This is a genomic window from Rhizobium hidalgonense, assembly GCF_002914525.1.
GTDB classification, from domain to species: Bacteria; Pseudomonadota; Alphaproteobacteria; order Rhizobiales; family Rhizobiaceae; genus Rhizobium; species Rhizobium hidalgonense.
Genome location: NZ_LODW01000043.1, coordinates 1 through 115,343, shown reverse-complemented (window position 1 = coordinate 115,343; position 115,343 = coordinate 1). Strand labels below are relative to the sequence as shown.

The following is a 115,343-nucleotide window of genomic DNA, read 5'->3' as shown; positions in this document are numbered from 1 at the left end:
TGGCCTCGACCGAGATGGTGCCGAGATCGGAAAAGATCAGCTGCCCCGCGCCCGGCCGGTCGAACGGCTTGCCGTCCTTACGGCGATATTCCGCCTGTCCGGTTTCCTGCCAGATCCGATGGGTATTAGCGACAAGCGCATTCAGTTTGTTGGCTGACTCATTGCCCATGGCTTGATCGACCAGGCGCAAATCGATCGCAGCATGGCGGCCGTCGGTGATAACCGACAGCAGAATATCGTCGCCGGGCTTGGCCGGACCGTCGCGCATCTCGATCGCCTTGATCCGCGCGTCGAGCTGTTTCTGGTAGGACTTGAAAGCCGGCGTCGGCTCGGCGGTGACGATCTGGCGCTTGCCACCCGCTATCTCGGGCACCTTGACATAGGTCCTCAAATCCACCGGCAGCACGACGTCGGCGAACGAGCGGAACATGGCGATGAGTTCCGGCACGTTGACGAACTGGCTGAAGCGGGTGACCGGCTTGTATTTGCCGGATGGCTGCAGCTCGAGTTCCGTCGAGGTATCGCCGAAGGTCGAGGCCCAGGCGTCGAATTCGTGCAGTCCGCGCTCGGCAAGGGCCGCCGGATCCATCAGTCGCTGCACCGAGAACATCTCGCCAAGCGTGTTGGTGATCGGCGTGCCCGATGCCAGCACCAGCGCCCTGCCCGGGTTTTTCGTCTCGATGAAGCGGGATTTGACGAACAGATCCCAGGCGCGCTGCGAGCCGTTCGGATCGACGCCGCGCAACGTCGACATGTTTGTGGCAAAGGACAGTTTGCGGAATTCCTGCGCCTCGTCGACGATGATCTGGTCGATGCCGAGCTCGGAGATCGTCAAGAGGTCGTCCTTGCGGGTGGAGAGCGCCTCCAGCCGTTCCTTGTGGCCCTCCTTCATACGCTCGATCCGCTTGCGCGATATCCGATCGTCGCGCTCGACCTTGGTCAGCAGCTCCTCGTAAAGCCCAAGCTCATCCTGGATCATCTGCGCCTCGAAGGAGGACGGCACCGCGATGAAGCGGAACGCCGAGTGGGTGATGATGATGGCATCCCAGTTTGCGGTCGCCGCCCGTGAAAGGAAGCGGTGGCGCTTGTCCTTGACGAAATTGGTCTCGTCGGCGACCAGGATGCGGGCATTCGGATAGAGCGCCAGGAATTCGCGGGCGGCCTGCGCAAGGCAATGGCCAGGCACGGCGAGCATCGCCTTGTTGATCAGGCCGAGCCTGCGCTGTTCCATGATGGCGGCGGCCATGGTCAGCGTCTTTCCGGCCCCGACGGCATGGGCGAGATAGGTAGCTCCCGCCGAAATGATCCTCCAGATGCCGCGCTTCTGATGACCATACAAAGAAAAGGCGCCAGAGGCGCCCGGAAGCTGGAGATGATCGCCGTTGAAGGCACGCGGCGCGTTATTGTTAAATGTGTCGTTATAGACCCGCGCCAGGCGGTCGGTGCGATCCGGATCCGACCAGAGCCACGACTGGAAGGCCGTCTTGATCTTGGCGAGCTTTTCCTTGGCGGCTTCCGTCTCCACCGTATTGAGCACGCGCCGCTCGGTATCGCCGTCGCGGAACGTATCGAAGATCTGAGGCACCGAGGAGTTCAGGGCGTCGGAGAGAAGCTGACCGGCATGGCGGCGACGGGTGCCCCATTCCGTTGTGCCTGATGCCGACCACTCCAGCTGCCGGGAATTGACGGTCCAGGTCGCCAGTTCCGGCAGATGGTGGATGGAGATATCGGCGTCCATGGTCTGTTTCACGAAGGCGACGACATCACCGGCCGGTATCCATGGCGCGCCGAGGCGCGCGGTTATGTCGGAAGGCCTGAGATCGGCAGGCTGCACGCGCTCAAGTGCTGCGACATTGCGCGCGAATGCGGGATCGAGGTCTGCGGCCGCCCGTGCGGCCACGAGCTTCGAACGGACAGCGCCGGACAGATAGGCGTCAGCCGTGTGCCAGGAACCATCGGCTGGATCGCGAAATATCGCTTCGCCCAACTCCTCGATCACATCCTCCACGTCACGATGTAGCAACTCGGCGATATGATCCGGATCGACGTGCCCCCGTTCGTTCAAAACCACCGCGAGGGCGTCCGATGCGGAGGTGATGACGGGTGCCGGCGGCGGCGCGATCACCCGCTCGCTGAAGATCGGCCCGGGCTTGGCGGTGTTGGTCTCCAGATCGTAGTCCTCGATCGAGGCCACCAGCCAGCAATCGGGATCGTCGAGAAACGGGGCAAGGTTCGGCCGGCGATGGACTTCCCTGACCTCGCCGGTTTCCGGATCCTCCGATGTCGAGACGGAGGTGAAGTTGATCGGGCCGAACTCGCGCACGAAGTTCGACCAGGCGATGCGCAATGAGACCTGTGCCTTTTGCCAGGGCTGGTCGCGCTCCTGAAGCTTGAGAATGAGCCGCACAGCATCGCGAATCGGGATGAGCTTGCGGATAATCAGGGCGTGCTTGGCAAAGATGCCGTCGGTGCTCTTGCCCGTTCGGACAATAACCGGAACTGCGGCCCCGTCCACCACCTGCATCAAGGCCGTCGCCTTGCCAATGAAATAACTCCCTTCGCGCACCTTTGGATCGTCGGGCCGCTCTGCCATGGCGTCCGCCACCTCATCCTCGAGCTCGAAATCGATGGTCGAGGGCTCTCCGTCATAGATGTCGGCAGGAAGCCGTTGGATGGTCGCGTTCAAGATCGTTTCAAGATCGTCGTCTGTCGGCTGGCAGGTGTAGTTCTCGCCGAAAGGACCTGACGTGAGCGCGTGGCGTCCGAGAACCATGTCGGGATGTTCGGCGAACCACCGGTTGATGCGGATGCTACCGCCCTCATCTGCGGCCTGGACATCCGCAAGATCGAGCCAACTGTCCTCTCCAGCCCGCTCGTTGCCGCGCCGCTTGCGGAAGAACAGGATATCGACGACGACATCTGTGCCGGCATCGGCGCGAAAGCTGCCCTCGGGCAACCGAGTTGCTCCCACAAGGTCGGCCATGCCGGCAATGTGCTCGCGGGCGCGGGCATCGGCCTTGTCCATCGTGCCGGACGAAGTGACGAAGGCGGCAAGACCGCCCGGCTTTAGCCGGTCGATGGCCTTGGCGATGAAGTAGTCATGCAGTCGGAGACCGAGGGAGCGAAAGGCCGGATCGCTCTTCACTGTCCGATCCGAGAACGGCGGATTGCCGATCGCCAGATCGAAATGATCAGGCAGATCGGTTCGCGCGAAATCGCCTCCCATGATCCTGGCCCGTGGCTGCAGCAGCCCGACGATACGGGCGGTGACCGGGTCGAGCTCGACGCCCGTGACGTGGCTGACCTTCGAAAGCGCCTCCGGCATCAAAGCTGGAAACATCCCCGTGCCGATCCCAGGCTCCAGGATGCGTCCACCGCTGAAGCCAATGCGCTCCAAGCCTGACCAGATGGCACGAACGATAAACTCGGGCGTGAAGTGGGCATATTGGGTGCAGCGTGCCAGCGAGGCGCAGTCACCTGGTGCTAGGGCGCTTTCGAGATTGCCGCCGAGTTCTTCCCAGCCTTTGCGAAAGGCATCTTCGCCCGGTCGGCGGAAAATGCCGTTGGCCAGATCCGACGCGCCGAAGCTGGTAAACCGGATCAGCCTTGCCTGCTGGTCTTCTCGGGCCGGCAGACCATGACGGTCGATCTCGTTGGCCAGCAGGATGGCGGCGATGTTGTCGCGGGCACGCTCGCGCCATGTGTTGGCGAGACCGCGAGAACCCTGTAGCCGGAAATCGACCTTCGTCCGCGCCTGCAGTTTTATCCCGGGTTCTTTGCGAACCGCAGCGGCTGGCGCCGGTGTCGAGGGGTGCGGGTCAATATCTATATCGGTTCCGAATTCTGCTGCGAAACCCGGCACACCGAGATCAAAACCGGATGCGAGAGCTGTATTGCCGAACAAGTCGATGGTGAAGGGATCGTCATGCGCCATGGGAAAAACTCCTGTGAGTAGGCGCGCCGAGGCACACTCGCCGTTGGGTGCGGGTGTTGCCAGGACGCGGATAATGGAGGTTTGGAAGTGAAGGATGCCGTCAGGCAGCGACGGTCTCGGACATGTGCCGGAATTGCACGGGCAGTTTGGCGGCGATCTCCTCGGCGGTCAGGTCGTCGAGCAGTTTCCAGATCTTGCCCTGATCAGTACGATAGACGAGTACGATCTGGCGGTTGCGCAGATCGGCCGGAAAGCGAGCGTCGGCGTAACCTCGGAAATTGGGACCGGTCGTGCTCCAGATATAGTCACGTTTTTCTTGGTCACTCATCGCCCGCACAGGCCGGGACTCACGCGCGATGATCTCAGCGCGCATCCGCTCGAGCGACGGGCGATCGGACAGGTCGCAATAGCCGTGAAACCAGCGGGTGCGGTCATCGATCCTCAGCGCAAAAAAGACGCTGGTGACGCTGGCAGCCAGGAATTCGCGCATGGCGAACATGTCGCCGCGATAAAACAGTGGCGGCAGTATCTCGAACATGCGGTCGTGGTCGGCTTCGGAAATCTCAAACCATTCGCCGACGTAGCGCGTGCCATTCATCCTGTTATCATCGAACGGCGCCTGGGCATGCCGGTTGAACAGCGCATACATCTCGTGGCGGCTAGCCACGCCTTCAAACACCTTGCGGATTGCGGGGGAAACGAACATCTGCGGCTCCTTCGGGGTTGTGGCTGAAGGGATGCCCATCGACCTCCGCTTCTGTCCTTTGATCACCCCTCCCCGCTCGCCGCCTCGCGGGCGCCGTGTCAGGGGCCGCCGTCCGGCGGGCGCAGCTTTACCCTTGACCCGGCAGCGCGCGTATGCGGCACGTCTTCCTCATGTTGCCTTTCCTTCAGCTCCTCGTTCCAGTCGATCGCGTGTGGTCTCAGCCGGATGAAGTCGCCGCCGACGCGATCAGCGATCTGCCTCAAGCGATCGGCATAGACCTCTCCTTGCGGGTCGGCGTCGGTGGCGGCAACCAGCATCGCCTTTGGCGCAATCGTTTCGATGGCTCGGACGGTCGATGGCGACCACCCTCCCCCGGTGCTGGCATAGAGCGTGTCGGGCCTGATATCCTCAAGGGCGGCGAGACTGAGCGCATCGATGGCCGCCTCGGTGATGCAGACGCGGGTCATAGCCTTTCCGCCGAGGCGAAACAGGGTCTTTGATCCACCGGTGGAAAAGCCGCGCCATTGCGGCCCGCGTTCCTCCCAACCGGATATCGTGCCGGCTTCGTCGTGGTGGGCAAACCAGGCACTGCCCTGCGGGCCCTGCCGGACGATGCCCATTTCGGCAACGCGCCGCAGCACCTGCCATGGCAGCGCGCGCGTATCGTGCAGATAACGCCAGGCCGGTGACAGCCGGAAGAGCCTTGGCCGCCGTTCCCACGTATCCTCGACAGATAGCAGGGCCGGCGGTGCGCCGAGCCATCTTGGGGCCGGCATGAGGTTCACCCCTGCGAGCCGGCGGACACGCGCGATCGACGCTTTGAACGGAATCTTCTCCAGGAAGACCGCAAGCGAAAACACGTCTCCCTTTTCATCCGAAAGAGGATCAAACCAGCCGGCCCCGCCATGGGTTACGATGACGATCTCGCCGCCCCGGCGGAATTTGACGGCGCGGCGGGAGCTCTCGCGGGCGTCGAGGGCGAACCCCGCATCCACCAATACGGCCCCGCAAGACACTCGCTCGCGCAGTTCTTCGATCTTCTGCCTGTCCATTGTCTTCTCCCTGTTTCTGGCCTTTCGATACGAGAGGGCCACAGCTCTGCCCGGCGCGAAGGCCTGGCGCTGCAAGGGCGCGGTTACAAACAGGATCGGAATGGTTATGTCCGCGGCGAAGCTTCCCTTGCGGCGGCAGAGGCGCAAGCGCCACCGCGTCAGGGATCAAAGCCCGTCAGGGGCAAGAGTGGCACGGCCAGGCTTGCGCTGTGCCGAGAGCCCGCGCCGACAGGTGACGCACGCGACTGATTGCCGAGATCCGCGGTGGACTCTCTGGAAATTGGCGCCTCGTGTGAACGACGCATGCGCTGTCTCTGCCGCGAGATCATTGAATTGCCTGCTTGGAGAAGGATCGTATTCCGGCCGACCACGGATGCTTCGGATTGCGACGCATCGAAAACGCGGTCCCACAATTATTTTAGTCGCGTCTGAGACAGGCTTCGGCCGACTAGAGGTAGGCTCTCGCGAAGAAAATGACGGTGGTCAGGACGGCAACCAGTACGGTGATAGCCCGGACAGTAGGCGCCGACAGCCTGCGCCCGAGATGGGCTCCGCTCCAGCCACCTGCCAAGGCACCCGCGATCATCGGCAGGCATTGCTGCCAGGCGATCGCCCCGGCGAGCACAAAGACGATCACGGCGACCGCATTTGCCGCCGTCACCATGACCATGCGGGTCGGATTGAGACTTTTGATATCACCGCCGCCAAGCAGGCTCCACGCGGCGAGCATCATCAGTCCCACCGCTCCGCCGAAATAACCGCCATAGGTGCCAAGCAGCAACTGGACCGGCAAGACAACCGCGGTCTGCGAGCGTTTAACCCGTTGCAGCCGAATGCCGAGCTTGGGTCCGAGAATGAGCATGGAAGTGGCGATGAGCAAGAGCCAGGGCAACATGACGTCGAATGTCGTCGTGGGCGTCAAAAGCAAAAGGACGCTACCGGTGACACCGCCTGTCACGGTGGCAATTGCAATCGGCTTGACCCCGACACCGCAGACGTCTCTGACCCCGTCGCGATAGACCCAGGAGCTTGCCACGCCTCCTGGAAAGAGAGCGAAGGTACTGGTTGCGTTCGCGATCACGGACGGAACGCCACCTGCCAGCGCGTTCATACTGCCGGCGAGGAAGCCGGCCACGAAAAGCAGCAAAAGATCAAACATGGTCGGAAGAAACCCCGGGCGACGCGACCATCCGCCTCCGTCTTCAAGGCAAAGGCGACGACCGTATGGACCTTCTAACCAGATCGGTGGCGGGCCCGCAAGAACGGTCGATGCACGGATGAATGTGATGTCTCATGACAGGAGACATTGAGGAGCCTGCCTGAGGCGTTCCGACGAACCTACTCGAACGGCGAGGAAATTGCCTTCATCCGCGCCTGCATCATTCGGTATCGAACCGGCGCAACATGGCCTGAAGTGCCCGGTTTTCGTCACGGAGCTTGGCAAGCAGAAGACGCTTGAGGCGGCGGTTTTCTGCGTCGAGCGCACTAAGGTCATCCATCTGGCTGTCTGGTTGCAGCTTTGCCTGGTGGTCGTCGACAGGTGTCATCGCCGGGATCGAGGCAGGCTCAGTCTGCACAGAGGCAACGGCGGTCCGCTTCGAGGCAGCAGGAGTGCGCCGATGCCGAGGAGCCGGCGCGACAGGCTTCTCGGTTGCAGCCCCTGACGAAAGCTCCTGTTTCGCCACGCCAATTCCGTCGGGCAGGATGCCAGCAGGAGGTTTCTGGGGATTATGTTCGGGTGCGGCAAGGAGATCCAGCGACGGGACGGATGTTTCAGCCGGTTTTGGGTCGTCGACTGTCTGCCTCGCAACTAAATGTCCGGTATCAGGCAAAATCCCGTCGGCCTCGACCTGTCGGGCCACGGCTCGCAGATCAAGGCTGCCCCAAATGGAAGAAGGTCGCGTGAGGGTTTGCCGCCTGTTCGCCTTGTATTCGACGACGAAGGGGCGTTGTGGTGTTTTCATATCTCATCAATTTCGTCGACAGCGGCAGCGCAGTAAATCCTGCTGCCCAGCGTCTCAAAGGATATTGCTTAGTTGATCCCGAGCCGCTTGCGCAGTTCTGCGTTTTCGGCGCGGAGTTTTTCGCCAAGGAGCTTGCGCAGCCGCCGATTTTCTTCCTCGAGCTGAATGAATTCGGCAAGCTCGTCGTCAACGGCAACTGGGCTGGACGACGTCCCAGACGTTGGTGCAGCGACGGCTTTCTTCCATGTGTAGTAGGTCTGGTCGGATATCGAGACCGCACCCACGGCATCTTTCAGGGTTGCCCCACCAGCAACAGCGGCCTCGATCTGCCTGATCTTCTCAAGCTTGTCCGAGTTGCTCAAGCCGCGTACCTTCGGCTTGTCGCTCTCTTGGACCCTGCTGGCAAGCCGGTCGCGGCCTTCTTGGGGCTCGACCGGGTCACCTTGGTCTTCTCGACCTCAGCTTTGGTCTCGGTGATATCCGATTGTGTCGGGACGTCGTCTTCGATCATCATTGATCCTCGTATCGTTGCAGGCGTTTTTCGGCCAGGCGAGTGCAAGAGTCAACATCGAGCTTGGGCGGCATCAAACCCATGCTTGAAGATCGTGACGTTTGGCCCCGCCTTGCAGCGATCATGGCATTGCGCTCGGGGGACCTATCGGCTCGCCTTCGAAGCCAACGGGCGTTTCATCCCGTCCGGCGAGCCATCGGACCGTTCAACCGCACGAGCGCCATCAACATCGGGCCAATGGCAAATTCGTCCCTCTCTGCGCGGCGGGTGAGGTCGCGAAGATATCCTCCGGCCGAGCTCACATGACCACCTTTTTCCAGGATGCAGGCGACGACAGTTGCCGCGTTCTCCGGCCCCAGTATCGAGCAGGCCTCTTCAAATGCGGATGGGCTGACGCCGAGCATCGTTCGCACGACCACCGCCGCTTTCATCAGATCCCGCCAGCTTGAAATAGCTCCCGCCGGGCCATAGTCGATGATTTGCGGGCAGGCCTGAAGTACGAGCCCGAGCGGGAAAGACTTCAAACCGGCCCGAGCTTTCATGTCGGCCGCGAGGGACGGCACGGTCACGGCCGCAGCGCGAAGCTGTGCCTGATCCGATCGCCCCGCTCCTGCCGTCTCGGCACGACGATCGTGGTCTTCCGCTCCCTCTGCGCCCAGCTTCGCTTCGAAGCCGGGTTCAAGTTCAGAGATAGAGTCGGGATTTGAATTCTGTATATGCCGCTCATTTTGATGGGCATTGGCGCTTTGTTTTGTGGTTTTTATTTGCGGTTCCAATGTGTTGAGGATTTCCTGGCGGAGAAGGTCGAGCTCATCGAGCACGTCCTCGACCTGGGAGGTGCTCGGCTGACGGGTCAACCGCGCTAAAATGGACTTCAACATCGCGATCATAGCCTGCCAATCACCATCCACGCCCTCCTCGATGGCCGCCTCGATTAATTTGGTGATATCGCGCCGGCAGACGGTCAGGCGTTCGCGCAAGCGCTGAAGGCGCAGTCGATCGGTGACCACCTCGGCCGCCAGGCCCTCGATTTCCGCAGCGCGAGCCAGCAAGGGCGCGAGAGAAAATCCGAAAGCCTCGGAAATCTCTCCACCGCGACCCTTATGTGCATACCGCTTGCCATTGGCGCTATCCTTGCGCACGAGAAGGCCGGTTTCGATCAGCGCGGCGAGATGCCGACGGATGGTTTGCTCCGCCATGCCATGTGCCCTCAGCGACAGCTGTGCATTGGAAGGGAACACGATCAGACCGTTATCTTCCGCCAGTTCGTTGTGCGGATAAAAACTGAGAAGCGCATTCAAAACAGAAAGCGCCCGGTCGGTGATACCGAGCAACGGCCTCGCCTCGCACAGCGAGCGATATAGTTTCCACTTGTCGATCGACGCACCTGGTTCTATCTCGCGCGCCGTCATCTGGCTTGCGAGCATGCCAAGCGACATCGAGCGCCGCCCAAAGGGCGTCGTCACATGTCCACTCTCCATTTTCTTTCACCTTTCATCAGGCAAAAGAAATCCGCTCACCAAAACGATGCCAAAGACTCTTGACTGTGATTCGGGGAAATGCGATTCTCGATCTGTCACGAATACGAGAGAGGCTTCCACGGCTTGGTCGTTTGGGGGCCTTTTTCTTTTGCTGCGCTTTGCTCCTGGTTCGTGTTGTCAGTCCGCGTTTCGATTTTGCTTAGCGCGGAAGTTTTCATAGATTTCCGGCAACTGCTCGACGAGAAAGGCTGCGAAATTCGGCGCCATCTTCTCGTTGATCGTCACCTTGGTTTTTCTTGCATTGGTCTCGACCTCGGCGATACGCTCGCCTTGTCTGGTCGATACGGTCACAGAATTCGCTTGGCTGGAACGCGGCGGTGCTGCGGCCGCAGCGACATGTTCGAAGCGCTCATCGCTCCCCAGTGACCGGAAACCGTTGTCTTTGATGACCGTTCGCCAATCAAACGCTTCGTTCGAAGCGAGGTAGTTCGCGAGCTGCTCCCAACGCGGCCGGCCGATCTTCGGGGCGGCGCCGATCGCAACGATCAATTCCTCCGGCACCTGCCGCGTCAGCGATATCATCGTCGACAAATTGCCTTTGTGAACCGAAAGCGCCGCGAGGATCACCTCTCGCTTCATGCCGCGTTCCTCAAGGCGTTTAGCAAACAAAGCTCGCTCGATGAACGAGAGGTCCTTTCGCTCGAGGTTCTCTTTGCCTTGAGCGATGATCAGATCATCGTCGCCCATGTCCCTGACGACGGCCTTTACCTTCATGCCCAGTCTGCGCAGCGCCTCAACGCGCCGGTGGCCGAAAGCGAGCTGGTACGTGCTGGGCTTCTGCGGATGGCGCCGGACAAGCACAGGCAAGATCTGTCCATGCGATGCAAGGCTTTCCTGCAAGATCTCGAAATCCTCCGTATCAAAGGCATCGAGGCGGTCTTTGATGAACGAGGCGTCAATATCGCTCGGGTCAATTTCGACTATCGACGCGCCGGCGGCGATCTGCGCACGCAACTCTTCCGCTGCCTCAGCGTCCTGGGTAAGGCTTTCGAACGCAGCGTTCATCGATCGCAGAGCGCCAGACTGCACTACCGGCTTTAACTGCCGAGGCACTTCATCTGGTCCACCGGTGATCGGCGCCAGCATGTCACGCATCGCGTCACGTCGCTTGTTCATACGGGTCTCCCCCACGCGCCTTTGACCAGGTCTTCGATTTCACCGTTGACATTGTCGAGTGCCTCCATTGCTCGGTCATAGGTTGAGCGGTGGAAATTCTCCCTGCCGACCTCGTAAAGCGTCTGTTTCGTCAGGCCTGCGTCCGAGATCGCAGCCGACTTCAGGAGCGTGTTTGTCAGAACTCTCTCGCCGAACAGGCTTTTCAACAGCCCAACAATCTGCCCCTGGGGACCGTCGCTTGGCTCATAGCGCGTGACCACATACCGGAAGAAATCATAGTCCGCATTGCCCCCTGCCCTTTCCACGACGTCGAACAGGCCGGCCGTCATATGGAGGAACTGCGACATCGAGGCGACGTCGAGCATCTGGGGGTGGATCGTCACAAGCACGCTACGCGCTGCGCAAACGGCCGAGAGAGTGAGATACCCGAGGGACGGCGGGCAATCCAAGATGACAACATCATAGTTTTCCTCCACCGACTGGAGCGCGCCGCCGACGCGGGCAAAGAACATGCGGTCCTGTGCGCGCCCACGTTCGGCAAGAACACGAGGGGTATCGTGCTCGAACTCCTGGAGTTCGAGGTTGCCCGGGACGATATCGAGACCGGCGAAATAGGTCTTCTGAATGATCTGACTGAGTGGCACCTGTTGATCGTCGTAACGGATTGCTCCGTAGAGCGTTTCGTTGGGGCCGAGGTCAAACTCAGGCTGGATGCCGAACAACGCAGACAGCGAAGCCTGTGGATCAAGATCGACGGCAAGGGTCCGATATCCCCGCAGCGCAAAATACTGCGCTAAATGAGCCGCAGTCGTGGTTTTGCCCGAACCGCCCTTGAAGTTGGTTACGGCAATAACCTGCAGAGCTTCGCCTTCCTTGCGTTCCGGGGAATAGCCCTTTTTGGATGTCGCCAGATGTCGGCGGATCTCGTGAATTTGCTCGAGCGAATAGAGACGCCGGCCAGCACCGTTTTTCTCTGCTTCAGGAATGACGCCTTCTAGCGAAAGGTGCCGCAAATAGGCATCGCTGATGCCAATCAGTTTGGCGGCCTCGCCAGCCATAAATTTGCGCAGCACTTTCTGTGCGGAGGGTGGGAATGCGCGTGCCCGCAATGTCTGCAACTGCGCACTGAGAAGTTCCGCATCGGCTTCCACGAGTCGCGTAAGCGATCGGACACTCGTGTCACGCACCGATAGTGGTTTTGCGCTGCTCTGCATCATAAACGCTCATTCTCTTCAAATCGACGATTGAGCGTAAATTGCGCTGAGTCTGTTTGGCGGTCAAGAAAAATTAGGTTAATCAAACGTTAACAGCAACCGCTTGATACGGCCCTTAGACTCGCTGGTGGATTTTACGCTTGATCTCGCTCCAATAGAACCCCTCACTCGACAGGCGGCGCACGGGTTTGTTCATGCCGCAGGACCCTATCTCGCGCCTTTGGCCACCCCGTTCTCTAGCCCTTCTACGCGCCGTCGTTGCCGTAGATGAGGTACCATTCAGGCGAAAGTTCTCAGCTGAGAACTTTTTGCCCGTGCCTTCCAAGCTTACAGACACCGCAAGCGAAACCTCTCCGCATTGACGGCCTTGGTTGACCGATCCCAGGCCCCTGCACTCCGCACTACCGGCCAGAGAGGGCAGAATCGTCGCGCGCCTTCGAGACGCGACTGTCGCAGGAATCGCAACTCGATCAAAGGCCGGAGGCCATTGCCTGCACTCTTCCCAACAAGAAGTTCTGTCGGTCTGCAGCCCGCGAACGCAAGCAGCACGCGCGCTTCGCGATTTTACGGCAAAGTTCTCAGCTGAGAACTTTTCACCATCCCAGAGTATGTACTATCGAAGTCTATATAAGCGGAACGTCTTTCCGGCATGCTCGGAAGCCTTCGAGACCGTCACGCGGCGGATGCCCCACGGCTGAATATAGAGGCAACCAGCAGCCCAAGCGAAAGCCGCAGTTTGCCAACGCGCAGCACCCGCCTCCCTCCCCAGTCTACGACAGTACATCTCCAGGATCCCGTAGCTGAAATGCAGGTAGTTCCGGTCACTGTATGAACAGCATTTGCGTAGCCGGTCTCGAGGCGTTCAGTGATGGCAGTCACTCGTCTGCGCCAGGCATCCGTCACCCGACCCGCAGCGAGAAGAGCGTCAGCAACGAGCAGTTCTGTCGCAAATCGCGGAACGAGATATCGGATGCCCAACTCCCTCAGAGCGGCTTCCCCATGTTCCGGAGGGAGGCGCAGTCCTCGACCGCTTCGTTGAAGCACCGAAGGGACGCGCTGCCGAGGTCCTTTAACGTTTGGTAGACTTCCAGCGCGCCGCGATACGCGAGCAGCGCACTGTGGAGGCTTACGTGGTACTGCTCTATACCGTCTGCGGAGCTCGCCTCCAGGCATAAGGCCTTGCCTCGCTCCCTCAGGACCCGCCCTGCCGCCTTGGCTGTGATAATGGCTGCGGTGCCAGCCAATCTCGGATGAGTGAGGTAGAACGCTACGTCCATCGGCGGGACAAGATGTGTCGGTACCGCTGAGATGTCCCAGATGCGCTCCCCTTCAAACATCTCTTCGAGGATCATCGCAATGCCGTGCCTCTCCGGATGAAGGGAAAAATAACACAGGACCGCGATCGCCTTCTGAGCAGCGTGCCCCTCCACTCTTGTCATATAGAACTCGAGCGACTCTGCGTTGATCACATCCTTGACAATTAGATCGGCGAATGACCCGCTGAGATCGGTCTTTGCCTGGGCGCGAGCGACGAGAGTGTTTGGACCATGATGAGCCACGCCCTCGCCTACCTCGTAACATTGCACGATGGCGTCGAGCCTTCCCCGGATATCCATTGCGACAAAGAGATTGTGCTGACGCTTCTCGATCAACCGAGCAGCCCGCCGAACGGTAGGGCGACCAGACGTGGGAGCTCGCGGCTCACAAGGATCCAAGCTCCTTCTCGATCCGCTCGACTAGCTGGCGACCTCGCAGCGTCACCGAATCTGGCGGATAACCAATGTCTTTAAGATAGTGCACGACTTGGTCTGATGCGTCGGCCGTATGAAGATGAAAATGGACGTGCAGTTCTCATAGACCGGCTCCTCTGTGATCTCCGCAATCTCGGTCTTCAGTTCGGTGACGACGGCAACGATCGCAAGTCGCCCATCTGCGATGGACGGCGATCTTCAAAGCATTCGAGCAGCCCGCCCGCTTCGGCGCGTTGCGTTGTCCTACTAGCTCGATGCTTGTTGGACCGATCGGTGGCGCGATGCTCTATAGCTTCAGGAAGCGGGATGCCGCGTTCGCAGCCTCGGTCAGGTACCCAGATCGTATGCCGTGCGCAGAAAACTCCCCAGTATCCAGCCCCGCCATCGCCGCCCGCTGCTCGAGCATCGCATTGTCCGACTGCGGATCGATCGCGGGCCGCGAAACTTAGCTTAGATGCGTCGCGTGATGGCGCCGTCAACCACCAGGTTGGCGCCTGTGACATAGCTCGCCGCTGGGCTCGCCGCGAATGCGACGACGTTGGCGATCTCCTCCGGCCTCGCCATGCGGCCCATCGGGATCATGGCAACGGCTTTGTGAAAATGTTCGGGTTGCTCGCTCTTGACTTGATCCCAGGCACCACCGTCAAAGAACGTCGAACCGGGGCTGACGACATTGGCTCGGATACCCTTTGGTGCGACGGTGCGGGCGAGCGACTTGATGTAAAAGTGCAGCGCAGCCTTTATGGCGCCATAGGACACCTCTGTGTAAGCATTAAGTTCTGAATCTTCCACTCCCCCAATCGAGCCAATGGCGACGATCCTCCCCGCCCGTGATCGCTCAAGGTACGGCATAACCGCCTCAACTGCCGTCACAGTGTGGATCAGATCGACGTCGAAGGCCGACTGGAACGCCTCGATACTCAGGCCGAAAGATAGGGCGCTGGCATTTGCCACCAAAATGTCGACACCGCCAAGCGCCGCCGCAGCGTTTTCAACCCAGCTCCGAAGTGCGGCGGGGTCTTTGACGTCGACGGATCGGCCCCAGGCCTTGCCTCCCTTGCATTCTAGTGCCTTGACCACGTCATCAACGGCGTCGCCGCTGCGGGCACAAATCGCGACGTCGGCTCCCTCCAACGCAAGACGCTCAGCGATGGCAAGCCCAATCCCCCGAGTCGAGCCGGTTACCAATGCCTTTTTGCCAGTGAGCTGCAGATCCATTTCATGGGCTCCTCTAATCCGACATCCGTTGGAAATACTGCTTTGTGGGGCCTAGGTATGTTCCCTGCAGACAAACGCGGCAAGACCGGATCGGCATAATGCTGCTATGAATCGCAGGATGCCATGATGTCGAGCCTAAGCAGGATCGGCGCTCATTCGGAGGTTACCTGCCCGATGCGCGCGATGCCCCGCCATTGCAGCGGTGAATTCTATCGAAGATGCGAGTGGCGCGGATGCGGACCCAGTTAGCCTGTCCCAATGACCGCCTTTTGCCAAAACTGATTGTTACAGGAGCCGCGCTGCCCTGCCATTTCGACGTGTCGCATTGTTGTAATAGCTCGACGCTTGTTGGACCGAACGATGCCTCGACTGCTCCATGGCCTCGGGGAGGGGAATGCCGCGGTTGGCGGCTTCCGTCAGGTAACCCGACCGCAGCCCATGCGCCGAAAACTCGCCGACCTCCAGCCCGGCCATCGCCACCCGCCGCTTGACGATATCGTTGACGGCCTTCGGATCGAGCCCCCGGCGCGAAACATGGCCCCAGCGATCGATCGCCCGAAACACGCTGCCGCCGCCGATCCTGGCGGCCGCCAGCCAGGCATTTAGCGCCTCGACCGGCCGGCCGGTCAGATAGACGACCTCGTCCTGGCTGGCGCCAGAATTCTTGGTGCGGCCGAGATGAATCGACAACGAGGGGAGGGGGCTGCCGTCCTCGCCGGCAACGGGCGGCTCGACCGTCAGCTGTTCCTTGCGCAAGCCGGCGACTTCGCTGCGCCGGCGGCCGCCGGAGGCAAAGGCGACCATCAGGATGGCGCGGTCACGCAGATCGCGCAAATTGTCGCCGCCGCAGGTCGCCAGCAGTTTTGCCAGCACGTCACCGGTGACCGCCTTGGCGCTCTTGCGAAGACGTTGTCTTGGCGCGGCTCGGATCGCCAGCCGAATGGCTGATTTGAGGGCAGGGGAGGCGAAGGCCCCGTCAAAACCGCGCCATTTGGTCAGCGTCGACCAGTTGGCGAGCCGTCGGCGCACGGTCGCCGGCGCGTGCGGCCCGGTCGATCGAAGAAGACCGCCGTCCCTCAAGGCGTGGCCGACTGCGGCCGGCATGCCGTGCTCGGGATCGGTTTCGCGCCGCGCCGGGTCCCACAGATGATGGGCGACGAATTTCAGCAGCAGCGCTTCCGGCGCCGGCCAGGGCAGCGGATTTTCGGTCGCCGCCAGTGCCCAGGCTTCGAGGTAAGCAAGATCGGAGGTCAGTGCCCGCAGGGTGTTGGCGCCCATGCCTTCGTTGACCAGGTGTTTGAGCGTCTCGACGTCCTGGTCGGTAAGGATCTCGGCGAGCTTGTCGCGCCGGTCGATCGGCAGCACCGCGGCAATGGTGTCGAGCGCTTCGGCGCGCCGGGCGACGGCTTCGGGTGCAGATTTCGGGGCGACGATGTCCACAGGAGCTCCTGAAACGGCGAAAGCCGCGTATCCGAACGGCCGCTTTGGCCGTCCATTGATGCCGTTTTGACTGATTTGCGCGTCCAAATCAATCGCTTCCGATAAGCAGTACTTATCGATGGTTATCTATCACGGCTCAGGACGCGATCGGTGACGGAAGTTGGAGGTGATTTGGCTTCCACGAGGGAAAAGAATAACGTTAATTCATATGGTTAACGAAGCGCAAACACCACCAGCTTCCGCGAAGTTAGCGATAAGAGCCGCGCAGCATGAGACCATAGGCAATCGAGGCAGACCGAACCTGCCACCCGACGCGGCGGCAAGCTCGGCAGACCGCTGACCGACAGCTATGTGAGCGGAGTTCCGGCCGATCGCTAGTTCCGGCCTATGCCGCTTCCCAAACCTGGTTCAGGATCTTTGCCGCGAGCGCCGCCTTATCCTGTGGAAGGAAGCGGCCGTAATGTTGCTGGATCATATCGGGCGTGTCCTGGATCGCGTAGCTTGCCTGCTCATAGGAGCCGGTCAGTTTCAGGATATGCGTGGCCAGTACGTCGCGCACGTTGTGTGGCCCATGGGGAAGCAAGCCAGGCAGGGCGCCCCGGCCAGTGTAGGGATTGTAGATGCCGTAGCGCTGGATGGTCAGCCGCCATGCCTCATAGAAGGTCGTCTGGTCATATGCAGCGTCCGTGCTCGTCTGCTTTACGGTCTTGACGAAGAATGTACCAGGGTCAGTGCCATCACCCAGTAGTACGCCTCGATGACGATCGATATAGGCACCGATATGGTAATAGAGGTCGAGAAGGTCAGGCAGCACCAGGCGAAACGGTTTCGATCCGAAGAACGACGAGTGCGCATTCTTGAAGGCATTTGCAGGAATCAGGACTTCCCAGCCGTGATCGCGCTCGCTCCAGCGAAGCTCGCCGCGCCGCATCTCCTCAAGGCGCCGTTCCGATGTTGGAAAATGGCCGCGCGGGCACAGCAGCAGTTGTCGAAGGTTTTTCTGCCGCAGCCCCAGATGCAGGCCGAGACGTAGCATCAGAAACGACCGCACCGACTCCGCAGCTGCCCTGGGATAACGATCCTTGTCCGGCATTTTTATGAGGATCTCATCAGTGATCTTGCGGTATTCTGCGAGCGGGCTCGGCGCTTCCAGGACGCACATGATCGGCTCGAACGGGTCACGATGCACCCGCATCACCCGCTGGATTTCCTTGATGCGATTACGGGCATGCTGGTGGAAGGCGTCACAGCATGCGTGCCAGTCACGTTTGGCAAATGCGATTTCCTCGGCCGTCACTAAACCTGCGATCGGCACCACTCGCTCTATCAACTCCGGGTGCTGGCGCAGCCATCCCGTTTCTTCGCGCGTCAGCGACAGCGATATGCTCAGCATATCGGCTTCCCAGGCAGTGAAGAAGCCACGGCGGCGTTCCCGCCATTGCAAATACCAGTCCCAGATGCCGGGAAACACAAGCAGTCCGAAGGTCAATGCGCCGAGCGGTACCCCGCGACCTGCAATCTCGCCGTTGGGGGAAGCCACCAATGCGCCGAACATCAATCCGAGGTGCTCCAGCTTCTGCGAGGCGGTCTCTTCTCCCCACACGCCATTGCGCTGAAAACCAATCGCCGTCAGCGTGGCGGTCTTGAACATGATCAAATCCGCCATCTCCATGGCGAGACGGGGAGGGGCGTCAATGACCCCGGAGAGAATATCCGGGTCTTCGATCTCGTCTACAGTCGAGAACGACTGCGCAAGCGTCTGCGTGAGTGAACGAATGTCACCCCGTCGGCCATAGGCCAACGCCGGAAAGCGAATGGCATAGCGCTGTTTCGATGCCGCGGCCTGGAAGCGCCGATAGTCGGTCGAGCCGCTAATGATGACGCGCCGAACCCATTCCAGGATTTCCTCACGCTTCGTGAAGGGCAGTGAGTTGAAGTTGTCCGGAAGGTGCCAGGCGAGCCGCCGACGTTCGGCCGGTGAGATGTCGTCGCCGAGATCATGACCCGAGGCCGAGCGCGATTGATGCGGAAGCTTGGCCTTGAAGTAACCGGATGGCAGCCGGTAACGCCGTTCAATACGCCCGAGCACCTCAAGGCTGTCGATTGTCCGCGGCACCTTCGTCCCCTTCAGCCACGAGAGTATGGTCTTGTTGTCGAATGTCTCGTCGGGGCGAATGACGGCCCGATGCAGGTAGTAATAGGATTCTCCAAAACGGCGCATGTGCAATTCCAACGCAGCCTGGAAGGAGACCGGTTCCTCCCACCGATCGAATAGCGGGTTTGGAAATTCTTCAATCGGCACCGGCTTGGGGCCGGATTTCGCCGAGTGCTTCGTCGCGGGGGCAGACGGTTTCGCTGCGGCTTGCCGGTTGCGCGTGAGGCGCTGCGCGGGGTTCCGCTTTTCCGCCGGTCGAGTTCCTGTGGCGACGGTTGCTTTGTTCGCTGCAAGCCAGCGGAAGATGGCGTCGAAGCCGTGTTGCGCCGTTCTCTTCACATCGGCCGTGAGCTCATTCGTAAGATCGCAGGCCAGGGCAATTTCCTGCCAATCGAGCTTGCCGGATTTCATTGGCGGGTAAGCATAGTGGCCGATCAGCCCAAGCAAGTAGCTTGTCAGGTTTTCGATCGAGCGAGGCTGAAGCAGAGGCGAAAGACGTATTTCGCAGAAGCTGGCAATCTTACGTTGGAAAGTTTCTGACGAGGTTGGAGTTGGGTTGGCCATCGGTGTTCCTTGCAGTCTGCCTTTATCGAAGGCGTGGGCTGCTAAGGCAGATCGGTAAAGGCTGAGTTAACGCACAGAAAGCACCTAAAGGAAGGCGTTAAAATATAGCCGGCTAACGGTCATAGAGGCTGCTTAGAGATCTTCCGTTGCCTCATAAATGACTGATAATGCAAGATTATCGGACATTATATGTTTGCGACGGGCTGTGCGGTTTATACGGATATTGCTGGCATAAACTGCGCACTTGATTTATGCTTCACCACATGGATTCGATCGCGCCCTCCGCTCCAACGACCCCGATCTGGTCGCCTCGGCTGCCCGGCTGGGCGTTGTCGCGCGGTCGCGACATCACCGAATCCGACGCCGCCTTTGCCGCTGGTATCGCCCTGAAATCACTGGACGATCTGCTCCGTTCCAACTCGCAGTGGTTGGGGTGCTGGCGTGATCGCCTTGCCCTCAAATCGGCCGCCGTCGCCGCCAGGGTGCTGGGTCGCAACGAGGAAGAAGCCGCCATCCGCGATTCGGTTTTGCTGACCGCGGCGGGTGACGATGCCGGCCCGGCCGGCAAGCTGTTCTTGGCCACACGAATGCTAACGCGCCGATCCGAGACAACTGGCACGGCCTTCATTAGGGAAGTCGCCGAACTGCTGGGGATGAAGTGGGACGACAGCCTTGGATCGATCCCCGACATGATCGATTCTGCAAAACAGTCCGGGCGAGCAGCACCCTTCGCGGTGGCGGACCTGATAACGGCGATCTCTGCCGTTCGCCCGGACGCCGAGGTGCTGGCGCTTGGTCTGGCTGAGCTCGCGTTGGCGCAAAGGCTGAATTGGCCGAGATCTATGCCGCTGCTGCTTCCCGAGCGTTTTGGCTCTGCCTTTCGCACCATCGGGGGGCGCGGTCGTGTCCGGCCTGGGGAGGCGGGTTATCCAAAGGCAATCTGCCTGGCGCTGGTCGACGGCGTCGAGGCAGCGCTTCGATCTGGGGGTGAAATCGACCGTCGCGCCGCGCGGCTCATGGAAGTAGCGCCAAAAGTCCGAACCAAGGGAGCCGAGCCGGTGATCCGTCGATTGTTCAGCGAAGACGCCATTCCGGCCTCTGCACCAGGAAGCGACTTATCGCGCTGGGCCTGCCAACCGGTTGTTCGAGCGTCTCGAAAGTTTTGAGGCAGTGCGCGAGCTGCCTGGCCGTTCCTCCTTTCGGATTTTTGGGTTGTGATCGTGGCCGGATTTCCCGCGGCCAAAGCCCGTCGGAAAGCGAATGCCGCAGATGAACGTCTGTTTGATCGGGAGCTGGAAGAGTTGCCGCGCAAGTTGCGCTGGCGGGAATGGATGCTGCGGGTCGAGGCGGTGATTTTTGCCTCGGCTGAACCGGTCTCCCGCGAGACGTTGGCGCGAGTGGTGGGGAAAGACTGCAGCATCGATCTGCTCATCTGCGCGAGGAACTCAGTTCGCGGCCGTACGAACTGGTGTCAGTCGCCGACGGCTGGCAGCATCGGACCCGGCCGCGGTTTGCGGAAACGATCCGGGCTTCTTCGGCGCCGACGCGGGGAGGAGCAGCGGCACTGTCGGAGTTCGAGGCGATGGTGCTGATGGCGGTGGGATATTTCCAGCCGGTGACCCGCGGTGAACTGTCGAAGATCTTTGGCAGGGAAGTCAGCCGCGACGTCATCAGTAATTTGCGCGGCGCAGGTTTTCTCGGCTCCGGGCCGCGCAGTCCATCGCCCGGGGCGCCTTATACCTATGTGACAACCCCGCATTTTCTGTCGGCCTTCGGCTTTGAGACGCTGCGTGACCTGCCGAACATCGAAGCGCTCGAGGATGCAGGCCTGCTGATCAAGAACGCTCCGCAGCCTTCTGATACTCTGATCATGTCTGGCGACGAAGCCGAAGCGGACGGGGCAGAATTCGGATCTGCGTTTGAGCATTAGAGTTAGCAAAAACTGCTAGCTCTTGGTCTTAAATGGCGCGTCCGGATCCTCTTCGATCCGGACATAGAATAAGGTCTCCCCAGCGAAGCCGCCGAACTGCATCCCCCAGTCAACGACGCGCGACGTCGTGTAGTCGTGGCCGGACCGAAAAGATATCTTGCCATGCGCTACCCGAAGGGCATCCTCAAGCGTATCGGCTACGCCATCATAGGTTTGACTTTCACCAGACATCATTTCCTCCACAATCAGACTAAGCGCGTCAGGCTCCAGCCTGGCGAAAAATCGTTCACTCTTACGATATTGTTCATCTCGGCATACTTAACGTACTCGAAGTCACTTTCGAGCTTTCTGCAGACAGAAGCTTCCTCAAATGGCGTGCAGGCCGCGGTGAGGAAGGTGCCAGATCCATCCAGATCTTGGAGACCAAAGTCAGAAAGCTCCTGACGGACCTGAGAGAAATCCACATCGTCCACAAGCCCGATCATGATACTTCCGGCGACGCCAGGGTAGACGAGGCCCCTGTAGGTCTTCTCGCGTATCGATCGAAGTGTAACCGGCTTCTTCCATGGAAAGTCCGCATCGCCAAATTTGCCGAGCGCCTCCCAGATGATCGAGCCGCCGACGAGATGTTCGAGCCCGACGTCGAAAGTGAAAAGAAACTCGGGCGGATAAATGACAGCGGTATTGTTTTCGGCCCCACTCATTGGCCGCGTGGCTACTTCGCTCAGCGCCTGTATGAGGTACAGCTCTGCTGATATGGCGGAAGGCAGGTTCTTGCCAAATTTCCTGGAGAGCGCCTCAGCGGCTTCGAGTACACTGGTATTGAACGGCTGACTTGCCTCCATACCAGCTGAAGGAACAGACCGGGCGGATGCCACGTCCGTTACCGGGCTCGGAGTGAACCATGGGAAAGGCCAGGGTAGGTTTGTTCCGTCGCTCATTTTTTCCTCCGTTTTGTTGGCGTTGATGAGAAGCCTGTTCCAGGCTGTGGTTCGCTCCTGTTGCGTCAGCCGTTCAATTCAAGAGGTTGTTGATCATGAAGATGCAATCCCAGCCCATTGAATCCATCCAGGCGTGATCTGACTCGGTGCGTTCCCAACTCCACTGGGTCCACTTCTGCTTCGCCGGATCGATCACACACTTCTTTCTTACGAGATCGGCAACCCGCGCGTCCTTGCCCCGCGCGAGATAGAGAAAGAACGGGTTGTCCGGCTGCCTTCCCGCGAGGATCTCGGCCGCGGCATCCAGCCTCGGATCGGCGATGCCTAGTTTCTTCGATATGTAAATCTCAACCCCGACAAGGTGGCTCCGATAGCCCAGCTTGTTGATTATGGCCTTCCACGGCAGCATGCCTACAGGGTCACCGAACTTGGCGGCATAATCTTTTGCATCAGTAGGCACATGAGCATCGACACCGAGTTTGGCCGCGAAAATGTTCAGCCATCTCCACTCCTCGTCGATGATGTTGCATTTGCCACCGGGGTCGTCCGTGCAGCCGTTATACATCTTGACGATATTCGTTGCCTTGCTCGGATACGGCGTCCACTTCGCCGATACGCTATCGAGGTATTTCTCTAGAGAGTCGGAATCACCGGTTCCCGCCCAGTATGCCGCTAGTCCCTTGAACTGATCGCCACTGAATTGGTCGTCTGTCTTCGAGTCCGCACGGGCGGGCGATCTCCAGAACTGACCGTTGCGACTCTGGGCGCGGCGGACCAGCTCACATCCTTCCGCCTCGCCGGACAGACATAGCAGTCCCCCGAAAATGGACATGTCGCCGTCGTCGTAACCACCCGGATGGCGCTTAGCCGGAAACGCGTAACCGTTGGTGTCTCCGGCAACTGGCATCCGCGGCGACACTTTGCGCAGTTCATCCCGCAGTTCGGCCAACCCCGTCAGGTCAGGCGGTATCGTTCCCTGCGGCGCGGACGTTCGCACGAGGTTGCGATGTTCGGCAAGACTGCGTTGCCGCCAACTCACCTTTATGCAAATGCCGGCGGGGAACGGCGCTTCACACAATGTCCCGCCTATCCAACCCTCTTCCAGCAGGGCCTTAAGCTTCGGGTCGTCAACGGCCAGTCGGTAAAGTCTTCCTCGTTGAGAACGGTTCCAACTATGCCCACCGCTTGAGAAGCGATTGCCGATCTGATCGCTTCGCTCATCAGGGCATCCAGACCGAAAGCGTGCGCAAAAAAACCGCTCGCATCGCACGTACTGTCCGCGCTTTGGATCAGAGCGCCAACCTTGGTACCGGCAGTCAACGGAGATCCCGGGATCGACATGCTGGTCTTCACTTTGCAGTCGACGTCTTCGACGATGCTTCTGAGGTTTACGTCCATGTTCAGATCGAAGCGTTCCCTGAAGATTTCCCCCGGGAACGCGCTGCTCTGATGCGCTGAAGCGTGCGCGTTGGCCACGCTCCAGGAATAAAAAACGAAGGCGCCGTCCTTCTGTGCGTTCATCTCGGACTCGAGCAACGAAAATGGCAACGCGATCGTCAGTTCCGAGAAGTTATCAGTAAAGGAGAAAGGAAAGACCCCATTGAACTTGCCCGCATAGTCGAACGGGCTCGAAGATGGCGGATCCTTCAGCCGGAAGAAGTGTTCAAAACGAGGGATCTTTACGGTACAGCGCACCCGCGCCTTTCGGTCAAGACCATTTTGGCTCTGAGCCTTCGCTACAATACAGAACTGACGCGGAAACGATGGGTTGCGGCGGCCGGGGAATTGGAGATAGTTGTGCAGCTCCACGTAGCACGCCCGCTCGGAGCCTTCCTCATCGCTCTTCGTCACTTCGATCTGGCTATCGATCAAGCCCCGTCCATCGCCGCTAGAGAAGCAGGCCGATTTGGCGCAATGCGCTATCCCGGTAGCGTTATAGCCAGAACATTCGACTACTTCCGTCTGCGGTGAAGCCTCCGGTCCCGGCATCATAGACCCTGCATAGGCCGACTGCATAGGAGATGAGCAAAACAAGCATACAAGCATGCTAAGCACGCGTGGGAACGCGCTGCCAGCGAACGATTTCATGGTGCCCCCACCCTCAAGTTGTTGAGCACAATGTAATCTAGTGCATAATGCGCTGCAACCTATACTTGATTGGTAGAAAGGGATCCTAAATCGGTGTCGCCACGTTCACAGAGGATGTCGGGCATTTCCATTTCTCGCACGCCGGTGCCTTGGCGGTGGGCGAAGAGATCGACCACGTGAAGGTCATCTCGGCCGCTACGCATGAAGCGTCCTGTGTCCTCGCCGGTTTGCATCATGGCACGCGTCTCAATATCTCGAAGCACTACACCGACACTGGCGGAGCCACCGGTCACGTCTTCGCTCTCTGCGCTGCTGTGGCGCTTCCGGTTTTGCCTAAGCATGCGCGATTTCCCGGATCGCCATCTCATTCCGATCGAGCCGACCGGCAACTATCCGCACCTGGCGCCCTTTCTCGGAAAGATCGTCCGCGCTCACATCAGCCGTGAGCATTGTGATAATGTCCTGCGGCTCGTTGCCTCTCTGGAATCGGGCCACGTCGCACCTTCGCCCATGCTTCGGGCGCTTGCTGCTTACGAGCGTCAGAACCAACTCGATGTCGCCTCTTCAGAAAATCGACAAAGTGGAGCGAACCTTGTTCATGCCGGATCGGCTAGAAAATCCGGCACTCGGCGCACCGCTGCCCTAGGTCTGCTCGACCCGATAATGGCGCAGGCTTCCGGCAAGCTTGCGAAGCTTGATGTTGAGATCGGCATGATGCGGCATGATCGTAACGCCGCCTTCGTCCGGTGCGACTCCCCGCAACAGCCAAGAGAAGAAGTCCGGATTGTCGTCCGCGAGCATGCCAACCGTGTCAGGATGGTAGATTGAACCCCCTCTTACGGTGCGCAACGCCATTCGGTCGACGAAGTCCAGCATGACCTCGATTGTGTCGCCCAGTCCCAGAAGTCCCTGAACTCCGGTGCGCTGCATCTCCGGGTGATATCCGTTCGGGAATGTGAAACGCAGCAGTGCGGACAGGCGGGCATCGACCGGTGATTTTGCACTCTCCAGCGTCGCCCATACCTTGAGCCTCTCAAGCCAATCATCTGGGGGCAGCAGGTCTAACTGGCGTGCCAGTCCATCGCCAAATACGCGGATGAATTCGAACGGACGAGCGGATGGGAAAATGATGCGGTTAAGACGTCCGCGCAACTGTGTCAGCTTCGAGCGGGGCACCTCAAGGAAAACTCCTCGCTGCAGGTACAGGCGATCAACAAATACCGGCGGCAGCACGACGCGGAGGCCCAACTCCTTTGCTGTCTTGAGATCGACCCAGTCGATTGCGCTCTTGCGGGGAGTGGGGTCGATGTCCGATTGCGAGCTCGCAAACCACATTGCGACCAGAGCGTTTGTCGTGAAGTCGAGTAGGTTCGTTTTCATGCCGTAGTGCTGAGCGGCTGCAATTCCTGCGCGACGGTTCGGGCGAGGATAGTCCTGCATGCCATCGGATCTGTAGATTTCCCTGAACATCTCGTAGGCTACTTGCGCGAACAGGCTCGCCGCTAACTTGGCCTGCTTCCGCTCGGCGGGCTGCAGGCGCTGGAGCCCACTCTGGACCGCCCAACCGGCGTCGGCCTGTCCCCGAAATAACACCAGAGGCGGAAGGTCGACGCGTTGCGCGCCATCGATCGAGTCGCCTAGGAATCCTATCTGGCCCCGCCACTCGTGGTGGAATAGCAACCACGCCAGGGCGTGCCTTGCCGATGGCGCCTCCCATATCGATTGAGCGCGCGTCACTTGCGCCGCCAATCTTTGAATCTCTTCGAGGAAGGCGCGACGCCCCTTACCGAAATCGCTATCGTCCGACGTCATCTTGGTTTGCGGTCCCTTCACCGATGCATCCGCCGACTGTAAATGAACGAGAGTAGAAGCAGCCCCCACGATGAAAGCCTAGATGCGTAACGGCAAGGATATTAGTCCAGGAATGTTTCTTTCGATCTCTCGACCCGGCTCGCACGTACCTGACATCCCATCCCATAGAGCTTCGTCTCTCGAGACGGCGCGACGGGTCAGCCGCTGTGGCAGCCGCCGGACGAACGCGCTTATGCATTTCTTCAAACAGTGCTGCCGGAAGGGCATAAGCAATGCCGTGCTTTCGGCAATCGAAACGTAAGGCGGCTTGGACTGCCTACGGAGTAGGCGGCTGTTGGGATGACGATAGCCCGACCGAACTGCCGTGATGGCCTCGGCGGGATCTTGCACTTCTGCGCTGCCAGCGGATCAATACCGGCAATGCCTGTGGAAAGCGGTTGCCATCGGTCAAAGAGCGTTAAACAACGACCGCGTGCGGTTGCTGTGAAGTCGATTGCAAGAAGTCGCTTTCCTGCAACCGTTCCAGCAGCTATCGTCCGCCGTCACACAATTGCAAACCGGGCTAAGGAATAGGAATGGCGACGCTTGGGCAGGTATACAGATCCCTTTTTCCGCATGAGGGACGACGGGCTCCATTCCAATCCGTGCCGCGACTTCCAACCGACCTGTTCGCATTTGTTGGCCATGTGGTGGAACGTTCAGGCGCTTATCACCACGTTTCTCAACAAATGCGAGGTGGCCCCGACGACGGTCTACGCAAGTTATTGGTGACTGACCGGATGCGCGAACGCGCGGTTAGGCGCGGTCAGCAATGGAGAAACCGACGGCTAGAGACGGGCACCCGGCTGCCAAACCCTCCGGCCAGTGTTGAACGCCTTTGGCAGCGGCTGGAAGAATATCAGAACGATCCGGTTTTTGCGCCACTCGACGACGAGGCTCCCACACCTGACTGGTGGTCGATCTGCCTTGAGCTCTTAATCGTCGCGGATGAAGCATGTGAATCCATCGGCTTCGAAGCCGATAACCCGTTTTTCGATTTCTTCATGGACGAGTACACTCGTGAAGATCTGGCCTCCGGCCGGCGCTTCCGCCGCGTGCAGCGCGCACCATTTTCGCTGTCCCTTGCCGCCGAGGATCTGGTTTGCGTCCAGGCGAAGGCACGCACGCCTTCCGTGGGCTGCACACTACGGTCACTGACACATCATCTTGCGCTTCTTCCGCCACGCGGGCAGGTTCGGGCCAGATGGGTCGCGCCGGTCATTGCGCAAGAGCCTCCCGAAGATAAGCTCGGCCTTCTACTCGTCCCTTTTCCATACCAGATTTCCGACGAAAGCTTTCAAGAAGGCGCCGTGGACGGAAGCGATCATTGGGGATGGTTCGAAGTCAAGCAAACATGGTTGCCTTCGAACACCAACCGACCGAAGCGCGCTGAGTTTATCGCATTTGTTGTCGATCTGGTCCGTGTCGCTCGCGAGAAGGGGGCGACTGTCAATGCGGTCGTCCTGCCCGAACTCGCTCTCAATTATTTACAATTCCGAGCGCTTGCTGATGCGCTTGCCCGAGACAGTCAGATTGATTTCCTAATCTCGGGCATATCGCAGGATGAGGCACGCCGGCGAGGAAACTTCGCGGCTATCGCGCCGTTCTTTCTCCTGGGGCGTGAACGCGATGCTGACATCACCGCGTGGCAAGGCCTTATTCTCATCCGAGAAAAGCACCACCGCTGGAAACTCGATAGGGGACAGATCGAACGATACAATCTTCCAAACCTCGACAAAAGCAAGTCTTGGTGGGAGAACCTGACGATTCTCAGCCGAAGCCTCGACTTCCTTGTTTATCGTGGCAACACGACGCTGACGACCTTGATTTGCGAGGATCTTGCCCGAGTCGATCCCTGCCAAGCCGTCGTCCGGGCGATTGGCCCGAATTTGCTCATCGCGCTTCTCATGGACGGCCCGCAGATTGGTGAGCGCTGGCCGGGCCGATACGCCACCGTGCTAGCTGAAGACCCAGGCACTTCCGTCCTCAGCCTTTCCTCTTTCGCTCTTATTGCGAGACAAAATGATATCGGCGGCTTCGATCAGGCAAGCAGCGTTGCCTTGTGGAAGGACGAGAAAAAAGGACCGCGCAAACTTGAGCTCCAGAGGGACGCGGATGCTTTGGTTCTCGAATTGGAGCCGACAGTAAAGGAAGAACGATCGCTTGACGGGCGGGCCGATGGAGGATCATCGATCCGTTGGGAATATATCCGCCACCTGCAGGTAAAAGCCTCTCATCGGCCAGGGTGGATCAGGGACGGCACGGGCCGTTAGTCCTGTCGAGACGGCTTCTGCGATGCTAAAGTACGGTAATCAAGTCTCACACGCTCACGGATTTTTGCGGCCAAGCGGGCTTCTTCCTGCGACGCAGCTGAGCCCATCTTGCCACTCCGTTCGTCACGTGCGCCAGCAGCTTTGGCGCTACGGATGATTTCGCCGTATCGAGTCTTTATGTTTGCCATCAACAGCGCCAACCATATTGCGTCTATCAATTAAAGATATTCATTCCCGCAGCGGAGATCAAGCCGCTGCCCTGAGGTGACGGAATTCTTCTTTTCGTCCTTCGATATGGTCAACCTGGATTGAAGTCGGTGAAGCTGTGCGCCTCGACCTGCTCAGCTTGAACGCCTTAGAACTCGCCGAGTCCTACCAAGGAATTCACTCTGCCTACCCGCAAACTGAAACTTGTGGCATCGCCATGCCCACCGCGCGAATACGCAGGCAGCCTGTTTTGTGCGAGCTGGGCGCGCCTGTCTGCCTCCCCAGCAGCCATGGAAGAGCTCTGGTGGCCTTGTCCTTACCTGCCGACCGCAACGCCCGCATCTAAACGCCAGAAGCGCGGTGACGGCTGACACGGAACCAGTTTACGTCAGCTCACAACAGCGAAATGCCGGGTGGCAAGGCATTACGACCTGACGAATTCATTGATGTGTTTGCCGGCAATTATGTCAGCGAAAGCATCGCGGTCGCATAGGCTCGGTCTCGCTCTGCCGGCCATGCATTGAATGCTTCCCGTCATGCAAATTCGCCTACAAGTGGTTCCAAAAATGGCACTATGCAACCCAGAAAAACCGTATTATTGTTCTGGGACTGGCTTGAGCTTTAGTTCGATACCCACTGCATTTCTCTGCTCTGACGCGTTCGAGTTATTGCTCGAACGAAGCTAATCGATTTCCGCGAGCGGCGTCCTGCTGCTCGTTGCACATCAGCTTGCTTGAATTCAACTGATACTCATCAACTGCTGGAAAACGGGGAATGTCATGCATGTTCGTCGCAATGTGTGGGAGCTCGGCGCTGACTGGGCAGATCCAATCCTCTGGTATGCTCGTGCGGTAGGCCAGCTCAAAGGCAAACGCTTGGCTGATAGAACCGGATGGCGGTTCTGGGCTGGGATGCACGGATATCATCAGGGTTTATGGGAGTTTTATGGATACAAGACGCCCGCGGAGCAGCTCCCCGGCAAAAAGGACTTCGATGACCTCTGGCTCCAGTGCCAGCATGGGAGTTGGTATTTCCTTCCCTGGCATCGGGGATATCTCATCGGCTTTGAGAAATTGATACGCGCGACCATCGTGTCGCTGGGTGGGCCGGACGATTGGGCGCTTCCCTACTGGAACTATTTCAAACCCGGTCAGGATGGCCTGCCGCCAGCGTTCGCCAGTCCGGACTGGCCCGATGGCAAGGGTAACAACCCGTTGTTTGTCGAACAGAGATGGGGCCCCGATCCAAGCAATCCCGGACAGGTGTTCATCCCTTCGGATGCCGTCAGCCTCGATGCTCTCGATCAGCTGAAATTCACGGGTGTCGAAAGTGGGGGCGAAACCGGATTTGGCGGTATCGACACAGGCTTTGAACATGGCGGTCGCAATCACGGCAAACTCGAAAGTGACCCGCATGATCAGGTCCATGGCCTCACGGGCGGCGAAAAACTGTTCCCGGGCGTCAGCCCTCGACCGCTGCCGGGGCTGATGTCCGCACCTGACACTGCGGGGCTCGACCCGATCTTCTGGCTCCACCATTCCAACATCGACCGTCTCTGGCAAGTCTGGCGATTGATCAAGCCAACTCACCTCGATCCGGTACAGCAGGATTGGAAAGACGGGCCTAAGAGCCTTGGCCAGCGACCCTTTGTCGTACCTTTGCCGGACGCCTCGCTGTGGGAGTATACGCCAGGGGAGATGGCGGATTTTGCCATTCTCGATTATACTTACGACGATTTCACGCCGGCTGCGCATTCGTCGACAATCGCACCAGCGGCGGCGAAGCCGGTAACACCGGAGGTCGTTATGACACCCCCTATCGTAGAGGTCGTTGGCTCAATTCAGGCTGTTCCCGTCGTCGGGAAGCTCGCAGAAGCGCAAGTTCCCCTGAACGCACAAATGCGGGCTAAGGTCGCGAGCAAGATGAGTACCGCTCCTGCTTTGAGCACGAATGGTGACGAGCCAGAGAAAGTGCTGCTCAATCTGGAGAACGTGACGGGATATTCCGACGCGACCGTCCTTCAGGTGTTCGTCGAATTCCCACGAAAGGATGGAGCTCAGTCGATCGAGCGTAAGGTGGGAAGTGTTGGTCTGTTCGGTGTCACGAAAGCAACTGAAGCCAACGACGGTCATGGAGACGGTCTTTCCTATGTGCTCGACATCACCAAACCTTACAGTGAAGTCGCAGGTTCGAGTGATATCGATCCCGCCACTCTGACTGTCCGTTTGCTTCCGGTTGCGCCTGTTCACGAAGCGTCGGAAGTCAAGGTTGGGCGCATCAGTATCGTTCGGCAGGGTGAGTGAATGGCGATGACCCCGGCAGCTTTTGAGCGTTGGCGCGCTCGCCTTCCGCTGATCGTGGTCGCCGGGGTCTCTTGGCTTGCAATCCTCCTTTTGCCCAAAGGGGAGCGCCTGTCCTTCTGTGACACGTCCGTATCGGCCTCGATTTCGACCGACAGGCTTCTGTTCGTGCTAGAGGGATTGAGCGCTCTTACGCTTGTCTGGTCTTGGATGCTCATGGTTGTCGCGATGATGGCGCCCATGCTTACCCGCAACGTCGCGCATGTGCAGGCACGATCGGTTCCCTCGTTGAAAGCCACGGGAACGATTGTTTTCCTGACTGGATATTTTGCGGTCTGGCTTCTTGCAGGCGTTCCGGCGGCGGCGATCTTGATATCGATCGAATGGCTTCAACCCGCCGCCCATCTAGCGTTCACTACAGCGTTGTCGATTGCACTTGTTTGGCAATTCTCTCCGGTCAAGCAATCCTGCCTGAACCGGTGCCATCGGCTGCCTTCGCTTGCTGGAAGCGGCACGCATTTCGTGCGTTCGATATTTTGTTATGGCTTTGCGCAAGGAATCTGGTGCGTTGGAACCTGCTGGGTTCTCATGATCGTTGGGTTGGTTTCCGGCGAGGCGCATATACCCGTCATGGCTTTCCTGAGCGCCGTTCTCCTTGCAGAGCGCCTCGAAAAGCCGGTGCGACCGGTTTGGAGCGTTCGTTACCCAACCGTCGTGCTGCGCATGGCAATTTTTCGACTGGAGAGGCTGGTCAAATTCGCTCCGGTTCAAGTCCCGAACACGGAGAATTAGCCGGAAATAATGTCTCGGGGGATATCCGCATGAACCGCTATGTTGTTCTTCCAGCCCACGGTTTTCGGTCTCAAACGCTGGCTCAAGCAGCATCGCTGAGAGCCACAATTCCGCTTGCCGCTGCAGTCCGCGGCGCAAACCCCGCCGTCCGCGATGCGATCAGCAAAGTCGATGTCATCGATTCCGTTAGTGTCGACGGACCGAAGCTTGTCGAAATGACACCCGAGACGGAACTGAGGCTAAGGCTTGAAGAGCCGTCACTCAAAATCGTCCCTCTCGTTATCTACGAGAAAATGCGGCTCGTTTACGAGATCAAGCGTGAAGCCGCCGCAGCCGTTTTCTCCACGGCTGAGCAAGGGGCTGTCCTGCGGATCGAGGATATGGCCGGAGGACCCATCGAGGGCGCCCGCGTCATCGCCTTTACCAACTTCCGCACGCGAGCCGGAGACGAGGGGAGAACGGATGCAAACGGTGCCGTTCGCTTGCGCATCGCCTCGGGGACGACCCTGGAGCGAATTTACGTCTACGGCCCGCCTCGCTATTGGGGCCGTTTCGAGAAAAGCTTCACTCTTTCCAACGACGCTAGCCTCCAGCTCGAACCGATCGATCTCTCGCAGGAATTGACGGCCCTGCGCCGGTTTCGCGCTGACATTCCGCTCACCGCAGGTCAGGGCATTGTCGTCGGCATCGTCGACAGTGGCGTTGATAGTGCTCATCCGCTTTTGCCGAATGTCTCGGGTGGTGCCAACATGGTGCTGGCCGAGACGAAGGACGATCCCGGGCAAATAGCCGACTGGGGTCCAGCCGCTATCGATGGTGAGCATGGTACACATGTCGCTGGCATCGTCGGAGCCAGGCCGACCGCCGAATTTGATCTTGCTGGCGTTGCACCTGGCGTCACGTTGAGGAGTTATCGGGTCTTTCCACACACAGGCGGCGGGGCGACCAACTACGATATCATGAACGCCATTGACCGGGCTGTTCAAGACGGTTGCCACATCATCAACCTGAGCCTTGGGGGCGGAACAGAAGACGAGGCGCTCCGTGCCGCCATCGGTTCTGCATTGGACAGCGGCGTCCTGGTTATCGCCGCGGCTGGCAACGACGGTCGCAAACCTGTGAGTTTCCCGGGAACATTGCCCTTCTGCATCGCAGTCACTGCGATGGCATGGTCGGATTCTTTCCCCTCGGTCTCGTCGGAGGCAAGCGATATCGCGCGACCTTACGGATCGGAGAACACTTTTCTCGGCGCATTCTCCAACTTCGGGCCGCAGATTGACCTGACCGGGCCGGGAGTTGGCGTGATCTCGACGTTGCCCGAAGGAACATATGGGGTCATGAGCGGCACCTCCATGGCCAGTCCGGCAGTCGCCGGCTACGCGGCCTTTCTTTTGGCCGCAGACGGCATTATATTAAGGTTGAATGGTGCAGATCGGAGCACGGCTCTTCGAGACCGGCTGTTTGGCTCCGCTGTTCCGCTTGGCCTTGGCCGAGACTACGAAGGCTTCGGGCTTCCGGGTAAGGGATCGACATGACCGACACGACGTCACAACAGGTAATATTGCGCAAGGAAGGTTCGGCTGGTCCGTCTTCCAGCGAGATGGCCGAGAAAGTTGGGCGTGCGGGAGCGGTGGTGATTGACGAAAAGCCGTCCACTCTTCTGGTCGAGGGAAATGAAGAAACCCTGCGGTCCGCAACCGAGTCGGTCACAGGGTGGAAAGCCATCCCGATGAAACGATACTCGCTGCCCGACACACGCAAGAAAATCGGCTGGTAATTCGAGCCCCATTCCGGACTTGGGATCGACCTCCGGATCGAGCCGGTTGCTTCCTGCTTCGTTGAAGGCAGTTTTCCTGCCGCCGCGTGCTTGTTCTCGGCGTTTGGTCGGCTCGAGTCCCTGATTGAGTCTTGCTAAAAACCCCAACTTTAAGTATAGAGGATTGTCGTCTTCGACCATGGCAGAGCGAGTGCATCGATCGAGGGGAGATCATGTCTTTTGTTCGCAGAAGCGTCTGGAAATCGCCGGCCCGGGACGAGACGTTGGTATGGCAAATGCCAACCTGCCTGTTCGCCTCTGCTTTGCTAGCTGAAGTTTTTGCCCGTATCCTTGTGGCCAGCCTCCGAGGTGCGCCATGATTGTCAGCATTCCCGTTTATGATCAGGTGGATCTTCTCGACGTCACCGCACCGCACGAGGTGTTCAGGTGGATGGATCCGAATCTCGAAATAAGGCTTGTTGCAGGAACCGCCGATGCCACCGTTACCACGCGCGACGGTTTCCGTTTCCTGTCCACACATTCTTTTGCAGAGGACACGCCTATCGACGTTCTGTGGGTTCCAGGCGGAAATCCAGGCGCGCTGGCGCCGATGATGAACGGAAGCGGTGACAAACGGTACGTCCAGTACCTGAACCGGGTTGCGGGACAAGCAAAATGGGTCTGCTCAGTCTGCGAAGGTGCTCTTCTGTTGGCAGCCGCCGGTCTGCTGGATGGCTATGAAGCAACAACACACTGGGCCTTTATTCCCTGCCTGAAGAGCTTCGACAAAATCAGCGTGGTTCCGGGCTTCCCGCGTTTCCACCGAGACCGGAACCGGCTGACCGGCGGCGGCATTTCGTCCGGCCTGGATGAATCGCTCGAGCTCGTCCGGTTGACTGCTGGCGATAGTTCCGCGCGGGACGTGCAAAGAACGCTCCAATATTATCCGCAACCACCCTTCCCGAACGATCTTCAGGAACCAGGGCGCTGCATGTTTTCCTGGTAACGACACAACCCTTTGGAGGTGCTGAAATGACGAGTGCAGACCTGACGGGCTCCTGGACCTATCGCAGCTTCCGCAATGATCCTGTTCCGGTGGACGGCGATCCGCAAAAGGCGATCGACCTTTTCTTCGCTGAAGCGGAATTTCGCTTCGAAGCAATGACGGATCTGGAATTTAAAGGCGTCATCGACTGGGGAAGTGGCGGTTTGGACCTTGTGGGCGGTATCAACGCTGGCAGTATCGACACGCCGGTCGGATTTTCGATCGTCGGGATCGGGCGCCCTGGAAGCCAGACGGATGGATGGCAGTATGACTACAACGGCTGCATCGCTCATCATTGGCCGAACGGTGTCGATCAGGTTCCCTCCCTTGTCGGCACGGTCATCCGGGCAAAACCCCATAACGGCGCGCCTGCAGGCTACACCGCGTCTTTCATCGCGGTGAAAAGGCCCTGACGTCGGACGGCGTTGCCGGCGACAAGCATGCTATCAATATCAATGTTTTGAGCATTCGGGGGCAGGGGATGCAGAAGGTAAAAACACTCTCGTTAGCGGCTGGCATAGCCTTCGCGCTTGTGGCATCGGTCGCAATACCGGGTGACGCCGACGCGCAGGATCGGTCAGTGTCAAACCCCCGCATTCTCGGATCGTCGTCGCAACCGCGATCGAAGATTCTGTTCAATACGATTGAGCCGTCAGCGGCATTATCCCACGAGAAGCTGCTGAACCTGAACATCGTCTATACCAAGAGCAAGCTCTACAATCCCGCGACAGGCACGTATGACGATGTCGAGCTTCGCAGTTACAACGGCACCGACGTCAGTCCGGACGCGCCCTACGTCTCCCCGACGATAGAAGCAGCTCCGGGCGACACGATCCGTATCAATCTCGACAATCAATTGCCGGCAGATGCGAGCTGTGCGAGCGGCGGCACGCATCCGAACACGCCGCATTGCAAAAACGGCACAAACCTGCACGCGCATGGCCTATGGGTCAATCCTGCGGGCAATGGCGATAACGTGTTGTTGTCGATCAATCCCGGCGTCAAATTCCAGTACGAATATAATATTCCGAGCGAGCATCCCGCCGGAACGTACTGGTATCATACACACCGTCATGGCTCGACAGCTCTGCAGGTCTCAAGCGGCATGGCCGGCGCCTTGATCATCCGGGGCGATCGTCTGCCAAGCCAGGATGGCAACGGGGACTTGGATGTGCTGTTGAAAAACCTGCGCGAGCGTGTGCAGGTCTTCCAACAAATCCAATATGCCTGCGACGAGCTAAAGGGGGACGGCTCGATTGGGCCCAAGACCAACGCCGACGGGACCTACCGCTGCGATGCCGGCGACACGGGTAAGATCGAGAATTATGATCTGTTTGGTCCCGGAGCATGGCTGGCTTCAGGACGCTACACCTCCGTCAACGGGGTCGTTTTGCCTGAGTTCCAGTCGTCTCAGGGGCAGGTCGAAAGGTGGAGACTGATCCATGCTGGGGTTCGAGATACGATCGCCTTGACATTCGTAAAAATGGCAGCTGCTGCAGTCCTGCCCGCAAAGCTCGATCGCGCTGGGGCAAACAGCTTCATCCACGAATCCTGCACCGGCGCAACCGTGCCGTTTCATCTGGTTGCTGCTGATGGTCTGACGATGGCGGCAGCACAGAAGGTTGAGGTCGCGACACTTCAGCCTGGATACCGCTTCGACGCGTTGATCGCATTTCCGGAACCCGGGACGTATTGTGTCATCAATGCCGCCGCGACCCGGGCGGGATCGGTCAATGGCGACAATCCGCCCGAACGGCTGATCGGGACTGTTGAGGTTACTACCGGGCAAGGTTTTTCGGATATCGAAAGTCATCTTGTTGATATCCTGTCCGCGGCCGCTACCGAAGAAATGCCGTCGATCGCACCCATCGTCATCCAGGACCTAAAGGATGGATTGAAGCTCGGCAAGTTGACACCCAATCCTGACATTGCAGACGGCGAGGTGACTGGGCAACAGGAGCTGACCTTCCAGATCGATCTGAGCGGCGCTCCGCCGATATTCGGCGTCTCCAACAGCTTGAACGCGGCGGAAAGGCAACCTTACGACCCCGACCGGCTCGACCGGCGGCTGTCACTTGGCGCTGTCGAGGAATGGACGTTGCAATCACGCCTTGCCAGCCATCCCTTTCACATCCATGTCAACCCGTTCCAGATCGTCTCCATTATAGACCCGAACGGCAAGGACGTGAGCGCAGCGGATGCAGTCGATGACTACAGCCCCAGCGGCTCGGGACCGGTGGATCCTCAATATCGAGGTTTAAAGAACGTCTGGAAAGATACTCTCTGGATCAAGAGCAACGCGACGCCGGCCAGCGCGAGAGGGATGTATCAAGTGAAGATCCGGACGCGCTATCAGCGCTACATCGGTGCCTTCGTACTGCATTGCCATATCCTGGATCACGAAGATCAGGGCATGATGCAAAACATCGCTATCGTCCTACCGGACGGAAATGGGAACGAAATCGCCACGCCTCAAGCCGCCAGTCGCCAACAGCCCCATCACCATTAACACGTCTTGTGACCGGTTTCGTGGAGAGCTCGGCCCATAGGGCGGCGCATTTGCGACGAAGAAGATGGACCGTCGGGTCTCGGGACCCGGCAGCATGCGTCTCGCGCAACCCGATGGAAGTGGAGCCCTCGTTTGGGAAACCAAGGGCCGACATGTCGGGGCCGCGAAGAAGCTGTTCTGCCCCATTGGTTTGGCGGACAGATCACGCATCGCTGGATCTTCATCGAGAAAAACACTGGGGACAGCTGCGTTGAGCGCCACATACCTGCCGTTGCAGATATAGTGTTGCGCACGAGTGACTCGAAGAGTGCTTGCGGGGAGGTGGATCATCGCTGCGGATAATGTCTTGGAACGTTTCGAGGCTCCCTTGGAAGAAGGATCGGCAAAGGCATTCCTCACAGATTGGGGGTACCGCAAGGTCCGCGGCTTCGAGGGGACAATCGATGAGAACGGCGAGTACCTTTCAAAGATCTATTCGACCGCCAGCAGCATTAGTGAACAGATCGCAGCGGATTATCATGGTCGCTTCCTGATCGAACTGATTCAGAATGCGCATGATGTGCACCTGGACGGCCGCAAGGACGGTCAGATTGAGGTTCTATTCGATGCCGGCGCCGGCGCCCATGGAATCTTGTACGTCGCGAATGGCGGCGCGCCTTTTGCGCGTTCGAATGTAGAAGCGCTTTGCGATCTCGGCCTGTCGAGCAAGCCACCCGGGCAAGCGATCGGGAATAAGGGTTTGGGCTTCCGAAGCGTCCGTCACATCTGCGACGCGCCCGAGATCTATTCTCAAGCCCTCGCTCACAAAGGCGGGGATAGTTTCCACGGCTACTGCTTCCGATTTGCGAACGGCGACGACCTGGCTTTCATGACTTCTGGAGCTCGGGTTTTGGAGCTCGCCTGCAAGGACCTTCCTCCCTTTCATGTTCCGGTTTGGCTTGACGTACAGCCGCCCGAGATCCAAGCGTTCGCCCGACGTGGATTTGCGACGGTAATTGCATTGCCCGTTCGCGACGCCCGGGCCGCCGACGCGGTCTTGGCGGAAATCGAGGCACTTCGCCGCGTCGGCGCGCCAATGCTGCTTTTCCTCACACGGCTGGAAATGCTCCATGTTCAAGTAAAAGGCGTTGATGGCGCGCAATCCGCACCCCTTTTTCTGACCCGCCATGAACACGCTTTGCAAAATGCGCCGACCGGGTTCGTGGTTGCCGATCTGGGATCGGCAGGCCGCTACCTGATCGCACGAAAGGCGGTCGATGAAACCGCAATGATCGAGGCGATTACGCTTGGGATCAACCAGACCCAGTTACATTCTCATTGGGGCGAATGGGACGGCGACGGCGAAGTTGCTCTCGCAGTGCGGCTGGACGAGGCCGGTGACGTGTCCTCCAGGCTCTACACGCATCTTCCAATGGGAGAGCAGGCGCACGCACCGTTTCGTGGTTACCTTCATGCGTCGTTCTTTCCGACTGCAAATCGGAAAGGCCTGGACGGCAAGGTTCGATTGAATGCAATGCTCCTTGAAAAGGCGGCAGACCTTGCTGCCGAGACCGTTGCTTGGCTGGTCACAGACAATTCGCATGAGGCCGGGGAGTTGAGCGCCGCGGAGCGCGCCCGTTCGGCCGTCGATATTATGAGCTGGGACAAAACCCAAAGCTTCGAGACAGACGCGGATCTTCCGTCGCGCGTTGCCAAGGCGGTCGCAGTGGCGATGGGCGTTGCTGCGTTCGCGGATGCTCCGGTGGCGCCCGTGCTCACCTCTGCCGAGCCGGACCTTGCGACCATTTCCTGGCGCAGCCCGCGTGTGTCACGCCGTTGGGTTCAGGCCGGGAATATCTTCTCATTGGCGGTCGCGGCGCGACATGGCGATAAGGTGGGAACGTGGCCGCTCTGGCCGGGGCTAGATCGCCGAACGGACGCCTTCATTGGCTTCATAAAGGCGCAGACCAGCGGTTATGCCGACGCGCCCAGCGCGGCCGAGCGTGTAGCGCTGGCGGTAGAGGTCGCAACATCGCTGCAGCGCGACGAACATCATTCGCTGGCGGCGTGGTCCGCCTACTACAAGGACCTACCGGAGTTCGTCGGAAATGGCGGCAATGCGCTCGCCGAGAAACTCATTCTACAATGTGACGACGGACAGTTGCGTGCGGCAATGTCGACGGTCGCGGCTGCCGAGGACACTGCGAGCAGCGGCCGACGTCGGGTTCGGCGCGTGGGACGCGTTGCCGTATTTGCGCCGCCGGCACGCAAAGGGCCGGAAGACGACGAGACCAGCGACCTTTCACCTCCCAGCGCCCTGGCGGAAAATTTCGCGTTCCTCTCCGACCGGCTGGATTGGTACGCAGAACTTGCCGATGCGCGCAATTTCCTCTTGCGGCACAAATTGATCCTGGAGTTCGATAGAGAAAACATTCTCAGTCAGATCGCACGGGTGTTGCGTGACGACAGCCGCCACCAGACGCGCGCCGCCGGCCTGCGCTGGGCTTTCCAGATTTGGCGGCGGCCGCAGGGCAAGGGACGCGGTGTGTCTCTGCCTACCAACCTGCGGCTATACGTGCCGACAATGGATCACGGATTCATTCCCGCTGAGGACGCTGTGTTTTCCGGCAACTGGCCCGAGGAGACAAGGGGTCGTCTCCTCGAGCGCTTCCTCGCCGCTGCTCCTTCGGACTGCCCCGATCTTGAGGACGTTGCCCGGCGGCGATTGGCCGGACCGGAACATTATGCATTTAAGATCGGCAGTTTGGGCCTCTGGACCGAATTCCTGAGCGAATTGGGCGTCCAACGCGGTTTGCATCCTGTCCAAAAATCCGTGTCAGGGACACATCGCGGCCACACGCTCGATGGGCCGGGTTTTTGGCGCGGGCAAGGCCTGGCCGAGGCCGCGGCGGTCGCGTGGAGGGCGTCGATTGCCGGCACCAAACCCTCGCCACTCATTGGAAGCAGCGCCTATTCCATCAGCGGCAATTTGCAATGGATGCCCGGTCAATGGGATATACAGCGCTTCGATCGTGAGGCGCTGGAGTATTATGCCTTGTTGATCATCGGCTGGCTGGGCGAGCCGCTTCCGGAGGCCTGGTCGCTGACCATACGGCACTCGTTCTTTGTCCAAGCCGACGTGCGGCAATGGCCGACGCCGTTGAGGGTATTTCTGCGCAATGCCGAATGGATTCCCGCACTGGAGCCCACATCGAATGGGAACCAAGCGGTTTCCGTGATGCCTTCGCAGATCTGGATGGCCGCCGAATCCGGCGACCGTTTTCCGTTTTACCTTCGTCGTCCCGCGGTTCCGGTCATGCGTGCCTTGGACAAGGCAAGCACGGTGCATATGGCAGCCATTCGCCAACACACCAATCTTAGTGTCCTCGATGACCCCGCAAGTTTGCTTCGGCAGGCGGCATTTCTTGCCAGCCAATTCGCAAAGCCGGGTTTTGAGACCTTCTATGAACGGCAGCTGGCAAATCTCTATGCGGGCACATGGCAGCGGATCGCCGATCACTATCGCACCGCCACTTTGCCAAAGCCAGAAAGTGCCCCCGTGTTGCTTCTGGCGCGACGTGGCGGCCTGTTGCAAGCCTTTTCCATGCGCGGCGCGAACGTTGCCGAAGAGCCGATCTACGTACGAGACAATGATGACGAGACGGCAGCGAGCCTTGTCGAGGCAGCCGGAAAGCCGATGCTCGAGATCAGGACGGGTGACAAGCTCCGCCTGGGCCAAATCTTGCAAGCCTTCTACAGTGATCGCGTACGTTTGCTGTCAAAAGCAGAATATAAAATTACCATCGACGGAAGGGACGTCGGTACCGGCGCCATGATCCCGGCGGTCAAATGGTGCCCGCGCCTCCTCTTGATGGTGGCCGTCGCTATGGAAGGAGTCAAAGGTCTCGACGCTCGAAACCTGCCGGTCAACCGTCAGTCCATTCTAGACCGCTTGAACCGCGTCTTGATCCAAACAGGTTCGCGCCTGGGCTTCCGGCTGGATGATTTCGCTCATGATGAATTGGAGGGCGGTCCCGAGGCACTTGGTCTGAAGCTTGCCGATGGCCAGGCGGTCATCGTGGTACGGACGGATGAGCCGACGAGCTGGGACCAGCTCGATCAGTCACTGGGTGCGCTTTGCGATGCATTGGGACAACCGGGCCTGGAACAGGCCTTACGGATCTTGCTGCGTTCCTTGCAAGCCGATGGTACGGCAATCGGAGAGCCGACTGATCTTGAAAGCGAGCTCAATAGGCTTTGCGACAGCCTTCGTTTGACACCGCGAGCCTGCCGGGTGGTGCGTGAGACGATGGGTGGCGGCCTGGAACGCCATCTGCCTTGGCTACGCGCCCTGTTGTATTTGGCTGGGGGCCAGGCCGCCGTCGACGCATTTGCCGCCGATGAAGCAGATTGCATCCAGGACGCATCTCGGCTGCGTCAGGCAATCGCGCCTTGGCTTTCATCCTTCGGATTCGATGCGCAGGAAGCACTCGACGCCTGCCGTACGGCGCTTTCGGTGTCCGAACTGCGGGACATGCTGAAGCTCGACTTTGAAGGGATGAATTGGGCGCTTGCGGCTGTCGGGCAGACGCCGGACACTTATCCGGATATTCATGCCCGCCAAGTCTCCAATCGGGTCCGATCCGTAAGCTTTGCAATTTTCGACGCCCTGCGTGCGACATTCGCGCCGACGATCGCAGCGGCCACTGCCGCGCCAGCCTACGCCCGCGCTCGCGACGCGTCGGCTGACCTGAGACCAGATCCCGCCTGGGCAATGCGGTGGAAAGAGGTGCCCGACGCGGCTCTCGATCAGCACATAGACGCGTGGCTTGCCACTCACGGCGCAAAACCACTCGACGTTGCGCATCCCAACCTTACGCCGTTGGACGAGGTTCGTCGAGCGAACAGTCATGCGCTGAAGGAAATCGCACGCCTGGCGGCCCCGCTGATACGCGCCTGGTGCTCAGCGCGAGCGGCGCCGATCCCGGCGCCATGGGCCGCGGCGGATGGCGGCTTTTCCGACCTGCGTGCGCGCCTTGACCAGGCTGGCGTCATCGATATCCAAATATGTGACCAAAACGCCTTGCTCGGCTGGATAGAACGGCTTGGCGTTTGGCCGGTGAACATGGCGCTGACGCTAGATCGTGACGCGCTCGAATTGGGAGATGCGGCTTTGGCGGACGCGCGCGCCAAGGCAGAGGCGGAAGTGGCAGCCCGTCGCAAGCAAGAGCGCTCGATCGAATTCAACGGCCGATCCGTCGATCCTGAAGAAACGGATTGGGCGGCGCTGGATGCAGAACTCAAGCAGGTTCTTCCGCGCGATTTTCTAAAGACCCCTGTCGGTCAGGGTGCGGGCCTTGCACCAGCACGTCCCGGCGGTAGAGGGTCCGACGCGGGTGGCCAGGACAGGAGCTACCGGACGTCAAGCTATGGCGGTCGCTCCTTCGTTCCGTCTGCGAAGACGGACATGATCGGGCGCATGGGCGAACTTGCGGTTCGGCATTGGCTCCAGGCGCGGATGCCAAAGCAGGATATCGACGCGGCATGGAAGTCATCCAATGCCGAAGTCTTTACCGGACGCAAGGGCAATGATGGCCTTGGTTTTGACTTCGAGGTGTCGTGGCAGAGGCAAACCTGGCAGATCGAAGTCAAGGCCAGTCTCAACGATCCGCGGCTTTTCGAAATGGGCGAAACAGAGGTAAAAGCTGGAAGGATTGCGGCGCGGACACGGACCGGTCTGGTTTACTGGATCGCCTATGTCAGTAACCTCGCCGAACCTGCCCAAATGCAGGTGGAAATGATCCCCAATCCTCTAAGCGAAGCCGGCGAAGCTGTACTGGAACTCGTTGGAGAGGGGCTTCGCTACAGTTTCCGGAGAACCTGATCGCCAGCGTTGCGAAAATCAGATATCCCACGAAAGCCTCCTTCCAGCTTGAATGTGTAACCATGTCGAAGGTTTCACACGTGGGTGTCGCGGAAATCTGCTATGGTTCCTCCACACTGTTTGTTGCGACGGGGTTGAAGATGACCGAAGCTCAGGTGCTTGATGACACTGTAACCCTTTTCCCCAGCCTGCGAAGTTTGCGCCCCGCCCACGGTGCCGGAATCACTGGCACAGCGGCGGTGGACGGTTTAGAAGCCTCGCTCTTTCCTCAAGACTATTTGGACCGTCTGGCGCAATTGGACTTGGACCGGAGAGCCCATCGGGTCGAAGCATATCTCTCGGTCCGTAACATCGAATGCGGCCAACCGTGCGAGAATTTCGCATTCCTGCGAAGCCTTGAGGCGTGCATAGAAGCGCTCGAAGAGCCTTCGAGGCGCTGCTTAAAGTTGGTTCCGAAAGCCAAATATCATGAACTTGGATTACCGATCACCCATTTCATAAGGAGCCGCGACATCCGCGGCGTGACAAGCCTCAATATGCTGCTTCTCGCCCGCTCCTTGCAGCGATCCGGGCGGCCCTATCTGGGCGACGCATTGGAACTTCGGAAGGAAGAAATCTTGCTTCATGCCATAGCCCTTTCGCGAACGCGAAAGCCGATGGGCCTCGTGGAGTACTTCCTTCGGCTGCTTAATGCCTCCAATCTGGAGCTTGGCATGTGTGCACCGGCTTGGCATCGACCCACGCAGACATACCCTTACGACTTGGCACAGCATCGGCGATCGCTTGTGTGGCGGCCAGTGGCCCGCCCTTCACGTGCACCCTACCTTCGCGTTGTCACAGACTAATCGTCTAGTGAAAGGTTTTCTTTGCCAGTGGCCCTGAGGGTGCCTGGGATACCCCTGCCGGATGTCACTCTTATCTCTCCGGCCGGCTGTGATGCCCTCGCGACCTCGGAGCAGTAATCGGCAATCTGCCTTACAGTGCCATAGCTGAGGGTATGTCCGAGTGCTGCTTCCTTGATCGCAGTCTCTTCCTGACCGATCTCTTGAGCGAGGTCGCGCAGAAAGCTAGGCCGCAAGGCGTTCTGCTTCTCTAAGTATTCGGTTGTAAGGTTAGAAACGTGCCAGCAAGCAGGAACAATTGCCATATGGCTGTAAACATCCGTGCCGCCGTCGATGGCCTCTTCCATGTGTTGCTGAGGATTTAGCCGACCGGCTTTTTGTTTGCTCAACCGGTCCTCAAGAGCAAGCTCGCACGTCAAAATGACGAGGGCGGCCTTGGAAAACTGCAGGCTCTCGCCCTTTTTCGCCTGATAAAACTGTGGTTTGGCTAGCTTTTCCCAAAAGATCGACATCTCCCGCTGCGCCATCGGGGGAACGCCATCGGGGCGGCGCCACCCAGCTTTCTGCGCGACGACGACAGCCTCGTCCTTGTAATTCGCGAGCTGCTCGATCGTCATCTTGGCGGTGGTCAGGAACCAGTCCAAACCACCAACATAAAATCGCAGCTTGGTCCCATGTTCAAGCAGCCATGATCCTTTCCAATCGCCTGGACCGTCCGGATCGGCAAGAACGGGTCTGATCAGGAGATCTTGCGGATCCTCAGGGCGAACCGTCGCACGCTTTTGAGCGCCAATTTCATTGTTAAAACTCGTTTGCACGATATCCCCCACCTTGGTGGAATTCGGATAGAGTTTGCCGCGAGTACTTGATTTAGGGGCCATTTGCGGACCGTCAGCTGACCGCAAGGCGTTCCGGGGTGCCCAACGCCGTTTCAGGGTGTTTCAGGGTGGTTGCCCAAATGTTCTGCGATTGGCCGCCGATAGGACGTCCTGGAGGCCAAGCGTCGGCAATAGCGCTGCAACCACTCGTCCCTACACGAGAAGAAATAGACAATGAGGTCAATGGCTTAGCGGGCTTCCTCACTAGCAAGCCTTCGAGTTGCGTGCGATATAGATATCCAGGTTAAACGTTTGGAGCCCGGGAAAAGATGCGTAAAGTGATCTCTGCGATGTCTTGGCGAGCGATCTTTATGAACGTGAACGTCACCTTGGCAATCCTGCTCAGCATAGCGCTTGGCTTTGCGGGCCAAGGCACTGTCGCATGCGCTATTTGTGCAATGGTTACAGCGGCGTACGGTATCAAGGCCGTACAGGACCTGAGGTCGGAAAAGTCTCATCGACAAGTGACGTAGCCCGCCCACCAGGCAGCTTCGGTTGGGTGGCAATTACTGCGAAACCTTGGCGCGAAAGGGGATCTGGGTCGACCTGTGGAGCCCGATCCATCTTGAACAGCGCCTTCGTGCCCGGCCATACATCGCCGAGCGTTTTGCAGATATCGTGCGGCGAATCGAATGAGACAGGTTTTCGAACAAAACCAAGCTGCCTTCAACCCGCGCCGCTGACCGCAGCCACTTCGGGAAGAGGAGCAATGAGCGTGATGTCGTCCTCGGTCCCATTTTCAGCCGTCATCGACACTGGCTCATCGATTTGCAGAACCACGCGGGGCTTTCCTCCGTCCTGCCAATCTGGCCCTAAGACAAAACCAAATGGCCCCTGCGGTCGCTCGTTTCCCTTCGGATTAAGCTCAACGTTTCGCAACAGCTCGATCCAGAACGCGTCATTCTCAATATGCGCGGAGAGAGCGTCGACTTTTTTCTGAAGGGCTTGAACATCCTTGGCCTTCGCATCGGCCAGCTGTTTGCCAAGGCGTCTCAACAAGTCTTCACAGGCAGACTTGAGGGCACCGGCGATGTTCGGGGTGACGCGTAAGGTAACCCCGCCTTTGAAACGCGTAATCATAACCTCTTTGAGGCCAAGCTGTCGGACCTCTTCCCGCTCCGGCCCGCACACGAATATACGACCTGTCGCGGCGGTTGTGGTTGGCGGCAAAAGCGGCGGTCCGACCCGAAGCAGGTGCGCGCCGAACTCCTGCTGGAGTTTCAGTGCAAAGAGCGGTCGAAGACGATCCCGGTTACTGATGTCGAAACCACGATCTTCCAACCACTTTGTGAGTTCTCCGAGGCCGACGGATCGGTATTTGCCGAAATCCCAGACAATACGGTAGACCTCGTCGCGATGAAGGAGCCCATCGGTCCGGTGCTCGGTATCGCCCGCGGCATCCTTCAATTTAACAGGTTTACCGGGCACCAGCATTGTTGGCGTTTCTCCGTCTGGGGCGCGGTCGCTCATTGGAGAAAACGCCAGGTCGCAATCTGCACTCATGACGACGACGGCCTTCGTTCTATCCTTATCGAGAAAGACGTCGCCCAGTTGTACTAGCGGGAAATCCGCGTATTCGCTTCCAGCGCGCGCGCGCGGGTGAGGACCCAGCGGACCCACGTCGCGTGAAACCAAGGCGCTGTGCAGCATATTGGCGACGACGATCGACGGCTCCGTTGCGGCGAATGGCTCCCCAACAAACTCCAACTCGTCCAACTCCCGCTGGCGTTCACGCATGTCGCCATGCTCGAATGTCAGCGCCGTAAGCTGTGAGGACAGGAGCCAGAAGATATAATCGCCCAAGGGGTGCCCGTCCTTCATGAGCGCGCGCCCCTGTAGAAAGGCATAGTCACCGATATCAAGATCATCGACAAGCGAGAGCAGCTGGCTTTTTGCCCGCGAAAGAGCCTCCTCAAGTTTGGATCTGTAGCTTGTGAAGGCAGGTGCATAGGGTCGGGCGCGTTCCAGCATTCCAAGATGAGCCTTGATTTTCCACCTTTCGTTGAGATCAGGTTTGCCGACGAAGGCGAAAGCGGAACCTGTCAAATTCGATCGCTCGCGGAATTCGCCACGAAGTTCTCGGACGGTTTCTATGGATGACATCAGAACAATCTGTTGATCGCCACCCCGACCGGGCTGGAGACGGATCGTGTCGGCGATTGCGATCGCGCGCTCACCGCCATGGGCGCTGCCATCGAGATAATAGTCCAGTAATACAAGATGATAGCCTGTCAGATCTGGCATCGCGATATAGGGATCGCAAACCGTTACGTTGTTTACTTCACTTTCCAATGCGGCCTTCAGGCGCAGGAAGGAGCGGTGCTCCTCGATCATACGCGGCGCGTCTTTGGAAATTTCAGACAGCCGTGCAACCGTCATGAAGGGGCCTTCCCCCTCAGCCAGGAAGAGCAGCCGCTGGTCTGCGCTGGCAGCCTCGGGACATCCAAGCGCGGAAAGCTCTGCGAGAACGTCCGGATCGCTTGCTAACAATTTGTCAATTGCCGTCGCCTCGCCTTCGGCAAGACGGTCCAGGCGAGGGGGGTGCATGGCGTCGTCGATGATAACCACTCTCAATGCCGCCCATGGTTCTTGCACACGCTGCGGGTCTTGCTCGGCCGCCGGTTCTTTTGATGGCAGGACCGCCGGTTCCGCAACAGCCGCCGCGACCCGTTCCGGCGGGTTCTCCTGCTCCTCCCCGCCTGAGCGGGTTGGCCTTCCCTTGATCGTCTTAGCCATCTACGTTGCCAATCTCAAAAATGACGGAATGAATGTTGCCGTGATTATCGGCGGGACCCAAAGTGAGGGTGCCGCCGTGATATTCGGCAATTTCGCGAGCGATGTACAAACCAAGACCCTTGCCTTGCTTTTGCGGTTTCGTGCTGAAGAACGGTTCAAAAACTGTTTCTCTGCGCTCTTCTGGGATCCCCGGGCCATCATCCGTCACGACGATCCTTCGGGCGTTCAAATCGATGACGACCTCGATGTGGCCAATCGGGTCATCGTCGTCCCGTGCCACATGCAGGCGAAGTCGCTCCCGGAATTGGGCGGCCACCCAGAACAGCGAGTTGGAAAGGAGGTTTTCGAGCACCTGGACGAACATGCCTTTCACCGCATGAATGCGCAGTTCGCGGTTCGGCGGCACTGAGCGCGCGATGATGTCGATACGGCGCCCTTCGTTCCGGCTGGCGAACCCGCGTACGATGTCATCTATCCATCCGACCAGTTCGAAATTCTCTTTGGTTTGTCGAGCGTTCGTACTGAGGGGATCAAGGACCTTCAGCCGCTTCTGCAGCGTGCGCAGCTGGGAATCGAGGACGCGCAGCGACGTACCCGTGCTGTCTGCGTTTCGTGACCGCTTCGCCTGCGCAATCGTCTCAAGCCCGGCCGCGGTGGCGCGATAAAGCTCGTGGGCAAGGCTTTCGATCATAAGGCCGACACTTGCCAAATGCAGGACACGGCTACGCTCGCGCTCCTGAGCGCCCGCCGCGCGCTGCACTAGCTCCGCGGCGGCGCGCAGGTCCACAACGGTGTCGCGCAATCGCCTTGTCAGAGTCCGCCCGCCTTCACTCTCGCGCAAGGCTTCTTCGACCAGTGGCATCAGGGAACCCAGCCGCTCATCCTCCTCTTGAAACCGGGCGAGTGCCTCAGCGGCGGTTACCCGTCGAGCGCGGTCGATATCGCGGTCGATCTCGTTCAGATACTGGCGATAGATCTCCACGATCGCAGCGAGGATCGTGACAAAAGCTTCTTTTTCCGGGTTCTCCTTGAGCCCTTCCCGGTTCGTCTGATCCACAAGATAGGGGTTGCCACGCTGCGTAATCGTCGCGCGGCCGATAATTTGGCCACGGTTAAGCTTGAACCCGCTCGTCGAAAAAGCATCGCGATCGAGATCCAGCCAGTCGTCGTTAGCACCCCCATAAGGATTAACGCGGTAGCCGTCGCGGTAAAGCGCGACGCCGCCAGCCCATTCGGCGAGGATGCGACGCACCACGGTGAGGTTCCCGATGCCTTCAAGCTTTGTCAGAAGCCGTCGGTTGAACCAGTACATATCGAGTTCGAACGCCCCGACGCGCTCTATTGTTGCAACATCGATGCCAGTTAGCGTGTGCAACTCAAGCGTCGTCAAGCGCAGCGGCCGGTTGCGGCCGTGCAACCGGTACTCCATACGCCCCTCGATCCTCGGTGCCCGGGCTCCGGTCAGGATCAGCCTCGCCTGGAAGCGCCCGTGCGCTTGTTCCAGCAGGAAGCCCGCAAATTCGGGAACAGGAACGGGCTGGTCGTTGAAGCGCAAATGCAACGGGGGACGCCGGGCTCTGCTGAAGGGGTCGGATAGCTTGGAAAAATGCTCAACAGCCAGCGACTGCAGCTTGTCTGCCGACCATTCCGATCGAAGCGCCGATATCTGTATCAGCGTACCGCTCTCCTGCCGGGCCTTTTCGTTGCCTTCCTCAGGCTCGACGACAACGCTGTCCAGATCCTGGTCTGCGGCATCCGCAAAGTCGTTCCAATCGATGTCCAGCTGGTTCCAGTGTCGGGAACCTGTTTGGGCCGTTACAATCGTCACACGGTCACCCAGCCGCATCGCCGAGAGACGTCCCAAACCCTTTTCGCCCAAGATCACCCGGGGCGCTTCCTCATCCTCATCTGAACTCTCTTCGTCGTCAGCATATTGTTCCAACTTCTGCTGCGCGCGATATGATGTCCCGATTGTCAGGTAGACGGTCTGTAGAATGTCCATTGACATCCCATCTCCATCGTCATCGACCTCAATGCGATTGGCCGACCGAAGAGCGGTAATAAAAGCGGCACGCGACCGTGCCCGTTGGAAAGCTGCTTCGAGGTCATCGACTTCCGGGGCCTCCGCGACAAGGCCTGCAATCGCAACAGGGCGTAATTGCTGCCAGGTGCGTCTGCGCGGTAGCGATCGCAAGTAGCGTTCGCGCAGGGCCGGCGGGGTATCGCGGTCTTCACCTAGTTCGCGAAGGATCTGCGCATAGACGACATGGTCGAGACGGTAGATGATCGATACGGTGACGCTGCTGGCCCTTGCATCGAGCGAGTTTTTAATAAGCTCATAAAAGGCTACGCCATCGGAACTGATGAGCTCCGATCCAAGGTGCAATATCGTCCTAGCTGAAATCCGAAAGTTCAATACGCCACCTTATAACCGCTCATAGTCGACTTGCATGCGGCAGACACCCTGCAAGCTTCGCTGCACTATAGTCTCTCATTTGTTAAGGTTTCCGCCTGCAGAAGCGCATTGGACGAGGCCGGTTTTTCCCCCATCCGGGAACAGATTGCGGCGACCACATCCGTTATAAAGGTCTCGCTTGTAAAAGGGACTTGAGCGTAGATCAGGTCCTGCTCTCCCTCCAGCCGCGCGAGGAGATGCCCCTTGCCAAGCAGGCGTTCAGCGCCACGCTCACCCAGAGCAAGTTCCGACGTTCCCTCTGAATCGACGCGCAGGATCAATCGGTTCCCCAATTGCGAGCGCAACTGCATCGGCATGACATTTGCTTCAGGACGCTGGGCCGCGAAAATCAAGTGAATGCCGGCAGCCCTTGCCTTGACGCCTAGTCTACCGACTGTGGCGGTCACTGCCGTCCGATAAGTCTCCGTCATCATCCACTCGGCGAACTCGTCATGAACCACCCAGAAGACAGGCAGGCGTTCGGCCTCAGCAACCTTAGCATTATAGGCCGTCAAATTGGGCACACGCGACTGTTTGAACAGGCCGTAGCGTCGATCCATTTCGGTTGCCAACCATCCCAGTTTATCGATCGCCTCCTCCTGGCGATCGATAATCCCGCCATTGAGGTGCGGAAGTTCGTCGAATGCAAAATAGTCCACGCCTTGCTTGGGATCGATAAGAACGATCTGAGCCTGTGCTGGTGTATTGGTCACGGCGATTCCGAGTAGAATTGCCTGCATCAGTACAGACTTTCCCGACCCGGTGCTGCCGGCAATCAAAGTGTGGGGCGCATGTCGCTCACCGGGAGAAAACACTAGCAGCGTGTTGTCGTTCTCGGTTACCGCGATGGCGATGCTTTTGTTCGCCTCTCTTGAGAGAGTCGGCTGCCACCTCGACCAAACTTCGTTTGCCGTCACCACGCGACGGTCCGGACGGGCGACGTAAAGGGCTACGACCCCAGGCTCCGGGCGAACCGCGATCACATTCAGGCCATGCGTCGTCAGCAGCTCGGAGCGTTTTTTGAGAACTTGCTCCGTCGTCAGCTGCGCGCTGCCTGCGAAGCGCAGAATAGCGGCATTTGGCGTGAGCGTCTGACTGACGGATTTTGCTTGCAGGCCCAGTTGTTGCAATGCGCTCCTGGTGGTCAGTGAGATTTTCGACAACCAGTCCTGATCGTCGACTGCGTCGCGAAGCCCTTCCGCGATCACTTGCTGTACCCTGTTGCGAAACTGTGCATCGGGATCTTGGAGCGCTGTAGCATGGATAGGCTCAGTCGTGGCTAGCGGTTCCGTGGGAACTTCGTTTGCAGGGGTGGGCGAGGCCGGGTCTTGCGAACCGGCTTGCGGCGCTTCTGCGGCTTTTGCGGGCTTGCCATTGGCGCCCCAGAGGAGGGCGTCCGGAGCGTTGGGCGCTATGTAGGGATCAATCCCCTGGAGAACGGGACCGGGATTACCGTTACTGGCATAGGCGGCGATAAGCGCCTTGAGTTCAGCTCGCCCGAAAACGAACTGAACTGCCTCGTCTGCCCCGGCCACATGTTTTGCATCGGAGAGGTTTTTTCCATCAATCTGATTGGGCACGAAGACGTGGCTGAACCCCAAGATTTCGATCGTGCAACGCCCTTCCCGAACGCGTCGCCGCCATTCCCCCAGGGGTACCGGGCTGGAGGCCGGGACATGAATGCCGTCCAGCAACATGTCGCCCAGTCTCGATAACCACGCATCCCTGTCCAGCCGACCGGGTGCCTGCAGGGCCCCGCTGATACGACGGACTGTGTCACGCAGCTGTTTTTCAGATTCCTTCCTCTTGGCCGAGAGCGATGCGGCATCCACATACTTCGCTTCGGTGACCAGAACAGTCAGGTGTAGTTCGCCCGACGAATCCAGCCAAGGCGAAAGTGACAGGATGTCGGCCTGAGTTTCCTCTCTGGCGCCAAGCCACGTGGCATAGTCGTCCAGGAAGTACCAGCCTGTGAGAGGCACTTCTTTCAGAGCATGTTGGGCGAGAAACCTGCTGAGAACCACGCCAATCAACTCGGCTGCCGCCTCACCTCGTTTGGCTGCTCGCAGCACAATATCGCCGGAAACGTCATTCGCATCGGTAATGAACTTTTCGGCCAACCGATCGAGGTCGGGAGAGGAGAGACCCAGCTGCAGTTCCTCTAGCCGCCGCAGCACCATGGCCCGCAACAGGTTAAGTGGCGCCCGCGACGAGATAACGACCGCACGCCCTTGGGTGGAAGACTGCTTATAACGGATGATGCGCACCGCCTGGTTCTGAAGCTGGCGCCGATCGAGCAGCTCGTCGAAATTGACGACCCAGGCGCCAAGATTGTGGGTCTCTTCGAAGATCCGTGCGGTTCGCTGGTCGCGGAAATCGAGCTGTCGCACAGGCAGAAGATGGCGACCCTCCTGTCCGAGCCGATGATCTTTGAGGAACGACGTGATGGCCGAGAGATACTGCCAGCCCTCGCGGCTTTGAACGGGTGAACAGAGATAGACAGCGGATTTCAGATCGTCGGCAGCTGCCGGTCGCCGCCTCGACCAGCGTGCGGGCAGGAGTGTATCAAGGTCTGCTGGTTCAGCAGCTTCCGCGTACCATTCCAACACCGCATGGCGAGAAATCACGTCCTGGCTGAAGACGATATCGTAAGGTCGACCATCGCGAGGATCAGGAGGTGCGGCTTGATCGGCTATGACGCTGATGCGCAGTCTGGCCATGAAATCCTGCGTTGCTTCGGACGGGGACAGGACTTGCGGATTGTCGTTGCTGTCGGTCAGAATGGATCTGTAAATTTGCCGCAGCCGTGTCGGATCGGTGTGGCGCATCATGATCTGGCAACGAATGTCTTCGTCTTCGCGCAGGGCGCTCATTCCTTCGACGATCTGCTGCGGGAGACGGGCCGAGTCGCAATTGTAGAGAACGAGCGACATATTGGCACGTTCGTGGGGATGAAGGGTCATGTAGCGATCGGCGAGATCCAGCAGACATTGACTGCCCGGCCGAGGATCATCGCTAATTTCGCTGGCATCATCTCGATCAACCACCGGCGGCTCGTGAAGCGAGTAGTCGCTCTCGCAATCTGCCAGCGACAGAAGTTCCGGCTTCCGTCCACCCCACCACGAAACCACCTCGGGATAGAAAGGATGGGCGAGGTCTTCGGCGAGATCCTTGAAAAAGAGCTTGCTGTCTCCATCCAGACCTTGTGGCGTTTGCAGTACCAGCGAGACGACATCAGACACCAGTTTGGCTTTTCGCCACATCGCCGCCAAACGCAAGGGGTGCCACGGCGCGATGATGGCCGCAGGCGCGCCGTCCTGGATACTCGCCTGGCCCAACTCAAGGATCGGCCGAAGCAGTGCTTCGCTGTTGCGATCTCCAGGTGCTTCGGCAATGACCGTCGCCAGAAGTTCTGAATAGCAGGTCGCCTGAGTGCGGCAGAGCGGCTGAATTGCGCCTTCCGTACGGAAACGGCCGATTGCCTCACTGTAGGCCGCTATAAACCTCAGAAAGCTCTGTTCGAGCTTCCGAGCGGATTCAGCCGACACCAGACCTTGTGACAGCGCCGTGCGCAGATTTTCCGGCCAGATGAGGCGCAGGTCGCGTTCTTTTCGGTAGGTCGGCAAAAGCGAACCGCGATCGCGATCGAATGCGGGGACGAGGGTCTTGATGTCGGAAAGATCGATCGCTCCGGATCGCTGGCCACCCACGCCAGGCTCACGGCCGGCGCGCGGCAATACGAAGGGGTGATCTTCGAGCCTTTCCCAATCATCGGTCAGCTGCGAGGAAATCACAAAGGGCCTATACTTCCATATCAACTGCGCCTGCGCCGGAGGTGTTGATCCTCCGTCGACGTCGGTGGTTTCCATCTCGAACGAAAACTTGAGCTGCAGTGCGGCCTTCGAGACAGACTTGTTCGACGCCGCTTTGTCCTTGCCGGCCCGCCAGGTCTCGACGACGCTTGGAAACTCCATGAGAGAGCCAAGCTCAAGTGAAACGTTGGGTCCGACGATTGTTTGGAGGCCGGCATAACGGAGAGCGAAATACAATCCGGCCTCGGTGTTGAGGCTGCGAAGCTCCCGCTTCGTGGCGCTATCACAACGGATCGTCATGTGCCGCGCGACGCCAGGAAGGGCACGGGCATTGAGGGTTTCCATGACAGCGGCCAAGCCAGCCAGGAAATCTTCCGTCTCCAGCGGCCGGCCAAAAATGAACTTGTCCCAAGCTGATTTCAGTTTGCGATCTGTGGCGATCTCGTTGCGATGACGTTCGTAGAACTGGATATCGAGATCGTCCGCCGAGGGCGATTTGCGCCGTGCCAGAAGTGAGAGGTACTCATCCTCGTCTTTCGTTAAAAGGTCAGGCTGTCCTTCCTCGTAGAACTTGATGGTCTCTCGGCCAAGGTTGGTCTTTTCCTTGGTCAGCCCCTCGAACAGCGGCTTGATCTGTTCCCATTCGCACAGGGCCAAAGCCTCGGCAGCCTCGTTCCACCCGGGCCTTGCGGCAATGAAGGTCTCGACCACCTGATGGAGGGGCAAGGGGATCGTGTCCTTGGCCTTGTCAAAGGCGGCCTGGAGTTCGTCGACAGACAGAGCAATCTGCGACGGGTTCTGCTTGAGCAAATAGGGATGCCTGCGGCGGCGAAGATTCTGGTATTCCTTTCTCCATGCGGAAACATGTCGCAGGGAGCGGTCCCGGATTGCGTCAAAGGCGGTTGGATCGCAGGGGATCCTCAACGGTGGAAGTGCGTATCCCAAAGCCTGGACAATGGGATATCCGTGGATTTCGACGGCCTCGCGCACAGCAACAACGTATCTCGCGAACCGTTCCAGCGAGATTGAGCCCAGCGCGGTCAGCCCGCCCAGTGCCCTTTCCCAGTGAAGCCGAGCTTCTTCATTCAGTCCCAGATCCGTGCCTGCGGCGGCCACCCATGCTGGCAGCTTTTCGAAGAGCTGAGCCGCCCCAAGGGGTGTCAGTTCATGAAGCGACATCTCTTGTGCTTCGTTTCCAGGAGCTGATGCATTGGTGACGACGAAGGCGGAACGCGTGCATTCCGCACTTCGATAATAGGTGGCATTCCGTTCGGTAATGACATCATCGGGAAGGCCGAAGCTATCGAACAGCGACTTTGGAAGCTTCAGGTCGATCAAAGGTGCCAAAAAGGGATCGTTCAGGATTGCCTTTGCGATCGCGACGGTCTGGCTGATACTTAGCCCGTCCAGCACGAAACGCGCCGTGCCACTGTCCACGTCGTTCCTAAGTTCTTCGCGTAGAAAGGACGTGGCGACCTTGCCAATAACGTATTGCGCGTCAAACACGATCGCCGACTTTCGATGAGAGGGGATTTTCAACATAGGCACAGGCGTCGGACAGCCGGCGCAGCATTCCAAGCGTCCTCAGGCGACGCTCCAGCCTTGCCGCATTATTCTGAAACGCCTTGCGATCATATTCATCTTCCGAGAGGACCTGGGCTGCTTCCTTGTCGCCGATGACCAGGCCATATCGCTGGAACAACAGGTCGAGAAACTCCGCGAAATCCATTCGAACATCGACATTGGCGAGAATTACGCTTTTCAACAGTGCGTCGTTTGGGGCGTATCGCAACTGTGTCGTGCCGCGACGGGAAACAAGGCCCGCGCCGCCCCCATAGGATCGGTGCACATGGGCAACGTGCTGGCGGTGGCGCGCTTGCGCAGCCCTCTTGACGGCACCCGCCAGTTCGGCGGGTTCGTGTGGTCCGCTGTAATCGTCGCCATCACCCCATCGAACAGTTTGACGAAGCACACGCCGGCATTCCTGGAACGGCGTGTCTGTCTCCAGAGCTCTTTCCCACTCGGCAGATGTGATGATGCTATCCAGGTAGCTATCGATTGCGCGAGCAGGAATTGAATCATTTCGCTGGAAGCTACCAATCGAAAGATCACGCACGGGCGTTCGGCGCGAACCGACGATCTCGCAGACAAATGTGGGCTGTTCGGTCCCACTAATTTCTGCTCCAACTGATAATTGGTAGCGCATAAGATGAAAGGCGCCCAAAATGGCCAAATGAGGATAGATGTCAAAGCGCGGCTGATCGCCGCGAAGAAGCGTCAGCCAGTCGCCGGCTAGGTCGTCAAAACACTGGTGGCGTTGGTAGGGAAGGTAGCTGTTGCCTCGCCAGTGTCGGTCTTCCGGCTGATCGGGCTCGAGAAGCGATAGTAACCGATCGCAGCGATCGCCATCAAAGCCTTTGGCAAGCTCCTCGGCCAAAGCAGGTGCCGCGCTCGATCGGGACAGCATCTGGTAGACTAGCTCGCCAGGCAGTCCAAAGTTGATGTACTCACGCGACGGCGAGTTGCTCTTGACATTAAGATCCTCGTACAGCGCATGCCGACCAAATGGAAAGACGAAGCGCGATGACCAGCGTTTGTTCGTTCCGTTCTCGATGGTGGTTCCGCGGAGCATCGAAATAAGAGCCGCGAAGTCTCTGAAAGAGCCAAAGCGACGCTTGAGATAGCTGAAATCGCGCAAAGGGACGCCTTGTGCGTTTTCTTCGATCCAAGACAGCCATTCGGTCCAGGCGGCGCTGTCTGCCAATCCTTTCGCCTCAATACGGGTCAACCGCTCATTGTTATAGAGAATGTTGCGAAGGTACATTCTCTGCGCGGGTCGAAACCGCAACGGGTAGTGCGAGCTGGCAGCGTCGAATAACTGGCCGTCGCGGTCCTTTGATTCCGCAACCCCCATGAACTCCAAAAAAATGAGCCAGGGACTCGTCGCGTCCCAAAGCCGATGGCCCCATATTTGCTCGTCGACCCACATATCATTGGATCTGTGATCAGAAACCGGCGGTGCCGGCAGCATTTCAAGCATAACGGACCTCAATGGCCTCATCGGCCGGCTCGCCTTCGGCATTCAACGTCAACAGGCGGAAGACAAGGTCACCCGTATCCTCCTGAGGGCGCGAACGCGCCAAAGCTGCCAGAAGCGAACTTTTGAAAGCGAGGATGTCTTCATGGCACTCGCGCGAAAAGCTGCCTGGCAGTGCGCCCTCGGCCACGCGGGTGAGAAACTCGTATCGAACGAGATTGAGAGGCAGACGGCTCCGCGTATGATCGTCCAGATGGACGACCAGCGTGGGCAGGCCATCCCAGATGATTTCGATCCTTTCACCCTTGCGGGGGGCGACACTCACGCGCTCCTGCAGGATTTGACTTACTGCAGTTGTGGACCCCGACAGGCCAGAGGCGATCAGAAGCTCGCGGTCGGTAGAAACCAGCATGCCCGTAAACACCCGGTTCAGACCCTTGACGATCTGCGCCACGTTGGCACGGACGACGCGCTCCCCGCGTTGCAGCGGTTCCACGACAGCAGATAGGAATTCGCCTGCATGTCTAAAAACGGTCAGATCCCAGAGGCGGAGCTCGGCCGCCTGCTCATCCGGGATCGTAAAAAACATTTTGCGCCGCTGCGCCGCCAGCGACGCTAGAAACTCATGATCATTGTCCTGCGCGGTTTCCGGATGTTCAAGATACTGATTGCGCAGGGACCGAAGTCTTTCCAAACTATCCCTGGATAAGCCATTTTCGATCAGCTCCTGATAATAAACGCGCAAATTCTCGTCATTTGGTCCGAAGACGAGAATATTGTCTACTCGGTTGGTGGTCTCCTCTCCAATGCCAAAGCGGTTGAGGAATTCGATGATTTCCAACCCATCCCGACGCGCCGGCGTCAGGTTGGCCCCAAAGACATTCTGGTAGATGTCGCCCTTGAACGCCGTGCGATCATGGATGTAGCCCCTGATGTCTGCGGGCTGCATCAGACGGTCTGTCGCCGCAGGATGGCCGAGCAACATGTTGGACAAGAGTAGAAGAACGCGGCGGATCGGCGTATGCAGCTCGTTGAGCTCCATCAGCTTGAAGAGGGCGATCAACCTGCTCTGGAAAGGCGCAGAGGAAAGGATTTCGTAGTTCCGGCGGATCGGACAGTCCGGTCCAAAAAAGCCATCAGGCTCGCTGTCCTGATAAGCTTCGTTCCAGCCCGGATGAGACAACAGCGCGGAAAGAGCCAGCTCCAATATCTCCGTGCAAGGAACGGTGCTGAGATTGAAGAAGGCCACGTTCTCGGCTTCTCTGCCATCGATGAGGCACTGTTCCAGCAGGGCGCGGGTTTCGGCTGCGGATCCGCCATTGTCCAGGCGACGCCAGGTATCCATCAACTGCCCATCGTTGGCGGCGACGACGTAGATCGTGTCAGGATCCGCGTCCAGGAATGCGCTACTGACGGCGAGAAGCAACGATGTCTTGTCGGCAAAAGCGCCATAAGGGCCCTGTTCGGGGAGAGCGGTGAGGTCGCGGATTATTCCGACGACCCGTTCTCTACCGGCGATCTGGGCTCTGGTCTCATGATAAATTTCATCAAGTCCCCAGGTCCGTTCATCGCCACCAAGCGCCTTCCAGACACGCCCACACAAGCGGCTCTTGCCGTCGCCGGCGGTGCCTGTCAGGACCACGGACCTCGCCTTTGGAGCATCCGGCGAAATCGCTGCAAGCAGTCGCGCTTCGTAAGGGTGAGGAAAATTGATCGCATCGACGCCATAGCGCCTGGCTGACTTCTGGATGCGCTCATCGTACATATTGTCGTTACGCGCGATCGGGCCGTACTGCCGTACGAACCGCACCCATTTTTTCCCCAGTCCCGCCATAATATTCCGGCCCCCCGCCGCTTACCTCAAATCGAGCAAACCAGACATCCGTCCCGAAGATGGGCGTCGTCTTCGACCTCCAGGCCCCCCAGGGTCTCGATGAGCGAGCGGTTGGTCCGCTTCGCCCGTTTGCGGGCCTGGGCCTTCTCCCAGTCGGATTTGATCTTTTCGACCCGGTCAGGCTCCCTCAGCTGACGCAGCGACTCGCTTTGGCACCAGTAGAACTGTTCGCCGAACTGGACGGAGCGTTCCTCATATTCCATCGCCAGTTCATAAAGATCCGGATGGGTTTCAAGCAGGCGCACCCATTCGATCTTCTGCTGATAGAAGCAGAAATAGCAGCCAGAGCGGGAGCGGCCCCAATCCATGTAGGGCGGGAGACCCAGACCGGAATCCTCAAGGATCTGGATGATATCGGAGCGCACAAGCCCGTCGTCCTGGAATGGGTATACCGCGAGAATGTTCGACTTCGTGCTGATATAACCGGTGCGGTTTTCGTCTGCGCGCAGACCGACATAATTGATGACGGGTCCATCGCCGACATAGGTCTCGAATGGCTTCAGCTTCAGCATGCGCGTGCACCATCTGCGGTGGTTGGATGGCAGCATGCCTCGATAGACGGCCAGCCAGTGATCGAAGCTGTCGGCGGGCGTCGTGCGCACGATCGGCTTGCCCAGGATGGCCTCCAGCCGGGCAATATAGTCGTAGGTCTCGGGAAGTTCCTTGTCGGTATCATGGAAGATGTATTCGATCGTTGGAACCCGATCGCGCAGATAGATTGCCAGTGCCGCGCTGTCTTTCCCGCCGCTCAGGCTAAGGATATGTCGTGGCTCAACGTCCCCAAAAATATCTTTTATGTCAGCACTGTATGACTTCATGACTTGACCTGATTTCCAACCGTCTCCGGCTCTTTTGATGCCACATCGCTCTTGGCCTTCAGCTCTCTGAGCAACAGATTGGTGAGCAGTTGCACACGCTTGTGTTCGCCCTGAGGAAGCATCGACGCCAGGTCCTCCATGACGCGCTCCTCGGTTGGCGAAAGAGTGATGTTTTCGACAACCTGAACGAAATCCTGCCCGTCAGGCCGCGTCAGGTTCACCCTGACAGCATCCGGCGCCGCGTGACCGTCGGAGCTATTGAAGGTCGCCGCCTCTACTTTCTTAAAAAGTTCAGCAAGTGCACCGATCTCCTCACCGAACCGGGCCTCGTCGCCCGGCATCCATTTAGACGGCGGTCGGGCGACAACGAAGCTTGCCAGCGCTTCGGCCCATGCATCGTTCGAAAGGCCGGGATCTCTGAGCCGGAGCGCAAAGGCGCGCAATCTAGGCTCGCGCACGAGCAATGAAACCCGCGCCGCCCGATTGGCCAGTACGATGCGATCAAAGCTTCCCGGTTCAAAACCCGATGCTTCCGCCACGCGATCGACGATGCGCTCGAGAAGTTTGCCATAGGCCGTCTGCAGTTCGTTGATGGCTTCGCCCAAAAGCGTAACGAACTGCTCCGCAGCTTCGGGCGAGGAAGGGGCATCCAGGGCGAAAGCTTCGACTCCGCAAGCCTTTGGCAGGTCATGAAACAACAGCGTCGCCGGCTCCGTGGCAGTCGTCAAGACATCGCGGACAGCGCGCGTGACGGGTGACAGACCGCGGGATTTGCGTGTTTGCTCCGGCAGCCGGGCGGCAAACTGGCAAAGCTCCTGGACGACGTCCAGAAGTACTGGCTGTCTATCGGTCACGCCGTTTGCGAAAGCTTTAGCCAGCTGGCCGAAAACGTCCGATCGCACGCCTTCTACGCTGCAATACTGAATCTCAAACGCGGCGGTCGCGCGTGTCATTCTCTGTAATTCCAGGGCGCCAAAGCGCGCGAGGAAGGTGCCGCTCTCATAGACCGCAAGCTCGTGGCTGTGGATCTTGAGGACCAGAGCAAGTAGCAGGGGCGCTAGGCCGTCGCGCACGCCGTATGGCGGCTGCTTGAGGTCGTCCAGCAAGGCACTGACGGAAACACGATTGCCCAAACCCTGGCGGATCATGAACATCAGCCGCGAAAGCGAAGGCCGCAGGTTCAGCGGGTCATTTTCCGGTGTTGGTTCGGCCAGCTGGAAGTGGCCGTCTGCCTCGACATGAAGGCGACCTGCCTTGAAGATTGACAGATAGATCGACTTTTCCGGCGGCGCCTTGACCGCGTCCATTCCGAACAATGGTCGCTCTGCCGCCTCGAACACGCCTTCGATGAGGCGCATGCGCGCTGAGGCTGCAGCGCTGCTCAGGACGTTCTTATTGATCAGCTCGTTGGCAACACGCGGGGCGCTGGTAAACAGCCTGTCGCAAAGAAGCGAGAGCGTGTTCGTCAGCGTTGTCTCGAGCGCGAGCTCTGCGCCCCGGTGATACCATTCGACCATAGAGGCACTGGAACGGTCGAGACCCGAGACCATGGCGAACTGCGACGTCAGCGAGCGTATCGCAAAATGCAGCTGCCGCGACACTTCTTCTGCGGCGGTGGTGTCATCGAGGAGTTCCGGTGTGTTGTTCTGGACCCACTGCCAATACCGCACCGCCGATAATTCGGGGGCCAGGAACGAGAGCGGGCGCAGGATTCCGACAACGACATTCTCCAGATTTGTGGTTGCGGCCTTTGCGAGTTCCCGCGCTGCAGACTGCTCCTCTGCCGTGTCGGGAAGAACGAGCGTTACAATGCCATCGCCGTTGCACGGTGCTGCGATCGTCTCGGCAAGGCGATCACCGATAGCGCAGCGGATCTCGAAATAGCGCATCGTGCCGGTTTCGAGATAGTGGCGGCGTGCGAGCAACGTGTCGTGGGCCAGGAACGGCGCCAGATGCAGTCCAACCTTCTCGACTGGTCCCAGCGCACGTTTGGCATTCTCGAAAGCTGCGATTAGGTTGACGCTTGCATTGCGCCAAAGCCGAAAGCCGCTGCGCTCGCCACGGCTGAACAAGACGCCATCGCGTTCCAGTTGCTCGATGGCCTGATCGACGTCAGTCTCTGGAACGGTTGAGAGGCAAGCGTGGATTGCTCTCCTGGTTGGCAGCAGATCGTCGGCATCGAGAAGATTGAGTAGTCCCACCGTCTTGGCGATCTTTAGTTCAAGCGGGGCCCTATCAGCCAGGGCGTCGATGGTATTGGCGATCCGCAACCACTGACTCTGGTAGCTCTGCCCGGTCAGGCGATGGCCGAAATTGGCGCGGACGTAGTCATAGAACTCGCCAGTAGTGTACCAAGCGTCGCCCACGTGGGCTCGTTCGCTAAAGGACTGAAGGGCGAATGGTTCGCCCGACAGGAGAAATCCGAACAGCGATCTCTCGTTTTGTCCAAACCGAGCGAAAAATCGTGCCAGCGGCGGCAACAGGGTCGGGTGCAATGGATAGATGCGCGAGGCATCCATCGTCGTTGCGCTTGTTGTGGCGCCGCCCAGCCAACCCATAGATCCGGTCGCGCGAGCTGCTTCGCGAGCTTCTTCGAGAGTTTCAGTCGGCAGACTTTCCGTGGAGAGCCCCAGCGCGCCGGAAATCAAGGCCGCGGTATGGGCGAGAGGCTGATCAAAGACAATTTCGTCAAATCGGCCAGCGACCTTGTCCCATTCATGGCGCGTTGCGACCGGCAGCCTCTCGGCATAGGCTTGAAAACCCTGGTGCAAAAGCCCGATGACGAGAAAGGGCTTCTCTCCACTTCGTGCGGCAGTTTCGGCTAGGCGCTGCAGAACATAGACATCCTGCGCGTCCGGGTTCTGCGCCGCATATTCGAGCAGCTTTCCAAGCTCATCGATGATTAGCGCGACACCGAGACAAGACTCGGCCGCCTGTTCGCGGAGGAGGGCAATCAAACGGTCGAATGGCCTCGTGGTTTTTGCCGTTTTGCAGGCGCTGATCGCGTGCTGCAAGCTTTCCAGGTCAATAGACGGCATATGGCGACCGGCAACCCCCAGCGCCTCTTCCACACCGCGAAGAATAGACTGGACAATCCCCTCTCGTGCCCCGGTGATCAGGATTGGCCAATAGACGTCCTTCTCCAAACGCCGGTCGGACCATCCGATTGCGTCGGAGATATCAATGCTTTCGGCATTTTTGGAGCCGCTCAAAAGATGCGACAGGAGCAGTGCGAAGGAGGATTTACCAACACCGTAATCGCCCGTGACACGCCATGCGCGGTGGGAAGACCCACTGCGCAGTCCATCTGCGACGCGACCCACGGCTTCCGCCATGGCGGGCGTCACGATGTAATTTTCCAGAGCGTTGGGATCTGCGAAATCCTTCTCCAGATGAACCGATCGCAGAAAACGATTGGGGACATTGAACAGGTCGGAGATTGGCGCTTTGTTCAACTCAGACATGCTTCGGGCTCTCATTGTAGATTGTCGCAAGGGTCGGTGCAGCGCCTTGCCGGGATATCATGGCCTGGACGGCAGAAGGCTGATAACGGAACGCAGCGTTGGCGTTCGATACCGCAGTATCTTCCAGGCGCTGGCGTACATCGTCTTCTGTCAGTTTGAATACCTGTCCGGGGGATGATGGCATCGTCGCAAGCACGCGCAGGCTCAGCGTTCTGTCTTGAGGGGCGTGGCGGTTCCAGAAATCCATGACGCAGTATTCGAAGAGCTGTGGAGTAATGTCTGGCTTCGGTTCACGGCGAAAGCTGAAGACGTTTTCCCAGCGTCCGGACGGGCCACGCTTCTCGCCGCTAAGAACCAGCAGGCCGAGCCCGACCAGCGGACCGTCCAGCGAGTCCTCAATCGCAACCTTGCCTTTACGGGCGGCGTAATAGGTGTGGATGAACACATCCAGGTGTTGGCTCAGTGTCACCTCGGAATGCTTGAACCCGAGTTTCGCAGACTGACGCTTGAAGGCATCCAGAGCCTCCGATCGAGTGAACTCGGGATAAGGCCATTCTCCCAACATGTAGCGCCAGGCAAACAGGCCGGGATTTTTGGAAGAGATATGCCAATGCAGCAACCACAAGGTCCGTTCGTCCTCCAGGAACGGATCGAAGCCGTCGGGTCCAAGAACTTGATGTGCAAAATCGGTCAGAACATGCGTCTTGTTGGCGTCAGCGCGGGCAACATCCATGGCATCGATCCAAAAGCGCAGGGAACGCACCATGTTTTTGCCGATGCCCATCTCGACCATCGCTTCTTCTTCGTCGAAGAAAATCGACGGATTGCGCGATATAGCCCGGTAGGCCTTAGGCAACCAGGCATAACGGCAGGCAAAGGATTCGTGGCCTGAGAAACGGAAGGCTGCAGGTGCCATTTCGATGGTCGCTGCATCAATCATCGGATGAACCTTTCAGTGCTGATTTGACGTCGATGATTGCCGCTTCAATCTCTGCTGCGGCAAGTGTGATATCGTCTTGCGTCGTGAACCGGCCGAGCCCAATCCTCAAAGCGCCGTTCTGTATTTCCTGGGACAGCCCCATGGCCTGCAGCACGTGAGATGCGCTCTGGGCTCCAGACATGCATGCCGCGCCGGTGGAAACGGCGACGCGACCACGCAATCGCTGCACGACCAGATCGTTGGGAACGCCGGGGATCGATATGTGGAGACTATGGGGAAGCCGATTTGCCTGCGAGGCGTTGACGACGAGTTCCGGCAGTTTCGCGATGAGCATCGACTGCAGCGTATCGCGCATCTCCGCGGTGCGCCGATTGTCGGTCAGGCCTTCTTCAGCCATCAGCCGGCAGGCCTCTCCCATTCCGGCGATCCCGGGAACATTCGGGGTCGCATCATGAGTTGCGGCAAGCCCATGCACCTGCGACGCGTCATATGTCGAAGAAATAAGGGCGCCGACCCCCTTCGGGCCATAAATCTTGTGAGAACTCAGGATCAGATACTCAACGGGTGTTTCAGCGAGATCGATGGGGACCCGGCCTGCGGCCTGTGTGGCGTCGACAAGCATGAGGGCACCACCCGCTTCGGCAAGCCCGAAGATTTCGGAAAGGGGATATATGGTCCCGACTTCGTTGTTCGCTGCCATGATGCACAAGAGGTCGATGCCATCCTTGAGTGCCTCCTGAAGCGAAGCCATGTCGAGTTGCGCATCGGTCCCAACGTCGATCCATATCAGTCGAGCCAGCCCAAGTCGTTCTGCGCGAGCTGCGGTGTCAAGAACCGCGGGGTGCTCCACCCTGGACAAGCCAATGCGAAGCGGACGCCCGTCGGCAACTCCGACCGCATGGGCAATCGCAAGCCGGATCGCTTCCGTTGACCCTGACGTGAAATGGACGTCGGCGTCATCGCAGTTGACCAGCTGCGCAACATGAAAAGACGCCCGTTCGATCAAGTGGCGGCCAGCTTCTCCATAGGTGTGGTCGATGCTGTTGGCGTTGCCGAAATCTTCCACCATTGCCCGCATCACAACTTCGGCGACACGCTGGTCGACTGGCGTCGTCGAGTGGTGATCAAGATAGATGCCTGATGTGTTTCGAAGCGATTGGGATGCAGGTCGGAAGATGGACACGCTATTCATCCAACATCACCCCAGGTTTGCCTACACCGGCCGTCCGCTTAAGACGAATTTCCACATCCCAGCCCAAGGCCATCAGCCAGCACAGAAGCTTTTCTGAACTGGCATTCTGTTTTCTGCCTGCAAGGATTTTTGAAAGTGTGGGTTGGTCGGTGTCGCACATCCGTGCGGCATCGACTTGACTAAGCTGCCTTTCGGCCAAAGCTTCCGCGATCATCGACGTCAACTGTGATCTCAAGGATTGCCGTGCGTCAAACGATACGCGGTGTGCCGCTTGTGGTGAGATAGATGTGACGGACTGGATGGGCATTCGGGACACCGTTGCGAATCGACTCTGTCATCCTATGGGAGAAAAACCATAATTGAAGTGGACGCGGTCGATTTTCCCGTGTTGTCGACAAGCAAATTCATCGCTTGGTTGTTATCTGGTGCCACGATGCTTTCGGCGATGAGTTCGCCGTGGTTGTGGTCCTGATCTGCGGGAAAGGCCGAACTCCGATGTCCCGCGAGAACATGTTCACACCGGATTTACGCCTCGATACGCTGAAGGTGAAGGTGCTGAATTCTCAGAGACTTCCGGCTCGCAAATTACAGGTCATAGGTTCGGGTCCCTTCAACCGCTTTAAGAATCTGCCGGCAACTTGGCACCTGATGGCGGTCAGTAAGCTCATTGTAACGCAGAGGTCCAGCCAGCCGTCTCACATTTGAGACGACTACCGTTCCTGTTCTGCCGTCCCGAAAACGAACAGCTTCGCCCATTGCAGAGAAGTCTCCAACGAATACATCACATTATCGACGGTCAGTGGCATGCCCGCCAATGAACAATTCAATATGGCTTGGTCGCAAAAGCGGTCGCACTGACTCGTTCAAATAGGCAAGCACTTTCGGCTGCCGACATTCCTTGGAGCAACATGTGGGCTTTTCTAACCTCGCTAGCCAACGTCTCAACTGAATCGCGGTGCCGATCGGATTGAAAACATCCGTTCTTTTAACTGTAGAGCTTTTCAATGGTCGGCCACTACCCGACGACTACTTCAGGTAGCAGTATTCTCTGGAAAAAATTCTGAAACTCGCTAACATATCCCGTGGGCGACAAAGGTTGGGGGGGCGTGAACCATGCACAATTCACAAGGCGTAAGCCTTCGACCCGAGCGCGATCAGACACGATCAACCAGCGTTGCCGACCGTTTCGACCGCCAGGATGCATCACCTTTCGGTCTCCGACGGGTGCTCGCCACCGTGATCAACGACCTCTACGGAACCAAGGACGTCCAGGACGCGATCACTGCGAGTTACGTGTGGATGGCAGATCAGATCGGACACCTCGCGCTCGGACTTGTTCCAACCCTCTTGCTTTGCTGGTTCGTCAGCGGTCTCGGCATTGATGATCAACAAGGGGAAATGGCGCTCTATGTCGTGGCAGGGCTCGCAGTGTTTTTGGTCTGGTATCGAAAGGAAGAGGTGGATCGACACGACAGCAAAGCGCGGGCAGGAGGGACATTTCCTTACGATTCCGGCGACATCGACTGGAACATCACTACCGCACTGATCTATTTCGGGATCGGGGGTCTACTTGGGCTTGCAGCCTTTATCCGATGGTGGTTGCCACTTGTCGTGCTCGCGGCAGTTCTTTATCCGGCGCTGGCCGTCGCCTTCTGGTGGCTGCAGCGTAAGCTCTCCTTTCAGCAGGCCGGCCTACCCTATCTCTTTCGCCTGGCAAATTTTGCCCGCCCGCTCGAGTGCGAGCTCATCAAACTGGTGACCGAACTCTCTGACCTCAAGGACCGTCGTGTCACACTTCTCGACGTCCTACGATTCCGGCCGACGGAGCAGAAAGGCAGCCCGGCGACCCGGCATGTGGTCATCACTGGCAGCATCGGCGCTGGCAAGACCAGCCTCTGCGTCGGCATCGGAACTGAATACGCCTTTGCCCTCAATCGCTGCCGTTATCTGTCAGCCACCAAGTTGGTCGAGCAAGTGCTCGATCCCCCCGTTCGCGGCGGCGGCCGCGAATATGCCGATGGGCGGTACCTGTGGGCGCTCGATAGCTGTGAGATGGTTCTCGTCGACGACGTCGATGTTGGTATCGGCTCCCGCGAAGGCGAGCATCGTCATCTGATTGAGCCAATCGATATGCTAAACACCTTGGTGCGCACCAACGAGCCTTCGCCGCTTGGTTGGCTGGGGTCGAAGCGATCAGTCTGGGTGGTCGGCGATCCGCGCGCCGCCGAGGACTGGCGCGAGATGATCGCCCAGCTGATCGGCGTCACCACGCATGATGTGGGCATCGTCTGGCTGGGCGGAAAAATCTCGAAGACCGAACCAAAACAGGACGCACCGGGAGTCCTCGTCATATGAACCATCTTCGCCGTATTTTTGCTTGGCTCGGCGGCGCGATCGGGGTCGTGTTGCTGGCGCTTTCGGCCGCTTGGTGGTACGGTGAGAAAATATGGGGCGAGGCGGCTCCCCTTACGGATGAGCAGGCTTTTGCCGATGGGACCTTCGGTCTTGAGATGGCTCCGCTCAAATATATCCTCGTTGCGCAATCCATTTCCGCCAATGCGCTGGGACCTGACTGGCCGCGGCGCTTCGGGTTCTTGGCGCGGGACGGAGAGGCCGGGCTTTGCGCACCCGACGCCCCGCGCAATCTTCCGATCGGCTTCGGCATCAGCCACCGATTGCCTGGCAATGCGACCCCGCTGCCCGTGCAGTTCGTTGGGCTGACATGCGCTGCCTGCCATGCTGCAGCCCCTGCCGGCAAGGTCATTCTCGGCGTCGGATCGCAGACGGCCGACGTGATCGCCTTTACCGATGCCTTTCTCAACGCCGTACTTGACCCGTCGCTGAGCGCAAACAGGATCCTCGCCGCCTATGATGCGCAATGTCCCGCTGAGCGGCCGACCGATATCATCGGCAAGGCAAACCGCTGGGCGGAGACCTTCTTCATCAGCCAATGGCTTGACGGCGTTCGCGAACAATCACGCACGAACGAAACGAAATACGATATGCCTTACCATGCGGACGATCTAGGCAATCCCGACTACATCCCAACGGGACCAAGCCGGACACGGCCCTTCCGCAGCATCGTCCGCAATACGCTTGATTTGCCGGGCGGCGGCAATTTCGCCTACTCGAAGGTCCCGTTGGCTGCCATGCAGGGCCTCAAGCGCTGGAGCCAGTTCGACGGTAGCATCGGCGACCCGGTAGTCCGCAGTATGATCGCGGTTTTCACGTCAGGCGCCTCGATTGCTGCACTCGACGATCCGGAGATCTCGCGCAATATCGAACAAGCTGCCGCCTATACATTGAAACTCGGCACATCGACGGCGTTACCCACGCTTGCGGACCAATTCCCCGCTCTGCTTAAACCATCCGCGGAAACGCTGGACCGCGGCTACTCCGTTTACATGCAGTATTGCAACGCATGTCACGGCCATCCCGAGCCGTCAGGATGGGTTTCCCCCGACTCGGCCTCGGATCAACCCTCGATCACCGTTCTCGAAAAAATTGGCACCGACGGCGCACGTCTGACCTTCCGTTACGCCGACATGCTTCCTGTCGCGCTGGCTGGCACACTGCCGTCATTGGACATAGTCGATCAACAGTCCAAACTGCAGGCCATGCGCATTGCCGCGAATACTGCGAACGATTTCGCTGAGGAGGATTGGTGGGCTCAGGCGATTGCTCGGCTGGACCAGCGTTCGCGCGAATTCCCCGCCGGCCATCGGCGGTCTTTCCCAATCGCCGACGTGGCAAAACGCGACGGCTACCAAAACGCCCCGCTGCCTTTCATGTGGCTACGCGCGCCTTACCTCCACAATGCCAGCGTGCCGACCTTACGCCAACTGATCGGTTTGGACGCGCGTCCCGCTCAATTCTGTCGTGGCGACGCCGGCTATGATCCAGTCGCGATCGGCGTCATTGCGCCTAAACCCGGCGACAGCGGCTGCTCCGGAAAAAAATCACCCTTCCTGTTCGACACGTCTCGGCCGGGCAACTCCAATGCCGGCCACCTCTATCCGCCACCGGGAGAGGTCGGCGACGATGACCTCCAATCCCTGCTTGCCTATCTGGGGACCCTGTGATGGAAAGACGTGCAGATCCATTGCCTTATGGGCTTGCAATCTTGACTCTTGGCGCTGGTGTAGCGCTGGTGACTTTCCTGTCGCTCGCGCAGCCCAATGTCGGTTATGTCAGGACGCAATGGACGGCACTGCTGTCGATGGCGCTCGCGTTCCCCGCCATCGTGCTCTATGCGGCCGACGCCGGACCGCCGAACGCTTGGTGGCGTGCCTTCTGGACTACTGGAATGCTTGCCTATCTGCTGCATTTCTGGTGGGCGATCTTCGTCAGCTTCCATGGCAGTCTCGATGCCGTCATCACGCGGCAGGGTTTCGTTGCCTATAGCAATTTCGCGACGACGGGCCTCTGGATTATGGATGTCGCAACCGCTTGGTTGTATCCGGCAACAACCCGTGGCCGGGTGCAACGTGTGCTCGGAGTTCTGACTTGGTTGCTCGTCTTCATCAGTTTTATTGTGGCGAGCACAGTATTCCGCACGGGAACAGTGCGCTATCTCGGTTTGCTTTTGGCACTGGCGGTGCTTATCGCACTTGCGCTCCGTATCTTTTCCGGTGCTAAACCGGGTACAGTTCACGAGACACAACTATGACCAGATGTTGATAGCACGGTCATTGAGGCACTTGGGCGGGCACCGCTTTGCCGTCGGGTTTCATACATCGCCACGGGTCGCCGCGGTGATCCGCAGAATTCCTCGACGCTTTGACGAAAGCATACGCAAGGCCCCGATGTTGGCAGCCATATTCGATTCATTTGAATTTAGCGGCACGCTTACCGCGCGATACGGGCGTAGCGCCTGGATCGAACCGGTCCGGGGAGCCAGATGGATTTTTGCGGTAACGCCGCGACCGTCTGGCCGGACAGGGTCTTCAAAGCCATCCGAACCGGCATGGCGGCGGCCGATGAGATTTCAACGAATATAGGCGAGGCGACCAGTTACGAGGATGAACTGGAAAAGGGTTTTGATGATTTATCGGACACGGCGCCATACACTCTACCGCGCCGAGATGCGATGGAAGGACTACCTATTCTGGCGCGCGCACCAATCCTGATACTGCCCGCGGGCGCATCTTTTCGATCGGCATCGCCGACTTTTCCAATCTAGCGCGAACCACGCCCAAGACGTCGCCTTCGGCCGCGTCCTTATATGTTTGCTGAGCAGGCTGCCATCAGGCTCGAAGGGCCATGCCGTAGAGCATGCCGTCAAACACTCCGTTGACAACTTTAAATTTTGAGCGATGATGAATGCAAGTACGCTCAATAAGGCCTGGGGGAGGGATGGCGGGTGTTGATCGGCGCTAATGCCAGACTAGCAAATCATCCTTTTTTTGAGCCTTGTTCCAACCCCCTGTGGCAGGAGCGTGATGCATCCACATCCCAAGATTTGAAGGCATCGGCGGGAGGCAATCCGTGAAGCTGGGTATTTGCAGGCCCAGCTCGGTCGTCGCATTTGATTAAAAGGAGGGACAAGCAATGAGTGAGGGCATACCGCTACCGTGGCCGATACCATGGTTCGTAGGACCCGGTGCAGCCACCGTCAAGGATATTAGGGACGCCAGCGCGTTCTCGCAGGTGTCTCATCTAGATCTGAGCCCTTATTCAAACCTTCCACACGCGGCAGAGGTGCATGCCGAAGCCGATCGGCTCAGTCAGGAATTCGGGAAAAGACTGCCGGTGGCCACCGTGACCGAACTCTACCTTGTGCAAGGCGTTTCCGAGGTCAAGAACAGCCCGGACAAGTCCATGCCGCCGTTCGCCGTTATCTATCCTCCGGAATTCCTGTTTGTCCTTGATGTCGGTCTCGACTGTCTCGTCGGGGGAAGCGTCTTGTGGAAGAACGCCTATCTCGGCGATCCGGGGTTCCCCGAAAAGAACGGTATTGGTCTCAGAAGCATTCGGACGCGGACGCCGTCGGCACTAATTTTTCCGAAGATTGCCGGCGAGCTGATAATCGGTCTGAAGGAGGGCACTGACCTCGCCGAAGCCAAGACCGCTTTCAACGATTTTGGGCTGCGGAATATCTCAATACCAGGAACGTTCGTCACGGCGACCTGCTTGCCGTTTCAGGAGCCTTCAGTCTGCCGGGAACTCGAAGCCCAGTTCGAGTTCGTGAAATATGCGGAGATGAACGGCGTCGTGCGGCTTATCGACTTCGCGCCGGGATGGACGGTGAAACGGTTGATGTGAGGTAGCTCGGGCCTTCGCTGGCCACAAATGGGGAGGGGAAAGACATGAATCAGGAAACCTTTGAAGGTGTCGCGGAAACGCTCGAACAAGCGCTTGCGGCGGCACATATGCAGATACCCGTTGTCACAGGGAATGACTTTACCCTGTCCCGAGTCATCGACTGGGGAATGCAGTACGGGGGCTTCAATCCGCAAGCTCTCTTCTATGTCCGCGTAGTTGCTGATCGCGATAGTGCATTCAAGACCAAGACTTGAGCCCCAAAAGCCACGGTCGCATTGGGACTCACCTGCTTCATCTTAGGCCCCGCAAGCGCAACCAGTTCGAACTGGCGACTGGTCGGGGCGGCCTTAACGCTGTCAATTCTGCGGAGCGCGGCGCCGGTGATCAATGTCGCTGCTGGCCACCCTGAAGCGCCTGTTGGTGATGACCGCTCGCGGTCTCCGATGCGTGCCGAGTAAACTCAAAAATGATGATATATGCTCGATGTTGCAGTTGAAAGTCGTGCAGGTCTTCAATTGAACTGTCATTCGACGCCATCGGTCACGGAATGCCGAGCCCCGCCGATGTCCACGGCTAGGGAATTTGAGACGGAGGACTTTTGTAACAACGGGGCGTGGGTTCTGATCCCTTCAAGGCGCTCACGTTCGGTACAATGAGCCGGTCGCTGCTTGTTCACCGACCAAAGAGACTGGCGACCAGGCGCGAGCTTGCAGAGGGAAGGCGACCCTCATCCAGTCCATTTGTTCGATAGTAGGCGAGAAGTCGCTCGCGCCCGAGTGTTCCTCGTTCCAAGGGAAGGAAACGAAGCGCATTACGACGGAAGATCTTGTCGCAAATATCGTCCGAAAGACCGCAGTCGGTGCGCAGGAAGGCGTTCACGCTTTCGATATAGTGATTATAGCCTGCCTCCTTCCCAAGCATTATCCAATCGCTCCCGTAAACGATGTGATCGCAACCGCTGTCGAATTTTTCCAGCCATTTGTTGAAGGACCTCGCAAGGAAGTCTCGTTCTTTCGAGCCAGCCGAAAGCACCTCCGAAAAATAGCTGATGTCGGCGACCACGTTCCCGCCGGGATTTTCCTTGATGAATTCACCCAGCCGCCATTCCCAACTGCCATCCGGCAAAGGCATTCCTTCCCGTCCAGCCGACCGTGCGCGGAAACGACCGAAATGCGCGATACAAACCCGTAACTTGGGGAACTCCTTGAACACGGGGATCCGGTAGGCCGGATCGCCCCGCTTTGCATAATCTGGACCGGAACCGTTCGACGAATAGCCATGAGCCAATATTGGGGCATCAACATCGACACAGAGCTTGTAGAGGTCTCGAAGCGCAGCATCGAGTTCCTCGTTGGGCTCAAATCCCAGGCTCTTCACTGTTCGCTCCGGATATGGCGGCTGGTTGCCCTCGGGACGAAAGCCCATCGGCGGGTAGAGCTTGATGCCGATGAAACCATGTTTCATCAAAGCCGAATGGGCAGTCGCAAGCGAGCTTACGCTGCTTTTCCCTTTCCGGAATGCCACTTCCCGGAGTGGATCAAATCCCATGTAGCCGTGGACGACGGGACCGGATTTAGCTTTCGCCATGCGCTGCGAAATCCGGTCCATCACTACCATCTGCCGGGGTAAGGGCGAAGAGTCTACATCTTCATAGAGCCACTCATCATAATCGACGAGCGCCGGCGTTAACAGGAGCGGATTGAAGCCCTGTGCCTTGCTGTCAGCAACCAGGCGATCGACAAGGACGTGCCGGTAAAGGCGAAACAGGCTGAACCAATTGAGATAGCGCCCCACAGGATCTTGCCTCAGGAAAGCGCGCTGGCTGGCTCCGCGGGCTTCTCCAATCGTGAGCGGTTCGTTCGCGCGCAAAGTCTTGATCGGGTCACCGAGCATATAATTTAGGAACTTTTCCTCGGAGATAGATGATCGTGTCGACAGATCGCCCGGGTCTGCCACCGTAACGATCCGCCGCCTCTTCCGATCGAGTTCCAGGAGATGCTGGCTTGTGTCTTCGACCGCCGCTGCGCGCGCTTTGTCGACCGTCAGCGAGGCCGCTTTTCCGTTCCGTCCGGTCTCGAGAAACGCGATCTCCTCATCCGCCGTCGGTGCGCTACCGGTGCCGAGTAGCTTCAGAAGAAGTGCGATGAATTCGTCGGTCACGTCGGGATCACGAACTGCGAGAATGCTGGCGGCCGACTGCTTGGGAAAATCGTCGAAGACGACTTGCCGCAGGAAGCGGGTGGTCGGCAGATCCGACGCATTGAAGACGTGGCAGTGAGCGTCGACCAACGGGACGCCTTCGCCCGGTACCGACGGGCTCGGTCGTCCGCAACCCGCAGTCAATGCGACAGCAGACAAAGATGCCTGCGTTAGAAAAGTTCGACGTAACATAACCATCCCCCAACTCGGCCTCGATGCAATGCAGACATGAAATGCCCGCCAAGCGTTCTGATCGTCACGAGGGTTCAAAAATTCAGCCGGGCGATCATCGGGCAGTGATCGGAAATAGCCAATACTTGGTCTTTCCCGTTCGGGGTGCCTGCTTTGTTGCCACCAAGGTTTCCGATGCTCAGATGTTCGGCCGGGCCATCGCCTTTGATTCCGGGGCCGACGAGGATGTGATCAAGGCCTACCGGATTGCGGCACTCGAGATAACTGTCTGATGCGAGCAACTGTGTTTCCGGCATGGTCAGGTCGCGGATTTCGGCCTAGGTGCAAAGTGCCTGCCCGGCATCGCTGATCTGGCAGTGCTCGTCGAGAACCTCGAGATTGGCAGCCGCCGGCTGACCATCGGCGAATTCTTCTATTAGAGACCGCGACAGCACGCCCGCCGGCCGGGCGATGAGGTTCCGCTGGCGCCGGTCCTGGCCGGCCGCTGGTCGCGCAGTTCGTGCCAGAGATTGCGGTTAAAATCGCCGAGGAGAACGATCCTGGCGCCATCGGCCGCCGAGCGCTCAATCCAGCTTTCGAGCGGGTCGATCTGTTGCTGCAGGATCATGCAGTGATTACCACTTTCCTCCAGATTTCCACCGTCGAATGGCGACACGCAGCTCGACTTGAGGTGGACATCCATGATGCGAAGCAGTTTTCCATCGATCTTGAGTGTGACCGCAAGACCAGGGCAGCCAAGCAGACGAATGCGCTTGCGGCGGGAAGATCAGCGCCGCAACAGGCCGACGAAATCCTCAAGATCAGTGATCGCCGGCAAGGGGGCCGTAACCGTCGTGCTGCGGGTGATCTGGTTGAAGTCGGCAAATTTGACCTTCATGGTCACGGTCTTGGCGCCAACCTCAATGGCCTCGCAGTAACCCACACGCTTGCAAGCCATGCAGACTATCTGTTCAGCTTGCGAAGCGAGAGATAAACGTTTGCTTGCCGGTGCGACAATTCCGCCCAGGCGTGGTTTTTCGTAAGGTCCGGATCAACCTGTTCGGCGAGGCGCGACATTGCATCTGCGGCCGCATGAAAGCCTGAATACCATCCGGCACCAACGGCAGCCGACATGCCCGCGCCGAGAGCGGATGCTTCATTCGAGAGGCTGCGGATGACGGGAAGGCCGGTCGAATCGGCGACCATTTGCCGCCACAACGCACTGCTGGCGCCGCCTCCGATGACAAAGACACGGTCGGCTGCCACGTCCCTTCGCCGCATTTCATTGAGCGATCGAACAAACTCCAGCGTAATCGCCTCCATCGACGCGCGATAGAGATGCCCCATACCGGTTTCAGGCCCCATGCCGGTGAAGCTTGCGCGCGCATTTTCGTCCCAGTGGGGATCCATGCACCCTACGAGATAGGAGCAGACCGTGACGCCGCCCGACCCAACGCCAAGGCTGTTTGCCTCAGCCTCAAGGCGTTCGAAAATTCGGGCACCGTTACGACTGCCGGCGAAGGTATCCAGAAGCCAGTTCACAAAATAGGCGCCTCCGCGCTGGCAGCTTTCCAGAAGATAGCCCTCGCCGCTGGGCGAGGCCAGGGTGCGCCAGTAGCGGCTGAGTTCCGGTGTTTCCGACCACCCGCCGCCAACGACTGCCGTGCCGAGGTTCAGGTAGACAGCGCCGGGGTTTATCGCATTGACGCCGAGACCTGCGCAGTTTCCGTCGCCTCCGCCGGCAAAGACGGGTGTCCCGGGACGAAGACCCGTTGCCGCCGCTGCTTCTGCTGTGACGCGGCCGATCGCGGAGCCCGGCCTGTTCAGTGGCGGCAGCTTTTCAAGCGGAATACCCAGATGATCGAGGATCTCGCGTGACCAGACTTTCTTTTCGATATCGAGAATCCCGAAAGGATCGCCGCTGGTCCAGCTGGCCTGCGCTTCTCCCGTCAGCTTCTGCGTCAGGAAGTCATGAACACTGAGAATCTGCGCGGCATTGTCGAGAAGGTCCGGCTGGGTTTCGTGGAAAAACCGCAGACGGTAGACGCAGGGGATGACGTCGATCGGTTTGCCGGTGATCGCGTGGAGCCGCTCTGCACCGATCTCCGCGGCAAGCGTGCGCACCACGTCCTTTGCGCGGCGGTCGAGCCAGAGCGTCGCCGGGGCAAGTGGCTTTCGATCCTTGTCGAGCAGAACCATGGTTTCGCGCTGGTTTGATATCGCAATGCCATCCACGCGGGCAGGGTCGATCTCACGGATCAGCGATGAAAGCGCCATGCAGGCCGCTGTCCACCAGTCGTCGGCATCCTGTTCGGCATGCAGCGGATGTGGTGTTGAAATGACATGGGCGGCCCGACCTTCTGCCCGGGGTGTGCCATCGGCGGTCCAGGCAACCGCCTTGACCGATTGAGTCGATGAATCCATGCCAATGACGTATCGTTCGTCAGGCCGCATGCACGCTCCTCCACAGACGGAGGTACTCTCCGCCGATCTCCCTTGCCGGTTCCCCGGCTCCTCCTGTCGGCTTTACCCAACACTCCTCACACCGCGCTGAACGCGGTGTCCTGCGAAAGCGTTTCGTCTCTAAGGTCTGCTCCTGACGCTTTAGTTCTTTGTTTTTACGCATGTCGCTTTGCAAAATTGGTGCAATTTTACGAAACATGCCTAAAGCTCCAGCAACGCCTCTCCCGTGGCGACGTCGGTTACAAAATGTGTCGCATAGCCCGCTTCAAGGGTAGCGACGATGGCGGGTAATTTGGACACTCCCCCGGCAACACAGATCCGGCTTGGGACCTGGCGCAGATCGCCAAGGGTGATGCCGACCATGCGGTCGTCATGATCCCCCTCGACGGCGGCGCCGTGGGCATCCAGAAAACGGCCGATGATCACCGCGGCGGCGCCGCGGGCGACGTAGTCATCGATCTCTTCTTGACTGGCGATCCCGGAGACCCGAACCGTGCTGCGAGGTCCCAGATCACCGACGCCAAAAAGGATGCGATTGCAAGAATGCACCAGGTCCATCTGCTTTTTAAGCACGGGTTCGGCGAGCAGCGCGGCTTTCAGTTCGCGCGTCGACAAGACGGCCGGCGCCAAGAGGTTGACGCAGCGCGCCTGGATGCGATTTGAAAGCAGCGACGTACAAAGTTCCGGTGAAAACTCCGGCTCGCCGGTCGAGCTACCGGAAACCTGCACCACGGTCAGGTTCGATAGCGGCCGCGTCAGGACAATCTGATCCGCGACGGCAAGTACCGTACGGCCCCAGGCAACACCGATGACGTCGCCGTCCTCAATTTGGTCTGCGAGCACCCGGGCGCCGGCGTCTCCGAGGCGTTGGGACAGGCTTTCATCCGTGCCATTGGGAATGACGAAGACGCCGGAAAGCCCGTATTTGCTCATCAACGCCCGCGCAACGCTGGTACGGCCGCCGGCCTTCGGGTTGATGACGACGGACACAATCCCGCGCTCGCGAGCCTCCTGCAGGTAGTTGACGATCGTGGCGCGGGAGACATTCAGCTGCTTCGCGATCTCGCTCTGCGTCAGCTGGTCGGCATAATAGAGCCACGCCGCCCACATCACGGTATCATCGAACTCAGTGGGCACTGATGTCCCGGTTTCGTCGCCGCGTTTCACTGAAGATTTTGCTCGTCCCATGGGGCTATATGGCAGAGGTGCGTGTCTTTTGTCAATCTTTGTTGTCATGTGTATTGACAAATGGCAATCAAGGTTGTCTTTTGTCTTCCCAACGCAGAAAGACGGCAGTGCAAGCCCTGGAGGGGGGAGCGGCGGTGTCGGCAAAGGAGGATCGCATGGCAGTCACAATGCCTTACGGCGGCTGGACGGCGTTGATTGATGACATCGTGGGCGGCAGGTGGAGCAACCCGGAAACGGGCATGCTGGCATCCGTTCCCTACGAGAAGATCGTCATTGAAGAGAGCCTGGACGGTCGCGAGGCAGCGCTGGTTGCTGGCCTTGAGCTAGGCGATCGCTATACGGTTGTTGCAGATGCCGATACCTGGGATGCGATGGGCTCGCGCGTGGCGAAGGCACTGGGTTCGCTTGCTCCGGTGGATACCGTTATCCTCGAGCATCCCCATGCGGACATGGCCAATGTTGCAGATCTGAGCGAAAGGCTGGCCGGCGCCGAAGGCGTCGTGGCTGTTGGCTCCGGCACGATCAACGATCTCTGCAAGTTCGTTACCGGCCGCACCAATCGCCGCTATGCCGTGTTCGGTACGGCGGCCTCGATGAACGGATATACGTCTACGACGGCTTCGATCACGCTGAAAAGCGGTCTGAAAGTGTCTTTGCCGTCCCATGCACCGTCCGGCTTCTTTATCGATCTCAACGTCAATGCCGCAGCTCCGGCCTATCTCTCGGCCGCCGGCTTTGCCGATTGCCTCGTGCGTTCGGTGGCGCAGGTTGACTGGTGGATGTCTCACAGGCTGATCGGCAGCCTTTATTCCAAGGTACCCTACATCATTCAGGATGCAGATGAGCAGGAGCTCAATACACGCGCCAAGGGTATCGCCAACGGCGATATCGCCGCCAATGGTTACCTGCACCGGGTGCTGACAATGTGCGGTCTCGGCGTGTCCTTCACGGGCATGTCGAACCACGGTTCGATGGGTGAACACCAGGTGTCACACTATATAGACTGCTTTGCCGGAGAGAAGCATCCGGGGACCTTGCATGGCCAGCAGGTCGGCGTTGCGACCCTCTCGATGGCAAGGTTGCAACGCCTATTCCTCGATAGCGAAAAGCCACCGGTGATCCGCCCCACCAAGATCGACCGAGAGGGTATGAACGCCCGCATGGGCCACGAGATTGCTGCCCAATGCTGGCAAGAAATCCAGCCGAAGGCCTTCGATGCGCGGGCCGCCGCTGAAATCAACGAAAAGCTGGCCGATATCTGGCCGACGCTGCGCCAAGAGCTGAAAGCCTTTGCGCTTCCGGTTGAAGACATGGAGCAGCTTCTAAGAGATGCCGGAGGCCCGATGACATCAGCCGATCTCGGCTTACCAGTGGAAACATACAGAGAGGCGCTCGTGCATTGCCGCGAAATGCGCAATCGCTACGCCTTCCTCGATATAGCCGCCGATGCGGGGCTGCTCGAGGACTTCGCTGCCGGGGAGGTGTAGGCCATGCGCCCGGTTGCCGAGATGCCGAAAGATGTCGCTGGCGCGGTTCGCGTGCTTTTTGCTGACATCGACGACACGTTGACTAATGAGGGGCGGCTGCCTGCTGTCGCCTATGATGCGCTCGAGCGGCTGAGTGCGGCCGGCATCGCCGTTGCCCCAATTACCGGCCGGCCGGCGGGTTGGTGTGACATGATCGCCCGCATGTGGCCTGTCGTCGGCGTGGTCGGCGAAAACGGCGCTTTCTATTTCGCCTATGACGAGGAAGCACGTCGTATGCGCCGCAGTTTTGCGATCGGCGAAACACAACGCACCGCCGATCGCCAACGGCTGGCGCGGGTCGGTGACCGAATTCTGTCGGAAGTTCCCGGCGCTGCAATTTCTGCTGATCAACTTTACCGTGAGGCCGACCTCGCCATTGATGTCTGCGAGGATATCCAGCCGCTTGCCAACACCGATGTCGATCGTATCAAGCATATTTTCGAGAAAGAGGGAGCCGTCGCAAAAATCTCTTCGATCCATGTCAACGGCTGGTATGGCGCCTATAACAAGCTGACCACGAGCCGCCGGTTTGCGGCCGATATTCTCGGCATGGATATCGATGCCGAGAAGGATCGTATCGTCTTTGTCGGGGACAGCCCCAACGACGCTCCCATGTTCGGTTTCTTTCCAAACGCCTGCGGCGTCGCCAATGTTCTGGATTTTCGAGGAACCTCGATAGCGAGCCGACCTATGTCGCGGCCAGGAAGGGAGGCTATGGATTCGTCGCGGTGGTGAACCGCATCCTAGAAGCACGGGGACAGGCGGCATGAGCGGCTCGGTTTACGATATCGCGATCATCGGTGCCGGCATCATCGGCGCATCGTTATGCGATGGCCAAGGGCGGCATCGCCGCCAGCGCGGTTCTCTGCTTCATCTTTTCGTGGACGGAATTCCTGTTCGTGCTGACGCTGACGCAGACGGGCCTCAAAACGGTTCCGGTCGTGTCTTCGACCTTCGTGACCTCCATCGGTACCGCATGGCAGCGCTTGGCGCAGCCGCTATCGTTCCGCCTTTATCGTCATTCTGCTGGTGCAGCGCCACCTGGTTCGCGGCCTCGCCATGGGGTCGCTCAAACAATAGAAAAAGAAGGGAATGGGCCTGGAGGAGGCCTGCTCCCGGCAAACGAGAAATTCGGCCCAAGCCCGGTCCCGGATATGGAGAAGGAAGAAAGCATGAATGAACATGACAGAAAATCCTATCTCGCCCTGGTGACGGATCGTTTCGTCCACGGTCGCTCCCAGACCACGGTTTCCGGGCTTTGCGAAGCCGTCATTCCGCCGCAACCGATCGCGCTGCACAAGCCGGAAGAGTGCGGTTATGGTGAAATCCCGGGTGCTGGCCACCAGGGCGGCTCTTTGCTCGCAGTCTCCAAATATTCGAAGAGTCCGGACGCCGCATGGCTGTTCATGCAATGGGCGACCTGCGCCGATAGACAGGCTCTCATCACTACGCTTGGCGGTGGAACAGGCCCCACACGCGCATCCGTCTATGACGACCCGCGCGTCAAGGGCAACGCCCGCGTCGGCGCCGGCACGACGCGGCATCTGCCGGTCGTGCGGGAAACGATCGCCAAATATATGGGATCGGAACCGGGTCTCCCGGAATGGGCGCAGATTTCGTCCGACACCATCCCTGTGAGCCTCGGCAAGTATTTCGCCGGCAGCTATGGCTCGCAGAAGGAAGCGATGGATGACATCGCCACGCAGATAGAGACCGTTATGAAGGGCTGATGACAGAAGTGGGAAGCGGCGGCGCAACCGCGATGCCCCTTCCTCAGACACTTCGCTGGAGAAAGAGGATGGAGAATGTGGTGGACAAACCTTTGATCGCAATTACCGGTGCGAGTTCCGGCATTGGCGAGGCCGTGGCCCGGGCGTTTTCCGCGGCCGGCCACCCGTTGCTGCTGATTGCCCGCAGGCTGGACCGGCTGCAGAAGCTCTCCCTGCCCAACGCGGTGCTGAAGCAGGCCGATGTGCGCGACCGCGAAGCGCTGGTTGAAGCTGTCAAAGCCGCCGAGACCCAGCATGGACCGGTGGACATGATGTTTGCCAACGCCGGCATCGCCCGGCTCGGAGATATCGCCCGTCAGCCGCCTGAAGAATGGGACGAAATGATCGACATAAACACCAAGGGCGTGATGAACAGCGTCCATGCGGTTATGAACGGCATGATCGAGCGCAAGCACGGGACGCTGATGATGATGAGCTCGATCGCCGGGCGGAAGGTTTATCCCGATCATACCGTCTATTGTGGCACCAAGTTCTTTGTCCATGCCGTCTCGGAAAGCCTGCGCGAATATCTGTCGCCGCATAATGTCCGCGTCATCGTCATCTCACCGGGCATTATCGATACGGAGGTGCTGGACAGCGTGCGCGACGAGACGACGCTTGCCAACTACAAGGCGAACAAGGCCGAGATCGGCGGCGGTATTTCGGCGGATATCGTGGCGGAACTGATCCTCGACGCCTACCAGAAGCCGCAGCGCGCCATCGTCCAGGAAATCGTCATCACGCCAACCCGGCAGAAGTATTGAAACGTGGCGGCCACCCTCCTCCATCAGGGGCAGGCTGCGCAAACGGAGTTAACACCCCCATGGCGACCGTGGTATATCAGCGCATCGGAAAGTACTTCGGCGCCTTTACGATCATGCGAGACATCTCGTTCAAGATTGAAGGCCATGAGTTCGTTGTTCTGCTCGGGCCGTCGGGCTGTGGCAAGACGACTTTGCTGCGCATGACGGCGGGCCTCGAGACCGTCACGGAAGGCGACTTGCTGATTGATGGCAAGCGCGTGAATGACGTGCACCCGCGCGACCGCTCGATCGCGATGGTGTTCCAGAACGCTTTACCCGACGATGAAGGTCTACGACAATATCGCCTTCTCTCTCGAAGTCGCCAAAGTGCCCGCCGCGGACATCAAGAGGCGTGTCGAGTGGGCCGCGGCGACGTTGAAGCTGACGGATTATCTCGGCCGCTACCCGAAGGAGCTTTCCGGTGGTCAGCGCCAGCGTGTCGCCATGGGCCGCGCCATGGTGCGTGAGGCAGCGGTGTTTCTCTTCGACGAACCTCTTTCGAACCTCGATGCGAAGCTGCGCGCGCATATCCGTACCGAAATCCGTCAGCTGCACAACCGGTTGAAAACCACCACCATCTACGTGACCCACGAGCAGGTCGAGGCCATGACAATGGCGGGCAAGATCGTCGTTATGCGTGCCGGCAAGATCAAGCAGATAGGTTCTAACGACGACGTCTATGACAGGCCGGAAAGCAAATATGTCGCGGATTTCATCGGCTCCTCGGCCATCAACTTCCTCCCCGGAACGGTCGTCGTGGCCGATGGCGTTCCCGCCGTCGACACGGCGACCGGACGGGTGCCGCTGGATGCGTCCACGCGGGAAAAGCCGGGGCAGTCGGTCGTGATCGGATTGCGCCCGACCGATCTCCAGGTCGATCCCGCCGGACCGCTTGCGGCTAAATCGATCCTGCTGGAGCGTCTGGGGCATGACGCGCAGTTGTTCTGCGAAGGGCCGGATGGCCGGTTCGTCGCGGTGGTTGACAAGGCCGCGCGGCTCGCGCCCGGAAGCGACGTCCGCTTCACCGTGCCCACGTCCAAAGTTCACGTTTTCGATACTGCTACCGAGGCGCGCATCTAGGTTCGCGGGCTCTTCCAATCACAGGTTTATCGCGCCGTGCCGGACCCGCCGGGCGGTCAGGAAAGGAACTTTTATGAAATCGCGCTGGTCGGTATCCGAATTTGCCTCGGTGGTCGATGGATACGTCGCCAAAGGTATCAACCGTGACCTCGCCATCCGCACCTACACGACCCGGTTGCTCGGCTGCGACCCGGAACTGGTTCTGCATGGCGGCGGCAACACCTCCGTCAAAACCGTTCTGACCGAAATGGATGGATCCGAGGTCGAGGTGCTCGGCGTCAAGGGCAGCGGCTGGGACATGGGCACGATCGAACCCCAGGGGTTGCCGGCAGTGCGTCTTGAGCCGTTGCGCGCCATGGTCGGCTTCGAAACGCTCTCCGATGACGACATGGTGATGCTACAAAGACGATTGCTGATCGATCCCTCTGCCCCCAATCCCTCCGTCGAGGCGATCCTGCATGCCCTGCTCCCGTTCAAGCACATAGACCACACCCATGCGAACGCCATCGTATCCCTGACCAACCAGCCCCATGGCGAAGACATCATCCGCGAGCTCTTCCCGGACTCGATTATCGTTCCCTATGTCATGCCAGGCTTCGATCTCGCCAAGGTCTGCGATGCTGCCTACCGCGCCAATCCCAAGGGCGATGGCATGATCCTCTTAAAACATGGCATCTTCACATGGTCGGAAGATCCGCGCACTTCCTATGAGGATATGATCGCGAAGATAGATCAGGCAAAAAAACGTATCGCCAAGGGGAGGGCGAAGCCGTTCCAGAGCGTCAGCGTACCGGGAGGACTGGCCGATACTGCCGATATTGCCCCGATCCTGCGTGGTGCGCTGGCGGTCGACACGGGCCAGGACGGCGAACCCAGACGCTTCGTGTTGGAACACCGCTCAAGCGAACGAATCCTCGATTTCTGCAATTCGGACAAGGTGGAAAGCCTCGTGCGCCGTGGCAATGCGACCCCGGAACACGTCATTCACATCAAGCGCTTTGGCGTGGCGCTCCCGGCGCCCCGGAAAGACAAGCTTGAGGAGTGGGCTGCCACGGTGCAGGAAGCGGTTTCCAGCTATGAGGCCGACTACAAGGATTACTTCGCCCGCAACAATCTTCGCGCGGGCGGGATCAAGCGAATGCTCGATCCGAAGCCGCGTGTCTTCTATGTTGCTGGACTGGGCCTCTTTGCCGCCGGCGCGGCGCACAAGAATGCGATAGTGGCTGCCGATGTCGCGGAGGCAACAATCGAGGTCATCAGCAATGCCGAGGGGATCGATGCCTTCGAGGCCCTTTCGGAAGCCGATCTCTTCGATATCGAGTATTGGTCGCTTGAACAGGTCAAGCTTATCAAGGTCCAGGAAAAGCCCTTGACACGGCAGGTAGCGATCGTAACGGGTGCGGCAAGCGGCCTCGGTCTGTCGGTCGCCGAAGCGTTAAAGGCGGAGGGCGCCGATGTCGCGCTGTTCGACATCTCGGAAGAGCCGCTGAAGGTCGCCGCGAAACGTCTAGGTGCGCTGCCCGTCGTCTGCGATGTGACCAACCCCGATGCAGTAGATCGCGCCGTGGCGGAGGTTGCCCGTCATTACGGCGGCGTCGACATCCTGATTTCCAATGCCGGAGCGGCTTTTCAGGGCAAGCTTCTCTCCGTCGACGAGGCCACGTTCCGCATGGCGTTTGAGCTGAATTTCTGGGGCCATCACTATGTCGCCCGGGCTGCCGTTCGCATCATGGAAAAGCAGGGAACCGGCGGTGCCTTGGTCTTCAATGTCTCGAAACAGGCGGTCAATCCGGGTGCTGATTTCGGTCCCTATGGCACGTCCAAAGCAGCGCTGATGGCGCTAATGCGGCAATATGCGGTTGAACACGGTGCATCCGGCATCACGTCGAATGCGGTCAATGCCGACCGCATTCGTACCGGCCTGATGACCGACCAGATGGTGGAGGATCGCTCCAAGGCGCGCGGCCTGCCCCCGGAGGAATACATGCGCGGCAACATGCTGAAGCGGGAGGTGACCGCCGCAGACGTGGCCGCCGCCTTCCTGCATCTCGCCAAGGCGCGCGCCTCGACAGGGGCAGTTATCACCGTGGACGGCGGAAACGTCGCCGCGATGATGCGATAACGCGCAAACGGCTTTTTCGTAGGCGGCGTGCCGGTCATCGCCGCCATCATCATATGGCATTGGAAGGACATCGGGCATAGCAACCATCCTCATCCTGGGCGCAGGCGTCATGGGTTCGGCCCTCGCCGTTCCCGCGACCGATAACGGGCACACCGTCCTGCTTGCGGGAACACCGCTCGATGCTGCCATCATCGACCGGCTCAAACAGTGGGGTGGCATCCATCCCGAGCTGGACGCACCCCTTTTCGATGCCGTGCAAGTCATTGCCGGTGGGGAACTGACGCCAGCGCATGTGGAGGCTGCCGATCTCGTTGTCGTCGGCGTGTCCAACCCCGGTATCGAGTGGGTCGCGGATCGGCTGAACGGGCTGCTCGTATCGGAAATACCCATCGCCTTCGTGACCAAGGGCTGGACCGAGATGGCGGCCGCGTGGTCACCTATGCCGAGACCCTGCCGCGCCGCATCGAGAGGATGTCGGCTTTCATTGGCATCGGCGGTCCCTGTATCGCGAAAGAGCTGTCCAACCGCTTTCCGACCCTCAGCGTTTATTCTGGCCGTGACCGCGAGGCGACGGAGCGAGCGGTGGAACTGATGCGCACGCCTTATTATCGTCTTGCGATCACCGACGACGTGACAGGCGTGGAGGCCTGCGCGGCCTTGAAAAACTTCTTTGCCATCGGTGTAAGCGCCATGCAGACACGCTATCCGGACCCGACGCGACCGGACGGGCAATCCAAAAACCCCACCGCTGGTGTGTTCAATCAGGCAATGCTGGAAATGGCCTCGCTTTGCGAGCGTATCGGCGGGCACCGCGCCACAGCCTTTGATCTTGCCGGTCTCGGCGACTTGCATGTCACGGTCGGCGGCGGACGCAACAGTAGGCTCGGTCACGGGGGCTGGGGCACTCGGTTTCCGAAATAAAATCCGGTGAGCTTGCGGGTGAAACGGTGGAAGGCATCGACACGGCTGGCGTTGTTCTCTCCCTGCTGCATCAAATCGACAATGCGGAAAACGAATTTCCATTGGCGACCGCCATCACCAATGCCGTGCAGGGAGACGCGAGAATGGTCTTTGATTTTAGCAAGCTCTGCACGCAGTAGCTCGGTCGCCTTGAACTGAGTGCTGCGGTGACGATCGTCAGGGTGCGGCGCCCTTCGCCCAACCGGGAAAGAGCGATGCAAGCTTTCCCAGTGCATCTTCAGCAAGCACCCGATAGGTCGTTATCTTGCCGCCAAGGACCGAGAGAAGCGGGGCCTTCCCCGGACCGCCATCAAGCTGCGGCAAATTGTCGCGCGTGGTCTCCTGGGCGTTGGCCGCGCCGTTGTTTAAGCGCCTGTACGACCGAATAGCTCCAGACCACATTCGGCGCGTTTCACATCCTTGCCAAATAGGAAGAAACTGCCTGCACGAGATAATCGATTTCTTCCGACGAAGCCGCGACGTTCTCGGGAGCAGCATCGTAATCACGATCGGTCGTGCCCACGAGCGTAAAGTCGTCTTCATAAGGAATGGCGAAGAAGATGCGACCGTCCGGATTCTGGAAAATGTAGCAGCGGTCGTGATCATAAAGCCTGTTGACGACGATATGGCTGCCCTGAACCAGCCGGATACGATCATTCGTCTTCAGACCAACGACATCGGAGATGACATTGGCAACCCAGGGACCGGCAGCATTCACGAGGGCTTTCGCGCGCGCCTCCGATTTTTCGCCGGGCTAGCCGTTCGGTGGGCCTATTAATGCGGGCGCCCTGAAGCTTATCGCTCCCTAAAGCGTTCTCTGCTTCTCGAGGAAGACGCCACTTCCACTCGTGCGTTACTTGGGGCCGTGAGGCGGTCCAGTAAAGCCTGCCGGTCGGCGACGAGGGTGTCGAGGTGCAGCGGCTGGCTCCCGGGCCGTTCTCCATCAGCCAATCGCGCGGCCAGCGCCCTGGTGGCGTCCACGACAAATACCCCGCAATCGTAGCTGTTGTCCTGCTGGGCCATCCGCACTCCATCCAAGCGGGCCCCCAGACGTGCTGCCAGCCCCTTTGCAATGGCGCTGTTCAGGGTGCCCAAGGAGTCGTAATGATAGGCGACCGGCTGGCGCCCGCGCAGATCGACAAACAAAAGCGACCAGTGGGTGCCCCCCGCGCCAGTCCCAGCATTGTTGACCGGAAGGAACACGAAGCTGGCCGTGCCGCTCCCGAAGTTGGCTCTGCCGCCATCGATGATGTCGTGGAAAGCGGCGGCCGCGTCGGCCGGGTTCCGAGCCATGCGCAAGAAATGGGCCACCGCAGGCGCCACCAACCGTGTCCGGGCGGCGATGTCGGGACTGGCCCTGCGCAGCGCCTCGCCAAGCAGTGCAAAATCGGCCGCGATATGCTCGTCTTCGAGCAAAGGAGGGATTGGCGCGCTCCCGACTAGCCGGTTGTCACCAATATGTTCGGCATCAAAAACCGTGTGGGTGACTGATTGGTACCCCGCCTGTTGCGCGTAGGAAGTGACAGGACCTGCCCTGACTTGATCTTCAAGCCTGATCTGCCGGTTCCCCGTTCCAAAAGCAGCCCTCCTGGTGTCGATGGGCGACAACTCACTGACATCCGCCAAATCGGATTCGGCTAAATCGGGAACGTCCTTGGGGCTTGCTTGCGATGACCTCTGCGCCTCCGCTGAGGTACTGTATTCAAGGCCGCCAAGCGCCGCATCGGCTGGACGGCGTTTGCTTGCGGATCGAGATGGCGCCACCGTCGGCCGCTGCCGGCGGTAGGACGATTTGGCTTCGCTCCCCTGTTGGCAAGGCTGCGGAGAGCATCGGGTTTGCTCGGCTGATGAACTGGTTCGTCGCGCCAGCAACGCGTTCGCCGATGTTCTTGATCTCGGCCGCGGTCAGCGACGGAATTTCATGATACTCCATCACATCGGAATACGCACCAAGCCTTTGGCTTGGTTGATGGCCTGTTGCTCGGTCAGCTTCGTCGGCCTCGTGAGCCCGGTCTTGACCTCGGCATAACCATTTGCGAGGCACCACTCGATGATGCCCGCAAACCTGGTCAGCGTTATCTCATGTACTGAACCCGATCGCCTGCGCTCTTCAAGGGTCGTATCAACGCAGAAGCGGGAGCTCTTGACCATCGCCGGTGTGCGTTCAGCCTGTCCTCCGGTAGCCGTTGTTGGAAGCGGCAACGATGTAGGTTGGGTCTAGAGTCTCGAAGCCGGATGCTTGGCCGTCTACAACCTTGACCTCCCAGCCTAGCCGCTCCGAGAAGACGCGAGCGCGTAGCTGGTGGTGTTGGTGAAGGAGCTGAGTTTTGTGGACATTCCGCGGTTTACTGAGCGCGAACACCTGCATGAATTTCGCCGTCGTCGTTGAAGTCGGCACAAATCGGAGTCGGCCGCTAGTTGTAAATCTTACAAGGCAGATTCGGTCGTGAAGAATGGTGAAAGCGATCGGCGTGTGCTGGAATTGCGTTTCGATCGCACTTAGAGATGCGTTACGGTTGTAGGATTCATAGTAAAACAATTGGCGACACTGCTTGGAGGATAGCATCCTAAGTCTCTGTATTTATAGGAGGTCTGCCCTTGGGTGGCAGAGGTTTTACCCGCTGGTTCGTAACCGTTGGTTAACGAAGTATGGTTTGACGCAATCTGGGAATCGGGTAACTGCTTATCGACGGAAAATCACTGACGATCGCGAAAAAACCGTCGTGAGGAAAAATGATAACAAACCAGCAGCAGATCCAACAAGCTGAATCGTCGGCGATGAAGATCAGGCGACAGTCACAGTTGTTGTCTTCGCAACTCCAGTCAATTCGCGAACGACTTTATGAGCCTGAGGCTGCAAAATCCCTTAAAACTTTTACGTCGCGCGAGGTTGCTGCGCTACTCGGCATTGCGGAATCCACGCTACGCCAGATGTCGCTTGACGGTGAGAGCGCTATCCCCGACCGACAGGACAACGGCCGGCGGATCTATACGCTTCACCAGGTAAATCAGATACGTGAGCATCTCGCCCAAAAGCGTCCAAACGAAGCACTGGTGTTCTTGCCCCGACGCCGGGCGGGTGACAAGCTACAGGTTGTTGCCGTCGCAAACTTCAAGGGCGGCTCGGCTAAAACTACCACAACCGTGCATCTGGCGCACTATCTGGCAATCCGGGGGCTTCGGGTGCTTGCAATTGATCTAGACCCGCAAGCATCATTGTCGGCAATGTTCGGATACCAGCCCGAGTTCGACGTTGATGAAAACGAAACTGTCTATGCCGCGATTCGTTACGATGATCGTCGCAGGTCTGTTCACGAGGTAATCAGACGAACCTATTTCGCAGGAATCGATTTGATCCCGGCAAACCTCGAGTTGATGGAGTACGAACACGAAACTCCGCATGCTATCGCGGATGGCTATGGGCGAGGAGACGAGATCTTTTTTCGCAGGCTTTTGACGGTCATCAGCGAAGTTGAGGCGGACTACGATATAGTCCTTGTCGATGCCCCTCCCCAGCTCGGTTACCTTACGCTCGGCGCCCTCTGTGCTGCCACCGCGCTGCTTATCACAATTCATCCAGCAATGATTGACGTTGCCAGTATGAATCAGTTTCTAGCTATGATGAGTGATCTCATGGGCGTGATCGAGAAACGCGGCGGTACACTCAGCCACGATTTCATCCGCTATGTGATCACGCGACACAACCCCAACGACGGTCCTCAAGTTAACGTCGTCACTTTGTTACGCTCCCTGTTTAAAGAGGATGTTTTGGCTCCGGCTGTTGCCGAGACTACTGCGATTGCAAGTGCCGGGCTTGAAAACAAGAGTCTTTATGAATTGTCAAGGGGTGTCGGACGCGATACGCTTAGTCGCGCACTCGAGTCGGTGGATTCGGTCAATCGCGAGATTTTCCATCATATCAAAAACGTGTGGGGTAGATGATGGTCAATCCCAAAGAGCGAAACCAGCGAATGAAGAGCCTGTTTGCTCAGGTCGATACGGAGGTCCTTGCTAAGCAATCGGCACCCTCACGCGCCGAGCAGGAAAAGCGGCGAGTCGGTTCGGTGGCTGTAAAATCAATGGATCGTGCCTTCGTCTCGATCGAAGATGAGAACAGGCGCCTTCATGATCAGTTGCTTTCGTGTGAATCGGTTATCGAACTCGATCCCGATCGAGTCGCCCCGTCGTTTATCAGCGACCGCTTGGATATAGAGGGCGATGGTACGTTTCAAGCGTTTGTCGAAGGGATTAGAGAGGCCGGGCAGAAACTTCCGATCCTCGTGCGTCCCTTGGCTGGGAGGCCAGGTCAATACCAGGCTGCATATGGCCACCGGCGTCTTCGCGCTTGCCAGATACTTAAACGCCCCGCCAAGGCGATCGTACGCGAGCTAAGCGACGAGGAGCTTGTTATCTCACGGGGTATTGAGAACTCGGAACGACTCAATCTATCCTTCATCGAGCAGGCCCTGTTTGCCTTTAATCTGAAGGAGCGGAAGTACTCGCGGGAATTAATATCGAACGCGCTTGGACGTAAAGAGGGCCAGCGCCTCGCCTCGATATCGATTCTTACAAATACCGCGGCCCTGATACCTGAGGGACTCATCCGGTGATCGGCCCGGCGCCGTCGGTTGGACGTCCAAAATCGGAAAAGCTGGGCGCTCGCGTCCACAATCGAATCCTGAACGCCCGGCAAAGGGAAATCTTGGCGGAGCTGACTGCGTCTCCAGCATGGGCTCAGTGCCGAAGCGACCAGCGGTTCGCGCTCATCATGGAAGCGTTTGATCTTTCTGCAAAAAGCAAACCGGATATTGTAGAGTCGCCTTGGACGATGGCATCGTCATAGTAACGAGGCGTACCGATAATTCGACTCGCTTTTCAATTCCTGACGATCGACTTCCGGGGCTTTCGGACTGGCTGCTGCAACGGCTACCCGATCTCTTTCAGGAGTTCAAAGACGACAAGGGAAGGGTTCTGGAATGATCTAGAAACGAGAAATGGAAAAAGGGCCTATCGACTGCAATCGACAGACCCTTCAATCACGGCCAACGGAGCATCTCGGCACCGTCAACGTCAGCTCTAGCGGGCTAATTCTAAGACGGATAAGGGTGTTAATCAAGTCGCTGTAACTGTCAGGGACGGTTTTTTTGCGCTTAGCTTCCGGCGGCTTCCTGAAAAATCGCATTATTGGGACTGCGATCGAGAGATCCGCAGCAGGATAGCTATGACTGAAGCTTTGTCAGTGGCGTCGTTCCGACGCGTGACTCCTGGAATTGCCGCAAGTGCACGTCTTGCAATGGCAAACGACATACCAGATACGACAAAATCGGAAATGGCTTTGCTCCTGAAGAAGGCTGCTCCAGTTTTGGGCATAGATGGCACGACGTATCATGTAATGGATATCCTTCTCGGTCTTTCCCAGGCCGATGACTGGAAAGGCTCTGGGCGTCCAATCGTGGCCATATCTAATGCGAAACTCGCTGAGTATACGCTGCGCTCGCAGCGCACCGTAATGCGATGCATCCGACGGCTCGTAGAGGCGGGTGTTGCAGCCTACCGGGACAGTTCGACAGGTCGGCGCTTTGTATATCGCAACGATAAAGGCGAAGTGACGGCTGGCTTTGGAATTGACTTCACACCATCCCGTGTAAGGGCTGGCGAACTTAAGCAGGCGGTGATCCAGTACCATCAGCAATTGAACGCCGAACTCGCTGCCAAACGCGACATCAGCCGCCTGTCGCGTGCGATTGAAGATCTCTGCCTGTCCAATCCCTCGCAGATGACGACTGAAAGATCCGAGCTCGAGTCCATACTGGCGGGTGGGGGCGGGTTGGTTGAACGCGCAAATCGTATAAGTTCGCTTCACGAACAGGCGTTGGCTGCATTGGCGCCGGAGGACATTCCGTTCCGTTTGTCATGCGAGGGTGACATTGATGACAGCGCTAATATCAATACAACCCATGAATCAGAATCTGAAAGTAGAAAATTGCGGGCCCGCTCTACAGAGCGGGAACAAATTAGCAAGAACGACCGCTCCGCGGTCGAAATGGCTTTTAAAAGAAAGTCTCGCGAAGCGGAGGGGGTTAAGCAAGACAACGGAAGTTGCGATGGCCGCGACTCTTCCACGATCCAAGGGGAGGTTTTGGGCTCTGTGTCAGTTGGGCTCATTCGCGCGGCGTGCCCCGGTGCTCAATCAATGATAGGCCAAGAGTTCGAAAGTTGGTATGCGATCGGCCGGTCAGGCGAAACGCTGCGCAGGATGATAGGGTTGTCCGAAGCAGGTTGGGCAGATGGTCAGAAGAAAGTGGGCCAGTACGCGGCAGCGGCGATCTTAGCGACCGTGCTTGAAAAGTCAATTCGAGATCCGGAGCAGATTTCCAGGCCGGGGGGCTATTTCCGGGCCATGATAGATCGAGCGATCGTCGGAAGGCTGAACCTGGAGCGGAGCCTTTTCGGACTGGCAGACAGCAGGTATGAAAGTTCATGAGAGGAGTAACAGCTGTTACCTGTCCGGCCGGCCCAACAACTGATCGCTTGCGTCCATATGTGCGGCCTGTTGTTGCGTTCGCACATGAACGCTGGCCAAGATGGTTTCCGCAACACAGGCCCAGACATCAAGTCGGCCTTGAGGGTCCAAAGGGATGCCCAGAGTATCCTGTGTCCCGGATCGATCGATCACACCATCTGCTATTATCTTGCAAGTTGTCGTATTACCAACACGTGGTGAAGATCACGTTTCTCCTCTCGAAACAGAGATTCATGCGACTTCAGGTCGCACTCCGGCGTCAAGGACGACGCGGTCTCCCCCAATTTTTCCGCCGCTGCGCTTCTCAGAAAAATCGGTTCCCCCGCTTGCCGCCGCTGGCGGTCGCGTTCCGCGATCCCTGGCCCCTCGCGGCTACGGTGCGGTCTCCTTTCGTCAGAGACAGAAAGGAGAAACTGATATGTCCGATGACTGGTACGTAAGCGTCCGAGGAGCGCCGCCTTGAGCGCGTAGGATGAATCTGTCGTTTTGTGGCTATGGACAGGCATATGGACAGTTTTCGGACAGCGGTGAGCCGGCTTGAAATCATCGACATGGGGCGTCGGCGGCGTTTTACCGCCGAAGCGAAGCTGAAGATGCGTTTTCTGGCCATCGTCGCCAGGTTTCCGCGACGGCGGCGAAGCATGGGGTTTCCCGCTCGCAACTGTATCGCTGGCGTCAGTTGGTGCAGACCGGCAATCTGGGCAGCATTCGGATTGAGGGCTTCGTGCCGGCGTTGATCACGCCGGACGCCCCTGCGCCCGTGCCGGCTGCATCGAAGCCGGTCGCGGGTGGTGGTCGTATGGAGGTGCTGAGCGCGAACGGCCGGCGCGTGATCGTCGACCGTGACGTAGACGTCGCTGTGCTGCTGCGCATCCTGCGCGGGCTGGAGACGTTGCGATGATCCCGATCCCGACAGGCGTTCGGGTGTGGCTGGCGACGGGCCATACGGATATGCGGTGCGGGTTCCCGTCCTTGGCGCTGCGGGTGCAGGAGGTGCTGAAACATGACCCGCTGGGCGGTCATCTGTTCTGCTTCAGGGGCAAGCGCGGACAACTACCGACATTCTGCATACGTTTCCCGTTATTCGACGATTGCCTATCCTTGGCACCCGCTGTTCGGGAGGAAAGTGCAGGTCTCACCGTTCAGGCGTGGCAAAAGTTTAACCTGCATCTACACGGATGAGCGTCCAGATCTGTGCCGCGAGTTGCCGAATTGGATGTTCGATCAAAGCTATTGCACTACCATGGCGCTAGGGCTGCCTGAGATCAGCATTGCCGGTCTCAACGAATTGGCAGCGGCGCTGGCATCGTTCGGCGCGACTCACGCAATAGGAGCAAAATACCGTCCTTCGAGGAAGAAGGAGAAGGAGAAGGATGATGCGAAGCAGGCGACATCAAAATCGCGACCAACTCGTTCTGCAGTTGGAGCGCCAAAATCTACAGGTTCCGGCGGTCAAGAACGTCAAAGGGTTGGAGGAAGCGCTGGCGGATCTTCTGCTGGAAGCTTTGGACGCGAACAGAATGACGAAGACGGGAGGCGTTGATGAACACGAAGATCACGCCTGACCATCTTGGCCGCGCCGCTGTGGTCTATGTCCGCCAGTCCACAATGACTCAGGTCACCGGCAATCTGGAAAGTCAGCGCCGGCAGTATGATCTGGCTGGAGCTGCCGCAACGACCGGCTTTGCATCGGTGACCGTAATCGATGACGATCTCGGCCGCTCCGGCTCAGGCAGCATGGAACGGCCTGGATTCGAACGGCTTGTGGCACAGGTTTGCTCCGGCGATGTGGGAGCGGTCTATTGCATCGAGGCATCCCGCCTGGCGCGCAATGGCAGGGACTGGCATCATCTGATCGACCTTTGCGCCCTTGCCGGTACGCTGGTCATTGATCCGGATGGTGCCTATGACCCGCGGCTCGTCAACGATCGTCTGCTGCTTGGATTGAAAGGCACGATGTCGGAGTATGAGCTTAGCTTGATGCGTCAGCGCGGCATCGCAGCACGCGGTTCCAAGGCTGGACGCGGGGAACTGCGGTTCATGTTGCCGCCGGGCTTGTGCTGGAGCGAAGTGGGCAAGATCGAGATCGACCCGGACGAACATGTGGCTGAGACGATCAGGCTTGTCTTTGCCAACTTCCGGGAGCTGGGAAGTGGACGACAGGTCTTTTTGTGGCTGCGGTCGGCCGATATCAAGATGCCGGTCGTTCTGCGCAATGTGGACGTCTGCAAGCTCGTCTGGAAAGCGCCAGCGTACCACAGCGTCATGCAGATCCTCCACAACCCACTCTATGCAGGCGCCTATGCCTTCGGAAGACGCGCACAGCGAACGCGGATCATCGATGGTCGCGCTCGCAAAGCCACCGGGGTGCGCAAACCCCGGGATGAATGGAGCGTGTTGCTGCGCGACAATCATCAAGGTTACATCAGTTGGCGGGAATACGAGGAGAACCACAAGCTCCTGGCCGAGAACGCGCACATGAAGAAGAACTGCGATCGCAAGTCAGCGCGTGGCGGCCGTGCCCTTTTGACCGGGCTGATGCGATGCGGTCGCTGTGGCCGAATGATGCGCGTCTTCTACGGCAGCGCGAAGGGCAACGCGCATCGCTATCAGTGCCGCGGCGACGATGCACACGTGGGTGTCGGCCTTTGTATCGGCATTGGCGGCGTCAGGGTCGATCGCGCCGTTGCGGTCCAGATTCTGGAAGCGGTGTCTTATCGTGCCGTCGAAGCGGCAATCTTCGCCTCGGATCAAGTCGAGCGGTCCCGAAGAGATGGCATTGCGGCACTCGAGCGGGATCTCGAAGGCTCACGCTACGAAGCGCTGTTGGCCAGTCGCAGGTATGAGCTTGTGGACCCGGCCAAGCGGCATGTTGCACGCGAACTGGAGGCCCGATGGAATGATGCCCTGGAGCGAGTGGGCGTGCTTGAGCGCAAGATCAAGGACCTGTCCGCGCTGTCAGCAGCGCGCCCCGTCATCGATCGTGGCCGACTCCTGCAGCTTGCCCAGGATCTCCCGACCGTCTGGAATGCGCCCTCCACTGAGACGAGAACAAAGCAGCGGCTCATTCACATCCTGGTTCAGGAGATTATTTGCGATCTCGACGATGCGACCAACGAGGCGGTGCTGTTGATCCATTGGACCGGAGGTCGGCACACAGAGGTGCGTGTGGCGCGCGTCAAGACCGGAAGATATCCTGCTGAGCTCGCACCATCGGCCGTCGAAGCACTGCGCAAACTGGGCGGACATTGGCCAGATCGGGAACTCGCGGTCTCCCTCAATCGGATGCTTTGCAAGACAGGTAATGGCGAGAGCTGGACGGCCGTGCGTGTTCGTGACATGCGCGAGCGTCTGGGAATTCCCGAATATGATGCCACCAAAGTGGAGATACCGATGATCAGCTTGATGAAAGCGGCGGAGAAACTCGGTATTTGCGTGGGATCGGCCAAAAGCCTGGTGCAGAGGAATTCTTCCTGCAACGCAAATCCTTCCTGGCTCGCCGTGGATGGTTCCGGTAGATGCGTTAACCTCGGAAGCCGTCCAGGGGTGCAGGGTGTCGTCGATCGACGCCCCAAGTTTTATGAAGATTATCAATACGATAAAGTCGCCCGGTTGCCCGGAATTTGATGGAGGGATGCATTATGAAGCGCACTGTGGTGATCTGATCAAGGTCGTTTGGCACGATGGCCAGGGAGCCTGCCTGTTCACAAAACGGCTCGAAAGAGGCAGGTTTAAATGGCCTTCGTACTACGTCCATCAACTCGCAGTGCTTGCGGGTTTCAGGCTTATCGTCCTCGCCAATCGCATCGACTGCGCGGACGCATTCTTGCTGGAACTGCATGACGAGCTCGCCGAGGGTTGCGGCAGACAATGCAAAAGCATCGATGCGAAGCTTCAAGGATCTTGTTTCCCATTTGCTTTGTTCTCGACTGCCTACACGCACCTGGAATCCGGGTCTACTAAAGCCTTGGGCCGGGCGCCCCCCGGATTCCGCCATACCTTACTCCCAGCGCCTCCTGAGGAATGCGCGCCACTAACGATCAGTGAGTCTACGGCTTTTGTCTTGATCCCAACGAAGTGTTTCTAATGAAATACAAAATGCCTTGATGGATCGCGCCTGAGGGGTAATGTGATTGAAAGAAACAAGAGGAGCTCAATTATGGATAGTTCCACTCTGCAAGGTGGCGGATCCGGAACTGTAGCCGCGCATGACGCCCGCGAGACACAATTGCTTGATCTACCCGACTCGCTGCTGACGGAAGTAGCGAAACGTTTGACTACAGAAAATCCAGTCGAGACAGCGGAAAATGTCGCAAATTTTAACGAAACTCATGCCTTGACCAGCCTTTCGACTCGAACAGAACCTTTCGAGACGTTTAAATCGCGCCTCAAAATACTCAGCTATCATGCGAAACTGCTGCCTCACACGGTTAGGCACGCACCAACACTTCCAGACGGGGAACGGCTGACTGAAAACCAACTGGCACGCATGCAAAGCGAAGTTGCATATCGTCCAGTGTTGGGCACCGCGTATACCCATCACGCTGGCCAAGCTCCAGAACGGTTGGCAGGGACCGACTTGGCCCGTAGAATCGAGGGCATCTCTGACGAGGTCTTCGACGTGGCGGAACCCGTAATGTTTAGGGAGATCTCCGCTCATGAGTTGATGCCGAAGATTCGGCCGATCGCCAAATCAATTAAGGAAGCCCATGACGGTGCGCGAGCGGAATTGATGTCTGCGGATAGGCAGAGGGAAGGACGCGGTCGATAATATTTCCCGCGCCGCTACAGTGCCTTAAAGCATGTCGCGCAAAAGTGTGCAGCGGTTTTGCGGCAACGACATGCGTTAAAACAAAGAGCTAAAGCGCGTCGCATGAATCAAGTTTGACGCGACGCGCTTTAGTTGCAAACATTCCAATTGACGGGCTAATGCGTCCGTCGGAATCATACGAAGCTTCCCGGATAATGTCGTGTTCGAATTCTGATGAAAAGTCGGCGACGACGCTCTGTACGCACGATTAAAAACGCGTCCCTAGTGAGGTATCCCATTACGATGGCTGGCGCAGCGGCTGATGGCCCGCTCAAAATGACAAAAGCGCCGAACGGGCAGCTGTTTTAACGATTGAGTGTGGCTGGCAACGGACGACCGTACCCGCTACGCCTGCCATGTAACTCACTCGGAGATGCATGATCAACCGCTTTGCTTTCTTCAACGACGGCATCTTCGGACGATGACGGCGACAACTCCTCTGTTTCTGGCAGACGCGCAAAAAATACTCCTGCGACCGGAATATTCTTCGGCATGCGGACCAATATTTCATTTGAAACCATTTCACGCGACCTTTGCACGTCGCGACCATTTACAAACCCTGCCATGCGGTAAGCGTCGCCCGGGTGGTCAATCGCCGGCGCGGGGAGGTATGTACGGATGAATGAAAGATATTCACCGACTCGCCAGAATTTCAAAATGGGTGCAAGGTCGTGGTCTATCCCAGCCCTCACCGTTACTGCGGTGATCTTTGGCGTGATGGCAGTTGTATGCTGGCAGGACAACGAAACCAATTGGGCAATCCTTACCCAGCTGCGAGCGATCAATATCGACAGCGCCTCGTTGCAGCGGGATGTCCTCCGCGCCCGTACCGGTATGGTTACGACCTACCGGCCCATCCTTTCCAGGTTAGGAAATTTGCGAAGAAATCTGGAAAATCTTAAGCTGCGGTTTCAACAATCTCCCCTTTTGAGCGGCGACGATTTCTCTCAAATGCTGAACCAGCTGAAGGTGTCCGTGGACACGACCGATGCTGCCGTCGCAACCTTTGGCGCGCAGAACGTCCTCCTGCAGGATTCGCTGGCCAGCTTCACCCGCGCGCTCAGCATTCTTCCAGGACCGTCGTCTACGGATCAAAGGGGCCAATTCCTGAAACTGGATAACCTGATGCTGCAGTATATACGTCAGCCAAGCCCAGCTCTTTCGGGGGCGATTAGCCTTGAACTTGACAGGATCCAAAACACCCGCGGTGCAGATGAAGCCACGTTGCGCATACTTTCGCGCGAGGGGCCAATTATTCTGTCGCTCTTGCCCCGGGTAAACGATGCGGTAAACGTGATTCAGATCTCCGATGCCACTGAAATCGCCGAAAGATTGCAGCGCAGATGTCTGGAGGCGTACAGCTTGGAAAGCGTGAGGGAGCAGCGTGCACGAACCTTCCTGGGTTTTGTTGCGGTTTGCCTCTGCATCTACATCATTTCACTGGTCTACCGGCTACGCCGCAAGACTGACTGGCTAGCGAGGCGGCTGGACCACGAGGAATTGATCAAGGAGATCGGCGTTTGTTTCGAAGCTGACGGAGTCTCGGCGCCATCGCTTGAGTCCTCGGCGCAAGTTGCGCTTGAAATTATCCAGCGCTTCTTTAATGCCGATGCATGCGCGCTGGCACTGGTGGACCACGGCGACAGGTGGGCTGTTGAAACTTTCGCCGCGACGCTTCCTTTGCCGGTATGGGAGGACCGGACGCTACGCGAAATGGTCTCGCTTGCCAAGTCGAATGAACGGGCGTCGGTGTTTCGCGTCATGCCGACGCGCAAGACTGGCTGTTTTTCGCGGGAAATTCCGGGCCTCTCGATACTTCTGGCACATAAATCCACGGATCAGTTGATAGCAATTTGCTCCCTGGGCTACCAAAGCTATCATCTGCGAGCGAGTGCTGGTGAAATTCAGCTCCTCGAACTCGCTACGGCCTGTCTATGTCATCACATCGATGTGCGGCGCAAGCAAACCGAATGTGGTATTCTTGGGAGACGCCTGGAGCATGCGGAACGCCTTCAGGCAGTCGGAACACTCGCCGGTGGAATAGCGCACGAATTCAACAACATCCTGGGCGCGATCATCGGGCACGCCGAAATGGCGCAAAATTCATTGCGTCGATCTTCGGTCGCGCGAAAATACATCGAGCATATAATCTCTTCGGGCGACCGGGCCAGGCTCATCATCGACCAGATTCTGACGTTGAGCCGAAAGCGGGAACGCGTGATCACGCCGTTCAGTGTCTCGGAACTCGTGACGGAAATCGCGCCATTGTTACGCGTTGCGTTGCCACGCAACATCGACCTCAATTTCCGGTTTGACGACAAACGGACCGTGGTCGAGGGAAGTCCTCTTGAGCTTCAGCAGATGTTGATGAATCTATGCAAGAACGCGTCACAAGCCATTAATACTGACGGTCGGATCGACATCGTCGTTGACCGAATTGTATCCGGACCGAAAGCACTGGCGCATGGTATCATGCCAGCCGGTGATTATGTTCTTCTATGTGTCAGTGATACCGGTGAAGGCATTTCCGAGGCTGTCCTGCCTCACATTTTCGAACCGTTCTTCACCACGCGCGCTCGTTGCGGTGGTACTGGCTTGGGGCTCGCCGCCGTCCACGGGCAAGTCAGCGGTTTTGCAGGATACATTGATGTTGCTTCAGCCGTTGGCGAGGGGACGCGTTTTGACATCTATCTGCCGCCATCCTCTAGGGAACCCGTCAGTCCCGACACATTTTTCGGCCGCTATGAAACGCCGCGCGGGAGGGGCGAGACAGTAGCACTCGTTGAGCCTGATCTCGTCTTGCGGGAGGTTTACGAGGACAATATCGCAGCTCTGGGCTATGAGCCTGCTGGTTTTAGAACATTTGGTCAGTTTCAAGACTGGATTTCGAAAGGCAAACAAGCCGATCTGATTCTGATCGACTACTCGTCCCTTCCCAGAAATCAGGCTGCGATTGCCCTGCAGCCGGCTTTCAAGACCGCCGTCATCGTCATTGGAGAAAGTGGCCTGAACATGTCTTCCCTGGGGGACGACATGTTGAGCGCCCTGTTTCTGCCGAAGCCCTTATCTTCCAGAACCATGGCGTATGCAATTAGTCTCAAGATCAGGACACAGGGTGCTATCCGGTGATTTCCCGCACCGGAGAGCTGTGTCTCCAAAGGGCGGGCTCTCAATGCCTATTGTGAGCCGGCCGCGCGCTTCATATGACATCGAAAATAAAAAATCGAAAATCCTAGTGTAACCGAACTGCCGATAATCGTGAGCATCAAACTGCGGCATCTTTTCCAACGAAGAGGGCCCGCTTTGGTGACGATTTGAGGAGACTGGAATGCTCAGGGAAACGGTACCGCTTTCGATCGTCATGCTGGTCTGGGTGTGCCCGCCGAGCGACGCGGCGCCGCTCTCTTTTGACGAGTTCAATCGTTTCGCTCGCGAATGCGCCCCCTCCGTTGCACCATCTACGCTCGCGGCGATCGCAAGGGTCGAGAGCCGCCTTGATCCGCTCACTGTACATGACAATACCACGCGCGAAACGCTTCGCTGGAACAACCACGCACAGGCAGCACAGGCCGTGATGGAGCGCCTCAAGGCCCGGCACTCGCTCGATGTCGGTCTCATGCAGATCAATTCTGGGAATTTCTCCGGTCTGAGCCTGTCAGCCGCCCTTGCCCTTGACGCATGTACCTCATTGTCCGTCGCGGCAAAACTGCTTGGTCGCAGTTATGCAGGGGGCGAAACGCCCAGTATGAAGCAACTGGCGCTTCGCAAGGCAATCTCGGCCTACAACACCGGTGACTTCACGCACGGCTTTACGAACGGCTACGTCCGAAAGGTCGAACTCGCCGCTCAACAACTCGTCCCGCCGATCACCGGGCGAACAACGGATGATCGCGATAAGCCGCGATCCGAAGAAACATGGGATGTTTGGGGCTCATACAAACGTCTTTCTCCCGAGGGCAAGTCTGGCGGCGCGTCCGGTGCGCCAACTGTGCCTGACCGGGACACTCGCAGGATCGAAGACGACGATCGACTGCCGTTTGACTTGGATCAAGGAGGTCAGCAATGAGGCAATGCATATATAGATGTCGGCTAAACCTGAATCGGGTCGCGCTCTCGAACGCCGTGATTCGCGCCGTATCCGGTTCTGCATCTAGCATGGGAGGGGCAATGTGGTGGAGCATTTTTTCCTCAAGCCCGGCCGGCTGATGAATGAGCGTCTCGAAGAAGCGACCCTTTACCTGGCAGCGACACGACCCGCTTTGTTTCTCGGGGTGCCGCTGACTCTGGCGGGGATATTCATGATGTTGGGCGGTTTCGTCATCGTTGTCGTCCAGAACCCGCTCTACGAAGTGGTTATCATACCCTTATGGTTCTCAGCACGACTTGTCGTGGAGCGAGATTACAACGCGGCAAGCGTCGTCCTGCTATTTTTGCAGACGGCCGGAAGGAATGTCGATGGTCTGGTTTGGGGTGGCGCAAGCGTCAGTCCGAATCCAATCAGGGTTCCCGCAAGAGGCAGAGGAATGGCGTAATGCTCGGCACAAGTGGCACGACCGAAAGATCCGGTGAAGTCTATCTACCCTACGTCGGACACCTCAGCGACCATATCGTCCTTCTCGAAGACGGCTCGATCATGACCATGGCACATATCAGCGGCGTGGCGTTCGAACTCGAGGATGCCGAAATGCGCAATGCGCGTTGTCGTGCATTCAACACGCTCCTGCGCAATATCGCCGATGATCATGTGTCGCTATATGCTCACCTAGTGCGTCACGACGATGTGTCGCCAGCACCGGCGCGACATTTTCGCAGCGCTTTTTCTGCCAGCCTGAGCGGAGCCTTCGAACAGCGGGTCCTGTGCGGCCAGCTTCTTCGCAACGACCACTTCCTCACGCTAATGGTCTTTCCGCGGACAGCGCTCGGGAAGGTGAAGAGGAAGTTCGCCAAACTCTACATGAAGAAGGAAAATGAACTCGCAGGCCAGATCAGGCACCTGGAAGACCTTTGGCATGTCGTTGCCGGTGCTCTTGAAGAATACGGCCTGCGACGCCTCGGCGTTCGCGAGAAGCAGGATGTACTTTTCTCGGAGGTTGGAGAGGCGCTGCGGCTCGTCATGACCGGTCGATTTGCACCGGTACCGGTCGTCAGCGGCTCACTGGGCGCCTCGATCTATACCGACCGTGTCATTTGCGGGAAGCGGGGGATCGAGATCCGGACGCCTAAAGAAAGTTACGTCGGATCGATCTACTCGTTTCGAGAATACCCCGCGCGAACGCGACCGGGTATGCTCAACACCCTGCTGTCCCTCGATTTTCCGATTGTTCTGACGCAGAGCTTTTCATTCCTGACCCGCGCGCAAGCGCATGCGAAGCTCAGCCTCAAGTCGCGCCAGATGCTAAGTTCCGGCGACAAGGCCGTTACCCAGATTAGCGAACTGGCCGAAGCGGAGGATGCATTGGCCAGCAACCAATTTGTTATGGGATCACACCATTTGAGCCTCTGCATATATGCGAAGGATCTTGAGAGCCTCGCCGACAAAGGAGCCCGGGCCCGGACGCGACTTGCGGATGCGGGAGCCGTCGTTGTCCAGGAGGGCATAGGCATGGAGGCGGCCTACTGGTCGCAGTTGCCGGGCAACTGCAGATGGCGCACACGCCCGGGAGCCATCAACTCGCGCAATTTCGCCGGCCTGGTCTCATTCGAAAACTATCCCGAAGGTGCCCGCTCTGGACATTGGGGCGATGCGATCGCGCGCTTCCGCACCAACGGTGGAACTCCATTCGATTACATTCCCCATGAGCACGATGTCGGCATGACGGCGATATTCGGTCCGATCGGCAGGGGAAAGACGACGCTTATGACATTCATACTCGCCATGCTCGAGCAGAGCATGCTCGAGCGTGAGGGTGCGGTCGTCTTCTTCGATAAGGATCGTGGCGGTGAACTGCTCGTTCGCGCCACCGGAGGAACGTATCTCGCGCTTCGCAGAGGTGTGCCCAGTGGACTGGCCCCGTTGCGCGGCCTGGAAAATACAGCAGCCTCACGTGACTTTCTGCGGGAATGGCTTGTCGCGCTCATAGAGAGCGATGGGCGGGGCGGAATATCCCCCGAGGAGAACCGGCGGCTGGTGCGGGGTATCCATAGACAGCTGTCGTTCGATCCCCCTATGCGCTCGATCGCGGGGCTGCGCGAATTTCTGTTGCACGGGCCTGCCGAAGGGGCCGGAGCAAGACTGCAGCGCTGGTGCCGCGGCAATGCGCTGGGCTGGGCATTCGACGGCGAGCTTGACGACGTTAGGCTGGACCCTTCGATTACCGGTTTCGACATGACGCATCTGCTCGAATACGAGGAAGTATGCGCTCCCGCGGCAGCATATCTCCTGCACCGTATTGGAGCGCTGCTCGACGGGCGCCGGTTCGTGATGAGTTGCGACGAGTTTCGCGCCTATTTGCTGAATCCCAAGTTTTCAGCCGTCATCGACAAGTTCCTGCTGACCGTACGCAAAAACAACGGGATGCTGATACTCGCGACACAGCAACCCGAACATGTTCTGGAATCGCAACTGGGCGCAAGCCTGGTTGCCCAGTGCATGACGAAGATCTTTTATCCGTCGCCTACGGCAAATCGGTCGGCCTACATCGATGGACTGAAATGCACCGAAAAGGAATTCCAGGCGATCCGCGAAGAGATGGCTGTGGGCAATCGAAAATTTCTGCTCAAACGGGAGAGCGGAAGTGTCATCTGCGAATTTGATCTGCGCGAAATGCGAGAATATATCGCCGTACTTTCGGGACGTGCGAACACAGTGCGCTTTGCAGATCAACTGCGCGAGGCACGGGGAGAAGACCCCTCTGCCTGGCTGAGCGAATTCATGAACCGTTACCACGAGGCAAAAGACTGATCAAAGGTGGGAAACCATGAAGATGTCGAGACTAGTTACTGCGGCTGTTGCCGGTAGCCTTCTTTCTGTCGTACCTGCCAGGGCGCAGATGGTTGTCAGTGACCCGGTGGCAGATGCCGAAACACTGGCGACGGCGCTCGCAACGGCAGATAATCTCGCCCAGACCATTGCGATGGTGACGATGCTGACGTCGGCCTATGGCGTGACCGGCTTGCTGACCTTACTCAACCAGAAAAACCAGTATCCCGCCACGAGGGACCTGGATACCGAAATGTTCTCGGCGCAACGGCCCGCGTCGACCACGGCGCGTGCGATCGCCGGCGACGCCGACCGTACCGTGACTGGTAGTGACGCTGAAGCGGACCTGTTGCGGTCGCAGATCACCGGTGCTGCAAACAGCACGGGAATTGCAGCCGACAACCTGGAAGCGATGGACAAACGACTGAAGGCGAATGCGGAAACTTCAGCACAGCTTTCCCGCTCCCGCAATATAATGCAGGCAACTGTCACCAATGGGCTGCTCCTGAAGCAGATCCACGATGCAGCGATTCAAAATGTCCAGGCGACCAGCTTGCTGACCATGACCACTGCGCAGGCGGGCCTTCATGCGGCGGAAGAAGCGGCCGAACAACGCAAGGAGCACCAGAAGACCGCGGCCATCTTCGGGGCGCTGCCATGAGGACGCGCAACCTGTCAGTGTCGCCGATTCGCGCGCCGGGGACGCCAACAGTCCTGCCCGATACTCCGTGACAAGACAGTCGAGATCAGGTGCAAGCGATGAATTTCACCATTCCGGCGCCGTTTACGGCCATCCATACGATCTTCGATCTGGCCTTCAAGACACGTCTTGATACAGTGCTGGAGGCGATCCAGGAGAAAGTGAGCGCTCCGCTGATCGCTTGTGTTACCCTCTGGATTATCGTCCAGGGTGTTCTTGTGATGCGTGGTGAGGTCGACGTACGCGGTGGTATCACACGGGTGATCATGGTCAGTGTCGTCGTTGCCCTTGTCGTCGGGCAGGCCAACTACCACGATTATGTGGTTTCCGTGTTTGAAGAGACAATCCCGGATTTCATACAGCAGTTTAGTGGCAGCGGCCTTCCACTGCAGACGATCCCCACGCAACTGGACTCGATGTTCGCGCTCAGCCAGGCCGCATTCCAGAAAATCGCGTCCGAAATCGGACCTATGAACGACCAGGACATTCTTGCCTTTCAGGGGGCTCAGTGGGTCTTTTACGGCACGCTCTGGTCTGCCTTCGGAATCTATGATGCCGTCGGCATTCTCACGGAGGTGCTTTTGACGATTGGTCCGCTAGTCCTCGTGGGATACATCTTTGATCGCACTCGCGATATCGCGGCCAAGTGGATCGGACAACTCATCACCTACGGTTTCCTGCTGCTGCTGCTCAACATCGTGGCGACGATAGTCATTCTGACCGAGGCGACTGCACTCGCCCTTATACTCGGTGTGATCACGCTTGCCGGTACGACCGCGGCTAAGATCATTGGTCTTTATGAACTCGACATGTTCTTTCTCACCGGGGACGCACTCATCGTCGCCCTGCCGGCGATCGCCGGCAATATCGGTGGCAGCTACTGGAGCGGTGTAACCCAATCTGCCAACAGCCTGTACCGCCGCTTTGCACAGGTTGAACGACGCTAGGGTGAAACATTGCGCCAAAGGAGGACTCAATGAAATATTGCTTGCTGTGCTTGGCTATCGTTTTGACCGGTTGCCAGACGAATGACAAACCGGCGAGTTGTAAAGGACCTATTTTCCCGCTGAATGTGGGACGATGGCAACCTGCGCCGTCAGATCTTCACCCGGGTATGGCGGATGGACAGCATGAAAGGGTCTGACTATGCGCTGCTGGTAGGGCGGGAAAAGCTGGCCGAGCACTACAAGGAAGTGGAGGCTTTTCAAACCGCACGTGCGAAATCGGCGCGACGTCTCTCCAGAGTGGCTGCGGTTGTCGCAGCCGTCGCAACCTTGGGCAATGTCGCTCAAGCGTTCACGATTGCCACAATGGTACCGCTGACAAGGCTTGTGCCGGTGTATCTGTGGATCCGGCCGGACGGCACAGTGGACAGCGAGGTATCCGTCTCGCGCTTGCCTGCCACCCAGGAAAAAGCCGTCGTCAACGCCTCATTGTGGGAGTATGTCCGGATGCGCGAGAGTTACACCGCTGATACTGCCCAGTACGCCTATGATCTGGTCTCGAACTTCAGCGCCCCGGCGGTGCGCCAGGATTACCAGCAGTTCTTCAATTATCCCAATCCAGGTTCACCTCAGGTCGTCGTCGGAAAACGCGGCAGGCTGGAGGTTGAGCACATTGCTTCGAACGATGTAGCGCCGGGTGTGCAGGAAATTCGCTACAAACGGACCCTCGTCATCGACAGCAAAATGCCGGTGGTGAGTACGTGGACCGCAACAATTCACTACGAAAAGGTGAACAGCCTGCCCGGCAGATTAAGGCTTACCAATCCGGGAGGTTTGGTCATCACATCATACCAGACATCCGAAGATACCGTTTCCAACGCGGGCGCCGGCGAACCATGAAAAAAAAAGAGCTTCTCACCTTGGCATGTCTGCTGTTTGCCGCGACCGGCGTGATGGCCGAAGAAACGCCAACGCCAGGCAGACTGGACCCGCGTATGCGTTATCTGGCCTACAATCCCGATCAGGTGGTACACCTGTCGACGGCGGTTGGAGCCACTCTGGTTGTTTCGTTCGCAGCCAACGAAACGGTGACGGCAGTGGCCGTTTCCAACAGCAAGACTCTCGCGGCACTTCCACGCGGAAACTATCTGTTCTTCAAAGCCAGTCAGGTTCTGCCGCCCGAGCCGGTGGTGGTGCTGACCGCAAGCGATGCCGGGATGCGGCGCTATGTCTTCAGCATCTCTTCCAGTACGCTGGCACATCTCGATAAGGAACAGCCTGATCTCTACTACAGCGTACAATTCGCCTATCCTGCCGATGAAGCGGCGGCCCGCCGAAAGGAGGCGCAGGACAAGGCAGCCGCAGACCGCTTGCGTGGGGAAGCGCAGTATCAACGCAGGGCGGCAGATTTGCTGGATCAGCCCGCCACAACAGGGGCCACCGGAGACAGGAACTGGCACTACGTGGCCCAGGGTGATCGTTCGCTGTTGCCGCTCGAAGTATTCGATAACGGATTTACAACTGTATTCCGCTTTCCCGGCAATGTTCGCATACCCTCCATCTACACGATTGATCCTGACGGCAAGGAAGCGGTTGCGAACTATTCAGTCAAGGGGAGCTATGTCGAGATTTCTTCAGTTTCTAGTGGTTGGCGGCTGAGAGATGGTAACACCGTTTTGTGTGTCTGGAATACTGCCTACGATCCTGTTGGCCGAAGGCCGGATACGGGTACGGTCAGGCCGGATGTGAAGCGCGTGCTGATGGAGGAGAGAGGGTGATCGGGGATGATCAGCAACCGTCCCACGATATCGATGCCGGCGGATCCCTTGTCTCCGGCACACATCACCAGCGACTTTCGGGACCCCGCAAGCTGATCGTTGCAGGTCTTGTTCTTGTGCTTTCACTTGGTCTCATCTGGCTCGGCGGGCGACAGAAGAAGGCGGATGCAAACCCGCCACCGTCTCCCATGATCTCCACGAACACGCAGCCGTTTCATCCGGCACCAATCGAGATTTCACCCGATGCCCCGCCGGCCGAGAGAGCCGTCCAGTTGCCTGCTCCGGAACCAGCACGCAGTGAGCCGCAGCCGGCGGAAACACCGATCTTCGCGTATACCGGTGGCGATGACCGCCCCGGTCATGGCGCCACCGGCCGGCAAGATGACAAGGACGAAGAGCGGACGCCGCCGAACGGTGAGGTGTCTGCAGGAAGCGATGTTTCGATACGCATGAAGCCCACCGAACTCCAGCCCAGCAAGGCAACGCTGTTGCCCCACCCGGATTTCATGATAACCCAGGGAACGATCATCCCGTGCATCCTGCAAACGGCAATCGACACGAATTTGGCTGGCTATGTAAAATGCGTATTGCCCAGGGATGTTCGCGGCACGACCAACAATGTTGTGCTACTTGATCGTGGTACCACAGTCGTCGGCGAAATCCAGCGTGGTCTGCAACAAGGAGATGCGCGGGTATTTGTTCTTTGGGACCGCGCGGAGACGCCCAATCATGCCATGATTTCGCTTTCATCGCCCGGCACGGATGAACTCGGCCGCTCGGGATTGCCGGGCACCGTCGATAACCACTTCTGGCAGCGCTTTGGCGGCGCCATGCTCCTTAGTGTCGTTCAAGGGGCATTCCAGGCAGCGAGCACCTATGCCGGCAGCTCGGACGGCGGAACGAGCTTCAACAGTATCCAGAACAACGGTGAACAAACGGCGGATACTGCTCTCAAGGCAACCATCAACATACCGCCGACCCTGAGGAAAAATCAGGGCGATACGGTCTCGATTTTCGTGGCTCGTGACCTTGATTTCTCCGACATTTACCAGCTTCGCGTGACGGGTGGCGCGACCCGATACCGGCAGCACCGCCGCTGACAAAGCCAACTTTTTCGCTCACAGAACGGGATGTGATACAATGGAGGTCAATACGCAGCTGCGATTTCTTCTCAATCCGGTTTTGGAATGGCTCGACGACCCGAGGACCGAAGAGGTTGCGATAAATCGACCTGGCGAGGCATTTCTGCGCCAGGGCGGCATCTTCACCAAAATGTCCCTGCCTCTGTCATACAACGATCTCGAAGATATCGCCATTCTGGCAGGCGCATTGAGAAAGCAGGATGTCGGACCACGAAATCCCCTTTGCGCCACTGAACTTCCGGGTGGTGAGCGGCTGCAAATTTGCCTGCCGCCCGCTGTCCTGGCGGGCACTGTGAGCTTGACGATTCGACGGCCAGCTTCCCATGTTTCCGGTCTCAACGGGGTTACGGACCGTTACGATGTTTCAAGATGGAACCAGTGGGAGAGGCGAAAAAGGCGCCGGGATCAACAGGATGAAACTATCCTCAGGCACTACGACAGCGGCGATCTGGAGGCATTTCTGCATGCATGCGTCGTGGGTCGGTTGACGATGCTGCTTTGCGGCCCAACCGGGAGCGGCAAGACGACGATGAGCAAGACTCTGATCAGTGCAATCCCGCCGCAGGAACGGCTGATCACAATCGAGGATACCCTCGAACTCGTCATTCCACATGAGAACCACGTCCGGCTGCTCTATGCAAAAAATGCGGGCGGACCGGACGCTGTAACCGCCGAGCACCTGCTGCAGGCCAGTCTGCGCATGCGGCCGGACCGGATTCTTCTCGGAGAGATGCGTGACGACGCGGCATGGGCCTATCTGAGTGAAGTCGTCTCAGGGCATCCGGGATCGATTTCCACCATACACGGCGCCAATCCTGTTCAGGGGTTCAAGAAACTGTTTTCACTGGTGAAAAGCAGCTCGCAGGGCGCTGGCCTGGAAGATAGAACACTGATCGACATGCTTTCGAGCGCGATTGATGTCATCATACCCTTTCGAGCCTACGGCGACATTTACGAGGTGGAAGAAATCTGGCTCGCCGCTGATGCGCGCCGTCGGGGAGAGGCGATTGGCGATCTTCTGGATCAGCACTAGATGTTGCTCAACTTTCAAGCAGGCGAGATATGTATCGGGTTATGTTTGTAACAAATCATTTTTATGCACGCTCAGCCTCAGCCGCTGGGATCCTGGAATGAAAGGTGAACGGTTGAAACACGTTCTTGTCATTGATGACGACCTCGCGATGCGGCATCTTATCGTCGAATGTCTCACGGTTCATGCCTTGAAGGTGACTGCCGTAGCCGACAGCCAGCAGTTTAACCGCGTCCTCTCATCCGAGACCGTCGATGTTGTGGTCGTTGATCTCAATCTGGGACGTGAGGATGGGCTTGAAATCGTCCGCACGCTAGCAACAAAATCAGACGTTCCGATCATAATCATCAGCGGAGATCGCCTGGAAGAAGCGGACAAGGTCTTGGCTCTCGAACTCGGAGCCACCGATTTTATCGCAAAACCCTTCGGAACGCGGGAGTTTCTGGCACGGATCCGCGTTGCCTTGCGTGTGCGTCCGACCGTCGCGCGCACCAAGGATCGGCGCACATTCTATTTCGACGGCTGGACACTTAATCTCAGACAACGCCGTTTGACTTCGGAAGGCGGCGCCGAGGTCAAGCTCACTGCAGGTGAGTTCAACCTTCTGGTCGCATTCCTCGAGAAACCGCGCGATGTGTTATCCCGCGAGCAGCTTCTGATTGCGAGCCGGGTGCGCGAAGAGGAGGTATATGACCGAAGCATCGACGTCCTCATCCTGAGGCTTCGCCGCAAGCTCGAGCAAGATGCGGCGAACCCTCGGCTGATCAAGACTGCAAGAGGTGCCGGCTACTTCTTCGATATTGATGTGAATGTTTCCTACGGAGGAGTGATGGCTGCCTGATCTGGCGTAGCAGCCATCCGGCGGTTCGATCCCGAACCAATTTTTCCCGCGTCCGGCAGGTGCTCGAATTGTTCGGGCATCTCACGTCCTCCGGCCGCGTCCCGGTGCCTTCGCCGCGTCAAAGAATGAAGCAAGCGCGGCGGTGGCGAGTTTAAGGCCAAACGCGCGCGAAGTCTCCAGTCCGGATGGATCGAAGTGATCGCGTGCGATTTTCAGCGCCGATACGGGGAGCATGCGGGATGTCTGAACAATGACGCGTTTTTCGGAAGTTTCCTGAGGGATTGGATAGCTTTGGGAAGCCTTGCTAAACGATCCGTCCATCAGCATGGTTTCGAAATCGTCGAGCGCACGACGCAGTATCATCTGCAGAGACTTGGAAGCGCTGTATTGCAGGATCAGACTGTCATATATTTCTGATACTCCAGGCGCGGGCGGCCGCGCTGAAAGAAAAACCTGGACCTTTTCCGGCGCCGTGCTCGAATTGAGCGCATCCACAGTTCTTATCGATTGCGATTCGGGGCCGGAACGCTTGGCAAGAGCAGATGTCGTTCGTCGCTCTTCATGGCCGGCTCTTTGGGGCAACCGTGGCGCGGCTGCATCCCGGGAGAAATGTTGCAGGTCCGGATGAATAATCCCGGGTCGAGCTGCAGCAAGCCGCTTCGCTTCGTCGACGGACAGGGCCGGTTTGCGGATACCCATCTTCAACCCTCCAGGGCGTCGCCAATCAATTTTGAGATGACCACGAGTTCCTCCATCGCAATCCTGATATTCCGCTCAAGCAGACGCATCGTTGAATCAGCTCTCATGTTCAACAATGTGAGATGCAACATGCCGCGTTCCTTCATTGCGGCAAAGGCATCCCTCTCGTGCATGGGAGCCTGCACAACCGGGAGGCTCGCGAGCATGTCCGACATCGCGCGCTGCGATGTGGTCAATCGGCCGACCGGAACACGTTGTCGCAATACGGTTGTGGGAACTGCGAGGTTCTCGCTCAGCAACAGCTCGATAACGTAGCGGTAGGTCGACAATGCCTCGTCAATATCGAGCGGGGTCAACATTGTAGGGATCAGAAGCATGTTTGAGCTGGCAATGATGGTGTTGTTGAGTTCGCTCGATCCTCCATGCGTATCTGCCAACGCATAATCAAATCCCTGAAGCTCGGCGTCCTCATAGGCTGCCTCGAGAAGGGCCATCTCCTCGGCGGCGTAAACCTCGCAGCAAGGGTCCCAGGTCCCGCTGCGTATTGCATTTTCCTTCCACCTCGGCAGCGGCCGGTTCTCGTCGGCATCGAAGAGAGCCACCCGTTTGCCGTCGTTTGCAAGGGCAGCGCAAACACCCATGAGCGCAGTCGTTTTGCCTGCACCTCCTTTGAAGGAGCAAAATGTCAGAAGTTTCATTTTTTGTCCTGCCTGTGGTGTGACACTGAAATGGCGTCTGTCTGTTCGTATATTCCCGTGTTTCTTCGAGTATTCATGAGGGCATCTATTAATCGAATTTTATATTTCATTCCTGTTATATTGATCGCGAATGTAGCAATAGACGGCCGTTCCAGAAGTGTAATAGGCCTCGATCCGACAACGGTCAGCATGAATCGCACGCTTATGTCCGTGAGGCCAATACGGCGGTAGCTCGCCTCGTGCTGACGAGGACGGTACGCGCAATGTAAAGGGAGATTCCGGTCCTCCTCGCTCACTAGCCGCGAGCGCAAACGGCCAAGAGACGCCCGGCGCGGCCCGCTCCAGGCGGCTTGAACGACAAATCGTGCACGGCCCCATCCATCTCCATCCCTGCATGATCGATCGATGTTCAAGGAGATAGTAGGGACACCTCGATCCCAACTGGCATTTCAAGATGGCCAAGTGCATGTCCGCGGCAGACGTCCCAGAAACATTGGCTTGTGGCCTGGAGCGTGTGTCGACCAATATTCAGACCGCAACGCCCAAATTTTTCGACAGAACGAACTGAGGAGGGAGAACGGCGATTTCCCCACGACCATGTAGCACTTGTTCTAACTTGAACGGGAAAATCCCGGCAAGCGCGAGAGGTGAGCCGCTGCGTTTGCAAACTTTGCAACGGGGGGCACAATGCGACCACGCGAGATCCGCCATTCCTGGCAGTGCAGGCAAATCCCTTTGAAGGCTCGATCATCGACCGCGGAGGTCGAATGCGACTGACGAGATCGATGAATGGGCGGGGGAGCGCGGGTCTAAGAGCTGACCGAAAAAGAGTTGAGTGAAATCAGCCAGTTGTGATTCTGTTTGTTTGCTTAGGACAAACGGAGACCACAATGGGCTGGACTGATTTCACCCGTCGGCAATATGCCCGACGCGCAGTGCGGTATGCAAGCGATCTGACGGACCGGGAATGGGGATTGATCTCGCCTTGCCTGCCTGGACCGAGGCGGTTGGGCAGACCGCGCAGCACCGATCTTCGCGAGGTCGTGAATGCGCTGCTTTACATCGCCACGACGGGGTGCCAGTGGCGGATGATGCCCAGAGATTTTCCACCTTTTACAACTGTGCGGTCCTATTTCTATGAATGGCGAGCGACAGGGTTATGGGGCCGGATCAACCATCATCTTGTGATGGAGGCGCGTGACTTGGAAGGTCGGGAGGCCTCGCCGTCTGCGGGCGTGATCGACAGTCAAAGCGTGAAAATCACGGAACGTGGGGGAATTTCGGGCTATGACGCGGGCAAGAAGATCAAGGGACGCAAGCGTCATAGTGTCGTCGACACGCTCGGACTGATGGTCGGCCTCATCGTTCACAGCGCCGATATTCAGGATCGCGACGGCGCGCCTGCCGTCCTCAAAACCATCAGGCGCTGGCCGTGGCTGAGGCATATCTTCGCCGATGGTGTTTATGCCGGACCGAAGCTGAAGGGCGCACTGCAAAAGATCGCTGCGTTCACTCTCCAGATCGTCAAGCGGACCGATAAGGCCAAGGGGCCTCGAGGTTCTGCCGCGTCGCTGGGTCGTGGAGCGCACCTTCGCATGACTTGGCAGATGCCATATCCAGCGGCCTTAAAGTAGTTTGCGCATTCTGCCGCAGTGAAGCGAGGCATCAAGGCCCCGACCGCATCCCATAGAGCATCGATCTCTCGCTCGGCTCGGCCTCGCAACATGGCTTTCAGCTTCGAAAATGCGTTCTCGATTGGATTGAAGTCCGGGCTATAGGGCGGAAGGAACATGAGCTTGGCGCCGGCACGTTCGATGGCATCGCGGACACCGGCTATCTTGTGTGCAGCAGGGACTGCCAGGAATCCTGTGCGTGAGGCCATGATGATGGAAAGGAGAGAATCATCACATGGCTATCGACAAGGAACTTCTGGACCAGCTTTTGGCTGGCCGCGATCCGTCTGAGGTGTTCGGCAAGGATGGCTTGCTCGACGATCTGAGGAAGGCGCTTTCAGAGCGCATTCTCCATGCCGAGTTGGACGAGCATCTCGATGACGAACAGGCGGAGGGCAACGCCAATCGTCGCAACGGCTCTTCGAAGAAGACGGTGCTGACAGGTACGTCAAAGATGACGCTGTCGATCCCGCGCGATCGGGCCGGGACCTTTGATCCGAAGCTGATTGCGAAATACCAGCGTCGCTTCCCGGACTTTGATCACAAGATCATCTCGATGTATGCGCGCGGCATGACGGTGCGCGAGATCCAGGGTCATCTCGAAGAAATCTACGGTATCGAGGTGTCGCCGGATCTGATCTCTGCGGTCACCAATGCTGTTCTCGAGGAAGTTGGGGAATGGCAGAACCGGCCGCTCGAGCTTTGCTATCCGCTCGTGTTCTTCGATGCAATCCGGGTCAAGATCAGGGATGAGGGCTTCGTCCGCAACAAGGCCGTCTATATCGCGCTTGCCGTTCTGGCGGACGGCACCAAGGAAATCCTCGGCCTGTGGATTGAGCAGACGGAAGACGCGAAGTTCTGGCTGCGGGTGATGAACGAACTGAAGAACCGGGGCTGCCAGGACATCCTGATTGCCGTCGTCGACGGGCTGAAAGGCTTTCCAGAGGCGATCACCGCTGCTTTCCCGCAGACGATCGTCCAGACCTGCATCGTGCATCATCCGCCATTCGCTCGAATTCGTGTCATGGAAAGACCGAAAACCGGTTGTCCCGGCGCTGCGGGCAATCTACCGCGCCAAGGACGCCGAAGCCGGAATGAAGGCGCTAGAAGCGTTCGAAACCGGATACTGGGGTCAAAAATATCCTGCCATCGCTCAGAGCTGGCGACGCAATTGGGAACACGTCATTCCTTTCTTCGCCTTTCCCGAAAGCGTGCGTCGGATCATCTACACGACCAACGCCATCGAGGCGTTAAACTCCAAACTCCGGCGGGCAGTCCGCTCGCGGGGCCATTTCCCCAGTGACGATGCCGCCATGAAGCTGCTATATTTAGTTCTGAACCACGCGGCCGAAGACTGGAAACGTCCGCCTCGCGAATGGTTCGAGGCCAAAACCCAGTTCGCCGTCGTCTTTGGCGAACGGTTCTTCAACCAATGACGAACCGGCCTCACGCACAGAATTCCTGACAGTCCCGTGCAGGCAGGTTATCCATAATGACCACGTCTCTAATCCGGCTCAATCATCTGCTTGACCACCATCTGCGCGATCCGATCACTGACCGTCGGCACGCCCAAAACCCTTTCGCCTCCAGTCTTCTTTGGAATGGAGACGGCGCGCACCGGCGGCGGAAAGTAAGCCCCAGAAGACATCCGATTCCAGATCTTGTAGAGATTTCTCGCAAGGTCTTTCTCAAACATCTCCAGGGTCTCACCGTCCACCCCGGCTGCACCACGGTTGGCTTTGACCGCTTTGTAAGCTTCGTACACTTGCCGCTTCTCAATCCGAAACGGCTTGTCTGTCGTACCTATCGAAGTCATCCTGTTTCCAGTTGTTCCAAACAATACGACCACCTGATCCGATCCCTTTGCTCCGGCCCCATTACAGGGCCCTCAACGCTCATACGGATCGGTCCGCCCCAGTCTCCTGCATCGGTACTCTCGCCTTACGGTTTCTCCGCTTGGGCTTCTCCCTTGGCATCAGGAGCCTGGTTCCTGCAGTTCCGCGTGAAAGCCTGTGTCCAACTCACGCCCCCTCTACGCCGATCGCCGCCCGCCCAATCATCAGGCACCCGGCGGACTCGTCCCAGGATGACGAAACAGTCCTGGTTTCGACGACGCTTATATTCATAACGGCGCGTCTTCGGAGGGTTCACTTTCGTTCGTCTTTCGGACACGCACCTGCTCGGATCTCGTCCGAACTTTTCATCCGACGCTCACCACCACGGCTCTTTACCGCAGCAGCTCGGACTGGTTT

At 58.4% G+C, this 115,343-nt stretch carries 81 protein-coding genes and 16 pseudogenes (1 of these 97 running past the window's edge); 53 read left to right on the top strand and 44 right to left on the bottom strand.

Going from position 1 to position 115,343, the window contains the following annotated elements; all coding sequences use genetic code 11:
- From ATY29_RS06020 to ATY29_RS05955, 14 genes and pseudogenes are all read right to left on the bottom strand, one after another.
- A protein-coding gene (locus ATY29_RS06020; protein WP_077991659.1) for a helicase-like domain-containing protein crosses the window boundary here: on the bottom strand, positions 1–3,934 show its 5' portion. Its footprint begins 1,154 nt before the window's first position; only the first 3,934 of its 5,088 coding nucleotides appear in the window; its start codon is at positions 3,932–3,934; its stop codon lies beyond the left edge, outside the window.
- Between the two features lie 100 nt (positions 3,935–4,034).
- Positions 4,035–4,640 carry a DUF1419 domain-containing protein gene (locus ATY29_RS06015; RefSeq protein ID WP_077991714.1) on the bottom strand — a complete coding sequence of 202 codons (606 nt, stop codon included), beginning with the start codon at positions 4,638–4,640 and terminating at the stop codon, positions 4,035–4,037.
- A gap of 98 nt (positions 4,641–4,738) precedes the next feature.
- The gene (locus ATY29_RS06010; RefSeq protein WP_077991660.1) at positions 4,739–5,692 is read right to left on the bottom strand and encodes a DUF3991 and TOPRIM domain-containing protein; all 954 of its coding nucleotides are present in this window, start codon (positions 5,690–5,692) and stop codon (positions 4,739–4,741) included.
- A 448-nt stretch (positions 5,693–6,140) separates the two neighbouring features.
- Positions 6,141–6,851, bottom strand: coding sequence for a sulfite exporter TauE/SafE family protein (locus tag ATY29_RS06005; RefSeq protein ID WP_077991661.1), 711 nt, complete (start codon positions 6,849–6,851; stop codon positions 6,141–6,143).
- 220 nt (positions 6,852–7,071) lie between these two features.
- The gene (locus tag ATY29_RS37300) at positions 7,072–7,656 is read right to left on the bottom strand and encodes a hypothetical protein (RefSeq protein ID WP_077991663.1); all 585 of its coding nucleotides are present in this window, start codon (positions 7,654–7,656) and stop codon (positions 7,072–7,074) included.
- Positions 7,657–7,724: 68 nt separating this feature from the next.
- Positions 7,725–8,018 carry a transposase gene (locus ATY29_RS05995; protein WP_077991665.1) on the bottom strand — a complete coding sequence of 98 codons (294 nt, stop codon included), beginning with the start codon at positions 8,016–8,018 and terminating at the stop codon, positions 7,725–7,727.
- A 325-nt stretch (positions 8,019–8,343) separates the two neighbouring features.
- Positions 8,344–9,648: a plasmid replication protein RepC gene (gene repC, locus ATY29_RS05990; protein ID WP_077991667.1), complete on the bottom strand. Its 1,305-nt coding sequence runs from the start codon at positions 9,646–9,648 to the stop codon at positions 8,344–8,346.
- A gap of 177 nt (positions 9,649–9,825) precedes the next feature.
- Complete coding sequence (gene repB / locus ATY29_RS05985) at positions 9,826–10,824, bottom strand: plasmid partitioning protein RepB (RefSeq protein WP_077991669.1); 999 nt, start codon at positions 10,822–10,824, stop codon at positions 9,826–9,828.
- Positions 10,821–12,038 (bottom strand): plasmid partitioning protein RepA, encoded by a 1,218-nt coding sequence (gene repA / locus ATY29_RS05980; RefSeq protein WP_202973647.1) that lies wholly within the window; start codon positions 12,036–12,038, stop codon positions 10,821–10,823. The genes repB (ATY29_RS05985) and repA (ATY29_RS05980) overlap by 4 nt, the downstream gene beginning before the upstream one ends.
- Before the next feature lie 983 nt (positions 12,039–13,021).
- A complete protein-coding gene (locus ATY29_RS05975; RefSeq protein ID WP_103671196.1) occupies positions 13,022–13,690 on the bottom strand; it encodes a hypothetical protein in 669 nt (222 codons plus the stop codon).
- Between the two features lie 345 nt (positions 13,691–14,035).
- A pseudogene (locus ATY29_RS37485) lies at positions 14,036–14,234 on the bottom strand (integrase); the annotation flags it as partial.
- Between the two features lie 5 nt (positions 14,235–14,239).
- Positions 14,240–15,007, bottom strand: a complete 768-nt coding sequence (locus ATY29_RS05965) for an SDR family NAD(P)-dependent oxidoreductase (RefSeq protein WP_077991676.1) — start codon at positions 15,005–15,007, stop codon at positions 14,240–14,242.
- 285 nt (positions 15,008–15,292) lie between these two features.
- Positions 15,293–16,447, bottom strand: coding sequence for a site-specific integrase (locus tag ATY29_RS05960; protein ID WP_077991679.1), 1,155 nt, complete (start codon positions 16,445–16,447; stop codon positions 15,293–15,295).
- A 385-nt stretch (positions 16,448–16,832) separates the two neighbouring features.
- Positions 16,833–19,166, bottom strand: a complete 2,334-nt coding sequence (locus ATY29_RS05955) for a hypothetical protein (protein WP_097535541.1) — start codon at positions 19,164–19,166, stop codon at positions 16,833–16,835.
- 251 nt (positions 19,167–19,417) lie between these two features.
- On the opposite strand from ATY29_RS05955, the pseudogene ATY29_RS05950 reads away from it, so the two are divergent.
- Positions 19,418–20,384: pseudogene (locus ATY29_RS05950) on the top strand (DUF1403 family protein).
- Positions 20,385–20,386: 2 nt separating this feature from the next.
- Positions 20,387–21,096 (top strand): annotated as a pseudogene (scpB, locus tag ATY29_RS05945) (SMC-Scp complex subunit ScpB).
- A gap of 15 nt (positions 21,097–21,111) precedes the next feature.
- Here the strand turns inward: scpB and ATY29_RS05940 are convergent.
- From ATY29_RS05940 to ATY29_RS05925, 4 genes are all read right to left on the bottom strand, one after another.
- Positions 21,112–21,327 (bottom strand): hypothetical protein, encoded by a 216-nt coding sequence (locus ATY29_RS05940; protein ID WP_097535558.1) that lies wholly within the window; start codon positions 21,325–21,327, stop codon positions 21,112–21,114.
- Positions 21,328–21,341: 14 nt separating this feature from the next.
- Positions 21,342–22,037 (bottom strand): hypothetical protein, encoded by a 696-nt coding sequence (locus tag ATY29_RS05935; protein WP_244597351.1) that lies wholly within the window; start codon positions 22,035–22,037, stop codon positions 21,342–21,344.
- 73 nt (positions 22,038–22,110) lie between these two features.
- Positions 22,111–23,115, bottom strand: a complete 1,005-nt coding sequence (locus ATY29_RS05930; protein WP_133118189.1) for a hypothetical protein — start codon at positions 23,113–23,115, stop codon at positions 22,111–22,113.
- A gap of 8 nt (positions 23,116–23,123) precedes the next feature.
- On the bottom strand, positions 23,124–23,909 hold the full coding sequence (locus ATY29_RS05925; RefSeq protein ID WP_097535537.1) for a hypothetical protein: 786 nt from the start codon (positions 23,907–23,909) through the stop codon (positions 23,124–23,126).
- A 371-nt stretch (positions 23,910–24,280) separates the two neighbouring features.
- Here ATY29_RS05925 and ATY29_RS38465 point away from each other — a divergent pair, with 371 nt between their 5' ends.
- Both ATY29_RS38465 and ATY29_RS38460 read left to right on the top strand, forming a co-directional pair.
- Positions 24,281–24,571 (top strand): Tn3 family transposase, encoded by a 291-nt coding sequence (locus ATY29_RS38465; protein ID WP_425299285.1) that lies wholly within the window; start codon positions 24,281–24,283, stop codon positions 24,569–24,571.
- Positions 24,465–24,683 (top strand): annotated as a pseudogene (locus ATY29_RS38460) (Tn3 family transposase); the annotation flags it as partial. The gene ATY29_RS38465 and the pseudogene ATY29_RS38460, both read left to right, overlap by 107 nt.
- Before the next feature lie 84 nt (positions 24,684–24,767).
- Here ATY29_RS38460 and ATY29_RS05915 read toward each other — a convergent pair.
- On the bottom strand, positions 24,768–25,958 hold the full coding sequence (locus tag ATY29_RS05915; protein WP_133118188.1) for an FRG domain-containing protein: 1,191 nt from the start codon (positions 25,956–25,958) through the stop codon (positions 24,768–24,770).
- A gap of 554 nt (positions 25,959–26,512) precedes the next feature.
- Here ATY29_RS05915 and ATY29_RS05910 point away from each other — a divergent pair.
- The 10 genes from ATY29_RS05910 (at position 26,513) to ATY29_RS05870 (ending at position 43,566) form a co-directional block, all read left to right on the top strand.
- Positions 26,513–28,249 carry a hypothetical protein gene (locus ATY29_RS05910; protein ID WP_133118187.1) on the top strand — a complete coding sequence of 579 codons (1,737 nt, stop codon included), beginning with the start codon at positions 26,513–26,515 and terminating at the stop codon, positions 28,247–28,249.
- A gap of 986 nt (positions 28,250–29,235) precedes the next feature.
- Positions 29,236–30,759, top strand: a complete 1,524-nt coding sequence (locus ATY29_RS05905; protein WP_097535529.1) for a tyrosinase family protein — start codon at positions 29,236–29,238, stop codon at positions 30,757–30,759.
- Positions 30,760–31,548 (top strand): DUF2182 domain-containing protein, encoded by a 789-nt coding sequence (locus ATY29_RS05900; protein WP_097535527.1) that lies wholly within the window; start codon positions 30,760–30,762, stop codon positions 31,546–31,548.
- A 215-nt stretch (positions 31,549–31,763) separates the two neighbouring features.
- A complete protein-coding gene (locus ATY29_RS05895) occupies positions 31,764–33,083 on the top strand; it encodes a S8 family peptidase (RefSeq protein ID WP_165779397.1) in 1,320 nt (439 codons plus the stop codon).
- The gene (locus tag ATY29_RS36350) at positions 33,080–33,325 is read left to right on the top strand and encodes a hypothetical protein (RefSeq protein WP_097535523.1); all 246 of its coding nucleotides are present in this window, start codon (positions 33,080–33,082) and stop codon (positions 33,323–33,325) included. Before ATY29_RS05895 ends, ATY29_RS36350 begins: the two co-directional genes overlap by 4 nt.
- Before the next feature lie 355 nt (positions 33,326–33,680).
- A complete protein-coding gene (locus tag ATY29_RS05890) occupies positions 33,681–34,310 on the top strand; it encodes a DJ-1/PfpI family protein (protein WP_097535521.1) in 630 nt (209 codons plus the stop codon).
- Between the two features lie 26 nt (positions 34,311–34,336).
- On the top strand, positions 34,337–34,762 hold the full coding sequence (locus ATY29_RS05885; RefSeq protein WP_097535519.1) for a hypothetical protein: 426 nt from the start codon (positions 34,337–34,339) through the stop codon (positions 34,760–34,762).
- A 68-nt stretch (positions 34,763–34,830) separates the two neighbouring features.
- Positions 34,831–36,858, top strand: coding sequence for a multicopper oxidase family protein (locus ATY29_RS05880; protein ID WP_097535517.1), 2,028 nt, complete (start codon positions 34,831–34,833; stop codon positions 36,856–36,858).
- Positions 36,859–37,204: 346 nt separating this feature from the next.
- Entirely contained in the window at positions 37,205–42,721 is a 5,517-nt protein-coding gene (locus tag ATY29_RS05875; protein WP_097535515.1) for a sacsin N-terminal ATP-binding-like domain-containing protein, read from the top strand.
- A 62-nt stretch (positions 42,722–42,783) separates the two neighbouring features.
- Positions 42,784–43,566: a hypothetical protein gene (locus ATY29_RS05870; RefSeq protein ID WP_097535513.1), complete on the top strand. Its 783-nt coding sequence runs from the start codon at positions 42,784–42,786 to the stop codon at positions 43,564–43,566.
- On the opposite strand, the gene ATY29_RS05865 is transcribed toward ATY29_RS05870, so the two are convergent.
- The 11 genes from ATY29_RS05865 to ATY29_RS05810 all read right to left on the bottom strand — a co-directional run bounded on the left by ATY29_RS05865 (position 43,563) and on the right by ATY29_RS05810 (position 65,096).
- Entirely contained in the window at positions 43,563–44,444 is an 882-nt protein-coding gene (locus tag ATY29_RS05865) for a hypothetical protein (RefSeq protein ID WP_103671195.1), read from the bottom strand. The genes ATY29_RS05870 and ATY29_RS05865 overlap by 4 nt on opposite strands.
- A 663-nt stretch (positions 44,445–45,107) precedes the next feature.
- Entirely contained in the window at positions 45,108–47,177 is a 2,070-nt protein-coding gene (locus tag ATY29_RS05855; protein WP_097535507.1) for a hypothetical protein, read from the bottom strand.
- On the bottom strand, positions 47,170–49,593 hold the full coding sequence (locus tag ATY29_RS05850) for a sensor histidine kinase (RefSeq protein WP_133118185.1): 2,424 nt from the start codon (positions 49,591–49,593) through the stop codon (positions 47,170–47,172). The genes ATY29_RS05855 and ATY29_RS05850 overlap by 8 nt, the downstream gene beginning before the upstream one ends.
- 65 nt (positions 49,594–49,658) lie before the next feature.
- Positions 49,659–54,986: an FtsK/SpoIIIE domain-containing protein gene (locus tag ATY29_RS05845; protein ID WP_097535503.1), complete on the bottom strand. Its 5,328-nt coding sequence runs from the start codon at positions 54,984–54,986 to the stop codon at positions 49,659–49,661.
- The gene (locus ATY29_RS05840; protein WP_097535501.1) at positions 54,943–56,484 is read right to left on the bottom strand and encodes a methylation-associated defense system protein MAD7 family protein; all 1,542 of its coding nucleotides are present in this window, start codon (positions 56,482–56,484) and stop codon (positions 54,943–54,945) included. Before ATY29_RS05840 ends, ATY29_RS05845 begins: the two co-directional genes overlap by 44 nt.
- Complete coding sequence (locus ATY29_RS05835; RefSeq protein ID WP_097535499.1) at positions 56,477–58,315, bottom strand: hypothetical protein; 1,839 nt, start codon at positions 58,313–58,315, stop codon at positions 56,477–56,479. Before ATY29_RS05835 ends, ATY29_RS05840 begins: the two co-directional genes overlap by 8 nt.
- Positions 58,316–58,341: 26 nt before the next feature.
- Positions 58,342–59,193: a phosphoadenosine phosphosulfate reductase family protein gene (locus ATY29_RS05830; RefSeq protein ID WP_097535497.1), complete on the bottom strand. Its 852-nt coding sequence runs from the start codon at positions 59,191–59,193 to the stop codon at positions 58,342–58,344.
- Positions 59,190–62,657, bottom strand: coding sequence for a DUF6079 family protein (locus ATY29_RS05825; RefSeq protein ID WP_202973645.1), 3,468 nt, complete (start codon positions 62,655–62,657; stop codon positions 59,190–59,192). The genes ATY29_RS05830 and ATY29_RS05825 overlap by 4 nt, the downstream gene beginning before the upstream one ends.
- On the bottom strand, positions 62,650–63,597 hold the full coding sequence (locus ATY29_RS05820; RefSeq protein ID WP_202973644.1) for a DUF4007 family protein: 948 nt from the start codon (positions 63,595–63,597) through the stop codon (positions 62,650–62,652). Before ATY29_RS05820 ends, ATY29_RS05825 begins: the two co-directional genes overlap by 8 nt.
- On the bottom strand, positions 63,590–64,789 hold the full coding sequence (locus ATY29_RS05815; protein WP_097535495.1) for a cysteine desulfurase family protein: 1,200 nt from the start codon (positions 64,787–64,789) through the stop codon (positions 63,590–63,592). The genes ATY29_RS05820 and ATY29_RS05815 overlap by 8 nt, the downstream gene beginning before the upstream one ends.
- Entirely contained in the window at positions 64,782–65,096 is a 315-nt protein-coding gene (locus ATY29_RS05810) for an XRE family transcriptional regulator (RefSeq protein ID WP_097535493.1), read from the bottom strand. The genes ATY29_RS05815 and ATY29_RS05810 overlap by 8 nt, the downstream gene beginning before the upstream one ends.
- Before the next feature lie 806 nt (positions 65,097–65,902).
- Between ATY29_RS05810 and ATY29_RS05800 the strand changes: the two genes are divergently transcribed.
- The 6 genes from ATY29_RS05800 (at position 65,903) to ATY29_RS05775 (ending at position 71,307) form a co-directional block, all read left to right on the top strand.
- A complete protein-coding gene (locus ATY29_RS05800; protein ID WP_097535489.1) occupies positions 65,903–67,144 on the top strand; it encodes an ATP-binding protein in 1,242 nt (413 codons plus the stop codon).
- Positions 67,145–67,581: 437 nt separating this feature from the next.
- Entirely contained in the window at positions 67,582–68,871 is a 1,290-nt protein-coding gene (locus tag ATY29_RS05795) for a c-type cytochrome (RefSeq protein ID WP_133118184.1), read from the top strand.
- The gene (locus ATY29_RS05790) at positions 68,871–69,458 is read left to right on the top strand and encodes a hypothetical protein (RefSeq protein WP_133118183.1); all 588 of its coding nucleotides are present in this window, start codon (positions 68,871–68,873) and stop codon (positions 69,456–69,458) included. Before ATY29_RS05795 ends, ATY29_RS05790 begins: the two co-directional genes overlap by 1 nt.
- A 231-nt stretch (positions 69,459–69,689) precedes the next feature.
- Positions 69,690–69,971: a hypothetical protein gene (locus tag ATY29_RS05785; protein WP_097535483.1), complete on the top strand. Its 282-nt coding sequence runs from the start codon at positions 69,690–69,692 to the stop codon at positions 69,969–69,971.
- 368 nt (positions 69,972–70,339) lie between these two features.
- Positions 70,340–71,053 (top strand): hypothetical protein, encoded by a 714-nt coding sequence (locus tag ATY29_RS05780; RefSeq protein WP_244597350.1) that lies wholly within the window; start codon positions 70,340–70,342, stop codon positions 71,051–71,053.
- A gap of 44 nt (positions 71,054–71,097) precedes the next feature.
- Positions 71,098–71,307: a hypothetical protein gene (locus ATY29_RS05775; protein WP_097535481.1), complete on the top strand. Its 210-nt coding sequence runs from the start codon at positions 71,098–71,100 to the stop codon at positions 71,305–71,307.
- 418 nt (positions 71,308–71,725) lie between these two features.
- Here ATY29_RS05775 and ATY29_RS05770 read toward each other — a convergent pair whose 3' ends face one another.
- The gene (locus ATY29_RS05770; RefSeq protein WP_244597349.1) at positions 71,726–73,342 is read right to left on the bottom strand and encodes an amidohydrolase family protein; all 1,617 of its coding nucleotides are present in this window, start codon (positions 73,340–73,342) and stop codon (positions 71,726–71,728) included.
- A 143-nt stretch (positions 73,343–73,485) separates the two neighbouring features.
- On the opposite strand from ATY29_RS05770, the gene ATY29_RS36730 reads away from it, so the two are divergent.
- A complete protein-coding gene (locus ATY29_RS36730; RefSeq protein WP_165779395.1) occupies positions 73,486–73,716 on the top strand; it encodes a hypothetical protein in 231 nt (76 codons plus the stop codon).
- 461 nt (positions 73,717–74,177) lie between these two features.
- On the opposite strand, the pseudogene ATY29_RS37470 reads toward ATY29_RS36730, so the two are convergent.
- The 3 genes and pseudogenes from ATY29_RS37470 to ATY29_RS05750 form a co-directional block, all read right to left on the bottom strand.
- A pseudogene (locus tag ATY29_RS37470) lies at positions 74,178–74,360 on the bottom strand (DinB/UmuC family translesion DNA polymerase); the annotation flags it as partial.
- Between the two features lie 26 nt (positions 74,361–74,386).
- Positions 74,387–75,877 carry a xylulokinase gene (locus tag ATY29_RS05755; RefSeq protein WP_011427324.1) on the bottom strand — a complete coding sequence of 497 codons (1,491 nt, stop codon included), beginning with the start codon at positions 75,875–75,877 and terminating at the stop codon, positions 74,387–74,389.
- A gap of 210 nt (positions 75,878–76,087) precedes the next feature.
- Positions 76,088–77,074 carry a sugar-binding transcriptional regulator gene (locus tag ATY29_RS05750; RefSeq protein ID WP_042119508.1) on the bottom strand — a complete coding sequence of 329 codons (987 nt, stop codon included), beginning with the start codon at positions 77,072–77,074 and terminating at the stop codon, positions 76,088–76,090.
- A 155-nt stretch (positions 77,075–77,229) separates the two neighbouring features.
- On the opposite strand from ATY29_RS05750, the gene ATY29_RS05745 reads away from it, so the two are divergent.
- From ATY29_RS05745 to ATY29_RS38445, 9 genes and pseudogenes are all read left to right on the top strand, one after another.
- On the top strand, positions 77,230–78,561 hold the full coding sequence (locus ATY29_RS05745; RefSeq protein ID WP_011427326.1) for an iron-containing alcohol dehydrogenase: 1,332 nt from the start codon (positions 77,230–77,232) through the stop codon (positions 78,559–78,561).
- Between the two features lie 3 nt (positions 78,562–78,564).
- Positions 78,565–79,370, top strand: a pseudogene (locus ATY29_RS05740) (HAD-IIB family hydrolase).
- A 402-nt stretch (positions 79,371–79,772) separates the two neighbouring features.
- A complete protein-coding gene (locus tag ATY29_RS05730) occupies positions 79,773–80,330 on the top strand; it encodes an extracellular solute-binding protein (RefSeq protein WP_225882625.1) in 558 nt (185 codons plus the stop codon).
- A 77-nt stretch (positions 80,331–80,407) separates the two neighbouring features.
- Positions 80,408–81,133 (top strand): SDR family oxidoreductase, encoded by a 726-nt coding sequence (locus ATY29_RS05725; RefSeq protein WP_086005040.1) that lies wholly within the window; start codon positions 80,408–80,410, stop codon positions 81,131–81,133.
- A gap of 59 nt (positions 81,134–81,192) precedes the next feature.
- A pseudogene (locus ATY29_RS05720) lies at positions 81,193–82,252 on the top strand (ABC transporter ATP-binding protein).
- A 73-nt stretch (positions 82,253–82,325) separates the two neighbouring features.
- Positions 82,326–84,374, top strand: a complete 2,049-nt coding sequence (locus tag ATY29_RS05715) for a bifunctional aldolase/short-chain dehydrogenase (protein ID WP_011427331.1) — start codon at positions 82,326–82,328, stop codon at positions 84,372–84,374.
- A gap of 109 nt (positions 84,375–84,483) precedes the next feature.
- Positions 84,484–84,732: pseudogene (locus tag ATY29_RS38455) on the top strand (glycerol-3-phosphate dehydrogenase); the annotation flags it as partial.
- Between the two features lie 71 nt (positions 84,733–84,803).
- Complete coding sequence (locus tag ATY29_RS38450; RefSeq protein ID WP_406550283.1) at positions 84,804–85,295, top strand: hypothetical protein; 492 nt, start codon at positions 84,804–84,806, stop codon at positions 85,293–85,295.
- Positions 85,296–85,321: 26 nt separating this feature from the next.
- Positions 85,322–85,474: a hypothetical protein gene (locus ATY29_RS38445; protein WP_406550282.1), complete on the top strand. Its 153-nt coding sequence runs from the start codon at positions 85,322–85,324 to the stop codon at positions 85,472–85,474.
- 272 nt (positions 85,475–85,746) lie between these two features.
- Here the strand turns inward: ATY29_RS38445 and ATY29_RS38310 are convergent, their stop codons facing one another.
- From ATY29_RS38310 to ATY29_RS38300, 5 genes and pseudogenes are all read right to left on the bottom strand, one after another.
- Positions 85,747–86,052 (bottom strand): FAD-dependent oxidoreductase, encoded by a 306-nt coding sequence (locus ATY29_RS38310; RefSeq protein WP_011427333.1) that lies wholly within the window; start codon positions 86,050–86,052, stop codon positions 85,747–85,749.
- Between the two features lie 77 nt (positions 86,053–86,129).
- Positions 86,130–86,942: a Ulp1 family isopeptidase gene (locus ATY29_RS05700; RefSeq protein WP_011427334.1), complete on the bottom strand. Its 813-nt coding sequence runs from the start codon at positions 86,940–86,942 to the stop codon at positions 86,130–86,132.
- Positions 86,943–87,072: 130 nt separating this feature from the next.
- A pseudogene (locus ATY29_RS05695) lies at positions 87,073–87,309 on the bottom strand (hypothetical protein); the annotation flags it as partial.
- Positions 87,267–87,485 (bottom strand): acyl-homoserine-lactone synthase, encoded by a 219-nt coding sequence (locus ATY29_RS38305; protein ID WP_063503098.1) that lies wholly within the window; start codon positions 87,483–87,485, stop codon positions 87,267–87,269. The gene ATY29_RS38305 and the pseudogene ATY29_RS05695, both read right to left, overlap by 43 nt.
- 13 nt (positions 87,486–87,498) lie before the next feature.
- The gene (locus ATY29_RS38300) at positions 87,499–87,702 is read right to left on the bottom strand and encodes an acyl-homoserine-lactone synthase (RefSeq protein ID WP_063503099.1); all 204 of its coding nucleotides are present in this window, start codon (positions 87,700–87,702) and stop codon (positions 87,499–87,501) included.
- A gap of 365 nt (positions 87,703–88,067) precedes the next feature.
- Between ATY29_RS38300 and repA (ATY29_RS05685) the strand changes: the two genes are divergently transcribed.
- The 9 genes and pseudogenes from repA (ATY29_RS05685) to ATY29_RS05645 all read left to right on the top strand — a co-directional run bounded on the left by repA (ATY29_RS05685) (position 88,068) and on the right by ATY29_RS05645 (position 96,628).
- Entirely contained in the window at positions 88,068–89,276 is a 1,209-nt protein-coding gene (gene repA / locus ATY29_RS05685; protein ID WP_011427337.1) for a plasmid partitioning protein RepA, read from the top strand.
- Positions 89,276–89,944, top strand: coding sequence for a plasmid partitioning protein RepB (repB, locus tag ATY29_RS37465; RefSeq protein WP_244597348.1), 669 nt, complete (start codon positions 89,276–89,278; stop codon positions 89,942–89,944). The genes repA (ATY29_RS05685) and repB (ATY29_RS37465) overlap by 1 nt, the downstream gene beginning before the upstream one ends.
- Positions 89,945–90,555: 611 nt before the next feature.
- A complete protein-coding gene (gene repC / locus ATY29_RS05675) occupies positions 90,556–91,818 on the top strand; it encodes a plasmid replication protein RepC (protein WP_011427339.1) in 1,263 nt (420 codons plus the stop codon).
- A gap of 533 nt (positions 91,819–92,351) precedes the next feature.
- A pseudogene (gene tnpA, locus ATY29_RS05670) lies at positions 92,352–92,758 on the top strand (IS66-like element accessory protein TnpA).
- Positions 92,755–92,850, top strand: a pseudogene (locus tag ATY29_RS38440) (IS66 family insertion sequence element accessory protein TnpB); the annotation flags it as partial. The pseudogenes tnpA and ATY29_RS38440, both read left to right, overlap by 4 nt.
- Positions 92,851–92,860: 10 nt before the next feature.
- Positions 92,861–93,400 carry a hypothetical protein gene (locus tag ATY29_RS37455; RefSeq protein ID WP_011427341.1) on the top strand — a complete coding sequence of 180 codons (540 nt, stop codon included), beginning with the start codon at positions 92,861–92,863 and terminating at the stop codon, positions 93,398–93,400.
- Entirely contained in the window at positions 93,400–95,484 is a 2,085-nt protein-coding gene (locus ATY29_RS05655) for a recombinase family protein (protein WP_103671194.1), read from the top strand. Before ATY29_RS37455 ends, ATY29_RS05655 begins: the two co-directional genes overlap by 1 nt.
- Positions 95,438–95,590, top strand: a pseudogene (tnpB, locus tag ATY29_RS38435) (IS66 family insertion sequence element accessory protein TnpB); the annotation flags it as partial. The gene ATY29_RS05655 and the pseudogene tnpB, both read left to right, overlap by 47 nt.
- A gap of 426 nt (positions 95,591–96,016) precedes the next feature.
- Positions 96,017–96,628 (top strand): hypothetical protein, encoded by a 612-nt coding sequence (locus tag ATY29_RS05645; RefSeq protein ID WP_011427344.1) that lies wholly within the window; start codon positions 96,017–96,019, stop codon positions 96,626–96,628.
- Positions 96,629–96,972: 344 nt separating this feature from the next.
- On the opposite strand, the gene ATY29_RS36345 is transcribed toward ATY29_RS05645, so the two are convergent.
- Positions 96,973–97,233, bottom strand: a complete 261-nt coding sequence (locus ATY29_RS36345; protein ID WP_133118182.1) for a hypothetical protein — start codon at positions 97,231–97,233, stop codon at positions 96,973–96,975.
- Positions 97,234–97,285: 52 nt separating this feature from the next.
- On the opposite strand from ATY29_RS36345, the gene virA reads away from it, so the two are divergent.
- From virA to virG, 12 genes are all read left to right on the top strand, one after another.
- Positions 97,286–99,796 (top strand): two-component system sensor kinase VirA, encoded by a 2,511-nt coding sequence (gene virA, locus ATY29_RS05640; protein ID WP_011427346.1) that lies wholly within the window; start codon positions 97,286–97,288, stop codon positions 99,794–99,796.
- A gap of 199 nt (positions 99,797–99,995) precedes the next feature.
- On the top strand, positions 99,996–100,733 hold the full coding sequence (locus ATY29_RS05635) for a type IV secretion system lytic transglycosylase VirB1 (RefSeq protein ID WP_011427347.1): 738 nt from the start codon (positions 99,996–99,998) through the stop codon (positions 100,731–100,733).
- A 139-nt stretch (positions 100,734–100,872) separates the two neighbouring features.
- Positions 100,873–101,199 carry a type IV secretion system protein VirB3 gene (locus tag ATY29_RS05630; protein ID WP_011427348.1) on the top strand — a complete coding sequence of 109 codons (327 nt, stop codon included), beginning with the start codon at positions 100,873–100,875 and terminating at the stop codon, positions 101,197–101,199.
- Complete coding sequence (gene virB4 / locus ATY29_RS05625) at positions 101,199–103,568, top strand: type IV secretion/conjugal transfer ATPase VirB4 (protein WP_011427349.1); 2,370 nt, start codon at positions 101,199–101,201, stop codon at positions 103,566–103,568. Before ATY29_RS05630 ends, virB4 begins: the two co-directional genes overlap by 1 nt.
- A 16-nt stretch (positions 103,569–103,584) precedes the next feature.
- The gene (gene virB5, locus ATY29_RS05620; RefSeq protein ID WP_011427350.1) at positions 103,585–104,247 is read left to right on the top strand and encodes a pilin minor subunit VirB5; all 663 of its coding nucleotides are present in this window, start codon (positions 103,585–103,587) and stop codon (positions 104,245–104,247) included.
- Between the two features lie 98 nt (positions 104,248–104,345).
- On the top strand, positions 104,346–105,233 hold the full coding sequence (locus ATY29_RS05615; RefSeq protein ID WP_011427351.1) for a type IV secretion system protein: 888 nt from the start codon (positions 104,346–104,348) through the stop codon (positions 105,231–105,233).
- A 29-nt stretch (positions 105,234–105,262) separates the two neighbouring features.
- Positions 105,263–105,430, top strand: a complete 168-nt coding sequence (locus ATY29_RS05610) for a type IV secretion system lipoprotein VirB7 (protein ID WP_011427352.1) — start codon at positions 105,263–105,265, stop codon at positions 105,428–105,430.
- Positions 105,417–106,130, top strand: a complete 714-nt coding sequence (locus ATY29_RS05605; protein ID WP_042119589.1) for a type IV secretion system protein VirB8 — start codon at positions 105,417–105,419, stop codon at positions 106,128–106,130. Before ATY29_RS05610 ends, ATY29_RS05605 begins: the two co-directional genes overlap by 14 nt.
- The gene (virB9, locus tag ATY29_RS05600) at positions 106,127–107,008 is read left to right on the top strand and encodes a P-type conjugative transfer protein VirB9 (RefSeq protein WP_011427354.1); all 882 of its coding nucleotides are present in this window, start codon (positions 106,127–106,129) and stop codon (positions 107,006–107,008) included. The genes ATY29_RS05605 and virB9 overlap by 4 nt, the downstream gene beginning before the upstream one ends.
- Positions 107,005–108,108: a type IV secretion system protein VirB10 gene (gene virB10 / locus ATY29_RS05595; RefSeq protein ID WP_011427355.1), complete on the top strand. Its 1,104-nt coding sequence runs from the start codon at positions 107,005–107,007 to the stop codon at positions 108,106–108,108. The genes virB9 and virB10 overlap by 4 nt, the downstream gene beginning before the upstream one ends.
- 40 nt (positions 108,109–108,148) lie before the next feature.
- On the top strand, positions 108,149–109,183 hold the full coding sequence (virB11, locus tag ATY29_RS05590) for a P-type DNA transfer ATPase VirB11 (RefSeq protein ID WP_011427356.1): 1,035 nt from the start codon (positions 108,149–108,151) through the stop codon (positions 109,181–109,183).
- A gap of 97 nt (positions 109,184–109,280) precedes the next feature.
- On the top strand, positions 109,281–110,021 hold the full coding sequence (gene virG / locus ATY29_RS05585) for a two-component system response regulator VirG (protein WP_011427357.1): 741 nt from the start codon (positions 109,281–109,283) through the stop codon (positions 110,019–110,021).
- Between the two features lie 81 nt (positions 110,022–110,102).
- Here virG and ATY29_RS05580 read toward each other — a convergent pair whose 3' ends face one another.
- On the bottom strand, positions 110,103–110,720 hold the full coding sequence (locus tag ATY29_RS05580) for a conjugal transfer protein VirC2 (RefSeq protein ID WP_077991683.1): 618 nt from the start codon (positions 110,718–110,720) through the stop codon (positions 110,103–110,105).
- A gap of 2 nt (positions 110,721–110,722) precedes the next feature.
- Complete coding sequence (locus tag ATY29_RS05575) at positions 110,723–111,418, bottom strand: conjugal transfer ATPase VirC1 (protein ID WP_011427359.1); 696 nt, start codon at positions 111,416–111,418, stop codon at positions 110,723–110,725.
- A gap of 890 nt (positions 111,419–112,308) precedes the next feature.
- On the opposite strand from ATY29_RS05575, the pseudogene ATY29_RS05570 reads away from it, so the two are divergent.
- Positions 112,309–113,014 (top strand): annotated as a pseudogene (locus tag ATY29_RS05570) (IS5 family transposase); the annotation flags it as partial.
- A 16-nt stretch (positions 113,015–113,030) separates the two neighbouring features.
- Here the strand turns inward: ATY29_RS05570 and ATY29_RS05565 are convergent.
- A pseudogene (locus ATY29_RS05565) lies at positions 113,031–113,264 on the bottom strand (transposase); the annotation flags it as partial.
- A gap of 62 nt (positions 113,265–113,326) precedes the next feature.
- On the opposite strand from ATY29_RS05565, the pseudogene ATY29_RS05560 reads away from it, so the two are divergent.
- A pseudogene (locus ATY29_RS05560) lies at positions 113,327–114,527 on the top strand (IS256-like element ISRle12 family transposase).
- A gap of 71 nt (positions 114,528–114,598) precedes the next feature.
- Here the strand turns inward: ATY29_RS05560 and ATY29_RS05555 are convergent.
- Positions 114,599–114,907: pseudogene (locus ATY29_RS05555) on the bottom strand (group II intron reverse transcriptase/maturase); the annotation flags it as partial.
- Positions 114,908–115,343 lie beyond the last annotated feature (436 nt).

What these genes read in the sequence shown, in the direction of transcription:
- ATY29_RS05785 (WP_097535483.1), top strand. Translation starts at nt 69,690, where the DNA reads ATGGATTTTTGCGGTAACGCCGCGACCGTCTGGCCGGACAGGGTCTTC.
- ATY29_RS06015 (WP_077991714.1), bottom strand. Translation starts at nt 4,640, where the DNA reads ATGTTCGTTTCCCCCGCAATCCGCAAGGTGTTTGAAGGCGTGGCTAGC.
- ATY29_RS05630 (WP_011427348.1), top strand. Translation starts at nt 100,873, where the DNA reads ATGAATGAGCGTCTCGAAGAAGCGACCCTTTACCTGGCAGCGACACGA.
- ATY29_RS38300 (WP_063503099.1), bottom strand. Translation starts at nt 87,702, where the DNA reads ATGCAGGTGTTCGCGCTCAGTAAACCGCGGAATGTCCACAAAACTCAG.
- ATY29_RS36350 (WP_097535523.1), top strand. Translation starts at nt 33,080, where the DNA reads ATGACCGACACGACGTCACAACAGGTAATATTGCGCAAGGAAGGTTCG.
- virG (WP_011427357.1), top strand. Translation starts at nt 109,281, where the DNA reads ATGAAAGGTGAACGGTTGAAACACGTTCTTGTCATTGATGACGACCTC.
- repA (WP_011427337.1), top strand. Translation starts at nt 88,068, where the DNA reads ATGATAACAAACCAGCAGCAGATCCAACAAGCTGAATCGTCGGCGATG.
- ATY29_RS05715 (WP_011427331.1), top strand. Translation starts at nt 82,326, where the DNA reads ATGAAATCGCGCTGGTCGGTATCCGAATTTGCCTCGGTGGTCGATGGA.
- ATY29_RS05825 (WP_202973645.1), bottom strand. Translation starts at nt 62,657, where the DNA reads ATGTCTGAGTTGAACAAAGCGCCAATCTCCGACCTGTTCAATGTCCCC.
- ATY29_RS06010 (WP_077991660.1), bottom strand. Translation starts at nt 5,692, where the DNA reads ATGGACAGGCAGAAGATCGAAGAACTGCGCGAGCGAGTGTCTTGCGGG.
- ATY29_RS05890 (WP_097535521.1), top strand. Translation starts at nt 33,681, where the DNA reads ATGATTGTCAGCATTCCCGTTTATGATCAGGTGGATCTTCTCGACGTC.
- ATY29_RS05870 (WP_097535513.1), top strand. Translation starts at nt 42,784, where the DNA reads ATGTCGAAGGTTTCACACGTGGGTGTCGCGGAAATCTGCTATGGTTCC.
- ATY29_RS05750 (WP_042119508.1), bottom strand. Translation starts at nt 77,074, where the DNA reads ATGGGACGAGCAAAATCTTCAGTGAAACGCGGCGACGAAACCGGGACA.
- ATY29_RS38305 (WP_063503098.1), bottom strand. Translation starts at nt 87,485, where the DNA reads ATGGTCAAGAGCTCCCGCTTCTGCGTTGATACGACCCTTGAAGAGCGC.
- repC (WP_011427339.1), top strand. Translation starts at nt 90,556, where the DNA reads ATGACTGAAGCTTTGTCAGTGGCGTCGTTCCGACGCGTGACTCCTGGA.
- ATY29_RS05910 (WP_133118187.1), top strand. Translation starts at nt 26,513, where the DNA reads ATGGCGACGCTTGGGCAGGTATACAGATCCCTTTTTCCGCATGAGGGA.
- ATY29_RS05800 (WP_097535489.1), top strand. Translation starts at nt 65,903, where the DNA reads ATGCACAATTCACAAGGCGTAAGCCTTCGACCCGAGCGCGATCAGACA.
- repA (WP_202973647.1), bottom strand. Translation starts at nt 12,038, where the DNA reads ATGCAGAGCAGCGCAAAACCACTATCGGTGCGTGACACGAGTGTCCGA.
- virB9 (WP_011427354.1), top strand. Translation starts at nt 106,127, where the DNA reads ATGAAAAAAAAAGAGCTTCTCACCTTGGCATGTCTGCTGTTTGCCGCG.
- ATY29_RS05815 (WP_097535495.1), bottom strand. Translation starts at nt 64,789, where the DNA reads ATGAATAGCGTGTCCATCTTCCGACCTGCATCCCAATCGCTTCGAAAC.
- ATY29_RS05955 (WP_097535541.1), bottom strand. Translation starts at nt 19,166, where the DNA reads ATGGCCAACCCAACTCCAACCTCGTCAGAAACTTTCCAACGTAAGATT.
- ATY29_RS06005 (WP_077991661.1), bottom strand. Translation starts at nt 6,851, where the DNA reads ATGTTTGATCTTTTGCTGCTTTTCGTGGCCGGCTTCCTCGCCGGCAGT.
- virB5 (WP_011427350.1), top strand. Translation starts at nt 103,585, where the DNA reads ATGAAGATGTCGAGACTAGTTACTGCGGCTGTTGCCGGTAGCCTTCTT.
- ATY29_RS05580 (WP_077991683.1), bottom strand. Translation starts at nt 110,720, where the DNA reads ATGGGTATCCGCAAACCGGCCCTGTCCGTCGACGAAGCGAAGCGGCTT.
- ATY29_RS05940 (WP_097535558.1), bottom strand. Translation starts at nt 21,327, where the DNA reads ATGTCTGGTGAAAGTCAAACCTATGATGGCGTAGCCGATACGCTTGAG.
- ATY29_RS05965 (WP_077991676.1), bottom strand. Translation starts at nt 15,007, where the DNA reads ATGGATCTGCAGCTCACTGGCAAAAAGGCATTGGTAACCGGCTCGACT.
- repB (WP_077991669.1), bottom strand. Translation starts at nt 10,824, where the DNA reads ATGAACAAGCGACGTGACGCGATGCGTGACATGCTGGCGCCGATCACC.
- ATY29_RS05780 (WP_244597350.1), top strand. Translation starts at nt 70,340, where the DNA reads ATGAGTGAGGGCATACCGCTACCGTGGCCGATACCATGGTTCGTAGGA.
- virA (WP_011427346.1), top strand. Translation starts at nt 97,286, where the DNA reads ATGAATGAAAGATATTCACCGACTCGCCAGAATTTCAAAATGGGTGCA.
- ATY29_RS05900 (WP_097535527.1), top strand. Translation starts at nt 30,760, where the DNA reads ATGGCGATGACCCCGGCAGCTTTTGAGCGTTGGCGCGCTCGCCTTCCG.
- ATY29_RS05855 (WP_097535507.1), bottom strand. Translation starts at nt 47,177, where the DNA reads ATGGCTAAGACGATCAAGGGAAGGCCAACCCGCTCAGGCGGGGAGGAG.
- ATY29_RS36730 (WP_165779395.1), top strand. Translation starts at nt 73,486, where the DNA reads ATGCCCGCCAAGCGTTCTGATCGTCACGAGGGTTCAAAAATTCAGCCG.
- virB4 (WP_011427349.1), top strand. Translation starts at nt 101,199, where the DNA reads ATGCTCGGCACAAGTGGCACGACCGAAAGATCCGGTGAAGTCTATCTA.
- ATY29_RS05880 (WP_097535517.1), top strand. Translation starts at nt 34,831, where the DNA reads ATGCAGAAGGTAAAAACACTCTCGTTAGCGGCTGGCATAGCCTTCGCG.
- ATY29_RS05655 (WP_103671194.1), top strand. Translation starts at nt 93,400, where the DNA reads ATGAACACGAAGATCACGCCTGACCATCTTGGCCGCGCCGCTGTGGTC.
- ATY29_RS05885 (WP_097535519.1), top strand. Translation starts at nt 34,337, where the DNA reads ATGACGAGTGCAGACCTGACGGGCTCCTGGACCTATCGCAGCTTCCGC.
- ATY29_RS05645 (WP_011427344.1), top strand. Translation starts at nt 96,017, where the DNA reads ATGGATAGTTCCACTCTGCAAGGTGGCGGATCCGGAACTGTAGCCGCG.
- ATY29_RS05635 (WP_011427347.1), top strand. Translation starts at nt 99,996, where the DNA reads ATGCTCAGGGAAACGGTACCGCTTTCGATCGTCATGCTGGTCTGGGTG.
- ATY29_RS05895 (WP_165779397.1), top strand. Translation starts at nt 31,764, where the DNA reads ATGACACCCGAGACGGAACTGAGGCTAAGGCTTGAAGAGCCGTCACTC.
- ATY29_RS05605 (WP_042119589.1), top strand. Translation starts at nt 105,417, where the DNA reads ATGAAAGGGTCTGACTATGCGCTGCTGGTAGGGCGGGAAAAGCTGGCC.
- ATY29_RS05790 (WP_133118183.1), top strand. Translation starts at nt 68,871, where the DNA reads ATGGAAAGACGTGCAGATCCATTGCCTTATGGGCTTGCAATCTTGACT.
- ATY29_RS37300 (WP_077991663.1), bottom strand. Translation starts at nt 7,656, where the DNA reads ATGAAAACACCACAACGCCCCTTCGTCGTCGAATACAAGGCGAACAGG.
- ATY29_RS05745 (WP_011427326.1), top strand. Translation starts at nt 77,230, where the DNA reads ATGGCAGTCACAATGCCTTACGGCGGCTGGACGGCGTTGATTGATGAC.
- ATY29_RS05775 (WP_097535481.1), top strand. Translation starts at nt 71,098, where the DNA reads ATGAATCAGGAAACCTTTGAAGGTGTCGCGGAAACGCTCGAACAAGCG.
- ATY29_RS05755 (WP_011427324.1), bottom strand. Translation starts at nt 75,877, where the DNA reads ATGCGGCCTGACGAACGATACGTCATTGGCATGGATTCATCGACTCAA.
- ATY29_RS05935 (WP_244597351.1), bottom strand. Translation starts at nt 22,037, where the DNA reads ATGAGCGACGGAACAAACCTACCCTGGCCTTTCCCATGGTTCACTCCG.
- repC (WP_077991667.1), bottom strand. Translation starts at nt 9,648, where the DNA reads ATGGAGAGTGGACATGTGACGACGCCCTTTGGGCGGCGCTCGATGTCG.
- ATY29_RS05610 (WP_011427352.1), top strand. Translation starts at nt 105,263, where the DNA reads ATGAAATATTGCTTGCTGTGCTTGGCTATCGTTTTGACCGGTTGCCAG.
- repB (WP_244597348.1), top strand. Translation starts at nt 89,276, where the DNA reads ATGGTCAATCCCAAAGAGCGAAACCAGCGAATGAAGAGCCTGTTTGCT.
- ATY29_RS05835 (WP_097535499.1), bottom strand. Translation starts at nt 58,315, where the DNA reads ATGGCGGGACTGGGGAAAAAATGGGTGCGGTTCGTACGGCAGTACGGC.
- ATY29_RS36345 (WP_133118182.1), bottom strand. Translation starts at nt 97,233, where the DNA reads ATGGCAGGGTTTGTAAATGGTCGCGACGTGCAAAGGTCGCGTGAAATG.
- ATY29_RS05845 (WP_097535503.1), bottom strand. Translation starts at nt 54,986, where the DNA reads ATGTTGAAAATCCCCTCTCATCGAAAGTCGGCGATCGTGTTTGACGCG.
- ATY29_RS05905 (WP_097535529.1), top strand. Translation starts at nt 29,236, where the DNA reads ATGCATGTTCGTCGCAATGTGTGGGAGCTCGGCGCTGACTGGGCAGAT.
- ATY29_RS05810 (WP_097535493.1), bottom strand. Translation starts at nt 65,096, where the DNA reads ATGCCCATCCAGTCCGTCACATCTATCTCACCACAAGCGGCACACCGC.
- ATY29_RS37455 (WP_011427341.1), top strand. Translation starts at nt 92,861, where the DNA reads ATGACCCGCTGGGCGGTCATCTGTTCTGCTTCAGGGGCAAGCGCGGAC.
- ATY29_RS05575 (WP_011427359.1), bottom strand. Translation starts at nt 111,418, where the DNA reads ATGAAACTTCTGACATTTTGCTCCTTCAAAGGAGGTGCAGGCAAAACG.
- ATY29_RS05830 (WP_097535497.1), bottom strand. Translation starts at nt 59,193, where the DNA reads ATGAAGTCATACAGTGCTGACATAAAAGATATTTTTGGGGACGTTGAG.
- virB11 (WP_011427356.1), top strand. Translation starts at nt 108,149, where the DNA reads ATGGAGGTCAATACGCAGCTGCGATTTCTTCTCAATCCGGTTTTGGAA.
- ATY29_RS05840 (WP_097535501.1), bottom strand. Translation starts at nt 56,484, where the DNA reads ATGCTTGAAATGCTGCCGGCACCGCCGGTTTCTGATCACAGATCCAAT.
- ATY29_RS05615 (WP_011427351.1), top strand. Translation starts at nt 104,346, where the DNA reads ATGAATTTCACCATTCCGGCGCCGTTTACGGCCATCCATACGATCTTC.
- ATY29_RS05820 (WP_202973644.1), bottom strand. Translation starts at nt 63,597, where the DNA reads ATGATTGATGCAGCGACCATCGAAATGGCACCTGCAGCCTTCCGTTTC.
- ATY29_RS05730 (WP_225882625.1), top strand. Translation starts at nt 79,773, where the DNA reads ATGAATGAACATGACAGAAAATCCTATCTCGCCCTGGTGACGGATCGT.
- ATY29_RS05865 (WP_103671195.1), bottom strand. Translation starts at nt 44,444, where the DNA reads ATGGCCCCTAAATCAAGTACTCGCGGCAAACTCTATCCGAATTCCACC.